Annotated in this window: 87 protein-coding genes, 1 tRNA gene and 6 pseudogenes (1 of these 94 only partly in view); 46 read left to right on the top strand and 48 right to left on the bottom strand. The window is 73.7% G+C overall.

Annotation, left to right across the window (positions count from 1 at the left end; genetic code table 11):
* Positions 1-392, bottom strand: partial view of a hypothetical protein gene (locus ACFWI8_RS00980; RefSeq protein ID WP_387084128.1) — the 5' end (the start) only. The gene continues 1,795 nt to the left of window position 1, outside the view; 392 of the gene's 2,187 nt are visible here — the first part of the coding sequence; the start codon lies at positions 390-392; its stop codon lies off the left edge, out of view.
* A gap of 116 nt (positions 393-508) precedes the next feature.
* Here ACFWI8_RS00980 and ACFWI8_RS00985 point away from each other — a divergent pair, with 116 nt between their 5' ends.
* Entirely contained in the window at positions 509-1,546 is a 1,038-nt protein-coding gene (locus ACFWI8_RS00985; RefSeq protein WP_387084130.1) for a LacI family DNA-binding transcriptional regulator, read from the top strand.
* Between the two features lie 48 nt (positions 1,547-1,594).
* Here the strand turns inward: ACFWI8_RS00985 and ACFWI8_RS00990 are convergent.
* A pseudogene (locus ACFWI8_RS00990) lies at positions 1,595-1,736 on the bottom strand (alanine--tRNA ligase-related protein); the annotation flags it as partial.
* 775 nt (positions 1,737-2,511) lie between these two features.
* Positions 2,512-2,808 (bottom strand): annotated as a pseudogene (locus ACFWI8_RS00995) (alcohol dehydrogenase catalytic domain-containing protein); the annotation flags it as partial.
* Between the two features lie 47 nt (positions 2,809-2,855).
* Between ACFWI8_RS00995 and ACFWI8_RS01000 the strand changes: the two are divergent.
* Together ACFWI8_RS01000 and ACFWI8_RS01005 are read left to right on the top strand one after the other, a co-directional pair.
* Positions 2,856-3,428 (top strand): TetR/AcrR family transcriptional regulator, encoded by a 573-nt coding sequence (locus ACFWI8_RS01000; protein WP_387084132.1) that lies wholly within the window; start codon positions 2,856-2,858, stop codon positions 3,426-3,428.
* 768 nt (positions 3,429-4,196) lie between these two features.
* Positions 4,197-4,838 carry a superoxide dismutase gene (locus ACFWI8_RS01005; protein WP_387084134.1) on the top strand — a complete coding sequence of 214 codons (642 nt, stop codon included), beginning with the start codon at positions 4,197-4,199 and terminating at the stop codon, positions 4,836-4,838.
* A 536-nt stretch (positions 4,839-5,374) separates the two neighbouring features.
* Here ACFWI8_RS01005 and ACFWI8_RS01010 read toward each other — a convergent pair.
* Positions 5,375-5,478 (bottom strand) — tRNA-Tyr (locus tag ACFWI8_RS01010).
* Positions 5,479-5,601: 123 nt separating this feature from the next.
* Here ACFWI8_RS01010 and ACFWI8_RS01015 point away from each other — a divergent pair.
* Together ACFWI8_RS01015 and ACFWI8_RS01020 are read left to right on the top strand one after the other, a co-directional pair.
* Positions 5,602-6,066: pseudogene (locus tag ACFWI8_RS01015) on the top strand (transposase family protein); the annotation flags it as partial.
* A 54-nt stretch (positions 6,067-6,120) separates the two neighbouring features.
* Positions 6,121-6,696 carry a hypothetical protein gene (locus ACFWI8_RS01020; RefSeq protein WP_387084136.1) on the top strand — a complete coding sequence of 192 codons (576 nt, stop codon included), beginning with the start codon at positions 6,121-6,123 and terminating at the stop codon, positions 6,694-6,696.
* A gap of 546 nt (positions 6,697-7,242) precedes the next feature.
* Here ACFWI8_RS01020 and ACFWI8_RS01025 read toward each other — a convergent pair.
* The 8 genes from ACFWI8_RS01025 to ACFWI8_RS01060 form a co-directional block, all read right to left on the bottom strand.
* A complete protein-coding gene (locus tag ACFWI8_RS01025; protein WP_387084137.1) occupies positions 7,243-8,775 on the bottom strand; it encodes an NCS1 family nucleobase:cation symporter-1 in 1,533 nt (510 codons plus the stop codon).
* An 81-nt stretch (positions 8,776-8,856) separates the two neighbouring features.
* Positions 8,857-9,873, bottom strand: a complete 1,017-nt coding sequence (locus ACFWI8_RS01030) for a TIGR03842 family LLM class F420-dependent oxidoreductase (protein WP_387084139.1) — start codon at positions 9,871-9,873, stop codon at positions 8,857-8,859.
* Positions 9,874-9,904: 31 nt separating this feature from the next.
* Complete coding sequence (hydA, locus tag ACFWI8_RS01035) at positions 9,905-11,314, bottom strand: dihydropyrimidinase (RefSeq protein ID WP_387084141.1); 1,410 nt, start codon at positions 11,312-11,314, stop codon at positions 9,905-9,907.
* Positions 11,311-12,636 (bottom strand): aspartate aminotransferase family protein, encoded by a 1,326-nt coding sequence (locus ACFWI8_RS01040; protein WP_387084143.1) that lies wholly within the window; start codon positions 12,634-12,636, stop codon positions 11,311-11,313. The genes hydA and ACFWI8_RS01040 overlap by 4 nt, the downstream gene beginning before the upstream one ends.
* Positions 12,633-13,475 (bottom strand): nitrilase-related carbon-nitrogen hydrolase, encoded by an 843-nt coding sequence (locus ACFWI8_RS01045; RefSeq protein WP_387084145.1) that lies wholly within the window; start codon positions 13,473-13,475, stop codon positions 12,633-12,635. The genes ACFWI8_RS01040 and ACFWI8_RS01045 overlap by 4 nt, the downstream gene beginning before the upstream one ends.
* 749 nt (positions 13,476-14,224) lie before the next feature.
* Positions 14,225-15,322, bottom strand: a complete 1,098-nt coding sequence (locus ACFWI8_RS01050; protein WP_387084301.1) for a MerR family transcriptional regulator — start codon at positions 15,320-15,322, stop codon at positions 14,225-14,227.
* A gap of 137 nt (positions 15,323-15,459) precedes the next feature.
* Complete coding sequence (locus ACFWI8_RS01055; RefSeq protein ID WP_387084148.1) at positions 15,460-16,071, bottom strand: nucleotidyltransferase domain-containing protein; 612 nt, start codon at positions 16,069-16,071, stop codon at positions 15,460-15,462.
* A gap of 824 nt (positions 16,072-16,895) precedes the next feature.
* Positions 16,896-17,522 carry a signal protein gene (locus tag ACFWI8_RS01060; protein WP_387084150.1) on the bottom strand — a complete coding sequence of 209 codons (627 nt, stop codon included), beginning with the start codon at positions 17,520-17,522 and terminating at the stop codon, positions 16,896-16,898.
* 464 nt (positions 17,523-17,986) lie between these two features.
* On the opposite strand from ACFWI8_RS01060, the pseudogene ACFWI8_RS01065 reads away from it, so the two are divergent.
* The 3 genes and pseudogenes from ACFWI8_RS01065 to ACFWI8_RS01075 form a co-directional block, all read left to right on the top strand.
* Positions 17,987-18,923, top strand: a pseudogene (locus ACFWI8_RS01065) (transposase family protein); the annotation flags it as partial.
* A 176-nt stretch (positions 18,924-19,099) separates the two neighbouring features.
* A pseudogene (locus ACFWI8_RS01070) lies at positions 19,100-19,831 on the top strand (amidohydrolase family protein); the annotation flags it as partial.
* An 11-nt stretch (positions 19,832-19,842) separates the two neighbouring features.
* Positions 19,843-20,856 carry a TIGR03842 family LLM class F420-dependent oxidoreductase gene (locus ACFWI8_RS01075; protein WP_387084152.1) on the top strand — a complete coding sequence of 338 codons (1,014 nt, stop codon included), beginning with the start codon at positions 19,843-19,845 and terminating at the stop codon, positions 20,854-20,856.
* A gap of 17 nt (positions 20,857-20,873) precedes the next feature.
* On the opposite strand, the gene ACFWI8_RS01080 is transcribed toward ACFWI8_RS01075, so the two are convergent.
* Positions 20,874-21,842, bottom strand: a complete 969-nt coding sequence (locus ACFWI8_RS01080) for a helix-turn-helix domain-containing protein (RefSeq protein WP_387084154.1) — start codon at positions 21,840-21,842, stop codon at positions 20,874-20,876.
* A 396-nt stretch (positions 21,843-22,238) separates the two neighbouring features.
* On the opposite strand from ACFWI8_RS01080, the gene ACFWI8_RS01085 reads away from it, so the two are divergent.
* The 3 genes from ACFWI8_RS01085 (at position 22,239) to ACFWI8_RS01095 (ending at position 24,818) form a co-directional block, all read left to right on the top strand.
* On the top strand, positions 22,239-23,273 hold the full coding sequence (locus ACFWI8_RS01085; RefSeq protein ID WP_387084156.1) for a hypothetical protein: 1,035 nt from the start codon (positions 22,239-22,241) through the stop codon (positions 23,271-23,273).
* A 216-nt stretch (positions 23,274-23,489) separates the two neighbouring features.
* Positions 23,490-23,765 carry a heavy-metal-associated domain-containing protein gene (locus ACFWI8_RS01090; RefSeq protein WP_387084158.1) on the top strand — a complete coding sequence of 92 codons (276 nt, stop codon included), beginning with the start codon at positions 23,490-23,492 and terminating at the stop codon, positions 23,763-23,765.
* Between the two features lie 78 nt (positions 23,766-23,843).
* A complete protein-coding gene (locus tag ACFWI8_RS01095; protein ID WP_387084159.1) occupies positions 23,844-24,818 on the top strand; it encodes a hypothetical protein in 975 nt (324 codons plus the stop codon).
* A 24-nt stretch (positions 24,819-24,842) separates the two neighbouring features.
* Here the strand turns inward: ACFWI8_RS01095 and ACFWI8_RS01100 are convergent, their stop codons facing one another.
* Positions 24,843-25,634, bottom strand: a complete 792-nt coding sequence (locus ACFWI8_RS01100) for a hydrolase (protein ID WP_387084160.1) — start codon at positions 25,632-25,634, stop codon at positions 24,843-24,845.
* 85 nt (positions 25,635-25,719) lie between these two features.
* Complete coding sequence (locus ACFWI8_RS01105) at positions 25,720-26,463, bottom strand: NAD-dependent deacetylase (protein WP_387084161.1); 744 nt, start codon at positions 26,461-26,463, stop codon at positions 25,720-25,722.
* A gap of 132 nt (positions 26,464-26,595) precedes the next feature.
* Here ACFWI8_RS01105 and ACFWI8_RS01110 point away from each other — a divergent pair, with 132 nt between their 5' ends.
* Positions 26,596-27,012, top strand: coding sequence for a hypothetical protein (locus ACFWI8_RS01110; RefSeq protein WP_387084162.1), 417 nt, complete (start codon positions 26,596-26,598; stop codon positions 27,010-27,012).
* Here the strand turns inward: ACFWI8_RS01110 and vanX are convergent.
* Genes vanX through ACFWI8_RS01125 form a run of 3 tightly spaced genes read right to left on the bottom strand, consistent with a single transcriptional unit; the run spans position 27,005 to position 29,653 of the window.
* Positions 27,005-27,613 (bottom strand): D-Ala-D-Ala dipeptidase VanX, encoded by a 609-nt coding sequence (gene vanX, locus ACFWI8_RS01115; protein ID WP_387084164.1) that lies wholly within the window; start codon positions 27,611-27,613, stop codon positions 27,005-27,007. The two genes, ACFWI8_RS01110 and vanX, sit on opposite strands and share 8 nt — an antisense overlap.
* Positions 27,610-28,659, bottom strand: coding sequence for a D-alanine--(R)-lactate ligase (vanA, locus tag ACFWI8_RS01120; RefSeq protein ID WP_387084166.1), 1,050 nt, complete (start codon positions 28,657-28,659; stop codon positions 27,610-27,612). The genes vanX and vanA overlap by 4 nt, the downstream gene beginning before the upstream one ends.
* Positions 28,652-29,653: a D-isomer specific 2-hydroxyacid dehydrogenase family protein gene (locus ACFWI8_RS01125; RefSeq protein WP_387084168.1), complete on the bottom strand. Its 1,002-nt coding sequence runs from the start codon at positions 29,651-29,653 to the stop codon at positions 28,652-28,654. Before ACFWI8_RS01125 ends, vanA begins: the two co-directional genes overlap by 8 nt.
* A gap of 209 nt (positions 29,654-29,862) precedes the next feature.
* Between ACFWI8_RS01125 and murF the strand changes: the two genes are divergently transcribed.
* On the top strand, positions 29,863-31,221 hold the full coding sequence (gene murF, locus ACFWI8_RS01130) for a UDP-N-acetylmuramoyl-tripeptide--D-alanyl-D-alanine ligase (protein ID WP_387084170.1): 1,359 nt from the start codon (positions 29,863-29,865) through the stop codon (positions 31,219-31,221).
* A 44-nt stretch (positions 31,222-31,265) separates the two neighbouring features.
* On the opposite strand, the gene ACFWI8_RS01135 is transcribed toward murF, so the two are convergent.
* A complete protein-coding gene (locus tag ACFWI8_RS01135; RefSeq protein ID WP_387084172.1) occupies positions 31,266-32,396 on the bottom strand; it encodes a lipid II:glycine glycyltransferase FemX in 1,131 nt (376 codons plus the stop codon).
* An 82-nt stretch (positions 32,397-32,478) separates the two neighbouring features.
* Positions 32,479-33,485, bottom strand: a pseudogene (locus ACFWI8_RS01140) (endonuclease/exonuclease/phosphatase family protein).
* Between the two features lie 88 nt (positions 33,486-33,573).
* Between ACFWI8_RS01140 and vanR-Sc the strand changes: the two are divergent.
* The 7 genes from vanR-Sc (at position 33,574) to ACFWI8_RS01175 (ending at position 42,434) form a co-directional block, all read left to right on the top strand.
* Positions 33,574-34,269, top strand: coding sequence for a VanSc-type vancomycin resistance response regulator transcription factor VanR (gene vanR-Sc, locus ACFWI8_RS01145; protein WP_387084174.1), 696 nt, complete (start codon positions 33,574-33,576; stop codon positions 34,267-34,269).
* Complete coding sequence (locus ACFWI8_RS01150) at positions 34,262-35,383, top strand: sensor histidine kinase (RefSeq protein ID WP_387084176.1); 1,122 nt, start codon at positions 34,262-34,264, stop codon at positions 35,381-35,383. Before vanR-Sc ends, ACFWI8_RS01150 begins: the two co-directional genes overlap by 8 nt.
* 24 nt (positions 35,384-35,407) lie before the next feature.
* Positions 35,408-37,207, top strand: coding sequence for a gamma-glutamyltransferase family protein (locus tag ACFWI8_RS01155; protein ID WP_387084178.1), 1,800 nt, complete (start codon positions 35,408-35,410; stop codon positions 37,205-37,207).
* A 143-nt stretch (positions 37,208-37,350) separates the two neighbouring features.
* Entirely contained in the window at positions 37,351-38,694 is a 1,344-nt protein-coding gene (locus ACFWI8_RS01160; RefSeq protein WP_387084180.1) for a hypothetical protein, read from the top strand.
* Between the two features lie 43 nt (positions 38,695-38,737).
* Complete coding sequence (locus ACFWI8_RS01165; RefSeq protein ID WP_387084182.1) at positions 38,738-39,571, top strand: inositol monophosphatase family protein; 834 nt, start codon at positions 38,738-38,740, stop codon at positions 39,569-39,571.
* A 132-nt stretch (positions 39,572-39,703) separates the two neighbouring features.
* Positions 39,704-41,131 carry a phytoene desaturase family protein gene (locus ACFWI8_RS01170; protein WP_387084184.1) on the top strand — a complete coding sequence of 476 codons (1,428 nt, stop codon included), beginning with the start codon at positions 39,704-39,706 and terminating at the stop codon, positions 41,129-41,131.
* Between the two features lie 148 nt (positions 41,132-41,279).
* Complete coding sequence (locus ACFWI8_RS01175) at positions 41,280-42,434, top strand: glycerate kinase (RefSeq protein WP_387084186.1); 1,155 nt, start codon at positions 41,280-41,282, stop codon at positions 42,432-42,434.
* On the opposite strand, the gene ACFWI8_RS01180 is transcribed toward ACFWI8_RS01175, so the two are convergent.
* The 4 genes from ACFWI8_RS01180 to ACFWI8_RS01195 all read right to left on the bottom strand — a co-directional run bounded on the left by ACFWI8_RS01180 (position 42,431) and on the right by ACFWI8_RS01195 (position 46,482).
* Positions 42,431-43,633: a MalY/PatB family protein gene (locus ACFWI8_RS01180; protein WP_387084188.1), complete on the bottom strand. Its 1,203-nt coding sequence runs from the start codon at positions 43,631-43,633 to the stop codon at positions 42,431-42,433. The two genes, ACFWI8_RS01175 and ACFWI8_RS01180, sit on opposite strands and share 4 nt — an antisense overlap.
* Positions 43,634-43,741: 108 nt before the next feature.
* Complete coding sequence (locus tag ACFWI8_RS01185; protein ID WP_311602696.1) at positions 43,742-44,308, bottom strand: hypothetical protein; 567 nt, start codon at positions 44,306-44,308, stop codon at positions 43,742-43,744.
* Positions 44,305-45,462, bottom strand: a complete 1,158-nt coding sequence (locus tag ACFWI8_RS01190; protein WP_387084189.1) for an ROK family glucokinase — start codon at positions 45,460-45,462, stop codon at positions 44,305-44,307. The genes ACFWI8_RS01185 and ACFWI8_RS01190 overlap by 4 nt, the downstream gene beginning before the upstream one ends.
* A 15-nt stretch (positions 45,463-45,477) precedes the next feature.
* The gene (locus ACFWI8_RS01195) at positions 45,478-46,482 is read right to left on the bottom strand and encodes an ABC transporter ATP-binding protein (protein WP_387084191.1); all 1,005 of its coding nucleotides are present in this window, start codon (positions 46,480-46,482) and stop codon (positions 45,478-45,480) included.
* A gap of 366 nt (positions 46,483-46,848) precedes the next feature.
* On the opposite strand from ACFWI8_RS01195, the gene ACFWI8_RS01200 reads away from it, so the two are divergent.
* Genes ACFWI8_RS01200 through ACFWI8_RS01210 form a run of 3 tightly spaced genes read left to right on the top strand, consistent with a single transcriptional unit; the run spans position 46,849 to position 49,060 of the window.
* The gene (locus ACFWI8_RS01200) at positions 46,849-47,883 is read left to right on the top strand and encodes a LacI family DNA-binding transcriptional regulator (RefSeq protein WP_387084193.1); all 1,035 of its coding nucleotides are present in this window, start codon (positions 46,849-46,851) and stop codon (positions 47,881-47,883) included.
* 44 nt (positions 47,884-47,927) lie between these two features.
* Positions 47,928-48,884 (top strand): amidase family protein, encoded by a 957-nt coding sequence (locus ACFWI8_RS01205; RefSeq protein WP_387084195.1) that lies wholly within the window; start codon positions 47,928-47,930, stop codon positions 48,882-48,884.
* Positions 48,791-49,060, top strand: coding sequence for an amidase family protein (locus ACFWI8_RS01210; RefSeq protein ID WP_387084197.1), 270 nt, complete (start codon positions 48,791-48,793; stop codon positions 49,058-49,060). Before ACFWI8_RS01205 ends, ACFWI8_RS01210 begins: the two co-directional genes overlap by 94 nt.
* Positions 49,061-49,083: 23 nt before the next feature.
* Here the strand turns inward: ACFWI8_RS01210 and ACFWI8_RS01215 are convergent, their stop codons facing one another.
* Together ACFWI8_RS01215 and ACFWI8_RS01220 are read right to left on the bottom strand one after the other, a co-directional pair.
* Positions 49,084-50,073, bottom strand: a complete 990-nt coding sequence (locus ACFWI8_RS01215; RefSeq protein ID WP_387084199.1) for a BtrH N-terminal domain-containing protein — start codon at positions 50,071-50,073, stop codon at positions 49,084-49,086.
* Positions 50,070-50,876: a MerR family transcriptional regulator gene (locus tag ACFWI8_RS01220; protein ID WP_387084200.1), complete on the bottom strand. Its 807-nt coding sequence runs from the start codon at positions 50,874-50,876 to the stop codon at positions 50,070-50,072. Before ACFWI8_RS01220 ends, ACFWI8_RS01215 begins: the two co-directional genes overlap by 4 nt.
* 134 nt (positions 50,877-51,010) lie before the next feature.
* Here ACFWI8_RS01220 and ACFWI8_RS01225 point away from each other — a divergent pair, with 134 nt between their 5' ends.
* Positions 51,011-52,156, top strand: coding sequence for a serine hydrolase domain-containing protein (locus tag ACFWI8_RS01225; protein WP_387084202.1), 1,146 nt, complete (start codon positions 51,011-51,013; stop codon positions 52,154-52,156).
* Here the strand turns inward: ACFWI8_RS01225 and ACFWI8_RS01230 are convergent.
* A complete protein-coding gene (locus tag ACFWI8_RS01230; protein WP_387084204.1) occupies positions 52,119-53,303 on the bottom strand; it encodes a cytochrome P450 in 1,185 nt (394 codons plus the stop codon). The two genes, ACFWI8_RS01225 and ACFWI8_RS01230, sit on opposite strands and share 38 nt — an antisense overlap.
* Before the next feature lie 181 nt (positions 53,304-53,484).
* The gene (locus tag ACFWI8_RS01235) at positions 53,485-53,919 is read right to left on the bottom strand and encodes a ribonuclease domain-containing protein (protein ID WP_387084206.1); all 435 of its coding nucleotides are present in this window, start codon (positions 53,917-53,919) and stop codon (positions 53,485-53,487) included.
* Between the two features lie 239 nt (positions 53,920-54,158).
* Here ACFWI8_RS01235 and ACFWI8_RS01240 point away from each other — a divergent pair, with 239 nt between their 5' ends.
* Positions 54,159-54,569 carry a hypothetical protein gene (locus tag ACFWI8_RS01240; RefSeq protein WP_387084208.1) on the top strand — a complete coding sequence of 137 codons (411 nt, stop codon included), beginning with the start codon at positions 54,159-54,161 and terminating at the stop codon, positions 54,567-54,569.
* Between the two features lie 28 nt (positions 54,570-54,597).
* Here the strand turns inward: ACFWI8_RS01240 and ACFWI8_RS01245 are convergent, their stop codons facing one another.
* The 3 genes from ACFWI8_RS01245 to allB all read right to left on the bottom strand — a co-directional run bounded on the left by ACFWI8_RS01245 (position 54,598) and on the right by allB (position 57,971).
* Positions 54,598-55,401, bottom strand: coding sequence for a helix-turn-helix domain-containing protein (locus tag ACFWI8_RS01245; RefSeq protein WP_387084210.1), 804 nt, complete (start codon positions 55,399-55,401; stop codon positions 54,598-54,600).
* Positions 55,402-55,473: 72 nt separating this feature from the next.
* Positions 55,474-56,625, bottom strand: a complete 1,152-nt coding sequence (alc, locus tag ACFWI8_RS01250) for an allantoicase (RefSeq protein ID WP_387084212.1) — start codon at positions 56,623-56,625, stop codon at positions 55,474-55,476.
* The gene (gene allB, locus ACFWI8_RS01255; RefSeq protein WP_387084214.1) at positions 56,622-57,971 is read right to left on the bottom strand and encodes an allantoinase AllB; all 1,350 of its coding nucleotides are present in this window, start codon (positions 57,969-57,971) and stop codon (positions 56,622-56,624) included. Before allB ends, alc begins: the two co-directional genes overlap by 4 nt.
* Before the next feature lie 160 nt (positions 57,972-58,131).
* Between allB and ACFWI8_RS01260 the strand changes: the two genes are divergently transcribed.
* The 3 genes from ACFWI8_RS01260 (at position 58,132) to aceB (ending at position 61,228) form a co-directional block, all read left to right on the top strand.
* Complete coding sequence (locus ACFWI8_RS01260) at positions 58,132-58,926, top strand: IclR family transcriptional regulator (protein WP_387084216.1); 795 nt, start codon at positions 58,132-58,134, stop codon at positions 58,924-58,926.
* Between the two features lie 64 nt (positions 58,927-58,990).
* Positions 58,991-59,590 (top strand): NTP transferase domain-containing protein, encoded by a 600-nt coding sequence (locus tag ACFWI8_RS01265; RefSeq protein WP_387084218.1) that lies wholly within the window; start codon positions 58,991-58,993, stop codon positions 59,588-59,590.
* A gap of 45 nt (positions 59,591-59,635) precedes the next feature.
* Positions 59,636-61,228, top strand: coding sequence for a malate synthase A (gene aceB / locus ACFWI8_RS01270; protein ID WP_387084220.1), 1,593 nt, complete (start codon positions 59,636-59,638; stop codon positions 61,226-61,228).
* Here the strand turns inward: aceB and ACFWI8_RS01275 are convergent.
* From ACFWI8_RS01275 to ACFWI8_RS01305, 7 genes are all read right to left on the bottom strand, one after another.
* Complete coding sequence (locus ACFWI8_RS01275) at positions 61,225-62,469, bottom strand: sulfite oxidase (protein ID WP_387084222.1); 1,245 nt, start codon at positions 62,467-62,469, stop codon at positions 61,225-61,227. The two genes, aceB and ACFWI8_RS01275, sit on opposite strands and share 4 nt — an antisense overlap.
* A 68-nt stretch (positions 62,470-62,537) precedes the next feature.
* Entirely contained in the window at positions 62,538-63,914 is a 1,377-nt protein-coding gene (locus ACFWI8_RS01280) for an 8-oxoguanine deaminase (RefSeq protein WP_387084224.1), read from the bottom strand.
* Positions 63,911-64,846: a factor-independent urate hydroxylase gene (gene pucL / locus ACFWI8_RS01285; RefSeq protein ID WP_387084226.1), complete on the bottom strand. Its 936-nt coding sequence runs from the start codon at positions 64,844-64,846 to the stop codon at positions 63,911-63,913. Before pucL ends, ACFWI8_RS01280 begins: the two co-directional genes overlap by 4 nt.
* Before the next feature lie 14 nt (positions 64,847-64,860).
* Positions 64,861-65,694, bottom strand: coding sequence for a 2-oxo-4-hydroxy-4-carboxy-5-ureidoimidazoline decarboxylase (gene uraD / locus ACFWI8_RS01290; protein ID WP_387084228.1), 834 nt, complete (start codon positions 65,692-65,694; stop codon positions 64,861-64,863).
* 32 nt (positions 65,695-65,726) lie between these two features.
* A complete protein-coding gene (locus tag ACFWI8_RS01295) occupies positions 65,727-66,110 on the bottom strand; it encodes a helix-turn-helix domain-containing protein (protein WP_387084230.1) in 384 nt (127 codons plus the stop codon).
* Positions 66,107-66,373 (bottom strand): hypothetical protein, encoded by a 267-nt coding sequence (locus ACFWI8_RS01300; RefSeq protein ID WP_387084232.1) that lies wholly within the window; start codon positions 66,371-66,373, stop codon positions 66,107-66,109. Before ACFWI8_RS01300 ends, ACFWI8_RS01295 begins: the two co-directional genes overlap by 4 nt.
* A gap of 171 nt (positions 66,374-66,544) precedes the next feature.
* Positions 66,545-66,928, bottom strand: coding sequence for a DUF5955 family protein (locus ACFWI8_RS01305; RefSeq protein WP_387084234.1), 384 nt, complete (start codon positions 66,926-66,928; stop codon positions 66,545-66,547).
* 355 nt (positions 66,929-67,283) lie between these two features.
* Here ACFWI8_RS01305 and ACFWI8_RS01310 point away from each other — a divergent pair, with 355 nt between their 5' ends.
* Both ACFWI8_RS01310 and ACFWI8_RS01315 read left to right on the top strand, forming a co-directional pair.
* Entirely contained in the window at positions 67,284-67,997 is a 714-nt protein-coding gene (locus tag ACFWI8_RS01310) for a hypothetical protein (RefSeq protein WP_387084236.1), read from the top strand.
* 856 nt (positions 67,998-68,853) lie between these two features.
* Positions 68,854-70,164, top strand: a complete 1,311-nt coding sequence (locus ACFWI8_RS01315; RefSeq protein WP_387084238.1) for a hypothetical protein — start codon at positions 68,854-68,856, stop codon at positions 70,162-70,164.
* A gap of 4 nt (positions 70,165-70,168) precedes the next feature.
* Here the strand turns inward: ACFWI8_RS01315 and ACFWI8_RS01320 are convergent, their stop codons facing one another.
* The 4 genes from ACFWI8_RS01320 to ACFWI8_RS01335 are packed head-to-tail and all read right to left on the bottom strand — an operon-like array spanning position 70,169 to position 75,103.
* Entirely contained in the window at positions 70,169-71,314 is a 1,146-nt protein-coding gene (locus ACFWI8_RS01320) for an XdhC family protein (protein WP_387084240.1), read from the bottom strand.
* Positions 71,314-73,719: a xanthine dehydrogenase subunit D gene (gene pucD / locus ACFWI8_RS01325; protein WP_387084242.1), complete on the bottom strand. Its 2,406-nt coding sequence runs from the start codon at positions 73,717-73,719 to the stop codon at positions 71,314-71,316. Before pucD ends, ACFWI8_RS01320 begins: the two co-directional genes overlap by 1 nt.
* Positions 73,716-74,210, bottom strand: a complete 495-nt coding sequence (locus ACFWI8_RS01330; RefSeq protein WP_387084243.1) for a (2Fe-2S)-binding protein — start codon at positions 74,208-74,210, stop codon at positions 73,716-73,718. The genes pucD and ACFWI8_RS01330 overlap by 4 nt, the downstream gene beginning before the upstream one ends.
* Positions 74,210-75,103 carry an FAD binding domain-containing protein gene (locus ACFWI8_RS01335; RefSeq protein ID WP_387084245.1) on the bottom strand — a complete coding sequence of 298 codons (894 nt, stop codon included), beginning with the start codon at positions 75,101-75,103 and terminating at the stop codon, positions 74,210-74,212. Before ACFWI8_RS01335 ends, ACFWI8_RS01330 begins: the two co-directional genes overlap by 1 nt.
* A gap of 206 nt (positions 75,104-75,309) precedes the next feature.
* Between ACFWI8_RS01335 and ACFWI8_RS01340 the strand changes: the two genes are divergently transcribed.
* Both ACFWI8_RS01340 and ACFWI8_RS01345 read left to right on the top strand, forming a co-directional pair.
* On the top strand, positions 75,310-76,911 hold the full coding sequence (locus ACFWI8_RS01340; RefSeq protein ID WP_387084247.1) for a PucR family transcriptional regulator: 1,602 nt from the start codon (positions 75,310-75,312) through the stop codon (positions 76,909-76,911).
* Positions 76,912-77,073: 162 nt separating this feature from the next.
* On the top strand, positions 77,074-77,853 hold the full coding sequence (locus ACFWI8_RS01345) for a hypothetical protein (RefSeq protein ID WP_387084249.1): 780 nt from the start codon (positions 77,074-77,076) through the stop codon (positions 77,851-77,853).
* 341 nt (positions 77,854-78,194) lie between these two features.
* Here ACFWI8_RS01345 and ACFWI8_RS01350 read toward each other — a convergent pair whose 3' ends face one another.
* Positions 78,195-78,947: a GntR family transcriptional regulator gene (locus ACFWI8_RS01350; protein ID WP_387084251.1), complete on the bottom strand. Its 753-nt coding sequence runs from the start codon at positions 78,945-78,947 to the stop codon at positions 78,195-78,197.
* Between the two features lie 142 nt (positions 78,948-79,089).
* On the opposite strand from ACFWI8_RS01350, the gene ACFWI8_RS01355 reads away from it, so the two are divergent.
* Together ACFWI8_RS01355 and ACFWI8_RS01360 are read left to right on the top strand one after the other, a co-directional pair.
* The gene (locus tag ACFWI8_RS01355) at positions 79,090-79,938 is read left to right on the top strand and encodes a (2Fe-2S)-binding protein (protein WP_387084253.1); all 849 of its coding nucleotides are present in this window, start codon (positions 79,090-79,092) and stop codon (positions 79,936-79,938) included.
* A 179-nt stretch (positions 79,939-80,117) separates the two neighbouring features.
* A complete protein-coding gene (locus ACFWI8_RS01360; protein ID WP_387084255.1) occupies positions 80,118-81,101 on the top strand; it encodes a DUF2637 domain-containing protein in 984 nt (327 codons plus the stop codon).
* Between the two features lie 8 nt (positions 81,102-81,109).
* Here the strand turns inward: ACFWI8_RS01360 and ACFWI8_RS01365 are convergent, their stop codons facing one another.
* The 5 genes from ACFWI8_RS01365 to ACFWI8_RS01385 form a co-directional block, all read right to left on the bottom strand.
* Positions 81,110-81,607, bottom strand: a complete 498-nt coding sequence (locus tag ACFWI8_RS01365; RefSeq protein WP_387084257.1) for a methylated-DNA--[protein]-cysteine S-methyltransferase — start codon at positions 81,605-81,607, stop codon at positions 81,110-81,112.
* 6 nt (positions 81,608-81,613) lie between these two features.
* Positions 81,614-83,089, bottom strand: a complete 1,476-nt coding sequence (locus ACFWI8_RS01370) for an AlkA N-terminal domain-containing protein (RefSeq protein ID WP_387084303.1) — start codon at positions 83,087-83,089, stop codon at positions 81,614-81,616.
* Positions 83,090-83,156: 67 nt separating this feature from the next.
* Entirely contained in the window at positions 83,157-83,621 is a 465-nt protein-coding gene (locus tag ACFWI8_RS01375; RefSeq protein WP_387084259.1) for a PPOX class F420-dependent oxidoreductase, read from the bottom strand.
* An 82-nt stretch (positions 83,622-83,703) separates the two neighbouring features.
* Positions 83,704-86,103, bottom strand: coding sequence for an endopeptidase La (gene lon, locus ACFWI8_RS01380; protein ID WP_387084261.1), 2,400 nt, complete (start codon positions 86,101-86,103; stop codon positions 83,704-83,706).
* A 733-nt stretch (positions 86,104-86,836) separates the two neighbouring features.
* Positions 86,837-87,751 (bottom strand): helix-turn-helix domain-containing protein, encoded by a 915-nt coding sequence (locus ACFWI8_RS01385; RefSeq protein WP_387084263.1) that lies wholly within the window; start codon positions 87,749-87,751, stop codon positions 86,837-86,839.
* Positions 87,752-87,990: 239 nt separating this feature from the next.
* On the opposite strand from ACFWI8_RS01385, the gene ACFWI8_RS01390 reads away from it, so the two are divergent.
* From ACFWI8_RS01390 to ACFWI8_RS01445, 12 genes are all read left to right on the top strand, one after another.
* Positions 87,991-89,643: an acyl-CoA dehydrogenase family protein gene (locus ACFWI8_RS01390; RefSeq protein ID WP_387084265.1), complete on the top strand. Its 1,653-nt coding sequence runs from the start codon at positions 87,991-87,993 to the stop codon at positions 89,641-89,643.
* Between the two features lie 19 nt (positions 89,644-89,662).
* On the top strand, positions 89,663-90,265 hold the full coding sequence (locus ACFWI8_RS01395; RefSeq protein WP_387084267.1) for a GNAT family N-acetyltransferase: 603 nt from the start codon (positions 89,663-89,665) through the stop codon (positions 90,263-90,265).
* A gap of 346 nt (positions 90,266-90,611) precedes the next feature.
* Positions 90,612-92,306, top strand: a complete 1,695-nt coding sequence (locus ACFWI8_RS01400) for a nitrite/sulfite reductase (RefSeq protein ID WP_387084269.1) — start codon at positions 90,612-90,614, stop codon at positions 92,304-92,306.
* Positions 92,303-92,482: a hypothetical protein gene (locus ACFWI8_RS01405; RefSeq protein ID WP_311604347.1), complete on the top strand. Its 180-nt coding sequence runs from the start codon at positions 92,303-92,305 to the stop codon at positions 92,480-92,482. Before ACFWI8_RS01400 ends, ACFWI8_RS01405 begins: the two co-directional genes overlap by 4 nt.
* Positions 92,483-92,522: 40 nt before the next feature.
* Positions 92,523-93,239: a phosphoadenylyl-sulfate reductase gene (locus ACFWI8_RS01410; protein WP_387084271.1), complete on the top strand. Its 717-nt coding sequence runs from the start codon at positions 92,523-92,525 to the stop codon at positions 93,237-93,239.
* Between the two features lie 67 nt (positions 93,240-93,306).
* Positions 93,307-93,852 (top strand): adenylyl-sulfate kinase, encoded by a 546-nt coding sequence (gene cysC, locus ACFWI8_RS01415; RefSeq protein WP_387084273.1) that lies wholly within the window; start codon positions 93,307-93,309, stop codon positions 93,850-93,852.
* Positions 93,853-93,890: 38 nt separating this feature from the next.
* Positions 93,891-94,814 (top strand): sulfate adenylyltransferase subunit CysD, encoded by a 924-nt coding sequence (cysD, locus tag ACFWI8_RS01420; RefSeq protein ID WP_387084275.1) that lies wholly within the window; start codon positions 93,891-93,893, stop codon positions 94,812-94,814.
* Complete coding sequence (locus ACFWI8_RS01425) at positions 94,814-96,154, top strand: sulfate adenylyltransferase subunit 1 (RefSeq protein WP_387084277.1); 1,341 nt, start codon at positions 94,814-94,816, stop codon at positions 96,152-96,154. Before cysD ends, ACFWI8_RS01425 begins: the two co-directional genes overlap by 1 nt.
* 407 nt (positions 96,155-96,561) lie before the next feature.
* Positions 96,562-97,710, top strand: a complete 1,149-nt coding sequence (locus ACFWI8_RS01430) for an ABC transporter substrate-binding protein (protein ID WP_387084279.1) — start codon at positions 96,562-96,564, stop codon at positions 97,708-97,710.
* Positions 97,711-97,746: 36 nt separating this feature from the next.
* Positions 97,747-98,553 (top strand): ABC transporter ATP-binding protein, encoded by an 807-nt coding sequence (locus ACFWI8_RS01435; protein WP_387084281.1) that lies wholly within the window; start codon positions 97,747-97,749, stop codon positions 98,551-98,553.
* Entirely contained in the window at positions 98,540-99,442 is a 903-nt protein-coding gene (locus tag ACFWI8_RS01440; protein ID WP_387084283.1) for an ABC transporter permease, read from the top strand. Before ACFWI8_RS01435 ends, ACFWI8_RS01440 begins: the two co-directional genes overlap by 14 nt.
* A partial coding sequence (locus ACFWI8_RS01445; RefSeq protein WP_387084285.1) for a sirohydrochlorin chelatase occupies positions 99,439-100,111 on the top strand: 673 nt, incomplete at its 3' end. The genes ACFWI8_RS01440 and ACFWI8_RS01445, both read left to right, overlap by 4 nt.

Here is a 100,111-nt window from a genome sequence, read left to right on the forward strand (position 1 = left end):
AGGCCCATCCGGTCGAGGTACGGCACCGGCCCCCGGGCGGTGGGGTATGCGGTGACCGCCTCGTCCAGCACGTACTCCCGCCGGCCGCGGGTGCGGTACCAGCCCCAACTCGACTGCGTGCGCAGCGGTATCTGGAAGTCGTCGCGGTCGAACGGCCGCCGCCGCTGCTCGGGGAGCCCCGCACGGCCGTCGCTGACCACACGCCGCGGGTCCGGTCGCAGCTCGTGGAGGTTCGGGAAGGTCTGCAAGCCGGACACGTCGACGGTCATGGCGATGTCGCCGTTGCCCACGGTGAGGGTGGAGACGGGGTGCGGCGCCGTCAGCACGGGGTTGTGCCGACGGACCAGACGACGACGGTCGACGGTCAGCTGCGTGCGATACCCACCAGTCATGGGCGGCTCCTTCGGCGCATGTGCCCCATTGCATCCGCCGCGGAGAGTCATGTCAATCGGTTGCCAACGAGCGAGGATGTGCCACAATACTGGCCGTTCGTCGCCGAAGGAGACCCGTGACCGACCCGCCCGACGTCCGCTCGCATGGCGCATCCGGCAACCGGAAGCCGCCGGCGACCATCTACGACATCGCGCGCACGGCGGGCGTGAGCCCGTCCACGGTCTCGCGGGCGCTCAACAAGCCCGGCCGCATCAACGCCAGGACCGAGCGGCGTATCCGGGAGGTCGCCGAGGAACTCGGGTACCGCCGCAACCCCATGGCCGGCGCGTTGCCGACCGGGCGCACGGGCACCATCGGGCTGATCGTCTCCGACGTCACCAACCCGGTCTACTTCGACCTCATCCACGGCGCGGAGCGGGTGACCGCCAGCGAGGGCCACACGCTCGTGCTGGCGGACGCGCAGGAATCGCCCGACACCGAGTCGGAGACGGCCGAGCGGCTGCTGCTGTCCACCGACGGCCTGCTCCTGGTCGGCTCCCGACTCGACGACGCCCGCATCCTGGAGCTCGCGGAGCACAAACCGCTGGTCCTCGTGAACCGCTCGGTACCCGGGCTCCCGGGGATCGTCCCCGACCCGCTGCCGGGGATCCGGATGGCGCTGGACCACCTCGCCTCACTCGGACACCGCTCGATCGCCTTCCTGTCCGGCCCGGCCACGTCCTGGATGAGCGGGGTCCGCTGGGAGACCCTGCTCGACGAGGCGCTACGACGCGACATCGGGATCGTCGAGATCGGTCCCGGCATACCGACCCTGGAAGGCGGACGGCAGAGCCTCAGGCGCGTACGGGCAGCCAGAGTCACCGCGGTCGTCGCCTACAACGACCTGATGGCCATCGGTCTTCTGCAGGCTGCCAAGGCCGCCGATGTCGAGGTGCCCGAGCACCTGAGCATCGTCGGCTTCGACGACATCTTCGGCTCCAGCCTCACCACCCCAACGATCACCACCATCCGCAGCCCGCTCGACCGGGTCGGCGAAGCCGCTATCCGCCGACTGATCGCCGAAATCGACGAGGACGATCACAGCGCGGACGTCACGCTGTTCACGGAGTTCATCGAGCGCGAGTCGACCGCGGCACCCAGGGCCCGTCGCTGACCTTTTCCGGGACCGAGGCGAGGAGTTCGGGGAGTCGTGCGGCCGGGAGGCCGCCGCCTTGAGCCACGTCGGGTGAGCCGCCGCCGCTGCCGTCGGGTAGGGCTTGAAGGGGACCATGCCCGCGTTGACGAACAGCAGGGTCGGGTCGGGGGCGGGGAGCGGGGCCGCTGGGGACGACGGTGTGGCTTCGCGGTCTCGTAGGGACCTTGGTCGGGAATCACCGGGCGTTGTGTGGCCTCCTTTCGCCTGAACAGGCCAGCAAGGCGATCACAGGACGAGCATGAGCTTGCCGCCGGGCCGGCGGGACCGGCTGAGCTCCGCCGCCTCCTGGATCTGGTCGAGTGTGTAGGTGCGGGCGCGGGCGACCGATAGACCAGGACGCCTTCGCCGGCCAGCCGGGCAAACTCATCCATCAGGTCGTAGCGCATGTCGATCTGGGTGACCCGGGTGCCCAGTTCGGCTGCGGCGGCGAAGTCCGAGACGGTGAGGACGCGGTCGGGGTCCCCGGTCAGGTCGATCAGGGTCGACAGCGAGCCGCCGGCCGGGCTGGCGTGGTCGGCGCGGTCGATCCGGCCACCGGTCGGGGCCGTGTCCAGGGCGCGGTCGACGCGGCCTCCGACCAGTGCGGCAACGCGTTCGGCCATGCCGTCGCCGTAGCCGGTCACCTGGGCGCCGATCTCCTCCAGGGCCGCGGCCCGGGTCGGCCCGGCGGTGGCGATCACCCGGACACCCCGGTGCAGCGCAAGGCGCACCGCCGCCTCACCCACGGTGGTGCCCGCACCGTGGACGAGCAGCCGCTCACCCGGCTGGACACCGAGGTCGTCGAGCGCGTGCCACGCCGTCTCGGCCGCCATCGGCAGCGCGGCGGCCTGCTCGGCGGTTACGCCCTCGGGAATGCGTGCCCAGGCCGGCATCAGCGCGTACTCGGCGGCCCCGGCCGTCGGGCCGTCGAAGGTCGCCGGGCCGAACACACGGTCGCCGATCTCGACCCCGACGGCGCCCTCACCGAGCGCGTCGACGGTGCCCGCGACCTCGAAGCCGAGCCCGCGCGGCAGCGGCGGCAGATGGTCGGCGAGGAGACCGTCGACGACGTGCCAGTCGGCCGGTGTCAGGCCGCACGCCCGCACGGCGATCCGGATCTGGCCGGGTCCCGGCTCCGGCTGTGGGACGTCGCGGAGCACGATCACGTCCGGGGAACCGAACCGGTCGAACTGAAGAGCCTTCATGACGATCTCCTGGCTGATAACAGCATCTGTTGTCATTGACCGTACCAGCTGATAACAGCTCCTGTTGTCGTACCCTGATGGGTATGCCGCGATGGGAATCCGACGCACAGGGCCGGCTGGAACGCGCGGCGCTCGAGCTGTTCGAGACGCAGGGGTTCGAGCGCACCTCGGTCGCGCAGATCGCGGGCGCCGCCGGCCTGAAGGAGCGCTCCTTCTACCGCTACTTCCCCGACAAGCGGGAAGTCCTCTTCGCCGGCAACGAACTCGAGGCTCACCTCGTCGCCCAGGTCGAGGCGGCCGACCCGGGCCTCACCCCGATCGAGGCGCTGCTGACCGCGCTGGGAACCGCCGAGGAGATCTTCCGCCCACGCGAGTTCCTGCTACGCCGGGGAAGAGTGATCGCCGCCAACCCGGCACTGGCCGAGCGCGATCTGATCAAGCTCGCCGGCATCGCCGACGCGCTGGCACCGGCGCTCGAGCGCCGCGGCGTCGAGCCCGGCAAGGCACGCTTCATCATCGACGTGGCGCTGGCGGTCCACCGGCGCGCCATGCCCCGCTGGCTGGCCGAGCCGGACACCACCCTCGCTCAGCTCATGGCCCAGGCCGTCGCCGAGCTGCGCGAGGCGGTCGCGCCGCCAGCTCCGACGGTCCGCTGAGTCTGCCACAAAGAGGAGCAGCACCCACCTGGCACTCCAGTCTGACCTCGCGATCCTGCGGGGAACCCGGCTGGAAACGGGTAAGGCCCGCTGCGTGGTCACCGGGGGTCGTGTGGACTCCTGAAGATCTTGCGGTGGCCGTGGGCCAGAGCGTAGACCCTGCCCGCTGGGGGCGATGTTCGACCAGGCCATGACCCGGATCGCGGGCCGGTTCGGCCGAGTTGAGCCACGGACGACCGTCCGCGCCCATCTGCTCGGACTGCCGCACCCCTGTCCGCGTCGACGTTCTCGTCCGCCGCCTGCCCGCCACGGCCTGGCAGCGGCACAGCGCCGGGGCGGGGGCGAGGGGCCCGCGCTACTGCGACTGGGCCTGGATCCACATCGGCAGCGACAGCCACCGCCACCTGCTGATCCGCCGCAACCGGACCACCGGCGAACTCGCCTTCCACCTGCGCTGGCCACCCACCAAGGTGCGGCCTCGACCATTACCAGGTCCGCGACTGGACCGCATGGCACCGGCACATCACGCTCGCCACGCTCGCCCTGGCTTTCCTGACTGCCGTCGCCGCCAGTGCGGCCCGGACCGGCCTAACGACTCGCACCACCCCGCCCGCAGCAACGATCCGATCCCGTTGACCGTCCCGGAGATCCGCCACCTGCTCGCCGCTGTCCTCAACCCACCGGCCCTAACGTCTGATCAGCGAGGGACCGCAACTGCTGCTAGCGTGCAACTGCACATGACTGGCAATAACTCGGAGGATGTTGGCCATGGCGGTGTACACGCTCCCGGAGCTTCCCTACGACTACTCGGCGCTCGAACCGGTCATCAATCCGCAGATCATCGAGCTGCACCACGACAAGCACCACGCCGCGTACGTCAAGGGCGCCAACGACACGCTGGAGCAGCTCGCGGAGGCACGGGACAAGGACGCGTGGGGTTCGATCACCGGCCTGGAGAAGACCCTGGCCTTCAACCTCTCCGGGCACATCCTGCACTCCATCTACTGGCACAACATGACCGGAGACGGCGGCGGTGAGCCGCTGGAGAAGGACGGCGTCGGGGAGCTGGCCGACGCGATCGCCGAGTCCTTCGGCTCCTTCGCGCGCTTCAGGGCGCAGCTCACGAAGGCCGCGGCCACCACGCAGGGCTCCGGCTGGGGTGTGCTGGCGTACGAGCCGGTGAGCGGCCGGCTGATCGTCGAGCAGGTCTACGACCACCAGGGCAACGTCGGCCAGGGATCGACCCCGATCCTGGTCTTCGACGCCTGGGAGCACGCCTTCTACCTCCAGTACAAGAACCAGAAGGTCGACTTCATCGACGCGATGTGGGCCGTCGTCAACTGGCAGGACGTGGCCAAGCGCCACGCCGCGGCCAAGGAGCGCGGCGAGGGCCTGCTGCTCGCCCCCTGACCACGCCCGTCACCACCACGTCCCGCTCGTGATCGTCTTCTCACCCTTCACGGCGGGCGGCACAACGAAGGTCCTCCGGCCGGGGCATCCGGCCGGAGGACCTTCTGCCGAAGAGGCAGGCATCTCGGCAGCCGGCCTCCGCAGGGACTGTTTCCGCTCCCTGTCCTGGGCTGCCCAGGCGGCCAGGCGGCGCGTTCCTTGGGAACGCCCTCACCTGACAAGCAAGCCATTGAGCCAGCCACCGAGGCGACGGCCGGATACTCAGGCACGCGACGGGCGAGCTGATCTCCGCCCGCCAGGCGTCCGCCCCCAGGGGCGGTGGCTCGCGCTTTCGAATGACAGCGAGTCGCGCACGGCCCAGAACAGCGGCCACCACATCGACATGCTCGACGTCGCCGAACCGGCCACCGCAAGCTGACCGTGAGATCAGGTGAGACAAGGCGGACACAGGGGCAGACCCGCCTCGCGATGTGTTCGAGAAAACGAAAGCCCCCCGATCCCGCATTGACGCAGTTCAGAGGCGTTTGTCCACTCTGCGGCGGCGCCAGGGTTCGAACCTGGGACGCTGAGCCGGCAGATTTACAGTCTTCCCGGTACAAGCCCCTGACCAGGCACTTCCTGACTCCTGGCGCCCGCTGCCCCACAAATACCCCACTGCCACCGGCAGCACGGCAGCCATGCCGGATCGAAACGACGCCACCGCTCGACGCTCGGTTCGCGGTCGGCCTTCGCACCGGACACCACCACGAGCTGCACCAGTCTGCCCCTTGACGGGACACGGCTGCTGAGCGACCGGATGACCGCCGACCGGCCGTACTACTCCGGCAAGCACCACCGTCACGGCATGAACGTGCAGGTCACCGCTGATCCCCTGGGCCGACTGCTGTGGGCCGCACCCGCACTGCCCGGCGCGGTCCACGACTTCAAAGCCCCCCGCGCCCACGGCATCATCGATGCCCTGACCACCGAGGACATCCCGGGCTGGGCGGACAAGGCATACCAGGGCGTCGGCGGGACGATCCGCGTCCCCAACCAAGGTCGGTGGGAGACGCTTTCCACCGGACAGCGAGCCCACAACCGCTCCCACGCACGGATACGAGCTCTCGGCGAACGGGCCGTCGCCACCCTGAAGTCCTGGCGGCTCCTGCGGAAGCTGCGGTGCGGCACCACCCGAACCACCGACCTGGTCAAAGCCATCCTCACCCTCCACCCGGCAGCCTCAAGCTGAGGTTGGCAAGGGGCTCAGTGACGTCCTGTCGGTGGCTGTTTCTACTGTTGCCCCATGGGGAACTATTTTCAGACCGTCGTCGACCTCGACGCCACGCATGCGGACGCCCGCACCCTGGCAGACAGCGGACTCGACTGGCTGGTCAGGGAGGGGATCGTTCGGGCCGAGCTCACCGACTGTGTTCTCGGGGCGCCGTCGGGGCATCCGCCCGGTCCCTCCTGGGCCAAGGCGGTCGGTCAGGAGGACTGGGAGCCCAGCGACGGACTCAGGATCGAGACCAGCCGCACCGTATTCGACTGCGGTCAAGGCGAACCCAGGTTCGCGGTGTGCCCCCATTGTGCCGGGCGGGCGGATTTCTACACCGACAGGCTGGAGGAGATCGAGGGTACGTGGGAACCCTTCGGTGAGGCCATCAGCGACTGGAGCGACACAGGCAGCGCGGCAGTCGCCTGCCCGCATTGTCGGCGCCCTGGTGACCTGACTGCGTGGACCTGGTCGGATGACTACTTCGCCTTCGGATATCTCGGTTTCGAGTTCTGGGACTGGCCCGACTTCAGCCCCGGGTTCATCGAAGGTCTCTCCCGCGCGCTCGGGGGGCATCGCACGGTTCTCATGGAAGGCAAACTCTGAGGGAGCCGGAGTTCGTGCGTCCTCCCTCCCCCTGTAGGCGCCGGAGGCCGGATTGGTGTTCATACAGGCGAAGATGGAAAGGAACATCGCCTGTTTGAGCTGCCGGTTGCAGCCGGCGTCGGCGTCAGGACCGCTGCGTCCTGCTGGTCACCGTCGGCGACGGTGACCAGCCTCCCCACCGCCGCCCAGCTCGCCTCCCACGCTGGCCTCGCCCCGACCAGGAGGCCGTCGGGACCTCCATCCACGGCGAACGCACCCCGCTGCTGCTGGCAGCCCCCGCGGTTGTGGACATGGCACATGTGTGGGCGAGGACCGTCGCCGAAATGGAACGGTTCGTGCGGAATGAGACCCGTGATCCGGATGCGTGGTCAACCTTGCTCAGGAATCAACGCGTGGCCCGAGAGAGGTTCTACGTGCTCCCGGCACCGTCCGACGACGCCACGGACCACACGGACGAGGCGCCGCCCGGGTCCGCAGGCTCCGGCACGTGCCGCGGGCCCTCATCCTCACCGGCCTGGACGGCGAGCCTCTCTCCCTGGACGTCGGTCACCCTCTCGACGACGTCGGTACCCCTCCGTCCAGGACCTGGCCGCGCGGCGGGGCGAAGCGCATCAGCGCCAGATACACGGCCAGCGAGGTGGCGAGCCCCACCGCCCAGCCGTAGTCGGCGAGTGGCTGCAGGAACGGGATCAGGCCGTTCTCCGGGTACGGGCCGGAGTACGAGCCGCCCACCGCCAGCAGGCCACCGGCGGCGAAGGCGGCCAGCGCTCGCCAGTTCCAGCCGCGGTCGTACCAGTAGCGGCCTTCCGCCCGGTAGAGGTCCTCGACGTCGAGACGGGTGCGGCGCAGCAGCCAGTAGTCGGCGATGAAGATGCCCGAGACCGTGCCGAGCAGGCCGCCGACCGTGCCCAACCACGTGAAGATGTAGATGTCCGGGTCCTCGTACAGCTTCCACGGCGCCATCAGCACCCCGACCGCGCACGCGATCAGCGCGCCGGTACGGAAGGTGATGTGCCGCGGTGCGAGATGGGAGGCATCGTAGGCCGGACTGACCAGGTTGGCCGCGATGTTGGTGGTGAGGGTGGCGAGCAGGAGGACGAAGAGGGCGAAGACCACCGCCAGTTCGCTGTCCATGCGGGCCGCCAGCTCCGCGGGGTCCCAGATCGGCTCGCCGTAGACCGCCTGCGAGCCCGAGGTGACCAGCACCGACAGCAGGGCGAACGCGGCCATCGTGGTGGGCAGCCCGAGCGACTGGCCCCACACCTGGGCACGTTGCCCGGTGCCGAAGCGCGTGAAGTCGGGGATGTTCAGCGACAGCGTGGACCAGAAGCCGATCATCCCCATCAGGGACGGGAAGAAGACATCCCAGAAGTCGGCCCCCCAGCCGAGCTGCGAGGGCTGGTCGAGCAGCGGGCCGAAACCGCCCGCCTCGTTCGCGATCCAGATCAGCAGCAGCACGGCCCCCACCAGCATCACCGGCGCGGCCCAGTTCTCGAAGCGGCGCAGCGTGTCCATGCCGCGCAGGATGATGGCGATCTCCAGAACCCAGAACGCCACGAAGCACAGCCACAGCGTCCAGGGACGGCCCGCTATCTCGCCGGCGTCGGCCCACCAGCTGTCCGCGCCGAACAGCCGTCCGGTCAGAAAGTAGATGCTCTGGCCCCCCACCCAGGTCTGGATGCCGAACCAGGCGCATGCCACCACGCCGCGTATCAGGGCCGGCAGGTTGGCTCCGCGTACCCCGAAGGAGGCCCGGGCCAGGACGGGGAAGGGAATGCCGTACTTGGGGCCGACGTGGCCGGTCAGCACCATGGGGACGAGCACGATGACGTTGGCCAGGGCGATGGTCAGCACCGCCTGTGTCCAGTCCATGCCGACGCCGATCAGGCCGGACGCCAGCGTCCAGGTGGGGACGTTGACGGCCATGCCGACCCACAGGGCGGCGAAGTTGTACGTCGTCCAGGTGCGTTCGGTGGCCGGGACGGGCCGCAGGTCCGCGTTGGCGAACCGGTCACCGGCGGCGGGTGGAGACGCGGGTTCGGGTTCTGGCAGAGCGGCAGCGGGGACGGTGTCGGTCATGAGGGGGCCCTTCGCTGGGTGGTGCGGGGGACTTTGGGGATGGCGAACGGCCGTGCGGGTGAGATCGGGGCGGGCTGGCGGTCAGCCCAGGACGGGAATGATGTGCTCGCCGTAGGCGTCGATGACGGTTTCCCTGGCGTCGTGCATGTCGTAGATCGCGAACTGGTCCACGCCCAGGGCCCTCAGCTGCCTGAGCTTGTCCAGGTGTGCCTCCACCGGGCCGATCACGCAGAAGCGGTCCACGATCTCGTCGGGCACGAACGCCGTGTCGGGATTCCCGGCGCGGCCATGATGCGTGTAGTCGTAGCCCTGCCGTTTCTTGATGTACGCGGTCAGCTCGTCGGGCACCCGGCCCGAGCCCTCGCCGTAACGGGCGACCAGCTCGGCGACGTGGTTGCCGACCATGCCGCCGAACCAGCGGCACTGCTCGCGGGCGTGGGCGAGCGCGGCCGGCGAGGCGTCCGCGGTGACGTACGCCGGGGCCGCCACACAGATCGTCACCGCCGCCGGGTCACGGCCGGCCTCGGCCGCCGCTGCCCGCACCGTCTTGACCATCCACTCGGTGAGGAAGACGTCCGCGAGCTGCAGGATGAAGCCGTCGGCCCGCTGTCCGGCCAGCGCCAGGGCCCTTGGCCCGTACGCGGCCATCCACATCGGGAGGCTGGCCCCCTCGGGCACCCACGGCAGACGCACGGGGGTGCCGTTCACCGACGCCTCCCGGCCCTCGGCCAGGTCGCGGATGACGTCCATGGCCTGGCCGAGCCGGGCCAGTGAGGCTGGTGGCCGGCCGGCGACCCGCATCGCGGAGTCGCCGCGGCCGATGCCGCAGACCGTGCGGTTGCCATACATCTCGTTGAGCGTGGCGAACGTCGAGGCGGTGACCTCCAGGGCGCGGGTGCCGGGGTTGGTCACCATCGGGCCGACGATCAGGCGCTTGGTACGGGCCAGGATCTGGCTGTAGATGACGAAGGGCTCCTGCCAGAGCACGGCCGAGTCGAACGTCCAGCCGTGGGTGAAGCGGGCCTCCTCGGCGCGGCGCATCAGCGCGATGACGTCCGCGGCCGGCGGGTCGGCCTGCAGGACGAGTCCGAAGTCCATGGCCACAGCACCTCCCTTTCGACTCGGCGTTTCAGCTCAGGTACTGGCAGGTGCCGCGCGGCAGGAAACGGCCGTGTCCCGGGCGGCCGGTGAACCGCCGCTGGTCGAGGATGACCTGGCCACGGGAGAGCACGGTCTCCACCCGCCCGGTGATCTCCCGGCCCTCGTAGGCGGAGTAGTCGACGTTCATGTGGTGTGTGTCGGCGGAGAGCGTCTGCCGGGCGGCCGGGTCGTACACGACGACATCGGCGTCCGCGCCCGGCGCGATGGTGCCCTTGCGGCCGTAGAGGCCGAACATCCGGGCGGGCGCGGCGCAGGCGATGTCGATCCAGCGGCGGCGCGGGATGTGGCCGTCGACGACGGCCTGGTGGAGCAGGTCCATCCGGTTCTCCACGCCCGGTAGGCCGTTGGGGATCTTCGAGAAGTCGCCGCGACCCAGTTCCTTCTGGCCGGCGAAGCAGAACGGGCAGTGGTCGGTGGAGACCACCTGCAGGTCGTCGGTGCGCAGCCCCCGCCACAGTGCCGCCTGCTGTTCGCGGGGGCGCAGCGGCGTGCTGCACACGTACTTGGCGCCCTCGAAGCCGGGCTCGGCGAGGTTGTCGGTGGACAGGAAGAGGTACTGGGGGCACGTCTCGCCGAAGACGGGCAGTCCGGCGTCGCGGGCCCGCGCCAGCTCGGCGACGGCCTCGCCGGCCGAGACGTGCACCACGTACAGCGGAGGGGACCCGGCGACGCGCGCGAGCTGGACGGCGCGGTGGGTGGCCTCGGCCTCCAGCAGGACGTGGCGGACCTCGCCGTGGTAGCGCGGGTCGGTGCGGCCGGCTGCCAGCGCCTGCTCGACCAGCACGTCGATGGCGATGCCGTTCTCGGCGTGCATCATGATCGTTCCGCCGTTGCCGGCGGCCTGCTGCATGGCACGCAGGATCTGGCCGTCGTCGCTGTAGAAGACGCCCGGGTAGGCCATGAACAGCTTGAACGACGTGACGCCCTCGTCGACGAGGAGATTCATCTCCTTCAGGGACCCGTCGGTGACCTCCGAGAGGATCATGTGGAAGCCGTAGTCGACGGCGCAGTTCCCCTCGGCCTTCGCGAGCCAGGCGTCAAGACCTTCGCGCAGCGTGGCCCCCCTGCTCTGCACGGCGAAGTCGACGATCGTGGTCGTGCCGCCCCACGCGGCGGCGATCGTGCCGGTCTCGAACGTGTCCGAGGCGAAGGTGCCGCCGAAGGGCAGCTCCATGTGCGTGTGGGCGTCGACGCCGCCCGGGATGACGTACTTCCCGGCGGCGTCGATGATCCGGTCGGCGCCGGCCTGACACGCCTCGGCGGCGTCGCTGCCGGGCGCCAGGAGCGCGACGACCTTCTCGCCCTCGATCAGCACGTCCGCCTCGACCTCGTCGGCCGCGGTGATCACCAGCCCACCGCGTATCACCGTCCGGCTCACGCCACGCCTCCCGTCGCTGCCTTCAGCGCACTCGCCACTGCCAGTGCCCGCTCCAGAATCGCCGCGCCCTCCGTGGCCTCCGCCTCGGTGAGGGACAACGGCGGTGCGACCCGCAGCACGCTGCCGCCGGGGCCGCCGCCCTTGCCGATCAGCAGTCCGCCCTCGCGGGCGGCCTCCACCACGGCGGACGCCAGCGCGGGGCTCGGCTCGTCCGTGCCCGGCGCGACCAGCTCGACGCCGATCATCAGCCCGCGTCCGCGCACCTCCCGCACGATGTCCTGACCGGCCGCGGCCTCCCGCAGCCGCTCCATGAGCAGCGCGCCCACGCGGCGGGCGTTGCCCTGCAGATCGTGTTCCAGGAGATAGCCGAGGTTCGCCTGGCCGGCGGCCATGGTGACAGGGCTGCCGCCGAAGGTGGAGATCGAGTTGGCGTCCAGGCAGTTCATGACCTCCGCGCGGGCCACCACCCCGCCGATGGACATGCCGTTGCCGATGCCCTTGGCGAACGTCAGCATGTCCGGCGGCCCGGCGGCGCCGTGCGCCTGCCAGCCCCAGAAGTGCTCGCCGGTGCGGCCCCATCCGGTTTGCACCTCGTCGCTGATCCACAGGATGCCCCGCTCGTTCAGCACCTCGCGGAACGCGGCGAACAGGCCGTCAGGCCCGGAGGTGAACCCGCCCACGCCCTGGATGGGCTCGGCGATCAGCGCGGCGACGCCGCCGCCCGTCTGGTCGAGCAGATCGCGCAGGTCGGCGACGCAGGCGTCGATGAACTCGCCGTCGGTCAGGCCGGCGAACGGGCCGCGGGAACGGACGCTGCCGTGCACGTACAGGGTCTGGAGGGGGGAGTAACTGGTGGGCGACCAGGCGGCGTTGCCGGTGATGCCGACGGCGGAGAAGGAGCGGCCGTGGTAGCTGTTGCGCATGGCGAGCACCTGGTTGGAGCGACGGTACGCGCTCGCCAGCAGCAGCGCGGTGTCGTTGGCCTCGGTGCCGGAGGTGGTGAAGAAGACCCGGGCGTCGGGAATGCCGGACAGGCCGGCCACCTTCTCGGCCAGCTCCACCATCGGCCGGTTGAGGTAGAGCGTGGAGGTGTGCAGGACCCGGCGGGCCTGCTCGACGACCGCCTCGGCCACCTCGGGCAGGGCGTGGGCGGTCATGGTGGTGAGGATGCCGCCGAAGAAGTCGAGGTAGCGGTTGCCCTCGGCGTCCCAGACGTGGCGGCCCTCGCCGTGGGTGATCTCGATCGGCCGCTCGTAGTACAGGGCGAGCCAGTCGGGCAGCACCGCCCGGTGCCGCGACAGGAGCTCGTCGTGCGATGTCACGGCGTGACCAGCCCTTGGTAGGCGTCGGGCCGCCGGTCCCGGTAGAACGCCCACTGCTGCCGCACCTCGTCGACCATCCCGAAGTCGAGGTCCCGCACGACGAGTTCCTCGTCCGTGTCGCTGGCGACCGCGCCGACGAACTGGCCGCGCGGATCGACGAAGTAGCTGGTGCCGTAGAAGTCGTTGTCGCCGTACGGCTCGGTGCCGACGCGATTGATGGCGGCGATGAAGTACTCGTTGGCGACGGCGGCGGCCGGTTGCTCCAGCTTCCACAGGTGGGCGGACAACCCGCGGGAGGTGGCTGACGGGTTGTAGACGAGCTGCGCACCGGCCAGGCCCAGCGCGCGCCAGCCCTCGGGGAAGTGCCGGTCATAGCAGATATAGACGCCGATCCTGCCGGCCGCCGTGTCGAACACCGGCCAGCCCAGGTTCCCGGGCCGGAAGTAGTACTTCTCCCAGAAGCCCTTGACCTGCGGGATGTGGTGCTTGCGGTACTTGCCCAGGTAGCTGCCGTCCGCGTCGATGACGGCCGCGGTGTTGTAGTAGTGGCCGGAGTCCTCCACCTCGAACACCGGCACCACCAGCACAAGGCCGATCTCCTTCGCCAGCGCGCACATGCGCCGGATGGTGGGACCGCCGGGCACCGGCTCGGCCCAGGAATAGTGCTCGGACTCCTGCACCTGGCAGAAATAGGGGGCGTTGAAGACCTCCTGGAAGCCCAGGATCTGGGCACCCCTGCGGGAGGCTTCACGCGCGTGCTTCTCGTGTTTGTCGACCATTGACGCGGTGTCGCCGGTCCAGGTTGCCTGAACCAGCGCGGCTCGCACGGTATTGGCCATGCGTACCCCCATGAGATGTCTACTGGCGTAGATGAGACACCGTAGGAGTCCTCACCTACGCGGGCAAGAGCGCCTGCGTTACGTCGTCGAAGCGATCGCGTTTCGGCGGCGGCCTGGTCAGGTGGCGCTCGGGCTCGCGACCTGACCAGGCGCCGGCGCCCGACGCGTTGTCAACGGTCTCTTGGGACGGCTCTGATCCACTTGTTTGTGACCTCGTGACGTTGCGTCAGGGAGTGCGCGGGCGGGGAGTTCAGGTGCAGGACATACCTGGAGCGCGCGATGCTCACTCACTTGCGCTGGCCGCGACGGCCGCGGGGCGGCATCTCGTCCTTGGTCCGGGCCACCTGCGCCCAGAACACCCGAGCTGGTCGCCCTCCCTACGCTGGGACCTCGACGCCTACGGAACCACGGCCGACGGCCGACTCTTCCGCGTCTACGCCAAATTCATCGACGACAGCGACGACGCCGCCAACGCGAAGATCTCCGCCCGACTCCACCGGGAGCGACACTGTCGGACGCCGATCGGCTACTCCCCGGCCCCTGGGGAGTATCGGAACGATAATCAGCGGTAGCGGGACGATCTTGGTTCCGGTTCGGTGACGCACCCGTCTTGACTGGTCAACGGGCTCTACGGCCCTCCGCATGCCTGCTGAGTACCTGTCTGCTGAGCAAGCGGTCCCGGCCACCAGGAGTAACGCGTCACCGTGGACCCGAAGGGCGCCGGGTAGAGGACCGCGACCGGAGTTAATTCAAGCTACGAGCAGGCGGAGGCCGAGATCTGCCGCGTCGAGGTCGGCGAGGTCGCTGTTGCGCTCGGCCCACCGGCCGGAATGGAGGTCGTCGCTGAGGCTTCGCACCGCCCGCTGCTCGGCCTCCCGCCCGACCCTCGTCCACACCGACATCGCACGGCGCACGTGATCCTCCAGATACGCCCCCGGTCGGCGCCAGTACGCCTCGAACAGGCCGTCAGCGCAGTCCCACGGGATGGGCACCGACTCAGCGCGTGCGCCGATCGCGTCGGCCATCCCCGCAAGCGAGGGAAACTCCGCGAGGACGGCGGCGAACTCGGGCAGGTAGTCGCGGGTAAGCCAGAACCGGTCCTGCCATCCGGGTTCGTCGGTGTCGAACGTGAGCACCACCACGCGGCGGGCCACGCGCCGCATCTCGCGCAGCCCCGCTATCGGGTCCCCCCAGTGGTGAACGGTGGAGACGGCCATCGCGACGTCGAAGGAGTGATCCTCGAACGGCAGGCTCTCCGCGGCGGCGGCCACGCACGGCGCCGAGCCAACTGGCCGCTGCCCCCGCATGACCGCCGACGGCTCCACCGCGGTCACGTCGCGATCAGCAGGCTCGTAGGAACCGGTGCCGGCCCCGACGTTCAGCACCGTCCGCGCGTCCCCGAGCGCGTCCCAGATCCGTGCGGCGATCCGCGGCTCGGTACGCCGTGTCGCGGTGTAAGCGCCGCCGATCGCGTCGTACAGCCGTGCACCCAGCATCTCCAGCTGCTCCTCCGGCGTCACCATCAGCCCCTCCGCCCGTGCCTCGAGTTCCCTGTCGATGGCCGCCACCATGGCGTCAACGCGATCACGCCGCTCCAGCAGCAGGCCGCGCAGTCGGCGCAGGTGCGCGACGACGTCGGTAGACGGGTCGCCGACCAGTTCCGCAACCTCCCGCAACCCGAAGCCCAACCGCCGATAGGCCAGCACCTCCCGCAGCCGCTCCACGTCGCCCGCCGAATAGGCCCGGTACCCGGCCGGGGTCCGCGCCGACGGCCGAACGAGCCCGGTCTCGTCATAGTGATGCAGCGTGCGAACACTCACGCCGGCCAACTCGGCCACGCGTCCCACGGTCCAGTAATCTTGCACGGCACCGACTCTGCAGCCTGACGTCACGTGAGGGTCAAGGGCCGCACGAAGAACTACGCACCCGGCGACCACAACCGGCGATCTCCACGGCTCCGGTGGGACACCGGCCGACCTTGAGGTCATGCCTGCAGGCGCTTGATCCAAGGGTGAGGTCCGTACGTCTTGGAGATCGCATCGACGAGCCAACATCGTTGCCGATCGGTGAGCACGGGCAGCGCGGCGTCGAAGTCCTCTTCGTCCTTGGGCCGAGGCCCCTTGGCCTTGTAGTAGAGCTGCACGTCCGGGGCGAGAAAAGGAACGCCATCAGCCGAGGCCATCCCCAGCGTGCTGATCGGCCTACGCACCCGGGGGTCACGCCGTGACACCCATTCCATGCCGAGGGACTCGTCGATCATTATCTGAACGCGCCAGGGATCGTCGGGCTCGGGTCGGCACCAGATGTCATGAACTTCCGGCGACAGGACCTCGTCCGACGCCCACGGACGCAAGCTTCCCGGTGGATCGGCCGCCCACCATTCCCAGCCCGACAGAGCCCGCTGGGCTATGAGCTGGTCACGCCGCAGCAGCAGGACATCTATGTCCCCATGGCTCCGGAATCGGCGGCCCACCGCGAGCTCGATCGCAAAGCCCCCGGCCACCCACCAGCAAGAATCCAAGCCGGAGAACCTCGCGACAACCTCGCCCAGAGAGGCCGGATCCCACCTGCCAAACGGAGCCCGGAGACGTGTCATGCCGCTCATTCTCGACGACAGCGCCCCCGGGTCGCAGGGTCCCCGTCGTTGGCATGACACGAGCACCGCACCTCACAGCCGACCGAACGCTCCGGCATGCCAGCACACGGCTTGGTAGCCGACAGCACACTGATCGGCTCCAACGCCGCGATAGCGGCCCGCAGGACAACCGCTCCTCGGAGGGGTCCGCTGGCCCCAAATGTCCCACACGCGCTGGTCAGGAAGCGAGATCCGGTGAGACAAGGCAGACATAGAGGGCATAACGCCTCGCGCCACGTTCGAAAAGCGAAAGGGCCCCTGACCGTGTTTTCGCGGTCAGGGCCTCAATCACAGGGTGGCGGCGTCAGGGTTCGAACCTGGGTAGGCCGAGCCGGCAGATTTACAGTGGGCTCAGTCTCACCGGGTCACACCACCGCTGACCTGCACCTTTCCAACCCGAACGGTCAAGCCGTGCTCCTTGGGGAACACCTGGGGGACGACCTCCGAATGCGTCCCTCCAGAGGAACGCAGAGCCGACTGCCCACTTCCGCTCGCGCAGAGAGACAGCCCGCCGTCCTACGAGGTGGCGTAGGTCCACGATTCACCTCTGCTCACGCGGAGAGCACTCGCCGACGTCGTTGCCGGCGGCCTCCAGGAGCGGACCACCTCCGCTCGCGCGGAGGGCACTGTGGTCTATTGAAAGTATGGGCTCAGCTTCCTGGAGCGGTGCGGGACGAGTAGTCGTCGGCCAAGCCGGCTCGGGACGACCGCGCAAACCAGGCTGCCGACGACCAGTTTGATCCGCGCGTCATTCCCTGGACCCGTCGCGGCGGGCGCCAGGCGGCTCACGAGGCGGTCGACGACGCCTCGGTAACGGTCAGGGTGTAGTCGACGGCCGTGCTGAAACCGCCGGCCCAACCGCGGATTCGCAGGGTATGCCGGCCAGGATCCGGAGGCGGCAGCTGGACCCACAGCCCACAACTCACCGCGCTCCGCGGACCGTCGGAGGCGGTGAGGGGATTCCCCGGGGCGCCCTCGAACTCGACGCGCTCGCCCGACAGTCGGATGGCCTCGCTCTCCGTGCCGTCCCAGACAGCCGAGCCCTCGGCGTCCGTCATGAAGGCCGCACAGTCGGGCTCCGCGCCGACGATGTTCACCAGCGGGAACGCGAGCGGCCGACCCGCCGGGACGGTGCAGTTCCGCTCCACCCGATCGCCGAAGGTGCCGGCCAGGAACCACACGTCCGATGGCTGGTTGACGTCGCACCACCGCCCGTCCGTGTCCGCGACGGGATTCCGCTCGGTGGGCGAGGACGCGGCCCACGCCCACCATCGTTCCTGCAGCTCCACGACGGCCGGCGGGGCGCCGGTCTCGGCGGCGGTAGGGTCGGCATCGCCCCGGCAGCCGCCCGCCACAAGCGCCACCAGCGACGCCGCCACGACCGCCGCCCACCCCGGCGTCCTACCAAGCACCCCGAACTCCCCCCACGCCGCACACAGTTCAACCGCCTGCCTGATCCTATGGCTCCCCGCCCCCGATGTCGGCGGGGATACGTAGGTCACGCGCACCCATGTCACAGGGGATCGGGCCACCTCGTCTCGTGGGGTATAACGCCGGGAACCACGAAGGAAACGGGGATGTTGGGCAACAGGGTGGGCCCGACGGCCTCGGATGACTGCGTGGCGTCGTCGTTGGGCTGGTGCGGCGGCGAGCAGGTGTCCGCGTTCGACACAGCGGCGCTGCCGGCGATCCGGGCGAGGGCCGTATCGCGATCGTCCACCGCGACGACCTCACCGACGGCCCCTGGCCAGGGCCCCGTGAGTGCCTGGATCATCCCGGCCTGGGGTGTTGATCCCGATGGTGGGCCCCGGAAGCAGGTGAACACGGCACCTATGGATCATGTAGTTCTCTACGCCGCAAGGTCCACGAAGGTGCCGTGTTCGTTCCTCCATCATTCCCTGTCGCTGCCCCCGTGCCCCATGCGCCTCGCCTGGAAGCCCTCGGCGAGAGTGCCCCAAGGAGCAAGTCCGCTGCTTGGTGAACGAGTTCGAGTCGGTCACCGGTCCGAGAGGGGCTTGCGGAGTGCGGTACCGGCTCTCCTCGCTGCTGGCCCGGGTGGTCTGCGCGATGACCTCGTCCGGCCATGACTCGATCACCGCGGCGGCGGAGTGTTGCCGGCGTGCGACGCCGCAGGAACTGGCCGCCTTCGGCCTGCCTTACCACCCACTCCTCGGCCGCTACCGGGTGCCGAGCGAGAAGACCCTGCGCAGCGTCCTGGGGCGGCTCGATCCCGGCGAGATCGGCGCGGCCTGTTACGACTACCTTCGGCCACCGCTGTCCGCATCGTCCCGCCGCCTGGAGCCGGTGACGCCCGACGGTGGCACCCAACGTGAACAGCGCCGGGCCACCCGGGCGGCCGCGCCGAGCCGGTACGGCTGCGGCGGCGGGCGATCGCGGTGGACGGCAAGTGTCTCCGCGGAGCGAGGCACCCGGACGGCAGCCTGGTCTTCGTCTTGTCCGCCGTCCGACACGGCGACGGTGTCACTCTCGCCTCCCGCGAGATCGGCGCGAAGACCAACGAAATGCCCGAGTTCGCACCTCTCCTCGATCAGATCGACGACGCGAACCTCGCAGGGGTGGTCGTTACCGCCGATGCCCTGTACGCCGAGCACGGTCACGCCACCTACCTGCACGAACGTGGCGCCCACTACCTGCTGGCCATCAAGAACAACCAGCGCGGCCAGGCCCGTCAGCTCCGCGCTCTGCCTTGGAAGGAGATCCCCGTGATTCACCCCGATGATGCCCGGGGCCACGGCCGTCACGAACAACGACTCGTGCAGGTCGTCACCGTCGACGGGTACCAGCCGCCACATCTCCGCGACCCACTGCTCGGCAAACTCGGGCGTCCTGTTCCAACCCCTCGGCCGTCCCAGGGAACGGCTGCCACACCACGCACCGCAACCGGACGCGGAGGGACTGTCAAACGAGTTTGACAGACCCTGGCGCGAATGACGGGGACCCGCAGGCGAGGTCGGCGTCCGTCAGCATGCTGCGGGAGGGGCTCGACCGCTGGTTGGGCCGGGCGGCGGGCGGGTGCGCGGTGGACTACGCGTTCCACGTGATCGTGTCGGACGTGACCGAGAGCTCGCTCCGGGAGATGGACCGGCTGGTCGACGAGGGCGTCACCTCGTTCAAGCTGTTCATGGCCTATCACGGGGTCTTTCACAGCGACGACGGGCGGATCCTGCGGCCCACCGCGCGGCCGGAAACGGCGGGTTGGTCATGATGCACGCCGAGAACGGGATCGCGATCGACGTGCTGGTGGAGCAGGCGCTGGCGGCCGGGCGGACGGAGCCGCGGTACCACGGGGAGGTGCGGCGGGCCCTGTCGGAGTCGGAGGCGACGCACCGGGCGATCCAGTTGGCGCGGGTGGCCGGGGACGCGCCGCTGTACGTGGTGCACGTGTCGGCGCGGGAGGCGGTGGCCGAGCTGGCCTGCGCGGCGCCGGCCAGGATGTTCGGGCTCTACGGGCGCAAGGGCACGATCGCCCCCGGCTCGGACGCCGACGTCGTGGTGTACGACCCGACGGCGGAGCAGACGATCTCCGCCGCCACCCACCACATGAACGTGGACTACTCCGCCTACGAGGGCCTGCGGGTCACCGGTCGGGTCGAGACGGTCCTGTCGCGCGGCAGGTTCGTCATCGACGGCCGCCGGTTCACCGGCCGGGCAGGCCATGGCGTCTTCCTGCCGCGCGCCCACCTGTCAGTACGTGAACTGAGGAGGGTGCGGATGGAGTTCGGGCTCGTCCTGCAGACCGATCCGCCGGCCGCCGACGTGGTGGCGCTGATGTGCCGGGCCGAGCGGGCCGGCTTCCGGTACGGGTGGACGTTCGACTCGGCCGTGCTGTGGCAGGAGCCGTTCGTCATCCACAGCCAGATCCTCGCCAGGACGGAGCGGCTGGTGGTCGACCCGATGGTGACCAACCCGACCACCCGCGCCTGGGAGGTCACGGCGTCGACCTTCGCCACGCTCAACGAGATGTTCGGCGACCGCACCGTCTGCGGGATCGGCCGCGGGGACTCGGCGCAGCGGGTGGCCGGCCGCAGGCCCGACACCCTGGCCAGGCTCGGGGAGGCGATCGACGCCATCCGCGACCTGGCGGAGGGCAGGGAGGCCGTGGTGGACGGCGTGCCGCTGCGCCTGGCGTGGGTGCGCGGCGGGCGGCTGCCGGTGTGGATGGCCGCCTACGGACCGCGGGCGCTGGCGCTCGCCGGGCAGCGGGCCGACGGCTTCATCCTGCAACTGGCCGACGTGGACCTGACGGCCTGGATGGTGCGCGCCGTCCGGGCGGCCGCGGCCGCGGCGGGGCGCGACCCGGCCGCGATCACCGTGTGCGTCGCGGCCCCGGCGTATGTGACGGCGGACGACTCGCCCGCCGCGTTGGCCCATGCCAGGGAGGAGTGCCGCTGGTTCGGCGGCATGGTGGGCAACCACGTGGCCGACCTGGTGGCCCGCTACGGCACGGATCCGGCGTCCGTGCCCGCCGAGTTGACCGCCTATGTGGCGGGCCGGCGGGGCTACGACTACGCGCACCGCGGCCGGGCCGGCAACCCGGACGCCGCTTTCGTGCCGGACGAGATCGTGGACCGGTTCTGCCTGGTCGGGCCGGCCGAGGCGCACGTGGCCAAGCTGCGGCGGCTGCGGGAGGCCGGCGCCGACCAGTTCGCGCTGTACGCGATGCACGACGCGCGGACGTCGGTGGTCGACGCGTACGGCGAGCACGTCATCCCGGCGTTCGCCTGAGTAGGCCGGCCGGTCCGTCACCTGTCGGGCACGGTGTCGGTCTCGCCGGTGGCGACCACCACGAACTGCTGGGCCGGCTCATCGGCGCACGGTGTCTCCACGACCTCGGCGCCCGCCACCTCCTCGTCGTCCAGGATGCCGAGGCACTCCTCGGAGCCGTCGGTGTGGACGCGGTAGGTGTCGGGGGCGTCGGGGACCGGCTCGAAGCGGAAGAACTGCCCGGGTATGTCCACCCCCGCGCAGTCGTTGCGCGGCTCCAGCAGACCGGTGCCGGAGCCGGTGCGCAGCACGGTCAGGCAGCCGCGACCCTCCTCGGGGTGGTGCCACTCGATGTAGGTCGAGCCGTCCTCTTCGGCCGAGCGGAGTGCGACGCGCGGCACCTCGATCTCGGCGCAGGGCAGTTGCACGGCCACGGCACTCGCGTAGCGGCCGGTCCGCTCGCGCCCGTCGGTCACGCACAGCTGGGGGGTCCTGGCAGGTCTGATCTCGTACCAGCCGATGTCGAAGGCGGTGCCGGGGACCTCGGCGGACTCCTCGCCGGGCCAGAGGACCCAGGCGCCGGCGCCGAGCAGCAGGGCGAGCACCGCGACGAGGAGGGCCGGCCGGCGGGGTGTGGCGCGCCACCACGGCTGCCGTGGTGTCCCGGGGTCCGGCGTGGCGGCCGGCTCGGTCTCGTGCTCGGATCCGGGCGCGGGCCGGGTGACGACGGGCTCGGCGGCGAGCCGGTCGCGGGCCTCCAGCCAGGCCACGGTCTCGGCCGGACCGGCGCCGCAGGCGCGGACGAAGGCCCCGAGCACGTCGGGGCGCGGCAGCGTGTCCTTCCGTAGGCCGTCGGCGATGGTGCTGCGGGCCAGCACCTCGCCACGGGCGGCGGCGCGTTCCTCCAACTGCCGGTAGGAGAGCCCGGACCGGCGCTTGAGCTCGCGCATGCGTGCGACGAACTCGGCCGGGTCCCGCGCGGACTCCGGCCCCGCTTGATCTGACATGCGCTCATCCTCACGGTGGGCGGGCCGGAGATCAATCCAGGATCTCGCCATCCGCCGGTTCGTCCCACGCCCGCCGCCGGACACCACGGTGACCTGCCCGGACATCAGCCGGACTGTCCCGGACGCCCGATCGCTTGCACGGGCCGGGCCGCGCGCCGCACGCTCGTAGCACCGGAAGACGGCCAACGGGCCGTGCAGACGGTCGGGGCCCGGCACGGGGAGACGCGCACGAGGGGGGGCGCGGCCGGGCACCGGCACACCGCGGACGGCCGGACGGGAAGACGGGGGGGCCGGCCGTCAGCACCGTCGAGCGGTCCGGGGCCCGCCTGGGGGGCGCCCCGGACCGTTCGAGAACCGTTCACATCAGGGTCGAATTCGTTCCATAGCGTGCGGCACATGATCCATCGTGAAGTCTCACGCCGTGCCGTGCTGGGCGGACTGCTGGGCGCGACGGCGGGGATCGCCGTCCCGGGAACGGCGCTCGCCGAGCCGGCCACCCGCCGCCGGCCGCGGGTGCTCGTCGCGACGAACGAACCCTGGGGCACGTACCACGTGAAGCCGCTGCTCGCCGAGGCCGCCCGCCGCGGCTGGCGGCTGACCCAACTGGTGCCCGACCGCACCGGGATCACCCCGGGCGATCCGGTGCCGGTGGCCACGCCGTCGGACGCGCCGCGCGCCGACCTGCTGGTGGTCACCGGGGCCGGCGACTGGCCGGCGGAGTGCGCGGCCCGGTTCCGGCACCTGCCGCTCGCCGCCTCCGCGTTGGCCTACCAGCGGCCGGTCGAGGCGCCGCGGGCCCGCGAACTGCGCCCGCGCCTCCGGCTGGTCACCGCGTCCTCGGCCGCCGAGGGCCGGGCGTTCGCGAGCTACCTGGGCACCCGCAGGCCGGTGCGGGTGGTCGGCTCCCCGCAGACCGACGACCTGCCGGCGCGCCGCCCGGAGGCCGGCCTCGTGCTCGTTCTCACCAGCGTGACCCACCCGGACGCCACGGGCGAGGCCGCGCCCGGCACGGAACTGCTGCTGGCGAGCGCGGAGCGGCTGGCCGCCGCGGGCCGGCGGATCCTTGTCGGGCTGCACCCGCGCGAGGACCGTTCGCTCTGGGAGCGGTACGAGATCAGCTCCGACCCCTCGGTAGTCGCCTCGGCCCGCGCCGAGGCGGCGATCGGCATCCCCGGCACGGTCTTCCCGCTCGTCGCCGCCGTCGGCACGCCCCTGGTGGGCTGTGTCGATCCCGAACTGAGCGTGCCCGACTACCTGTTGTCGGTCTGTTCGAGCACCGTCGACACGCCGGACGCCGCGCCGGCGGCGGTCGCCTCGGCGCACCTCCCCGACCCCGCCACGCTGGCCGACGCGGTCGGCCCGGTCGGCGGCTCGACGGCCCGCCTGCTCTCCGCCTGGGCGGACGCGCTCCGGGGCGTGCCGGCACGCTGACGCCCCCTTCCTGACGGCGCGTCCTCCGGCGCGAGCGCCCCGCCGACGGCCAGGAGCCGTCGGCGGGGCGCTCGTCGTGTCGTCCCACTCCCCCGAACCACGGACGCGCGGCGCGCGATGCGCGATGCGCGATCAGCTTGACTCGATACCCCTAGGGGGTATCTACTGTACGTTGTCGAGACGTCCACCGGACGCGGACCCCAAGGAGGCACCCCCATGACCGCACCCACCGCACAGACCCTGTCCACCTACACCGTCAGCGGCATGACCTGCGGACACTGCGTCGGCTCCGTCAGCGCCGAGGTCGGCGGGATTCCCGGCGTGACCGGCGTCGAGGTGGCGCTGGAGACCGGCCTGGTGACCGTCACCAGCGACGGCCCGGTGGACGCCGCGGCCGTCACCGCGGCCGTGGCGGAGGCCGGCTACGAGGTGGTCGCCGGGCCCGAGGGCGAGGCGCCGGCCGCCAGTTGCTGCGGCGGCGGCTGCCACTGAGCCCGAAGGGCCGACAGCGGACCACGGGCGCCCGGGACCACCGGGCGCCCCCACCCACCACCACCAGGACGGCACACGATGAGGACCATCACCAAGGTCGGCGCCTTCGGAGCCGGCCTCACGCTGACCTTCGGCGTCGCCTTCGGCATCGGCAACGCCGTCGGCCCGGTCGACACCGAACCCACCACCGCGCACGACGACACCCCGCACGGCGACACCGCGGAGGGGGCCACCGAGGAGGCGTCGGAGGCGGCGCGGGAGGACTCGGCGGCCGAGCAGCCCGGCGGGCTGCAGATATCGGAGCGCGGCTACACCCTCGTCCCCCTCGCCGAGCGGCCGCGCGCCGGCGAGCCCACCGACTTCCGGTTCCGGATCCTCGGCCCCGACGGGCAGCCGCTGACCGCGTACGAGACGAGCCACGAGAAGGACCTGCACCTCATCGTGGTGCGCCGCGACCTCTCGGGCTTCCAGCACGTGCACCCGGAGCTCGGCGCCGACGGCACCTGGAGCGTGCCGTTGACCTTCGAGAGCGCCGGCGACCACCGGATCTTCGCCGACTTCACCCCGGCCGGGGACCCGGGCGGCTCGCTCACCCTGGGCGCCGACCTGGCGGTCACCGGCGAATACACACCAGACGAGCTCCCGGAGCCGGCGCGCACCACGACCGTCGACGGCTACACCGTCACCCTGGCGGGCGACCTGACGGCCGGCGCGGACAGCGAGCTCACGCTCTCCGTGAGCCGCGACGGCGCGCCGGTCACCGACCTGGAGCCCTACCTCGGCGCCTACGGCCACCTGGTCGCGCTGCGCGCCGGCGACCTGGCCTACCTCCACGTCCACCCGGAGGGCGCCCCCGGCGACGGCACGACGCCCCCAGGACCCGAGATCGCCTTCTCCACCACCGCGCCGAGCGCCGGCGACTACCGGCTCTACCTGGACTTCAAGCACGAGGGCGAGGTCCACACCGCGGAGTTCACGGCCTCCGCGGGAGCCGGCGACGGCGCGCCCGCGGAGCACGAGGACGGCGGCGACGGTGACCACGGCGGCCACTGACGCCGCGGCCACCGGGGCCGCGGCCTAGCAGCCGACCCGGGTGGTGCCCACGGCGATGTCGTCGTACCAGAGGGAGTCCGCGCCCTCGCCGTAACTCTCCCAACCGAAGCGGAGATCGACGAGGTCGGGGCGCCAGGTCCGGTTCAGCCACTGCCCGTCGACGTCGTGCGTCGGGACGCCGTCGACGGTGAGGCCGGTGACGGCGGTGCCGTCGAGCCAGGTGTCGAGCAGCCCGGCGCCGGGGTCGATCCGGTACTCGACGCAGGCCCACCGGCCGACCGGGAGCGGCGCGCTCAACGCCACCCCGGCCGGGCTCTGCTCGGGCAGCGTGGCGTCGTCCGACTCACGGTTCCACTGCAGGGCCCCGTTCTGGCCACCCATCCGCAGGTCCCGGGCGTTGTCCGCGGCGTCCTCCATGGCGAGAAACGTCACGTGCTGAGTGGGCAGCGCGGCGCTGTGCCGGACCCAGAAGCGCACGTACAGGCCCGCGTCGGTGGCCACGTCGGCCAGGCTGGTGCGGACGAAGACGTGGTTGCAGTAGCCGGTCCCGCCGTTGACCCGGACCGAGCGGCCGCCGGTGTGTGCGACGGCGGTGTCCACCGCGGCGGTGCCGGTGCCCGAGCAGTCGGGGAAGGTGACGGCCCAGCGGCCGGACGGCTGGCCGCCGGTCTGGGACTCGAAGTCCTCGCAGAATCCGTCGGCGGCGCAGGCGGCGGACGCCGGCCCCGGGGCGGCCGGGGTGGCGGTGGCGGCGGGGGCGCCGACGGCGGCCAGGAGCAGGGCGACGACGACGGGAAGCGCACGGGAAGAACTCATCTGTCCTCCAACCGAGGTGTGAGGCCGGCGGCGGCTCGGCGCCGACCTGATGAGCGCTCCCAACGCGACACCCCGACGGTAGCCCTCAGCGCGCCAGGCCGTCCAGCAGGGCGGGCAGTGCCTCCCCGATCGGCTCGCGGATCACCTCGCTCGCCACGTCGTCGTACGGCGTCGGCTCGGCGTTGACGATGATCAGCCGGGCGCCGTGCTCCGCCGCCATCCCGGCCAGCGAGGCGGCGGGTTGCACCTGGAGGCTGCTGCCGACCGCCACGAACACGTCGCTGGCGCGGGCGATCGTCACGGCCTGGGCCAGCACCTCCGGGTCCAGGCTCTGCCCGAACATCACGGTGGCCGTCTTGAGGATCCCCCCGCACTCCCGGCACGCCGGGTCGTCCTCCCCTGCCGCGACCCGGGCCAGCGCCTCCTCGGTGGCGCTCCGCGCCCCGCACCGGGTGCAGAGCACCGAGCGCGCCGAGCCGTGGAGTTCGAGCACCTTGCGGTCCGGCAGCCCGGCCGCCTGGTGCAGGCCGTCCACGTTCTGGGTGATCACCCGGACCGGCACGCCGGCCCGCTCCAGCGCGACGATCGCCTCGTGCGCGCGGTTGGGCCGGGCGGTGAGCGCTGCGCTGTCCCGGCGCATCAGCCAGGAACGGCGGCGGATGTCCGGGTCGTTCATGTAGAAGTCGTAGGTCACCAGCTTCTCGGCGTCGGGATCGCGCCGCCACAGCCCGGACGGTCCCCGGTAGTCCGGGATCCCCGAGTCGGTGGAGATCCCCGCACCGCTCAGGATCGCGACCAGCGGGCGACCGGCACCCTCGTCACTGCTCATACGAGCAGCGTATGCGGGCCACCCGGCGGGGCGTTGGCCGGGAGCGTCGGGGTACGGGGCCGTCAGCGCCGCGCTCCCGGGGTGGCTGCCGACGCGCGGCCCCGCCGGCTGCCCGACCAGGAGGTACCCGTCATGTGGAACGTGTCCACGACCGCCCGCGTGCTGGCCGAAGTCGCCGCCACCCGCGAGCGCCAGGAAGCGAGATGGGGCGAGCAGAACCATCCCGCCCTCTCCCCCTGTGACGACGCCGCCGCCACGCGCGACGCGTACGAGGGGCGCGCCGACCGCTGGAAGGAGCTCAACGAGGAACGTGCCCGACGGTCGGTCACCGCCGGCCGGTGCCCCGAAGGGACGCCGGCGCACACGCACACCGCGTGGGACGGGATCCTGCTCGAGGAGGTCTACGAGGCGCTGGCCGAGGAGGATCCGACCGCCATCCGTGCCGAGTTGGTCCAGGTCGCCGCCGTCGCGGTGGCCTGGATCGAGGCGATCGACCGGCGGCCCGCGGCCCCGGCCACGACGTCTCCGGTGTCCGACCAGCCTAGGTGATGGGGAAGTCGAAATAGGTGTCCGGATACGGTTCGCTTCTCAGCGTGTAATGCCACCACTCGCAGTCGTACGATGTGAAACCGCAGGCGTCCATGATCGAGCAGAGCCGTCGACGGTTCTCCGCTTCGACTCGGGTGATCCCCTTCGCTCCGTGATGCGAGAGCTGGTCCATCAGGTCGTGGTCGCCGCCCATCGGGGCGAGTTCGCCCGTGGCCAGGTGGTACAGCGTCAGGTCGACGGTGCTTCCCCGGCTGTGGCCCGACTTGGTGGCCACGTACCCCTTTTCGAACATCTCGGCCCGGTTGATGTTCGGATAGTGTCGTTGCTTCGTCCGGCCGTCTTCCGGCTGTCGCGACCAGCGCAGAAAGCGGTCCACGGCGCGTTGCGGGCGGTAACCGTCCCACAGCAGCAGTCCGAAGCCGAGGGATTCCGCCTTTTCTCGGGCCCTCTCCAGAGCCGCGCACAGGGCCCTCGTGCCGACGACGCGGTTTGCCAGGTATCCGTCCACCGGTTTGCCGGTGAAGTTGTCCCAGGTGGCGTACTTGGCGTCCCAGCGTATACCGGGCACGACCTCGTCCACGTAAACGAAGTCATCCCTCATCGGCTTTTCCCCGCCAGTGCCGACGACACCGCCCGGTCGATCACCTCGGAGATCGGCAGGCCGGCGGCCGCCATCATTCTCGGGTAACGACTGTACGAGGTCATGCCGGGAAAGGTGTTGACCTCGTTCAGGACCACGGTTCCGTCCCCCTTGAGGAACATGTCCACCCGCGAGAGACCGCTGCACCCCAGGGCGCGATAGACGGCCTTCGCGGTGTTCCGCACGAGCGTGCGCGACTCCGCCGGGATATCTGCGGGCACGATTGCCGTGGAGTTCTCCGAGCCGCTTTCCGGCTCGTCCTCCTGGTGTATCCGGAAGAATCCGTGAGACAGGGCGATGTGGTCCACCTCGCCCGCGGTCAGGTCCGGATCGTCGCCCAGGACGGCGCATCCGACCTCCGCGCCGACGACGGCCTCTTCGATGAGCACCTTCGAGTCGTACTGCCGCGCGGTCTCCACCGCGCCCGGCAGTTCCTCCTTTCGGGACGCCTTGCTGACGCCGAAGGACGACCCCGAACGGGCCGGCTTCACGAAGACGGGGTAGCTGAGCCCGTCGAGGTCGACGTCCTCGGCCTTCACGTCCCCCGTGACGGTCCGGAAGTTCGGCGTGGCGATTCCCGCGCTCCTGACCACGGTGTAGGCGAGGGACTTGTCCATGCACAGGGCGGAACTCTGGACGTCGCAGCCCACGTAGGGGATGCCCGCGAGTTCCAACAGGCCCTGCATCGCGCCGTCCTCGCCGAGCCTGCCGTGCAGCACGGGCAACACGACGTCCAGCCGGATCGTCCCGTATCGCCCCTGCTCCAGCACAAGCAGTCCGTGCACGCTCCGGTCGGGAGACAGCACGACCGTACGCCGGCCGCTCTTCTCCCAGTCCGGTCCTGGTCCTTCACAGAGCTTCCAGGCGCCGCTCTCCGTGATCCCCACATAGAACGGCTCGTACTTCTCGAGATCGAGGTTCCGCGCGATCTCCTGCGCGGACTTGACGGAGACGTGGTGCTCTTCCGAGCAGCCGCCGAACATGATCCCGATCCTCAACCTAGCCATTCCGGTTCTCACTTTCGAATGTCAGGTAGTTGGCAATCGACTGTTCAACGATGTCGCTCAGGGCGTGGTCCGTGTAATAGGCGGTGTGCGGACTGACCAGCGCATTCGGAAGCTCCTGCAACCGCAGGAGGGTCTTGCTTTCGATCGGCTTGTTCCTGTGGTCGGCGTAGAAAATTCCTTCCTCTCCTTCGAGGACGTCCAACGCCGCACCGCCCAACCTGCCGCTTTCAAGGGCCGAAACCAGGGCCTCGGTGTCGAGCAGTGGACCGCGCCCGGTGTTGATGACGAACGCGCCGGGCTTCATCAGCCCGATGCGCCGCCGGTTCAGGAGATGGTGCGTGTCGGCGCTGAGCGGCGTGTGGAGCGTGACGATGTCGCTCAGCCGCAACAGTTCGTCGAGACCGACGTGGTCGGCGGCGGTCCCGGGGCGGTTGTCGTGGGTCAGTACTCGGCAGCCGAACCCCCGCAGTCTGGCCACCACCGCGGCGCCGATGCGGCCCGTTCCCACCACCCCGACGGTCAGGTCGCGCAGCTCCCTCCCGCGCACGTCGTCGAGTCGGTAGTCGTGGACATCCGTGCGGCGGACGAGGGACTTCGCGTTTCGCACGGCCATCAGCATCAGCATCAGCGTGTAGTCGGCCACGCTGTCGGGCGAGTAGGCGACGTTTCCGACGGTGATGCCGACGCTCTCGGCGTACTCCACGTCGATGTGGTCGTACCCGATGCTCCTGGTGGAGACGTACGCGACGCCGGCCTGCCTGAGCGCGAGAAGAGTGGGGTTCGTGACGCGGGTTCTGTGGTCGACGCTGACGCACCGGTTTCCGTATGCCAGTTCGGCATTGGTTTCGGATACCGCCGCCGCCGTGATGGTCGGCACGGCGCCGAACCGGGGCGCCATTTCTCGGAACAGGACGGCCTCGTCCCGCTCGCATCCATAGACCGTGATTCCCGTCGGCTGGCGGGCCGCGGCCGGGGGTGGTTCGCTGCGGGTCATGGCCCCAGTCAAGGCAGCGTGGTGTTGCCGCCGTGTATCGGGTTTTCGATACACCGGCGATACGGGGACGCGGCGCGCCCTCCTTTATCAAGGACGACATGTCGTCGGCGTATGGAAACGCGCATACGTGCCGGCAACATAACGCCCCCCTTGACTGGAGGCATGACCTACCGGAAACCGATTCCCGCCGGCCCCCGGGGCGCCCGCTCGTGATCCCGCTCAGCCTCACCGAGATCGCCTCGGTCGTCGGCGGGACGGTCGAGGGCGACGGCACCGTGACGGTGACCGCGCCGGCCGTGCTCGACGGCCGGCAGGCCGAGCCGGGCGGCCTCTTCGTCGCCTTCGCCGGCGAGCGCGTCGACGGCCACGACTACGCCGCCCAGGCCGGCCGGGCCGGCGCGGTGGCCGTGCTCGGCGCCAGGCGCACGCCGCTGCCCACCGTCGTCGTCGAGGACGCCCGGGCCGCGTTGCAGGCGCTCGCCGTCCATGTCGTGGCCCGGCTGCGCGACCGGCTGACCGTTGTCGGGCTGACCGGCTCCCAGGGGAAGACCAGCACCAAGGACCTGCTGGCGGCCGTTCTTTCGCGCGCGGCGCCGACGATCGCCACGATCGGCTCGCTCAACAACGAGCTCGGCGTGCCGCTCACCATGCTGCGCGCCGACGCGGCCACCCGGTACCTCGTCATCGAGATGGGAGCCCGCCACGTCGGCGACATCGCCGAGCTCACCGGCCTGGTCGCGCCCGACGTCGCCGTCGTCCTCGGCGTGGGCCAGGCCCACCTCGGCGAGTTCGGGTCGCGCGCGGCCATCGCCCGGGCCAAGGGCGAGCTGGTGCGAGGGCTGGCGCCCGGCGGCACCGCCGTCCTCAACGCGGACGATCCCCGGGTGGTCGCGATGCGCTCGCTCACCGAAGGTCCCGTGGTGACCTTCGGACACGCGGTCCACGCGGACGTGCGGGTGCTCGGCCTGGCGCTGGACGGGCTCGCCCGGCCGTCCTTCACGCTGCGGACCGCCGACGCCTCGGTGCCCGTCGCGCTGCCGCACGTGGGCGCCCACCAGGCGCTCAACGCGGCGGCCGCCGCGGCCGCCGGCCTGGCGGCCGGCGTCCCCCTCGACGTGGCCGCGGCGGCGCTGCCCACCGCCGCGCTGTCGAGGTGGCGCATGGAGCCGCACTACCTCGCCTGTGGTGTGACGCTGCTCAACGACTCCTACAACGCCAACCCGGAGTCGACCCGGGCCGCCCTGGACGCGCTGGCGGCGATGGACGGCGGGCGCCGCATCGCCGTCCTCGGCGAGATGCTCGAACTCGGCGACGCCGGTGCGGCCGAGCACCGCGCCGTCGGGGAGTACGCCGCCTCCCGGGCCGACGTGGTGGCGGTGGTCGGCGAGGCCGCCCTGCCGATCGCCGACGGCGCGGGAGAGCGTGCGGTGACGCTGGCCGACAACGACGCGGCCGTCGCCTGGCTGCGCGGCCGGCTCAGCGCCGGCGACGTGGTGCTCGTCAAGGCCTCCCGCGGGGCGCGCCTCGACGAGGTCGCCGCCGCGCTCGCCCGGGGCACCGGTGGTTGAGTGGCCGCCCGACCGTGCCGGCCACGCTCACGCCGTGGTTCCGCTCACCGCCCGCGCCGCTTCATGTAGAGCTCGAAGGCCCGGTAGACCATCGGCCGCAGTGGCAGGTCCCACTCGCCGACGTACCTCACCGCCCGCCCGCCGGTGCCGACCTTGAACGTGACCAGCCCGACGTGCGGGTCGTCCGCGTCGAGGGTGGGGGTGATGCCGCGCAGGTCGTAGACGTCGCAGCCGGCCGCCAGCGAGTCGCGGATCATCGCCCACTGGCAGGCGTTGGAGCCGCGCACCTCCCGCTTCTCGGTGGCGGAGGCACCGTAGGAGTACCACGCGTGGCCGCCGACGCGGACCAGGATGGCGGCGGCGACCAGGTCGCCCCGGTGGCGGGCCAGGTACAGCTTGATCCGCTCGGGATCCTCGGCGCCCAGCGCCGCGAACATGGTCTCGAAGTAGCGCAGCGGCCGGGGGGTGAAGCGGTCGCGCTCGGCGGTGTGGACGTAGAGGTCGTGGAAGGCCTTCAGGTCCGCGCCGACCGTCACCTCGACGCCGGCCTTCGCGGCCTTCCTGATGTTGCGGCGCCAGACCTGGTTCATGCCCCCGAGCACGTCGTCCTCGGTTCTGCCGGCCAGCGGGATCTCGTACTTGAACTGCGGGTGCCCGACCCCGAAGCCGTCCTCCGGGCTCTGTGGCCGCCAGCCGGCGTCCCTGAGCCGGCTGGTGACGCGGGCGCCGACCGGGTCGGCCCACTGGCCGGACATCTCGGTGAGCCGTCTGACGCCCGGGTCGGCGATGCCCTCCTTGACCTGGGCGGCGCTCCAGGTGTTGGTGCGCACCGGCGGGCCGAGCCGGATCGCGAACGCCCCGTGTGCCTTGAGATGGGCGGCCAGCGGATCGAGCCAGGCGTCGATGTCGCCGGTCCAGTCGATGACCGGGCCCTCCGGCAGGTAGGCCAGCGTGAAGCGCTCGAGGCGCGGCACCGGGCGGTGCAGGACGAGCGCGGCACCCACCAGCCGCCGGCCGTCGTACCAGCCGAGGGACTCGCTGCGCCACTCGGTCTTGACGCGGCCCCACGCCGGGGTCTGCAGGAAGCTGACCGACCGCTGGGTCCGCACGAACGCCAGGTGCTCGGCGGCGCTGATCGGCCCGACGGTCAGCCGCACGTGCTCGTTGTAGGACATGCGCCCAGTCAACGGAGCGTGGTGTTGCCGGCCCGTATGCGGTTTTCGATACGCCGACGATATGTTCCGGGCCCGGGCGGGTTCACCAGTTGATTCCGGCCGCCACCGGCCGGTGGTCGCTGCCGGTGGCGGGCATCGTCCACGCGCTTCTCGGCTGCACGCCGTGGACCAGGATCTGGTCGATCCGCGCCACCGGGAACCCCGCCGGCCAGCTGAAGCCGAACCCGTCCCCGGCCGCGTCCTGGACCGAGTCCAGCCGCGCGGCGATACCGGCGAGCCCGCGGTCGTCCAGGGTGCCGTTGAGGTCGCCGAGCAGCACCACCCGCTCGTTCCGCTCGGCGGCGACGGCCTCGCCGAGCAGCCGGGCGCCGGCGTCCCGGCTGGCCGTCCAGAAGCCGTTCCTGGGGAAGACCCGGACGGATCCCAGGTGCGCCACGTACACCGCCAGCGGTCCCCGGTCCGTGGCCACCGTGGTGCGCAGCGCCCGGACCGTGTCCATCCCGAGGTCAACCGGCCGGGTCTCGGAGAGCGGCAGCCTGCTCCACAGCCCGACCGTGCCCTCCACCGTGTGGTACGGGTACGTGTCGGCCAGCTCCTGCTCGTAGCTGCCCCTGGCCTGCGGGGTCAGCTCCTGCAGGGCCAGCAGGTCCGCTCCTGAGGCGGCCAGCTCGCGGGCGGTGCCCGCCGGGTCGGGGTTGTCGGCGTCGACGTTGTGGCTGACCAGGGTGAGGTCGTACGCCGGGTGGGACTTGTCGCCCAGCAGCCCGCGAAGAGGTTCAGCCAGACCACGGTCGGCAGCAGCAGGGCGGCCACCGCGGAGAGGGAGCGGCGCCAGAGCGCGGCGGCGAACAGCACGGGGACGAACACCCCGGACCACGGCAGGAAGGTCTCCAGCAGGCTGCCGAGGCCCGCGCGGTCCGTGATCCTCGCGTGCAGCAGCAGGAGCAGGCCGAGCAGCAGCGCCGCGGCCGCGAGGACCGGGCCGCGCTGCCAGGGTCCCGGTCCTGAGGCGGCCCGGATCGCCCGCCGGATGCCCGCCCGCCAAGCCCCGGCGCGGTGCGCCGGTGCCGATGGTGTGGTTCGTGCCATGCCGCCAGTCAAGGCGGCGCGGTGTTGCCGGCCGGTATGGGATTTTCGATATGCCGACGATATACGGCGGTCTCGTAGCATCGAGCGCATGCGTGTGTTGGTTGTCGAGGACGAACCCTTTCTGGCGGAGGCCATCCGCGATGGCCTCCGCCTGGAGGCGATCGCCGCCGACATCGCCGGGGACGGCGACACCGCGCTGGAACTGCTGGACGTCAACACCTACGACATCGCCGTCCTCGACCGCGACATCCCCGGACCTTCCGGTGACGAGATCGCGCAACGCATCGTCGCCTCCGGCAGCGGCATGCCGATCCTGATGCTCACCGCGGCCGACCGTCTCGACGACAAGGCCTCCGGGTTCGGACTCGGTGCCGACGACTACCTCACCAAGCCCTTCGAACTCCAGGAACTGGCGCTTCGGCTGAGGGCGCTCGACCGCAGACGCGCCCACAGCAGGCCCCCCGTGCGGGAGATCGCAGGACTGCGTCTCGACCCGTTCCGCAGGGAGGTCTACCGGGACGGCCGCTATGTCGCGCTCACCAGGAAACAGTTCGCCGTGCTGGAAGTCCTGGTCGCCGCCGAGGGCGGTGTCGTCTCCGCGGAAGAACTCCTGGAACGCGCGTGGGACGCGAACGCCGACCCGTTCACCAACGCCGTCCGCATCACCGTCTCGGCACTGCGTAAACGGCTCGGCGAACCCTGGATCATCGCCACCGTGCCGGGCGTCGGCTACCGAATCGACACGGGCATCGACACCATTCCCGACGGCGCAGGTCGTGAATAGACGCCCGGGGCTCAGTGCCCGACTGAAACTCACCGTCAGCTATGCCGGATTCCTTCTCCTCGCCGGCACCCTCCTGCTCGCCGTGATGTGGATATTCGTGCTGCGCTGGGTGCCGACGACCAACGACCCGCCACGCGAGGCCGGGGGCGACGCCGTGATCATCACCGGGCCCGACCGCGCCCAGCTGATGAGCGGCTTCATCCCCGCCACGGTCGCGGCACTCGCCTTCCTCCTCGTGTTCGGTCTCCTGGGAGGGTGGATCCTCGCCGGCCGGATGCTCGCCCCGCTCACCCGGATCGCGGACGCGGCACGACTGGCCTCGGACGGATCGCTGTCCCACCGGATCCGCATGGAGGGCCCCAGGGACGAGTTCCGCGAACTCGCCGACGGGTTCGACACCATGCTCGAACAACTCGAATCCCACGTCGCCGAACAGCAGAGGTTCGCGGCCAACGCCTCGCACGAGCTGCGTACCCCGCTGGCGATCTCGAAGGCGCTGCTCGACGTGGCCCGCACCGACCCGGACCACGACGTCGGCGAACTCGTCGACCGCCTCCGCACCGTCAACGCCCGCGCGATCGACCTCACCGAGGCGCTGCTGCTGCTCAGCCGCGCCGACCAGCGGTCCTTCGACCGGGAACACGTCGATCTGTCCCTCATGGCGGAAGAGGCCACCGAAACGCTCCTCCCCCTCGCGGAGAAGCACGGCGTCACCGTCGAGACCCGCGGCGACGCCGCGCCCACGGTCGGCTCGCCGTCGCTCCTGCTGCAGCTGACCACGAACCTCGTGCACAACGCCATCGTCCACAACCTGCCCGAGCGGGGCACCGTGTGGGTCAGCACCGGGGTCCGCCCCGGGACGGCGGTGCTCACCGTCGAGAACACCGGCGAGCAGCTCACCCCGGAGCTGGTCTCGACGCTCACCGAACCGTTCCGGCGCGGCACGGAACGCATCCGCACCGATCACGCGGGGGTCGGCCTCGGCCTGGCGATCGCCCAGAGCATCACCCGCGCACACGGCGGGACACTCGGCCTCGCCCCGCGCCCCGACGGCGGGATCCGCGTCACCGTCGCACTCCCCGCGAGCGGCGTTCGACACCCTCGTCGCCCTTAGTGCGAAAAGCGTATGCTCCGCCGCATGTTCACCACGCGTCCCACCCTGCAGGGCACCTTCGGCATGGTATCCAGCACCCACTGGCTCGCCTCCCAGTCGGCGATGGCCGTACTGGAACGGGGCGGCAACGCCTTCGACGCGGCGGTGACCGCCGGGTTCGTGCTGCACGTCGTCGAGCCGCACCTCAACGGGCCGGCGGGGGACGTGCCGATCATCCTGGCGCCGGCGGGTGGCGAGGTGCGGGTGCTGTGCGGGCAGGGGCCCGCGCCGGCGGGGGCCACCATCGAGCACTACCGGGGGCTCGGCCTCGACCTGGTGCCCGGCACCGGTCCGCTGGCCGCCGTGGTGCCCGGCGCGTTCGACGCCTGGCTGACGCTGCTGCGCGACCACGGCACCTTCGAGCTCGCCGAGGTGCTGGCCTACGCCATCGGCTACGCGGAGCACGGCCACCCGGCGGTGGAGCGGATCGGGGCCACGGTGGAGAGCGTGCGCGAGCTGTTCGAGACCGAGTGGACCTCCTCGGCCGAGATCTACCTGCCCGGGGGGCGCTCACCGGCACCCGGCGCGCTGTTGCGCAACCCGGCGCTCGCGGCCACCTGGCGCCGGGTGCTGCGGGAGGCGGGCGCGACGACCGGCAGCCGGGAGGGCAGGATCGACGCCGCCCGGCGGGTATGGCGCGAGGGCTTCGTCGGCGAGGCGATCGCGGCGCACGCGGCCACCCCGGCCATGGACTCCTCTGGCGAGCGGCACGCCGGGGTGCTGACCGGCGAGGACCTGGCCGGCTGGTCGGCCGGCTACGAGGAGCCGGTGCGCTACGAGTGGCGCGGCTGGACGGTCTGCAAGGCCGGGCCCTGGAGCCAGGGGCCGGTGCTGCCGCAGCAGCTCGCCCTGCTCGACGACGGGATCGACGCCGACGCGTACGGAACGCCGGAGTACCTGCACACCCTCATCGAGGGGAGCAAGCTTGCCATGGCGGATCGGGAGGCCTGGTACGGCGATGCCGCGCCGGTGCCGCTGGACGAGCTGCTGTCGGCCGGGTACAACGCGGAGCGGCGGGCGTTGATCGGCGCGTCGGCCTCGGACGAGCTGCGGCCCGGCAGCCCGGGCGGGCGGACCCCCGCGATCAGCACGCTCGCCGGCCGGACGGCCGACGAGCTGCCGCAGGCGCCGGGCGCGATCTCCGGGGTCGGCGAGCCGACGGTGGCGCGCACCGGGGAGACCAGGGGCGACACCTGCCACGTGGACGTGGTGGACCGCTGGGGCAACATGGTGAGCGCCACGCCGAGCGGCGGCTGGCTGCAGTCGAGCCCGGTGATCCCGGAGCTCGGCTTCCCGCTCGGCACCCGGCTCCAGATGACCTGGCTGGAGGAGGGGCTGCCCTCCTCGCTCACGCCGGGGCGGCGGCCGCGCACCACGCTCAGCCCCTCGCTCGCGCTGCGTGGCGGGGAGCCGGTGCTGGCCTTCGGCACGCCGGGCGGCGACCAGCAGGACCAGTGGCAGCTGCACTTCTTCCTCGCCGCGGCGCTGCGCCCCGCGGTGCGCGGCGGACTCGACCTGCAGGGCGCGATCGACGCCCCCAACTGGCACCAGGACAGCTTCCCCAGCTCGTTCTACCCGCGCGGCACCCAGCCGGGGAGCGTCACCGTCGAGGGCAGGTTCGACGAGGCGACCGTGGCCGAACTGCGGCGCCGCGGACATCTGGTGACGGTGGCCGAGCCCTGGTCGGTCGGGCGGCTCTGCGCGGTGGCCCGCGACCCGGAGTCCGGGACGCTGTCGGCGGCGGCCAACCCGAGGGGGATGCAAGGTTACGCCGTCGGTCGTTGACCCACGGGGGTCGCTGGCGCGTTCGACACCGATTCGACAACGGGCGAAGACCGAAAAGAGAAGGTCGAAAACTCCCCGTAGCCGTTCGGAAACAGAAGTCGTAACATGGCTTGGCTTCAGTTACCGGCATGGCAGGTGTCCCCATGGCTCAGGAACTGACCGCTCGGCTTGCCGAGTTCACGGCGGCACTGCGGAGGGTCACGGAGACTCTCGATCCGGAGTCCGGCTGGTTCGCCGCCTTCGCGCGGCGCAGCGGACCCGAGTTGACGGAGTGGTTGGCGGGGCGTGCCCTGCCGCCGTGGGACGCGGTGGCGGACCTCCTCCAGGATCTCGCCTCCCGGCACGGCGCGGAGGCGGCGGAGAGCGCGGCCCGGCAGCTGCGTGGCGGCTACGAGGCCGCCGCCAGGGCGCAGGACGCGTTGCCCGGCGCCCACGAGTCGTTGACCGGGCGGCTGGCCGACCTGGATCGCTCGGAGCGTCAACTACGGGCCCAGCAGCGGAAGTTGGTGGTGGCTGAGGACGACGCGAAGCGGGCCGGGCAGGCCAGGGAGGCCGAGCGGCTCGCCGCGCTGCGGATGTGGGCGCAGGACGACGAGGAGCGGGTCGTGGCGCGCCGGGCCGAGCTGCGGGCGCGGCTCGCGGCGCTGATGGACCGGCGGGCGGCGGAGGCCAGGTCCCCGGAGTCCACGCCGCCACGCAAGCCGGCGCGCAAGCCCAGGGGCGCGCGGTTCGCCGGCATCGAGGAGACGCCGCCGCCCCCGGCTGAGCCCCCGCGGGTCCCCCGGCAGGCCGCCGGGCCGCCGGCGGCCACACCCCCGCCGACCGCGCCGCTGCCGAGCGGCTCGCGGTTCGCCGGCGCGCTGCGGGAGACCAGGCGGGAGGCGCGCCAGGGGCCGCCACCGGAGGTGCGGCAGGAGGCGCGGCCGGAGTCGCCGCGGGAGCGCCAGGAGCGGCTCGCCGCCGAGGAGTACCGGGTCGCGCTCGACGCCGTCGAGCGGCTGCGGAAGCTGCGCGCCGACGGCCAGAGCGGGGTGGCGCACGTGCTGCTCTCCGAGGCGGCCGGCGGTCCCGCCAGCCGAATGCCGTTGCTGCTGGCCGAGTTGGAGCGGGCCGGGATGGCGTCCGACGCGGCGACGCTGCTGTGGGAGGCCGCCTCACTGCCGCCCGGGCCGCTGGCGGCCGTGGCCGAGGCGCTGGCCGCCTCCGGCCGCCACCGCGACTGCGAGCAGCTGCTGCGCCAGGGCGCGGCCCGCCCGGCGCCCGAGGCCGGCACGATCGCCGCCGAGCTGGCCAGGACCGGCCGGGCGGACGAGGCGGTGACGCTGCTGACGGCGCTGGTGCGGGCCAGGACGGCGGAGGAGGCGGCGCGGGCCGCGACGCAGGACCCCCGGGTGGTGGCCCCGCTGCTGCTCGACGCGGCCCGCCGGGTCTCGCCCAGCCACCACTACGCGATCACCAGCGAGCTGCGCCGCGCCGGTGTCGCATAAGCCCAGGTGACGGGGGTGGCCGGCCGCGTGCTTAGCTGAGGTCATGATTGACGAGCAGCTGGTGGCGAGGGTGGAGAAGGCCGTGCGGGCGGCCGCCGACGACGAGGTGATGCCGCGCTGGCGCCGGCTCGCCGCGCACGAGGTCTCCGTGAAGGCGGGGCCGCACGACCTGGTGACGGTCGCCGACCGCGCCGCCGAGCGCCGGCTGACCGAGGAGCTGGTGCGGCTGCTGCCGGGCTCGGTGGTGGTGGGCGAGGAGGCGGTCCACGAGGACCCCACGGTCTACGGCGCGCTGGCCGGCGACGCCCCGGTGTGGATCGTCGACCCGATCGACGGCACCCGGCAGTTCGTGCGCGGCGAGCCCGGCTTCTGCGTCCTGGTCGCCCTGGTGCACCGGGGGCGGCCGCTGGCCTCCTGGACCTACGCGCCGGCGCGCGAGCAGCTGGCGTACGCCCGCCGCGGCGCCGGCGCCACGCTCAACGGCCGTCCCCTGCGGTCCGGCGCGCCGCGCGCCGACAAGGTCCTCGAAGTGGCGGCCTCGCACCCCGACTTCACCACGGACGACCAGAAGCGCGCCCTGTCAGGGCTGTGGGCGGACGGGGTGGCGCCGCGGGCCTGTGGCTCGGCCGGCCTGGAGTACCTGGCGGTCGCGCGCGGCCTGCTGGACGCCGTGGCGTTCTCCTGGGAGCTGGCCTGGGACCACGCGGCCGGCCTGCTGCTGGTGACCGAGGCGGGCGGCAGCCACCTGACCCTCGCCGACCGACCGTTCGACATCGCCGGCGGCAACGCGCTGCCGTTCACCGCGGCCAGGGACGAGGCCACGGCCCGCCGGGTACTCGCCCTCCTCACCGGCCCGACGCCGGACGGTGCCGCCTGACGACCCCCCGCCGGGCGCCGCGCCGATGGCCACGGCCGCCCGAACCGCGCCCCGGCCGGCCGCGTATCCTCGGTCCCCCGGGGCCGGCCGGGCGGACGACCGGGCCGGTCCTCAGCGGTGAGGGGAGCCGTAGTGCCGACGTTGCGTGACGTGGTCGTGGTGGGTGCCGGGCCCAACGGGCTGACCGCCGCCGTGGAGTTGGCCAGACGCGGGATGTCGGTCGAGGTCTTCGAGGCGAAGGAGACCGTCGGGGGCGGCGCCCGCACCGAGGAGTTGACGCTCCCCGGCTTCCGGCACGACCCGTGCTCCGCCGCGCATCCGATGGGCGTCGGCTCGCCGGCGTTCTCCCGGATGCCGCTCGAACGGTACGGGCTGCGCTGGCTGCACGCCGAACTGCCGCTCGCCCATCCCTTCCCCGACGGGACCGCCGCGGTGCTGGCGCGCTCGGTCGGCGAGACGGCGGCCTCCTTCGGGCCACGGGACGCGGGTGCCTACCGACGCCTGGTGGCGCCGTACCTCGGCCGCTGGGACTCGCTGGTCGGGGACTTCCTCAAGGTCCCGTGGGACGGGCTGCCGCGCGACCCGGTGACGCTCGGCCGGTTCGGCCTCACGGGTCTGCCGCCGATCTCGTGGCTGACCAGGCGGTTCCGGGACGACCGGGCGCGGGCGCTGCTGACCGGCCTGGCGGCGCACGTGATCTCGCCGACGAGCACCCCGGCGACCAGCGCCATCGCGCTGGTCTTCGCGTTGGCCGCGCACGAGCGCGGCTGGCCGATCGCGCGGGGCGGCTCGCAGGCCATCTCCGACGCGCTGGCCGCCTATCTGCGGGACCTCGGCGGAACCATCCACACCGGCGTGGAGGTGCGGCGGCTCGACGAGCTGCCGCCGGCGCGGGCCTACGTCTTCGACACCTCGCCGTCCGCGCTGGCCAGGATCGCGGGCCTCGGGCGGGCGTTCCGGGGCTTCCGGCACGGCGCCGCCGCCTTCAAGATCGACTACGCGCTGGACGGCCCCATGCCGTGGACGGCGTCCGAGGCGTGGCGGGCCGGGACCGTGCACATCGGCCCGTCGAGCGGCGAGATCGCCACGGCGCTGCGCTCGGCCTCGGTGCGCGGCCAGGCGCCGGACCGACCGTTCCTGATCACCTCCCAGCCGACGCTGATCGACCCGGGTCGGGCCCCGGAGGGCAAGCACGTGCTGTGGGTCTACGGCCATGTGCCGGCCGGCTGGGACGGCGACCTGACCGAGGCCATCGAGCGGCAGCTCGACCGGTTCGCGCCGGGCTTCCGCGACCTGGTGCTGGCCCGGGCGGTGGCCGGGCCGAAGGAGTTGGCCCGGCGGAACGCCAACTACGTGGACGGCGACATCAACTGCGGCGCGTTCCGCGGCCTGCAGACCATGTTCCGGCCACGGCTGGCGTGGTCCCCGCACTCCACCCCGCACCCGGCGGTCTTCCTGTGCTCCCAGGCCACCTGGCCGGGGCCGGGCGTGCACGGCATGTCGGGGCACAACGCGGCGAAGGCGGTGTGGCGGCGGCTGGGGATGAACACCCCCGTCTGAGCGGGCGCCTGACCGCCGGGGTGGCGTTCGTCGCACCCGCCGGCCATGGATCGGGACAGCGTGGCCGGATAGGGTCGGGGCCGCTTGGGCTGTTCCATTCGCGACGCAACCGCAACGAACGCAACCGCAACGACCACAGGGGCCGGAGATGACGGACACGGGGACCGGGCGCGTGCTGATCGCCGCTGACAAGTTCAAGGGATCGCTCACCGCGGCCGAGGTGGCCGAGCACGTGGCGGCCGGGATCCACGCCGTCCGGCCGGGCGTCGTGGTCGAGGCGCTGCCGGTGGCCGACGGTGGCGACGGCACGGTGGACGCAGCGGTGGCCGGCGGTTTCACGCCACGCGAGGTGACCGTCACCGGGCCGCTCGGGCTGCCGGTCGACGCCTCGTTCGCGCTGCGCGGCGACACGGCCGTGATCGAGATGGCGCAGGCCTCCGGGCTGCGGCTGCTGCCGCCGTTCACCTTCGCGCCGCTCACCGCGACCACGTACGGCACGGGCGAGTTGATCACGGCGGCCCTCGACGCCGGGGCGCGCACGGTCGTGCTGGGCGTGGGCGGCTCGGCGACCACGGACGGCGGCGCCGGCATGCTGACAGCGCTCGGCGCCCGGCTGCTGGACGAGGACGGCGACCCGCTGCCGCAGGGCGGCGGCCCGCTGCGGGAGTTGGCCACCATGGACCTCTCCCGGCTCGACCCGCGGCTGAAGGACACGGAGTTCGTGCTGGCCAGCGACGTGGACAACCCGCTGACCGGGCCGCGCGGCGCCGCCGCCGTCTACGGGCCGCAGAAGGGCGCCGACCCGATGGACGTGGAGGCGCTGGACGCGGCGCTCGCCCACTTCGCGCGGGTGCTGGAGCGCACCGAGGGCGGGCGGGCCGCCGAGTACGCCGCCGCGCCGGGCGCGGGCGCCGCCGGCGGCATCGGCTTCGGCGCGCTGATCGGTCTGGGGGCCGTCTTCCGTCCCGGCATCGAGGTCATGCTGGAGCTGCTGGGCTTCGAACGGGCGCTGGCCCAGGCCGAGTTGGTGATCACCGGCGAGGGTTCGCTGGACGAGCAGACCCTGCACGGCAAGGCGCCGGCCGGCGTGGCCGCCGCCGCCAGGGCCGCGGGACGGCCCGTGGTGGCGGTCTGCGGCCGGCTCGCCATCGACGAGCCGGCCCTGCGGGCCGCCGGCATCGAGGCCGCCTACCCCCTGACCGACCTGGAGCCTGACCCACGCCGCTGCATCGCCGAGGCGGGCCCGCTGCTGGAGCGGGTCGCCAGGCGGCTGGCCGAGGAACGGCTGGCGCCGACGGCCTAGGCCGACCCGTCCCGGAGGCCGGCGACGGCCGCGGCCATCCGCTGGACCGCCTCGGTCAGGACGGTCGGGGAGGTGGCCAGGTTGAGCCGCACGTGGCCGGCGCCGCCGGTGCCGAAGTCGGTGCCCGCGTTGAGCGCGACGCGGGCCCGGTCCAGGAAGAACGCCGCCGGCTCGTGGTCAGGACCGAGCTCCCGGCAGTCGAGCCAGGCCAGGTAGGTCGCCTCGGCGGGCCGGTGGCGGATCGCCGGCAGCGACTCGGCGAGCAGCCGGTCCAGCAGCCGGCGGTTCTCGGCGAGCCCGGCGAGCAGCGCGTCCAGCCAGTCGCCGCCGTCCCGCAGCGCGGCGGTGTGGGCGAGCACGCCCACGTGGCTCGGCCCGTGCGTCACCTCCTCCGGCATCCGCGCCAGGTCGGCGGCGGCCGCCGGGCCGGCGACGGCGAGCGCGGCCTTGAGCCCGGCCAGGTTCCAGCCCTTGGACGCGGACATCAGGGACAGGCCGTGCTCGCCGCCCGGCACGCTCAGATACGGCACGAAGCGGGCGCTCGGGGCGGTGAGCGGCGCGTGGATCTCGTCGGCGACCACCCGCACCCCGTGCCGGTCGGCCAGCGCCGCGACCGCCGTCAGCTCCTCGGCGGTGTGCACGGTGCCGGTCGGGTTCTGCGGGTTGCACAGCAGCAGCGCGGCCCGCCGCCCGCCGGCGGTCGACCGCGCGAAGGCGTCCTCGATCGCGCCGAGGTCGAGCCGTCCCTCCGGGCCGAGCGGCGCCTCGACCACCCGCCGGTCCATGCTGCGCACGAACATGTAGAACGGCGGGTACACCGGCGAGTTGACCACCACCGCGTCGCCGGGGTCGGTCACCAGCCTCAGCATCTCGACGACGCCGAGCATCACGTCCGGCACGACGGACGTGCGCTCCACGGCGAGGCCGTCCCACCCCCAGCGTTCGCTCGCGAAGCCGGCCAGCGCCTCGGCGTAGGCCGTGCCCACCGGATAGCCGGTGTCGCCGCGCGCCACCGCGTCCACGACGGCCCGCGCGACCGGCTCGGCGAGCGGCACGTCCATCTCGGCCACCCACAGCGGCAGCACGTCCGCCGGGTAGGTGCGCCACTTCATGCTGGTGCGCCGTCGCAGCTCGTCCAGGCCGAGCTGGCGGAGCGGGTCGGGGTGGGCGGTTCCGGCTATGAGGGGCGTGTCGTTCATGCGGGCAGGATAGGCATGTCCCGCCAGCTCAGGCCCCTCCCGCAACCCGTCCGGCCGGGTGCCCGAGTAGTGGCGCTCCCCCACCTCGTCGGGGTCGCCAGGACCGCGTCAGGGCTCGGTCGTCGAGACCACGAACAGCCGGGGACGCTCCTCGCGGGTGAGGTCGACGGTCACGGACACCTCCGGTTCGGCGCCCGACTGGTGGATCACGGTCCCGGCGAACACCCGGGACGGGTCGTCGAAGTTCCAGCCGACCGTGTCCGCCTCGGCCCGGCTGATGGTGACGCCCTCCTCCAGATCGCCGTAGTCGGCGCCCAACTCCTCAAGGAAGCCACTCAGTTGCCCTGGAGAACACCGGAACTCGACATACATGGTGCTCCGCTCCCACGAGTTGGTCTCGTAGTAACCGACGTAGGCCGCGCCCTCCGGGATGGGGATGTCGTAGATCCGGCGGCTGACCTTGCTCGGCCACTCGTAGATCAGCGCCCGCGCCGACGCCGTGCGCGCCTTGTCCTCGCCGCTGTCACGGCTCTGGTAGGCGGAGAGCGCCAGATAGCCGGCCGGGATGGCGATCAGCAGGAAGACGGTGACGAACGCGAGCCAGCGGTGGCGGGGCCGGTGCGGCGGTCGCTGAGGGCCGGCGGGCGCGGTGGTGGGGGTGACGGTGCTGGTCATGGTCTGGCCGTCCGTCCCCTCGGGGTGAGCAGGTCGAAACCGGTGCGGTGGTGCACCCGCTCGGCGCGCGCCGCGCGGCGGCGGTTGGCGCGGCGGAAGCGGCGGGCGATCAGCCGGGCCAGGTCGGCGGCGCCGACCATGCCGGCCTCGGCGCCGAGCTCGGCCCGGACGATCTTCGCCTCGGGGCGGTAGCCGCGGCCGGTCAGCTGGCGCCTGAACGCCTCCCTGGCCGGCCGGATCAGCAGGTCGTCGGCGTCGCTGACGCCGCCGCCGATCACGAAGCAGGCCGGGTCGAGCGCGGCGGCCAGGTTGGCGATGCCGACGCCGAGCCAGCGGCCGACGTCCTCCAGCAGCTCGACGCACATGGCGTCGCCCTCGCGCGCCAGGTCGCTGATCAGCGGCCCCGTGATGTCGGCGATCTGGCCGTCCACCCGGTCCAGGGTGCGCTGGGCCACCGGCGAGTCGGCGGCGGCCAGCTCGCGGGCCTCGCGCACCAGCGCGTTGCCCGAGCTGTACTGCTCCCAGCAGCCGCGGTTGCCGCACGGGCAGCGGTGGCCGCCGGGCACCACCTGCATGTGGCCGAACTCCCCGGCCACCCCGTAGGCGCCCCGCTTGACCTTGCCGCCCTCCAGTATGGCGCCGCCGATCCCGGTGCCGAGCGTGATCATGACCAGGTGGTCGGCGCCCCGGCCGGCGCCGAACCGCCACTCGCCCCAGGCGGCGGCGTTGGCGTCGTTGTCCACCAGGACCGGCACCGCGAGCCGGGCGGCGAGGGCGTCGCGCAGCGGCTCGTTGCGCCAGGCCAGGTGGGGGGCGAAGAGCACCCGGGAGCGGTCGGCGTCCACCCAGCCGGCGGCGCCGATGCCGACGGCGTGCACGTCGTGCCGGTCGGAGAGGTCGAGGACCAGCTCGGTGATGGTGTCCTCCACCACCTTGGGGCTCTTCGACTTGTCCGGGGTCTCGGTGCGCAGCCGCTCGAGCACCGTGCCGTCGGCGTCCACCACCCCCGCCATCACCTTGGTGCCGCCGATGTCGATGCCCACCGTCGGCACCCGGGGGGCCGAGGCGGGCGAGCGGCGCTCACGCGTGGCGATGGCGCGCTGCACGGTCGTCCGCGCCGTCCGGCGGTTCACTCGCTCACGGTAGGTACTCATCGGCTCGATTGTGCCTCACGCCGCTGACGGGCCGCCCTCCGGCGCCGGTCTTCCGGCCGCCCGTCCTGGCGGCCGGCCACGGCGCCGGTGGTCGACGGTCGGGCCCGCCACGTCCGGGGTGGTCGTCACCGCGGTGCGCTCCGCTCCGGGTGCGGGGCGTGCGGGTGGCAGGCGGCCGTCCACGGGCGGGTCGGGGAAGGAGCGCGGCAGGCCGCGGGGGTAGGGGTGCGCGGCGCCGCGCGCGATGCGGGCGGTGGGCGCGTGCCCCACGACGCGCCCGGCGTGCATCACGGCGATCCGGTCGCTGAGTTCGAGCAGCGGGGTGAGGTCGTGGGTGACGAGGACGACGCTGAAGCCGAACCGGTCGCGCAGTCCGACGATCTCGTCCAGGATCTCGCGCTGGGCGACGAGGTCGAGGGCGGTGGTCGGCTCGTCCATGATGACGACCTCGGGATCGAGGGCGAGGGCCATGGCGATGACGACGCGCTGCCGCGTGCCGCCGGACAGCTCGTGCGGGTGGCCGCGCGCCAGCTCCGGGTCGACGCCGACGGTGGCCAGCAGCTCGCGGGCGCGCTCCCGGCGTTCACCGGCGGCCATCCGGGGGCGGTGGGCACGGAAGATGTCGTCGAACTGCCTGCCGACGGTGGTGACGGGGTTGAGGGCGTTCATGGCGCTCTGGAAGACCATGGAGAGCCGGTTCCGGCGGAAGGCGCGCAACTCCTCGCCGCGCAGCGCGGTGAGGTCGGTCTCGACCGCGTCCCGGCCGTGGAAGGTGACGCGGCCGCGGGTGAGCCTGGCGGGCGGGCGCAGCGTCCGGCCGATGGCGTGGGCGAGGGTGGACTTGCCGCATCCCGGCTCGCCGGCGATGCCGAGGATCTCGCCGCGGCGCAGTTCGAGGCTGACGTCGCGGACGGCGTGCAGCGGGCGTTCGCCGTCGTAGACGACGTCGAGGTGCTCGGCGCGCAGCACGACGTCGGTCGCGTGCTCGGCGTCGGGCCCGGTCATGGTCGGCTGGCTCATCGGGCGCGCTCCTTACCGGACGTGCGGCTCGACGACCACCGTGCCGCGGCCGCCCGGCGGGCCCCTACGATGCTCGGTACGGTCATGAGGACTCCCCGATGCTCGGCTGGCCTTGCTCGGCTGGCTCGTGCCGCGCGGTACGCGTGGACGGGAGGCGCGGCGCGGCCTGAAGGTGGGGCGGGTGGATCTGGTGGCGCGTGGACCTGACGACGGATCCGAGACGGCGCGTCGTGGCAGGAAATTAAGGCCGTCGATTACCGGGTGTCAATGCCACCTCGGCGTCCCGTCACGGTTTGTTCGCATGCCGAGCTGAACCGGATTAGTGGACGGCCTGGTGAATACCGTTCCGGAGCAGGGGATGTGGAGATGGTGAAACGTCCCACCATGCAGGACATAGCGCGGCGGGCCGGCGTCACCAAGGCTGCCGTGTCCTTCGCGCTCAACGGCAGGCCCGGGGTGTCCGAGCCGACCAGGCGGCGGATCCTGGCCATCGCGGACGAGCTCGGCTGGCAGCCGAGCAGCGTCGCCCGCGCCCTCTCCGACGGCCGGGCCGGCAGCTTCGGCCTCGTGATCGACCGGCCGGCCCGCACGCTGGGCCTGGAACCGTTCTTCATGCAGCTGATCTCCGGCATCCAGGCCGAACTGGTCCGCCACACCACGCCGTTGCTGCTCACCATGGCCGAGGACCAGGCCGCCGAGATCGCCCTCTACCGGGACTGGTGGGCGCGGCGCCTGGTGGACGGGGTGTTCGTCGTCGACCTCCAGGTGGGCGACGCGCGGGTGCCGGTGCTCGAGGAGCTCGGCATGCCGGCCGTGGTGCTGGGCGCGCCGCTGGGCACCGGCTCGCTGCCCGCCGTGTGGAGCGACGAGGCGGCGGCGGTGGCCACGGTCGTCTCCCACCTGCGTCAGCTCGGGCACCGGCGGATCGCGCGGGTGGCGGGGCCCGCGCGGCTGCGGCACACCTGGGTCCGCACCACGGCGTTCGAGCGGGCCACGCGGGGCGCGGGCATGGTGGGCCGCACCGTGGAGACCGACTACAGCGGCGAGCGTGGCGCGGCCGCCACCGCCGAGCTGCTGCGCGACGACCCGGCCACGCGGCCCACCGCGATCCTCTACGACAACGACGTGATGGCCCTGTCCGGCCTCACGGCCGCGCGGGGCCTCGGGCTCGCGGTGCCGGCCGACCTGTCGATCGTGGCCTGGGACGACTCGGCGCTGTGCGAGCTGGTCGACCCGCCGCTGACCGCGCTGAGCCGGGACATCCGCGGCTACGGCGCGCACGCGGCGCGGCGCCTGCGGGAGGCGGCCGGCGGCGCCCCGGTGGGCGACCTGCAGGACGCGGCGCCCTCCCTGACGCTGCGCCGCTCGACGGGGCCGGCGCCCGGCGGGCTCGGCGGGTAAACCGGTTCAGGTCGGGCATCGCGAGAAGGAACGGAGGGCGTTGGGTGAACGACGAGGAGTACTGCTCCCTGGGCGCGACCGACATCGCCACCGCGGTGTGTTCCGGCGAACTCCTGGCGGTCGACGTGGTGGCCGCCGCGCTGCGGCGGATCGCCGAACTCGACGGCGGGCTACGGGCGTTCACCGAGGTGTGGCGGGCGGCCGCGCTGGCGGACGCCCGGGCCGTGGACGTGGCGGTGCGGCGTGGTGGTCGGCCGCCGCTGGCCGGGGTGCCGATCGCGGTGAAGGCCACGGAGGGGCGCGGGTCCGAGCAGAGCCGGCGGCTGGTGGCGGCCGGCTGCGTGCCGGTGGGCGCCACCGCCGTGCCGGGGCCCGGCACGGCGTGGCGGACCTGGGGCGTGACGGGCCGTGGGCGGACGCGTAACCCGTGGCTGCCCGACCGCTCCCCCGGCGGCTCGTCGGCCGGCTCGGCGGTGGCCGTCGCCGCCGGCATGGTGCCGCTGGCCACCGGTAGCGACGGCGCCGGCTCGGTCCGGATCCCGGCCGCCTGGTGCGGCGTCATCGGCCTCAAGCCGACCAACGGCCGCCTGCCGGCCCGCGACCGGGCGGGGCTCAACGTCGGCGGCCCGCTGGCCCGGCGGGCCGCCGACGCCGCGGCCTGGCTGCGGGCGGTGGCGGGCCCGGTGCCGCCGGCCGCCGACCGCCCGGCGCGGGTCGTCTGGTCACCGACTCTCGGCTTCGCCGACCCCGACTCGGCGGTGGCGGAGGTGGCGCACGCCGCGCTCCGCGCGCTTCCGGGTCTTGTCCGGTCGAGGTGCCGGTGCGGCTGCGCGACCCGGGTCCGGCCTGGGCCGCCCTGCGCGCCGGCGGCGGCGACCGGGCCCTCAACGACGCGGCGCTCGCCTCGTTGTTCGCCGCCGTCGACCTGCTGGCCACCCCCACCACGCCCAACCGGCCCCACGGCCACCACGGCCCGGGTCCTGTCGTGTCGGCCGCCCTGACCTGGGCGTTCAACCTCAGCGGCCACCCCGCCGTCACCCTGCCCGCCGGCCGCACGCCGGACGGCGCGCCGGTCGGGCTCCAGCTGGTGGCGCGCCACGGCGAGGAGGCGTTGTTGCTCACGCTGGCGCGAAACGCCCCGCCGCTCCCCTTCCCTCCCCGACCCGCCCTCCGTTGAGCGCGGACCGGTCGCCCTTCGGCTCACTCCCCCAGGCGACTCAGGGCCCGCATGGCGTCGCGCTCCAGCCGGGCGAGGTCGTGCAGGACGGCGCCCGCCCGTTCGAGGCAGTCGGCGTCGCCCGTCTCGCCGGCCCGGGTGATCAGGGTCGCGACCTCCGTCCACCCGGTGGCCGCCTCGGCGTACAGGCGGTGGCCGGTGCGCAGGTGTTCGTCGTCGAGCAGGTGGGCGCACTCGGCGAGGAAGTCGCGGTAGAGGTTGCGGAACAGGGCGCCGCCGGTGCCGGCCCGCTCCATCAGTCGGGCGGACCCCGGCAGGTCACGGGCCGGGTCCTCGGCGCGCTGGAGCCAGGTCCGCACCAGCCTGCCGGCCTTCTCGACGCCGCGGTGGCCGAGGTTGGCGATGGGCGGGTCGAGGAAGGCGTCGGCGCAGGCGGTGACGGCGGGGACGATCCGGTCCCGGGGCGCGGGCGCGTCCGGGGGGACGGTGAGGGTGAAGGACCGGTGCCTGGCGGTCATCGGGCCGCGCGCCGCCCTGGCCTGTGCGAGGCTGGTCAGGCTGGTGGTGACCGCCCCGCCCTGCTGTTCGGTGTCGACCAGGTGGGCGTCGTGTTCGTCGTAGCCGTACATGGCGACGACATGGCCGCCGAAGTGCGCCTTCGAGGTGAAGTACTCCAGGTGATGGCTGTCGAGTTGGAGTCCGACGGGGCGACCGGCGTCGATGGGGGCCGCCAGGTTCTCCCAGGCCCTGCGGGGCGAGGTGGTCTCCCTGACGACGAGGTCGAGACCGAGCCTGGCGGCCAGGTTCCTGGTGAGTTCGAACGGCCTGACCCGTCCGCCGAGGAAGGGGAAGCCCATGTTCCTGGCGTCCCAGTAGACGAACGACAGGCCGGAGCCGAGGCCGAAGAGCATGGGCTCGGACAGGTCGAGCCCTTGGTGCCGCAGCAGCACCCCGAGGGTCGTGGTCTCGCAGTGCTGCCCGCCGCGGGCGTCGACGTCCCGCACCGTGGTCATGCCGTGCTCTCCTGGACGGGGATGGCCAGTCGGGTCATGAGCTCCTCCTGCGGGGCCTCGCCGGGGCCGACGAGGTAGGTCTCCCGCACGGGCGCCGACGGGCGCAGCCCGCGCTCGTGCACGGCGGCGAAGAGCGCGTGGTAGGCCAGGGGCAGTTGGGCGTAGGGCCCGACGTGCACGGTCTCGGCGACGGGCCCGCCTGGCAGCGCCTCGAACTCCAGGCCGGGGACGCCCTGCCCGTGCGGCGTCCGCGCTCCGAGGGCGATCGCCGTCCGCTCCGCCAGGTCGAGCGGGTAGAGCCCGCACAGCGGCGGCTCCCAGGCGATCCCCGCCTCGCCCAGCACGGTCAGCAGCCGGCCCAGGCACTCCCCGACCGTCCGCCCGATCTCGGCGGGGGCGCAGACCGCGCGCACCACCGCAAGACCGCGCTCCGGCTCCCTGCCCAGCGTCACCTCGTAGCCGGGCAGGCCGCCCTCCGCCAGCCGCTCCAGCATCCCGAGACGCGCCTGGTCCCTGCTGATCCGCTCGGCCAGCCGGTCCCGCTCGGCGCGCAGGATCTCCGCCCGGTGCTCGGGTTCGGCGGCCAGGGCCCTGGCGATCACGGCCAGCGGCAGGTCCATCTCGCGCAGCAGGGCGATGGTCAGGGCGTCGCGGGCCTGTTCCGGCGCGTAGTAGCGGTAGCCGGAGCCGGCGTCCACCAGGGCCGGGGCCAGCAGCCCCGTCTCGTCGTAGTGCCGCAGCTGCTTGACGCTGAGCCGGCACAGGCGGGCGAAGCGCCCGATGGTGAGCAGTTCGTCGTGCACGCCCTCATGGTGGACCCTCCCCCCGTGGGAGGGTCCACCGCCGGCTCAGCCGGGCACCCGGCGGCCGATGAGTTCGGGAGGCGGCGCGGGTCTGTCCCTTTCGACGGCACGGGTGGCGGGCGAAAGGTGGAGCGATGGCCGGGCTGCGGGAGGTTCTGGGGCGGCGGGTGGCGGACGGTTCGCTGCCGGCGGCGGTGGCGTTGGTGGCCGGCGGCGACCGTGTGGAGGTCGCGGCGGCGGGCCCGGTGGGCCGGGACGGCATCTTCCGGATCGCCTCGCTGACCAAGCCCGTCACGGCCGCGGCCGTGCTGGCGCTGGTGGACGAGGGGCGGATCGGCCTGGCGGATCCGGTCGGGCGGTGGTTGCCGGAGTTGGCGGCGCCCGCCGTGGTGCGGCATCCGGCCGCGCCGGTGACGGACGTGGTGCCGGCCGAGCGGGCCATCACGGTCGAGGACCTGCTCAGCTCGCGGGCCGGCTACGGCTTCCCGGCGGACTTCTCGCTGCCCGCCGCCCGGCTGTTGTTCGAGGGCGTGCAGAGCCATCCGTTGGAGCCGCAGTTCCGCGCCGCGCCGGACGAGTGGCTGGCGGAGCTGGCCCGCGTTCCGCTGCTGCACCAGCCGGGCGAGTCCTGGCTGTACAACACCTGCTCCGACCTGCAGGGCCTGCTGGTCGCCAGGGTCACGGGCCGGCCGCTGCCCGAGTTCCTGGCCGAGCGGTTCTTCGAACCGCTGGGGATGGTGGACACCGGCTTCGCGGTGCCGGCCGGGAAGCTGGGCCGCTTCACCACGCTGTACCGGCCGCTTCCCGGGGGCGGGTTGGCGGTGGCCGACGAGCCCGCCGGTCAGTGGAGCCGGCCGCCGGCCTTCCCGTCCGGGGCCGGCGGGTTGGTGTCGACGGTGGACGACCTGTTGGCGTTCGCGCGGATGCTGCTGGACGGCGGCCGGGGGCTGCTGTCGGCGGCGTCGGTGCGGCGGATGACCACCGACCAGCTCACCGCGGAGCAGCGGGAGGCGGGCCGGCTCTTCCTTGAGGGGCAGGGCTGGGGCTACGGCGGCTCCGTCGACGTGGCGGTCGTCGATCCGTGGAACGTGCCGGGGCGCTACGGCTGGGTCGGCGGCAGTGGGACGGCGGCGCACCTGGTGCCGGCCGCCCGCGGCGTCGCGATCCTGCTGACCCAGGTGTGCATGACGGGGCCCACGCCGCCGCCGCTGATGCGGGAGTTCTGGCGGTACGCGGCGGGGGTCACCAGCGGATCGGGAGATGGAGGGGGCCGCGGATGAGGATGCCGGGGTGCCAGGGCACGGCGGCGGGGTCGGCGTCGAGGGCCAGGTCGGGGGCGCGTTCCAGCAGGGCGCGCAGCGCGATCCGCCCTTCGAGGCGGGCCAGCGGGGCGCCCAGGCAGTAGTGGATGCCGTGGCCGAAGGCCAGGTGGCCGCGGGTGTCGCGGCGGATGTCGAAGCGGTTCGGGTCGGGGAAGCGGGCCGGGTCGCGGTCGGCGTCGGCGAGGGCGGGGAGGACGAGGTCGCGGCGCGGGATGACGACGCCGCCGAGTTCGATGTCCTCGGCGGCGAAGCGGATGGTGGGCGTCGGCACCGGGCCGTCGTAGCGCAGGATCTCCTCGACGGCGTTGTCCAGCAGCGACCAGTCGGCGCGCAGCGCGGCCAGCTGCTCGGGGTGGCCCAGCAGCGCCAACACCCCGTTGCTGATCAGGCCGACCGTGGTCTCGTGGCCGGCGATGAGCAACAGCCAGCACATGCCGAGGAGTTCCTCCTGCGAGAGCTGGTCGCCTTCGGCGTCGGCGGTGCCGAGCAGCGCGCTCAGCAGGTCGTCGCCCGGCTGCTCGCGCTTGGCGGCCAGCAGGCCGATCAGGTACTCGGTCATCGCGGCCAGGGTCGCCTCTGCCTCGTCCATCGCGGCGGCGCCGGTCATCACCTGCGACCAGTGGCGGAAGCGGTCCCGGTCCAGGTAGGGGACGCCGAGGAGTTCGCAGATCACGGTGATCGGCAGCGGGAAGGAGAAGGCGGAGACCAGGTCGGCGCGCCGGTCGGGGGCGGCCAGCATCGCGTCGAGCAGTTCGTCGGTGAGCTGGCGCACGCGCGGCGCGAGGGCCGCGACCCGGCCCGGGGTGAACTCGCGGGAGACCAGGCGGCGCAGCCGGGTGTGGTCGGGCGGGTCGGTGATCAGCAGGTGCGGGCCCGGCGCGATCCGTTCGATGTCGGTCTCGTCGACGCCGGTCGGGTAGGCCTTGACCAGGCGCGGGTCGGTGAGCGCGGCGCGGGCCTCGGCGTGGCCGACGATCAGCCAGGCCGGGTAGTCGCCCGGCAGGCGGACGCGGTGCACGGGGCCACGCTCGCGCATCGCCGCGAAGTAGCGGTACGGGTCGCGCGTGAAGTCCTCGCCGGCCGCCAGCAGATCGACCACGTCCATGCCGCCCCCAGGTTCGCCGGATGTGTCCTCGACCTCGGGTCGATGCTACGAGGGGGCCCTGCGGTCCGGTCAACACCGCCTCGGGCGGGGTGGGGAGCGGCGGGCGGCGGCGCCGGGTCCGTGTGGGGTGCGGTCCCGGCGCCGCCGGTGGGGGGACGCGGTCAGGTGGTGGGGGGACGGCTCAGCAGCCGTGGTCGATCAGGTCGAACGAGGCGTAGTGGTCGGCGGTGTAGTAGTCCTCCTGGTAGGAGTCGCCGGTGACGACGCGGCGGGCGCCGCGGGTCGAGCTGCCGGGCGTCTCCACCGTGTACTCGTGGTAGTAGCCGGTGGGTTGGGAGGGGAGCAGGCCCTCGCGGTTGTAGAAGGTGCCGCCGTCCTGGGGGTAGGGGAAGGGGCCGCCCTGTTCGATCAGGTCGAGGGTGTCGTGGGCCTGGGAGGGGAGGTCCGAGTAGCAGACGTCGCCGTAGGCGAGCGCGGCGGCGGACCCGGTGGGGGCGAGGGTGGGGGTGCTGGCGGTGGCCGGGGCGCCGACGAGGAAGGTCAGCAGCAGGGCGCCGAGGGCGCCGGCCCGGACGGACCGGGCGCGGAGCCCGGTCGCACGGAAGTTCATGCCCATGCCAATCAGTGTGACGCGCGTAGCGTGTCGGCCGTCAACCACGCCTCGCCGATATTTCCCAGGAGTTCACACGGCCGGGCGCGGCTTCACGCGTCCCCCGCAGCCGGAAGGCGGTCCGTCAGTTGCGACGGCGGCCGCGCCGCCGGCCATGACCTCCCACGTCATCGACGGCCGGCCCACGGCGGGGCGAGGGTTGGGGGGAGCCAGAACCCCGCCCCTCCCGAAGGAGCTGATGACCGATGTCCGCACTCGCCCTCACCAGCACGCCCGCCACGCCCGGTCGAAGGCTGCGCCGTTGGCTGGCGCTCGACGCCGTCGTCACGGGCGGCAACGCGCTGGCGTACCTCGCCGCCGCGGGCCCGGTCGGGCGGCTGCTCGGCCTGGACACCGCGCTGATCGCCGGAGTGGGAGCGTTCCTGCTGCTGTTCGCGGCCGGGGTCGGGTGGCTGGCGAGCCGGCCTGAGCCGCCGGTGACCGCGGTGCGGTGCGTCATCGAGGCGAACGCCGCCTGGGCGGTGGCCAGCCTCGCCGGCGTGGTCCTGTGGCTGGGGCCGAGCACCGCCGGTGCCGTGTGGATACCCGCGCAGGCCCTGGTGGTGGCCGCTCTCGCGGCGGCCCAGTACGCGGCGCTGCGGGCCGTGCCGCGCTGATTCGCCGCCTGCGGCTCCCGACGCGCGGCTACCCGGCCAGCTCCGCCAGGTGCCGCGCGGTCGCCGCGTCGGCCGGCAGGAAGGTCTCGAGGGCCAGCTCGGAGACCGTCACGTCGACCGGGGTGTTGAACGTGGCGATGGTGGAGAGGAACGACAGCCGTCGGCCGTTGATCCGGACGATCAACGGCAGTGCGACCAGGCTGTGTTCGCCTGCCCGTTCGTCGCCGCCGGGCGGCGCGGGGTACGCCGCGACCTCTTCGTACAGGGCGCGCAGCGGCTCGGAGCGGAGCAGCGCCAGCTGACGGCGCATCTGGTCCAGCAGATGGCCGCGCCATTCCTGGAAGTTGAGGATGCGTGGGGCGAGTCCGCGCGGGTGCAGCGTGATGCGCATCGCGTTGGGCGGCTGGGCGAGCAGCTCGGGAGCGACGCCGTCGAGCAGCAGCGAGGCGCCGCGGTTGGCCCCCCACACGCGGTAGGTGCCGTCCAGGATGAGCGCCGGGTAGGGGTCGTAGCCGGTGAGCAGCCGGTCCAGGCCCAGCCGCACCACCTCGAGCGCCGGGGAGTCGAACGAGGACTCCGGGTACTCCGGTGCGTGACCGGCGGCGACGAGCAGGGCGTTGCGCTCCCGCACGGGGACGTCCAGGTGTTCGGCGAGCCGCAGCACCATCTCCCGGCTGGGCCGGGTCTTGCCCGTCTCGACGAAGCTGATGTGCCGGGCCGAGGAGTCGGCGCGCAGCGCCAGGTCCAGCTGGCTGACCCCCGCCCGCTGGCGCCACTCCCGCAGCAGGGGGCCGACGCCGGTGGTGGCGGTCGTGGGGGCGGCGCTGGGCATGCCGCGAGGGTAACCCCGAGCTGAGGGGGCGCACCACCTGGGGGAACGCGCCGGGCGGCAGGGAAGAGCCCGTCAGCCCGTCAGCTCGCGGTAGCGGGCGGCGAGACGGCGGGCGCCGGCCTCGGTGAGCGAGCCGTACAGCCGCAGCCTGGCCACCCCGCCGTCGGGGTGGACGTCCAGCCTGGCGTGGGTGGCCGGGCCGGCGTCGGGCAGCACCAGGCGGTGCACCGCGTCGGGCCGGAGCGGGGTGCCGCGCAGCACGGTGCGCCACTCCGCGCCCGGCGTGTCGGCGTCGAGCAGCGAGAGGGTGGCCCAACCGGGGGCGTTGCCCTTGTAGTTGCCGGTGTCGATCTCCACGGCGCGGATCACGCCCTGTCCGGCGAGCCGCAGCCGCAGCCAGTCGTGGCCGTGGTCGCGGCGCCTGCGGGTCTCCCAGCCCTCGTGCATCTCCCGGGAGCGGCCGGGGTGGATGACGTGCGCGGGCGGCGAGTAGAAGCGGTCGGACGCGTCCTCGGCGGCGCCGCCGTGCTCCAGGGCCGCGAGGTCGAAGGTGCCGAGGGCGGCCAGCCAGGCCGGGTCGGCCACCGGCTCGCCGTGCGCCCGCAGCCTGGCCACGCCGCCGTCCGGGTACTGGCTGAGCCGCAGGTGGGTGAAGCGCCGCTCGACGCCGCGGACGGGGAAGGCGTTGGCGGCGTGGCCGCCGACCGGGGTGCGGGGCAGCAGTTCGGTCCAGCCGCCCGCGCCGGCCGGGTCGGCCGTCGCCTCGACGCGGACCGCGGCCGGGTGGTTGCCGCGGAAGTGGGCGGTGTCCACGACGAGTCCGCGGACGACGCCGGGGACGCCGAGCCGGACGACGGCCCAGTCGTGGTCGTCCTCCGCCGGGTGCGGGGAGTCGGCCGAGGTGCCGCGCCGGCGGCGGGTCTCCCAGCCGTCCATGACCTTGCCCTTGTGGCCGTAGGCGGCGGGGTCGAAGTGGGCGGGCTCGGGGCGGACCAGGTTCTCGCGCTCCGCGAAGAACTCGTCGCTCGCGGCGGTGACGGAGCCGCCGAGCCGGCGGTCGGCGAGGTCGGGCAGGTGGGCGAAGGGCAGGTCGCCGGGCGCCGGGGCGCGGTAGTCGGCGTAGGGGTCGCCGCCCGCGTAGGGGCGGGCCTGGCCGGTGAAGTCGGTGCCGGTGAACCCGGTGCCGGTGGGCGGGTCGCCGGGGGACGGGGTGGGGGCGCTCATGCGGCGGGTCCTCTCGTGAGCAGCCGGCCGGCGGCGGGCCCGGTGACGTGGCCGTCCTCCGCGATCAGCCGGCCGCGCAGCCAGGTGGCGCGGACCACCCCGTGCAGGGTGCGGCCGGCGTAGGCGGTGACGGGGTTGCGGTGGTGGAGGGCGGCCGGGTCGACGGTGAAGGTGGCCTCGGGGTCGAGGAAGGTCAGGTCGGCGTCCATGCCGGGCGCGATGGCGCCCTTGTGGGCGAGGCCGGCGAGCCGGGCCGGTCCGGTGGCCATCCAGCGGACGACGTCGGCGAGCCGGTGGCCACGGGCGCGGGCGGCGGTCCAGACGGCGGGCAGCCCGAGTTGGAGGGAGGAGATGCCGCCCCAGGCGGCCCCGAAGTCGGGGACCTTGAGGTCGGCGGTGCAGGGCGAGTGGTCGGAGACGACGCAGTCCAGGGTGCCGGCGGCGAGCCCGGCCCAGAGCGCGTCCTGGTTGGCGGCCTCCCTGATGGGCGGGCAGCACTTGAACTCGGTGGCGCCGTCCGGGACCTCCTCGGCGGTCAGGGTGAGGAAGTGCGGGCAGGTCTCGGCGCTGATCCGGACGCCGTCGGCCCTGGCCTCGGCGATCAGCGGGAGCGCGGCGGCGGTGGAGAGGTGGAGCACGTGCACGCGGGTCCCGAACCGCCGGGCGAGGGCGATCAGGCGGCGGATCGCGTCGAGTTCGGCGGCGGGCGGCCGGGAGGCGAGGAAGTCGGCGTAGGCGCGGCTGCCGGCCGGGTCGGGGGCCTCGGCGAGCCGCGCCGGGTCCTCGGCGTGCGCGATCAGCAGGCCGTCGAAGGCGGCGATCTCGGCCATGGCGGCGGCCAACCGCTCGGCGTCGAGCTCGGGGAACTCGTCGACCCCGGAGGGCGAGAGGAAGCACTTGAAGCCGAAGACGCCGGCGTCGTGCAGCGGGCGCAGCCGGGCCGTGTTGTCGGGGACGGCGCCGCCCCAGAAGCCGAGGTCGGTGTGGGCGACGGCGCGGGCGGCGGCGCGCTTGACGGCCAGATGCTCGGGGGTGGTGGTGGGCGGGACGCTGTTGAGCGGCATGTCGATCAGGGTGGTGATCCCGCCGGCCGCGGCGGCCCGGGTGGCGGTGGCGAAGCCCTCCCATTCGGCGCGGCCCGGGTCGTTGACGTGCACGTGCGTGTCGACGAGGCCGGGCAGCAGCGCCGCGGTGCCGAGGTCGACGAGCCGGGCGCCGGGCGGCGCGGCGGCGTCGTGCGGCAGCACGGCGGCGATCCGGCCGTCGGCGACGGTGACGCTCGCGGGGTGCTCGCCCTCGGGGGTGAGCACCCGGGTGGATCGCAGCAGCAGCTCGGTACCGGTCAACGACTCGCCCCCTCACAGGCTTCAACAAGCTGTTGAACGTCGATCCTCGGCGGCGACGGGCGGCACGTCAAGGACAGGTAGGCTTCCGGTAGCCCGCGACCACCGACTCGCGAGACCGGCATCGCGAGACCGACTCCCCACAACGAATGAGGAACGCGACGTGTCGTCCGACGTGCGCAAGTCCTCCGCCAGCGGCGGGGTCCAGTCTCTCGAGCGCGCCTTCGCCCTCCTCGAACACATGGCGGACGCCGGGGGCGAGACGGGCCTGAGCGAGCTGGCCGGCAGCAGCGGTCTTCCGCTGCCGACGATCCACCGGCTGATGCGCACCCTGGTCGTCTGCGGCTACGTCCGCCAGCAGCCCAACCGCCGCTACGCGCTCGGCCCGCGGCTGATCAGGCTCGGCGAGAGCGCGGCCCGGCCGCTCGCGACCTGGGCGCGGCCGCATCTGGCGCGGCTGGTCGAGGAGACCGGCGAGACCGCCAACATGGCGCTGCTCGACGGCGACGAGGTGGTGTACGTGGCGCAGGTGCCGTCGCGGCACTCGATGCGGATGTTCACCGAGGTGGGCCGCCGGGTGCCGCCGCACTGCACGGGCGTGGGCAAGGCGCTGCTCTCCGGGCTGCCGGACGCCGAGGTGCGGGCGCTGCTGGTCCGCTCGGGGATGCCGCCGGCCACCGAGCGCACCATCACCACGCCCGACGCGTTCCTGGCGGCGCTGCGCACGGTCAGGGAGAGCGGCTTCGCGCTGGACGACAACGAGCAGGAGATAGGCGTGCGGTGCGTCGCGGTGCTGGTCCCCGACTCGTCGACGGCCGCCGCGATCTCGGTGTCGGGCCCCGCCGGGCGGGTCACGGACGCGGCGACGGAGAAGATGATCCCGCTGCTCCAGGAGGTGGCCAGGGACCTGTCGGCGGCGCTGGCCACGCCCCCGAGGACGAGCGGCGTTCTCCGCTGACCTCGCCGTCGGGGGGGCCAGGTCCTGTCCGGTCGATCGGTCGGACAGGGCCTACCCTGGCGGCATGACCTCGACCGCGCCCGTCGCCGGACTGCTGCTCGCCGCGGGCGGTGGGCGGCGGCTCGGAGGGCGGCCCAAGGCGTTGTTGACGACGCGTGGGCGGCTCTTCGTGGAACTGGCCGCCGGCGCGCTACGCGCCGCCGGCTGCGATCCCGTGGTGGTGGTGCTCGGCGCGGCGGCCGAGCGGGTGCGGGAGCGGGCCGAACTGACGGGCTGCCTGCCGGTGGACAACCCGGCGTGGGAGTCCGGCATGGGCTCCTCGCTGCGGGTCGGCCTGGCGGCTGTGTCACGCGCCGGCGCCGGCGCGGCGCTGGTGGCGCTCGTCGACCAGCCGGGCGTCGGGGCGGCGGCGATGGCCAGGGTGGCGGCCGCGTACCGCTCGCCCGAGTCGTTGGCGGCGGCCGCGTACGGCGGGCGGCGCGGGCATCCGGTGCTGATCGGCGCGGCGCACTTCGCGGGGGTCGCGGCGGAGGCCGAGGGCGACGCGGGGGCGCGCGACTATCTGCGGGCGCGGGAGGCGCTGATCACGCTGGTGGAATGCGGGGACGTGGCCGTACCCGACGACGTCGACGAGCCGGGAGATCTCATTGATCTTCCATCATGAGGAAACTAACATCCGTTATCCGCCCGCCTGAAGGAGTGACCGCCCATGTCCGCCGTCACCGTCGCAGCCCCGACCGTCCTGCCCCGGCAGGAGGAGGTGCTGACCGAGGAGGCACTCGACTTTCTCGCCGAGCTGCACCGGCGGTTCACCCCGCGCCGGGACGAGCTGTTGGAGCGGCGCGCCCACCGCCGCGCCGAGGTCGCCAGGACCGGCGCGCTCGACTTCCTGCCCACCGCCGCCGTCCGGGACGGCGACTGGCAGGTGGCGCCGGCGCCGCCTGCCCTGCTCGACCGCCGCGTCGAGATCACCGGCCCCACCGACCCCAAGATGACCGTCAACGCGCTCAACTCGGGCGCCCGGATCTGGCTCGCCGACTTCGAGGACGCCTCCTCCCCCACCTGGGCCAACGTCATCGGCGGCCAGCTCAGCCTGGCCGACGCGTTCCGCCGCCGCATCGACTTCACCGACGAGCGCGGCAAGCGCTACGAGCTCAAGCCCGACGAAGAGCTGGCCACCGTCGTGATGCGGCCGCGCGGCTGGCACCTGGACGAGCGGCACCTGACCGTCGAGGGCCGCGCGATCCCGGGCGCGCTGGTCGACTTCGGGCTCTACTTCTTCCACAACGCGGCCCGCCTGATCGCGCTGGGCAAGGGCCCCTACTTCTACCTCCCCAAGCTGGAGTCCCACCTGGAGGCCCGGCTGTGGAACGAGGTCTTCCTGCACGCCCAGGACGCGCTCTCCATCCCGCGCGGCACGGTGCGGGCCACGGTGCTGATCGAGACCATCACGGCCGCGTTCGAGATGGAGGAGATCCTGTACGAGCTGCGCGAGCACGCCTCGGGGCTCAACGCGGGCCGCTGGGACTACCTGTTCTCGATCGTCAAGAACTTCCGTGACGCGGGCCCCGGTTACGTGCTGCCGGACCGCAACGCGGTGACGATGACGGCGCCGTTCATGCGCGCCTACACCGACCTGCTGGTCCGCACCTGCCACAAGCGCGGCGCGCACGCGATCGGCGGCATGGCCGCGTTCATCCCGTCCCGCGATGAGGCGGTCAACACCGAGGCGTTCCGTAAGGTCAGGGCCGACAAGGACCGCGAGGCCGGCGACGGCTTCGACGGCTCCTGGGTGGCGCACCCCGGCCTGGTCCCGGTCGCGCGGGAGTCCTTCGACGCCGTGCTCGGCGACCGGCCGCACCAGAAGGACCGGCTGCGCGAGGACGTCAAGGTCACGGCGGCCGACCTGCTGGCCATCGACTCGCTGGACGCGAAGCCCACCCACGACGGGCTGTGCAACGCCATCCAGGTCGGCACCCGCTACCTCCAGTCCTGGCTGGCCGGCCGGGGCGCGGTCGCGGTGTTCAACCTGATGGAGGACGTGGCCACCGCCGAGATCTCACGCTCGCAGATCTGGCAGTGGCTGAACGCCGGCGTGGTGCTGGACAACGGCGAGACGGTGACCCACGACTACGTCTGCCAGGTCGCCGCCGACCAACTGGTGGCGATCCGCGACGAGATCGGCGAGGACGCCTTCATCGAAGGCCGCTGGGAGCGGGCCTACGACCTGCTGCTGCGGATCGCCCTCGACGAGAGTTACGTCGACTTCCTGACCCTGCCGGCGTACGAGCTGCTGGACTAACTCACCGTGACGGGGTGCCTGACGACCGCGTCGAACAGGTACCCCTGCTGGTTGAAGACCGCACGCTCCGGCTGGGTCGCGCCCGTCACGTCCGTGGCGCGGGCCAGCAGCTCCACCCGGCCGGGCGCGGTGGGCGTCCAGTCGACCGACCAGCGGGTCCAGCCGTCGCGACGCGGGGTGTCGTGCAGCCTGGCCGGCCGCCAGCGGGCGCCGCCGTCCGTGCTGACCTCGACCGCCCGCACCCCGCCGGCACCCGACCAGGAGCGGCCGGTGAGCAGCTGCTCGCGGCCGGCGGCCAGCGTGGCCTCCCAGGGCAGTTCGAAGGCGCTCTTGAGGGTCTGCCGGGTGAGCGGCGCGCTGCCCTCCGGCGGGTGCGCCGGGCCGAAGAGGCGGTAGAGGTCGGTGTTCCACGGGCTGTACAGCGGCTCGGCGCTCACCTCGATATCGCCGACCCACTTGACGGAGGAGATGCCCACCCAGGACGGCACGAGCACCCGCACCGGGTGACCGTGGTCGGGCGGCAGCGGCTCGCCGTTCATCTCGTACGCGAGCAGCACGTCGTCCAGCGCCTTGGCGACCGGCAGTGGGCGCCGCACGTGGCCCATGCTGGCGCCGTCCGAGCCGAACACCTCGGCGTCCAGGCCGCGCGGCTGGACGTCGACGGCGTGCCGGGTGACCCCGGCGAGCCGCAGCACGTCACGCAACCGGACGCCGCGCCAGCGGGCCACGCCGATGGCGCCGAGGGTCCAGGCGGTGCCGCTGACCGTCTCGCCCTGCTGACTGGCGTAGAAGCTACGGCCGTTGCCCGCGCACTCGACGAACGCGGAGTGCTCGACGGCCGGCAGGGCGCGCAGCGCGGCCAGGCCGAACTCGGCCTCGCCCCCCGCCAGGCCGCTCCCCCACACCCGCAACCGCCAGGCGGCGGCGTCGAGTCGGGGGGTCGTGGTGTGGTTGCGGACGAAGAAGAGCTCGTTGGGGGTGTGGTAGCCGGCGCCGCGCAGCGCCGCGAAGCGGGTCTCGGCGTTGGTGCCGCGGATCGCGAAGTGCTCCTCGGGCAGCGGCTTGACGATGCCGGCCGCGGCGGCCGCGCGGGGCGCGAGCGGGCCGCCGACGGCGGCCGCGGCCCCGGCGGCGGCGAGCAGCCCGAGCAGCCGGCGCCGCCCGATGCCCTCGGCGCGCGCCTCCCCGTCGAGGAACTGGCGCAGCCGACGGCGGTCGTAGGTCCTCTCGTCGTTGGTCATGCCACCCGATCCTGCTGGGCGGCGCCCGGGGACTCCATTGCGGCACATTGCCGCTCGATGAACATTCGTCAGGCGTCGGCGACGATCCTCGCGAGTCGGCGGGCCTGGGTGGCGGCCTCGCGGGCGATGTCCTGCTCGTCGGCGGTGAGCAGCCGGCCGTCCTCGACCACGGGCACGCCGTTCACCAGCGCCAGGGTGACGGGCGCCGGCGGGCCGAGGACCAGGGCGGCCACGGGGTCGGCGATGGTCGAGTGGCCGAGCCCGTCGAGCCGCCACAGCACCACGTCGGCCAGCCGGCCCGGGGTCAGCGCCCCCAACTCGCCGGCCCTGCCCAGCACCTGGGCCCCGCCGTAGGTGCCGAGGCGCAGCGCCCGGCGGGCGGTGAGGGCGTGCTCGCGGTGCGGTCCGAGGCGGCTGACCAGCAGCGCGTTGCGCAGCTCGGTGTGCAGCTCGCCGCTCTCGTTGGAGGCGGTGCCGTCCACGCCGAGGCCGACCGGGACACCGGCGGCCAGCAGGTCGGGGACCCGCGCGATGCCGGCGGCCAGGCGGGCGTTGGAGGAGGGGCAGTGGGCGACGCCGGTGCCGGTGCGGGCGAACGCGGCGATGTCGGCGTCGGTCATGTGCACGCAGTGCGCCATCCACACGTCGGGGCCGAGCCAGCCGGTGGACTCGAAGTACTCGGTGGGGCCCATGCCGAACAGCTCGTGGCAGAACCGCTCCTCCTCCACCGTCTCCGAGCCGTGGGTGTGCAGCCGCACCCCGAGACGGCGGGCCAGCGCCGCCGACTCGCGCATCAGCTCGGTGGAGACGGAGAACGGCGAGCAGGGCGCGACGACGATCCGCAGCATCGCGTCCTCGGCCGGGTCGTGGTGCTCGGCGACGGCGGCCTCGGTGGCGCGCAGCGCGTCCTCGATGGTCTCGACGGCGAAGTCGGGCGGCAGGCCGCCGTCCGAGGCGCCCCGGTCCATCGAGCCGCGGGCCGCGGTGAACCGGACGCCGAGCTCGCGGGCGGCGCCGAGCTCGGCGCCGAGCAGGTCGCCCGCGCCCTCCGGGAAGACGTAGTGGTGGTCCATCGCGGTGGTGACGCCGCCGCGGACCATCATGGCGAGCGAGGCGCGGGCCGCGGCGCGCACCATCTCCTCGTCGATCCTGGCCCAGACCGGGTAGAGCGCGACCAGCCAGTCGAAGAGGTTGGCGTTCTGCGCCAGGCCCCTGGTGAGCCACTGGTAGAAGTGGTGGTGGGTGTTGACCAGGCCGGGGGTGGCGAGATGCCCGGTGGCGTCGATCACCCGGGTGACGCCGGCGAGTCCGGTCGGGGCGGGCCCCGGGCCGACGGACTCGATGCGGTTGCCCGCGATGACCAGGTGGCCGCGCTCGTGCTCGGTGTCGTGCTCGTCGACGGTGGCGACGGCGCAGTTCTCGATGACGGTCCTGGCGAGGGTCATGCCGGGCCTCCTGGCCACGGGGCGGTCAGGTCAGCGGGGATGCGCTGCTCCGCGCCGTCCCGCAGCACGGTCGCCTCGATCAGCCCGTAGGGGCGGTCGGCCGCGAAGTAGACCGCGCCGTCCGGGCCCTCGTTGGTCAGCCCGAAGGGTTCGAGGTCGACCAGGAAGTGATGCTTGTTCGGCAGCGAGAGCCGGATCTCGTCGACGCCCGGCAGCTCCTCGATCACCCGGGAGCCCATGGCGAAGAGCGTCTGCTGGAGCGAGTACGAGTAGGTGGTGGCGAAGGCGTCCAGGAGGTGCGCGCGGGCGGCGGCGTGCGTGGCGTCCCAGTCGGGGGCGACGCCGGCCGCCCCGGTGCCGTCGTGGGCGTGGCGCCAGACGGCGGTGACGTCGGTGGCCAGGACCCGGTCGGTGGTCTCCGGCAGCGTGGTGTAGCGGTCCTTCAGGTAACCGTGGAACTCGGAGTCCGTGGTGTTGAGGACGGTGACGCCGGTGAGACCGCTGAGTATCTCGGCGCGCCGGCCGTCGAAGGCGATCTGGGCGGTGCGGGTGCCGCCGCCGGCGCGGACGAAGGAGTGCGCGGTCTCGCCCGGCGTGGGGATCCGCTCCCAGGCGTACTCCTCGATCCTGATCCTCGCCCGGTGGATGGTGGGCTGGCCGGCGACGAAGTGCCTGGCCAGCAGCAGGCCGAAGTCCTCGGGCGAGGCGATGCCGTGCTCGCGGGCGAGGGCGAAGACGGTGTTCTTGGTGGTGTCGGTGGTGAGGACGGCCGCGTTGTCGCCTGAGCGGTGCACGGCCTCCATGTCGCCGGAGAGGGCGACGGAGACGTTGAGGTCGCGGACGTGGTGGGTGGTGCCGTCCCTGGTGACGCGCACCAGCCGGGTCTCGGCCTTGCCGTACTGGTTCTGGCCGAGCCTGGTCGCCGGGGTCACGGGCGTGGCCTCCTTCAGCTTCCTCGGTAGACGGAGTAGCCGAACGGGCTGAGCAGCAGCGGCACGTGGTAGTGCTGGCCCGGCTCGACGGCGAAAGCGGTGGTGACCTCGGGGAAGAAGGCCGGGTCCGGCTCCCGGTGGGCGGCGACGGCGAAGGTGAGCCGCGCCTGGAGGGCGCCCCCGGGCAGCGGCGGCAGCCCCGCACAGCGGCCGTCGGCGTCGGTGGTGGCGGCGGCGTGCGGGGCCCAGGCGCCGTCGGCGGCGGCGCGGACGGCGAGCCGGACGGGGACGCCGGCGGCCGGGCGGCCGGCCGCGGTGTCCAACACGTGGGTGGAGACGGTGGTGGTGGCCTCGGCGAGCCGGCCGAGGCGGACGGCGTTGATCTTGCCGAGCTCGGCGCGGGCGATCTCGGCCTCGACGTCGGGCGGGTTGTGTAGCCGGGCACGCAGCGCGGCGCGCATCCGCTCGCCGTCGAGGCCGGTGGCACAGATCAGGAAGACGTGCCCGAAGCGCTCCTGGTAGGCGAGGTTGAGCTCGACCATCTCGGCCCTCAGCTCGTCCGGCGCGTCGGCCATGCCGCGCTGCTCGCGCGCCGAGACGGCGTCGCCCGGGGTGGGACGGCCGATGGGCGGGTGGCCGGCCAGCGCCTCGGCCAGGTCGACCGCCGTGAGCCCGGCGACCGCCCGGTCGTTGGCGGCGAGCAGGGCGCCCCGCGCGGGATAGGGGCGGCCGGCGAGCAGTGCCTCGCCCCAGGCTCGCGAGGCGCACACGCGACGCAGCACCTCGCGCGCCGCGCGCTCGTCGGCGCCGTTGAGCCAGGCCAGACCTGGCGCCGGTGGTGACGTCATGGAGGACAGCTAAGCCGCCACGGTCAGCGACGTCAACAGTTTGTTGAACGGTTGAGGTAGTTGTACACGGTGAAGCGGGACACCCCCAGGGCGCCGGCCACGGTCTCGACGCCGTGCCGCATGGCGAACGCCCCGCGCGCCTCCAGACCGCGCACGACCTGCTGCTTGGTGGCCCGGTCGAGCTCGGCGAGCGGCCGCCCGTGGCGGCGTTCGAGATCGCCGAGCATGTGGTCGAGGGAGGCGGACACCAGCGGCAGCCGCACGGCCGCGACGGGGCCGCCGGCCCAGGAGAGCAGCACGTCGTCCTCGCCGGCGCGCTCCGGCGGGACCAGCTCGCCGCCGATGGCGTCCACCAGCGGCCGGACGGCGGCGATGAAGTCCGCGCCGGGGGCCGGGGGTTCGGCCGGCCCGCTCATATGGACCCCGCACCGGACGGGTCCTCCGCCAGCGCGTTGACCTGAAGCGAGATCCGGGTGGCGCCGGCGGCGAGCGCCCGGCGCAGCACAGCGTCCACGGTGGTGAGCACGGCGTCGGCCGAGCCCTCCACGGTGTTGCCGAACGGGCCGACGTCGACGGCGTCGAGCCCGGCGCCCGACACCACCTCGCGCGCGGCCAGGGCATGCGGGGGCGGCTCGTCCAGGTCGAACGGCTCCGTCGTGAACTCGAGTCTCAGTCGCACGCCGCCAACCTAACGCTCCGCAGGGAGTGCCGCGACGGGCCGCCGCTCGTCCGCGGAGCCGCCGTGGCCGGTCGAGCCCACGCCAGCGCCGCGGCACCCGTGCCCTTGCGGGCGCCGCCGAACCGAAGTGGACGTCGCAAGAGCCGCCCTGCCCCGGCGGGGCGCGGCAGGTCAGTGGCCGGCGGGCCAGTCGAACTGGCGCGGCAGCCTGCCACCGTACGGGGGGTGGGTCACCCCGGCCGGGACGTCCGGCGGCACGCCGTGCGGCGGCCCGAACAGCTCGACGGCCTGCCGCAGCTGCACCACGGCGGGCGCCAGCGCGCTGACCGAGCCCACGGCGCCGGCGATCATCAGCAGGGCGTTGCGCAGAGCGGCCGTCTCGGGCGCCGGGTCGCTCGCGGCCGCGCTCAGCACCGCGAGCTGGTGCTCGGCGACCCCGCGATCGGCCAACGCGGCTGCATAGCCGTTGAGATCGCGGCGCAGCCGCTCGATCGCCACGCGCAGGGCTCCCACGCGCGGATCAGCCCCGCCGCCCTGGGCACCGACCCAGCCCACGGGAACGTCCCGGACCAGGTCCGGGTGAGGCTGGGCGGGGGCTCTGTGCGCCCCGCTGGCAGCCTCGGTCTCTCCTGCCGCCACTCGGCCCCTCCCTGCCCGTCGATCTCGACGCCACCCGCGCCCGCCTGTCGGCGGTGCGGACAGGCCCAGTAAATATCACTGTCCGCGCATCGCGCCATACGGAGTGCGAGATCATGTGTCACATTCCGATGAACAAACCCTCGCCAACACGTCGGTTCCGGTCAACCTCGCGATGACCGGAAGCCATCTCGCGTGCGAGGTCTGCCGGATCACCGACGCGTCCGGGACACTGTGAGAATTGTGCCGAGAAGTTCCGCCCCGGGAGCGAGAGATGGCGAAATCGGTGCCGGTGCGCTGCCCGGCGTGCCACCGCGAGCACGCCTATGTGCCGCACGAGTTCCCGTGTGCCTGTGGCGCGCCGGTCAGCGTGACGCCCGCGCGCGCCGGGGCGGCCACCGCCGTGCCGGTGCGCCACCGGTCCTGGGCGGGTTCGTGGGCCGAGGTCGACTGCGGCGCCTGCGGCCGTCCGGGGCAGTGGCCGCAGCCGCAGTTCGAGTGCCCCTGCGGGGTGACGGTGCGCCTGTCCCAGGTTGACGAGCTCCCACGGGCGCCGCGTCGCGAGCCCGCCGGGCGGCCGCCGTTCCAGCCGTTGACGATCAGGACGGCGTACGACGCGGCGGCCGGCGCCGCGCACTTCCTGCGCTGGCTAGGCTTCCCCGAGGTGCGGGCCACGGTGCCACGCGCGGCCGCCGGCGTGGACCTGCGCGGCTTCGGCGTGGTGGGCCTGGTCGACCCGACCACCAGGCCGACCGGGCTGCGCCCGCTGGAGACGCTCTGGCTGCACGGCCTCGCCGAGTCGGCCCTCCCCGTGGCGTTCTCGCTCGCCGGCTACCACCGGGAGGCACGGGCACGCGCCGACGAACTGCGGCTGCCGCTCTTCGTGCTCGACCTGACGGGCACCCCGCAGCCGGTGAACGACCCGGCGGAGGAACTGCTCACCACCGGTACGGAGGGCCTCCGGCCCGGTAGGCCGGATCCGCTCTGACGAGGTGGTGAGGGAAGTTTCCGGGCTCCCGGTCGGCGGTACCGGCGGCCTCAGGACCGGTGGACGGCAGCCACTCGACCGCCGGCACCTGGCGCGTGCGCCGCGGCGCCTGCGGCCTCCGGCCCGGTTGGCCGGGCCCGCTCTGACGGGGTGTTGACAGGAGCTTCCGGGCCCCCGGTCGGGCGGTGCCGGCGGTCTCCGGGCCAGCGGCCCGGGCCCGCCCTGACGGAGGTTCAAACGGTCATTGCGGACCCGGCGCGGACGGCCTTCCGCCCCCCTGGGCGGTGGCCGCTCGGCCGCCGGGCCCCAGGCGGGTGCGCCGCGGCGCCGGCAGCCTTCGGCCCGGTAGGCCGGATCCGCCCTGACGGGGTGGTGACAGGGGTTTTCCGGGCCCCCGGTCGGACGGCCTCCGGCTGGGAAGGCCGGGCCCGCCCTGACGGAGTGTTCAAAGGGTTCTTGCGGACCCCGGCCGGTGGTGCCGCCGGCCTCCGGTCCGGCAGGTGGCAGCTACTCGGCCGCCGGGCCGCGGGCGCGAGCGGCCTCAGGGCCAGCGGGCCGGGTTCGCCCTGACGGGGAGCCAGAGGGGGGTTCCTGGCCCAGCGCCGACGGCACCACCGGCCTCCGGCCCGGCAGCGGCGGCCACTCGGCCGCAAGGCCGCAGGCGCGGCGCCGGCGGGCCGGGCCGGCGGCGCTGGTGGCCTGCGGCCCGCAGGGCCGCGTCGCACCTCAGAAGTCCCTCAAGTTTCGGCCGCCGGCCCGTTCCCTCCTGTTACCGTGAGCCGCCGCGTGCGGCGCGGCCACCGGCCGTCCCGCCGCGGGCGGCCTGCGACTTCACGGAACGACGCGCGGAGTGGCGATGGGCTACCAGGGGTTCACGATCGAAGACGTCCGGCGGTCGCTCGACGAGGGGGCGGGGCCGAACGCCTGGGACAGCGGTGAGTCCTTCCTCCGGGAGATCGATCCCGCGGACATGGGCGAGACCGCGCTGGTCTACGCGAGAGCCGCGGGCGAGGCCGAGGGCGCGGGTGAACTCGCCGAGGTCTCCGACCGGTTGGCGGGCGACTCGGGGGCCAGGGACGGCGCGTCCTTCGTCGAGGCCGAGGAGCGCCTGGCGGAGACCGGGCGCGGGCTCGCCGGTCGGGGCGCGGGCCTGTACGAGGTCGTGGACAGCCTGCGTCTCTCGATGGCGGACGCCGTGGACACCCGTGCCACGGTGCGGAGTTGCCTGCACGACGAGGACGGCCTCTACGCGACGACGCGGCGTCACATCGCCGAGGCCAGGCGGCAGTGGGAGCAGTCGCGGGACGCCGAGCTCTGCGTGCCCGACGACCTGCCGGAGCGGATCGTGGAGTTCCACAAGCGGGCGGCGGTGGACGACGCGCGCACCATCGCGGAGCGGATGTCCGACGCCATCGGCTCCTACCGGCTGCGGATGTTCGCCCGCGCCGGGGAACTCCTGGAGCAGGGCTACGACGTGACGGACGGCGCGCTCGACCTGTGGCTCACCCCGGAGAACGCGCGCTACCTCGCCCGCGGGATCAGGGCCGAGCTGGAGCTGGCGCGGGACCGTCCCGAGGACGTCGACCCCGAGTTCATGCTGCGCAACCTGGAGCAGTTGCGGGCCATCGTCGAGCGGAGCCGGACCTCCTGCGACGGCTTCGGCGTCACCCCCGAGGAGTACGCCTACCTGGACGCGTTCTACGAGGAGGTGGGCGGCGGCGAGGCGTTCACCGGGCTCGGCCGGCTGCTGCAGCGCCGCGACGACCTCGACCTGGACCCGGGCGACCAGGGCCGGCTGACGGCGGTGGCCGGGGCGTTCGCGGACGGCGTGCTGACGGCGTACGGCCGCGACTCGGTGCGGATGCCGGAGTCGCTGGCCGACCTGTTCCGGGTCTACAAGGGGCGGCACGACGGGGCGTGGTGGCACGACTTCGAGCGGTTCGGCGAGGTGCTGGGGCACGCCTCGGTGAAGCCTTCGCGGCGGATGGTGGAGGACCTGGTGTCGACGGCGGTGGTGTCGATCAGGTCGCAGCACACCAACACCGGCAGCGACGGGGTGCTGCACGCCGCGCTCCTCAACCCGGAGGCGGCGGGCGACGTCATCCCCGGCTACCAGGAGCCGTGGGCCGACCGGAAGTTGGCCGCGGCAAGGGACGGGGACGGGTAGCTCGTCAGGCGGCGGTCGGCACGGCCGGGGCGTCGTCGTGGTGGATGGGCAGGGCGCTCCCGGTGAGCGGGACGCCCGAGCCGCCGCGGCGCAGCGCGACGATCTCGGCGGCGATCGAGAGCGCGGTCTCCTCCGGGGTCCTGGCGCCGAGGTCGAGCCCGATGGGCGAGCGCAGCCGCGCGAGTCGGCGTTCCGTGACGCCGGCCGCCCGCAGCCGGCGGAGCCGGTCGGCGTGGGTGCGGCGGGAGCCCAGCGCGCCGACGTAGCCGACGGGCAGCGCCAGCGCCCTGGTGAGCAGCGGGATGTCGAACCTGGCGTCGTGGGTGAGCACGCAGATCGCGGTGCGGCCGTCCAACGCCCCCCGCTGGGCGTCGAGATGGCGGTGCGGCCAGTCCACCACGATCTCGTGGGCGGCGGGGAAGCGCGCCGGGGTGGCGAAGACCGGCCTGGCGTCGCAGACCGTGACCCGGTAGCCGAGGAACGCGCCGGCGCCGGCCAGCGCGGCGGCGAAGTCGACGGCGCCGTAGATGAGCATGCGCGGCGGCGGCAGGCTCGCCTCGACGAGGAGGGTGACGGGCTGGCCGCAGCGGCTGCCCTCGGCGGCGAGGCCGACGAGCCCGGTGCGGCCGGCGTCGAGCAGGGCGGCGGCCTCGGCGGCGGCGGTGCGGTCGAGCTCGGGCCGGCCGCCGAGCGTGCCGGTGTGGCCGCCACCGGGCCGCACCAGCAGGGCGCCGCCGAGGAGTTCCGGCGGGCCGTCGACGATCCTGGCCAGGGCGAGCGGTTCGCCGCCGCCGGCCGCGGCCAGCGCGGCGGCCAGCGTGGCCCGGGCCTGGGCGGCGGCCCCGACCGGGGTGACCAGCACCTCGATGGTGCCGCCGCAGGTGAGGCCGACGGCGAACGCGTCGTCGTCCGCGTAGCCGAACCGGGCGCGCCGGGGCAGTCCTTCGACCAGCGCCTCGCGGCACAGCTCGTAGACGGCGGCCTCCACGCAGCCGCCCGACACGCTGCCCACGGCCGTGCCGTCGGCGGCCACGGCCAGCGCCGCCCCGGGGGTGCGGGGCGCGCTGCCGCTGACCGAGACGACGGTGGCCACGGCGAACTCCCGCCCCTGACGGCACCAGTCGCGCAGCGTCGCGGCGAGCTCCAGCATCAGGCCACCCCGTCCTGCCCGAGGTCCACCAGGTGTTCGGGGCGGACCGGCACCCGGTGCAGGGCGCGCCCGGTCGCCTGCCGGACGGCGGCCACGATGGCCGGGGTCGCGGAGAGGGTGGGGGCCTCGCCGATGCCGCGCAGCCCGTAGGGGGCGTGCTCGTCGGCGAGTTCGAGGACGTCGAGCGGCATGCTCGGCATGTCGAGGATGGTCGGGATCAGGTAGTCGGTGAAGGAGGGGTTGCGGATCCGGCCGTCGCCGCCGACCACGATCTCCTCCAGCACGGCGAGGCCGAGGCCCTGGGCAGAGCCGCCGTGGATCTGGCCCTCGACGGCCCGCGGGTTGACGGCCTTGCCGACGTCCTGGGCGGCGGCCAGCTCGACCACCTTGACCAGGCCGAGTTCGGTGTCCACCTCGACCACCGCGCGGTGCGCGCAGAACGAGTACTGGACGTGCCCGAAGCCCTGCCCGGTGACCGGGTCGAACGGCTGGGTCGGCCGGTGCCTGAACTCCAGCTCCAGCTCGATGGCCTCGTCCCCGAGCACGTCGACGAGCGGGGCCAGCACCGAGCCGTCCGCCGCGACCACCTTGCCGCCCTCCAACCGGGGCCCGACCTCCGGCCAGCCGTACCGCTCCCGGCCGCGGCGCAGCAGCTCGGCCCGGACGGCGAGGCAGGTGTCGCGGACCGCGCCGCCGGTCATGTAGGTCTGCCGGGAGGCCGAGGTGGACCCGGCCGAGCCGACGCTGGTGTCGGCCGGCAGGATCGTCACCCGGGTGACGCCGAGCTCGGTGCGGGCGATCTGCGCGTGCACCGTGACGCCGCCCTGGCCGACCTCGGCCATCGCGGTGTGCACGGTGGCGACCGGCTCGCCGGCGATCGCCTCCAGCCTGACCCGGGCCGTCGAGTAGTCGTCGAAGCCCTCGGAGAAGCCGACGTTCTTGATGCCGACGGCGTAGCCGACGCCGCGCACCACGCCCTCGCCGTGGCCGGCGTTGGACAGGCCGCCGGGCAGCGCGCGGACGTCGACGCCCGGCGCCCCGGTCGCCGCGTCGACGGTCTCCCACTGCCGCTCGGGCGGCAGCGGGCGCGCCTTCACCAGCCGCAGCAGCTCGGCGACCGGGGCCGGGGAGTCCACCAGCTGTCCGGTGGGCATGGTGGAGCCCTGGCTCATGGCGTTGCGCCGGCGCAGCTCGACGGGGTCGAGGCCAAGGGCGGCGGCCAGCTTGTCCATCTGCGCCTCGTAGGCGAAGCACGCCTGGACGGCGCCGAAGCCGCGCATCGCGCCGCAGGGCGGGTTGTTGGTGTAGAGGGCGACGGCCTCGACGTGCGCGTTGGGCACCTCGTAGGGGCCGAGGCCGAGGGAGGCCGCGTTGCCGACGACGGCGGGCGAGGACGAGGCGTAGGCGCCGCCGTCGAGCACGATGCGGGCGCGGACGTACAGCAGCCTGCCGTCGCGGGTCGCGCCGTGCTCGTAGGAGAGCTTGGCGGGGTGCCGGTGGACGTGGCCGAAGAACGACTCGTGCCGGTTGTAGACGATCTTGACCGGCCGGCCGGTGCGCAGCGCCAGCAGGCAGGCGTGGGCCTGCATGGACAGGTCCTCGCGGGCGCCGAAGGCGCCGCCGACGCCGGCCAGGGTGAGCCGGACCCGCTCGGGCGGCAGGCCGAGGACGGGCGCCAGCTGCCGGTGGTCGACGTGCAGCCACTGGGTGGCGACGTGCAGGTCGACGCCGCCGTCCTCGGCGGGCACGGCCAGGCCCGACTCGGGGCCGAGGAACGCCTGGTCCTGCATGCCGACCTCGTACTCGCCGGTGACCACGACGTCGGCGGCCCGGGCGGCGGCGTCCGCGTCGCCGGTGAGGACGGGCTGCCGGTGCACGATGTTGGGGTGCGTCACGTGGGCGGCGTGCCGGTCGGTGCGGTCGGGGTGCAGCACGGGCGCGTCGGGCGCGGTGGCGGTGGCCTCGTCGTGCACGACGGGGAGTTCCCGGTAGTCGACGCGGATCAGGGCGGCGGCCCGGCGGGCGATCTCCGGGTGGTCGGCGGCGACCAGGGCGACCGGCTCGCCCTCGTAGCGGACCACGTCCTTCGCGAGCACCGGCTGGTCCTGGATCTCCAGGCCGTAGTGGGTGGCCGCGGGCAGGTCGGCGTGGGTGAGCACGCAGTGCACGCCGGGCACCGCGAGCGCCTCGGCGACGTCGACCGCGAGGATCCTGGCGTGGGCGTGCGGGCTGCGCAGCGTGTGGCCCCACAGCATGTCCTCGTGCCACAGGTCGGAGGAGTAGGCGAACTCGCCGGTGACCTTGAGGATCCCGTCGGGGCGTTCCACCGACTCCCCCACGCCGCCCGGGCTCTCGCCGCCGAGGGCCTGCCGGGGCGGGCGGACGGTCCTGGTCCCCCGGCTCATGAGGGCTCACCGGCGGGTTGGGTGGTGGTGGCGGTGCGGGCGGCGGCCAGCCGGACCGCGTCGAGGATCTTCTCGTAGCCGGTGCAGCGGCAGAGGTTCCCGGAGAGCGCCTCGCGGATGTCGGCGTCGGACGGGTCGGGCCGGCGTTCGAGGAGCTCGCCGGCGGCCATCAGCAGCCCCGGGGTGCAGAAGCCGCACTGCACGGCGCCGGCCTCGTGGAACGCCTGCTGGAGGGGGGAGAGCTCGTCGCCCCGCCGCAGGCCCTCGACGGTGTCGACCGCTGCCCCGTCGGCCTGGCCGGCCGCGACCAGGCAGGCGCAGACCAGGTCGCCGTCGAGGCGGACGGTACACGAACCGCACTCGCCCTGCTCGCAGGCGTTCTTGGAGCCCGGCAGACCGAGCCGCTCACGCAGCACGTACAGCAGGCTCTCGCCTGGCCAGACGTCGTCGGCCGTGCGGGGACGGCCGTTGACGGTGAGTCGGACGCGCATCAGGCGGCCCCTTCCGCTGCTTCTCGTGGGTCGCGGCCGTACTCGGCCCAGGTCCAGTGCAGGGTGCGGCGGGCCAGCACGGCGACGGCGTGCCGGCGGTAGTCGGCCGAGCCGCGCACGTCGTCGATCGGCGCGCAGGCGGCGGCCGCGAGCTCGGCGAACCGCCGGGCGGCGGCGGGCGGCACGGGCCGGCCGCTCGCCCAGTGGCCGCCCTCGTCGAGCACGCCGGCCAGGAACTCCTCGGCCGCGGTGGCCCGGACCGGGGTCGGCGCGGCCGAGCCGATGCCGGTGCGGACGGTGCGGGTGTGCGGGTGCAGGGCGAGGGCGAAGGCGCAGACGGCGATGACCATGGCGTTGCGCGGGCCGACCTTCGCGAACTGCTGCGGGCCGCGCGCGGTGTCCACGTGCACGGCGCGGATCAGCTCGTCCGGGGCGAGCGCGTTGCGCTTGGGCCCGGTGTAGAACTCGTCGACCGGGATCAGCCGGCTGCCGCGCACCGAGGCCACCTCGACGCGGGCGCCGGCGGCCAGCAGGGCGGGGTGCGCGTCGCCGGCCGGGGAGGCGGTCCCGAGGTTGCCGCCGACGCTGCCGCGGTTGCGGATCTGCGGGGAGCCGACGGTGTGCGCGGCGAGCGCGAGCCCCGGCAGCGGGCCGCGCAGTTCCTCGACGACGGTCCGGTAGGGGACGGCCGCGCCGAGCCGCACGGTGTCGGGGCCCGCCTCGTGGGCGCGGAGCTCGGGGATCCGGGAGAGGTCGAGCAGCCGGGCCGGGCGGCGGCGGTCGAAGTTGATCTCGACCATCAGGTCGGTGCCGCCGGCCAGCGGCACGGCGTCGGGGTGGGCCGCCTTGGCGGTCAGCGCCTCCTGCCAGCCGGCCGGACGCAGGAACTCCATCAGCGTGCCCTCCAGGCGATCGGCGGGGGTGGGCGGGGTCTCCTCCCAGTACAGCCGGCCGGGGGCGGTCGCGGGCAGTCACGGATGGGCCGAAGCCACCACCCGTCTCGCCGGCCGACTCTTGTAGATTCGTACGAAGAAGGGGCCTCGGCAACGATACGGCAGCCATGGGGCAACACCGGGGAAATCGGCGAACGGAGCGCGGCATGCGACTGCGCACGCTGCTGGAGACGGAGTCGTTCGGGCTGCGGCTGCTGGCCGGCGAGCCCGAGCTCGACCGGCCGGTGCGCGGGGTGATGACGACGGACCTGCGCGACCCGAGCCGCTACCTGCGCGGCGGCGAGCTGGTGCTGACCGGCCTCGCCTGGTGGCGAGGACCCGGCGACGCCGAGCCGTTCGTGCGGGTCCTGGCCGCCGCCGGGGTGGCGGGCCTCGCCGCCGGCGAGGCCGAGCTCGGCTCGGTGCCGGACGACCTGACCACGGCCTGCGCGCGGATCGGGATGCCGCTGTTCGCGGTGGGCGAGGAGGTCAGCTTCGTCGACATCACCGAGTTCGTGGTGCGCCGGGTGTCGGGCGAGCGGGCCGGCGACCTGGCGGCCGTGGTCGACCGGCACCGGCGCCTGATGGCGGCCGGCCCCGCCGGCGGCGGCCCTGGCGCGGTGCTCGACCTGCTCGGCTCCGACCTGGACCTGCGGGCCTGGCTGCTGTCGGCGACCGGCCGGCAGGTCGCCGCGACCGCCGGCCGGCCGCAGCCCGCCCGCGCCGGCGGCGCGCTGGCCGAGCGGCGGCTCGCGGCCACCCGCGCCGGCCACCGCGGCCCGTCGCGCACGGTGCTCGACGGCGAGGTGTACTCGCTCTTCCCGGTCGGCGAGGACGAGACCGACCCACGGCGGACGCTGCTGTCCGGCTGGCTGCTCGCGGTGCGCGCCGACGCCGGCGACTGGCCGGCCGAGCGGCTCGACCTGCTGGACGGCGTGGCGCGTCTGGTCGCCGCCGAGCGGGACCGCCGGGAGGCGACGCGCACGGTCCAGCGCCGGCTGGCCACCGAGGTGGTGGAGCTGGTCTCGGCCGGCGCGCCGCCGGCCGAGGTGGCGGCCCGGTTGCGGGTGGTGGCGCCGTTGCTCGGCTCCCGGGGCGCCGAGCCGGAGTGGCAGGTGGTGGCGGCCCGGGTGGAGTGGCCGGACGTGGAGTTCGACGTCGGCCAGGTCGGCCGGGCGCTGCTTGAGGAGCTGCTGCCGGCCGCTGCCGTGACGCACGGCGGCGGGGAGGCGGTGGCGCTGGTGCCGCTGCCGGTGCGGGACACCCCGTTGACGGCGGCCGCCGTGCTCGATCCGGCGGGGGCCCCGCTGGCCGCCGGGCTCGGCGCCGAAGGGCGGCTCACCCTCGGGGTGAGCGCGGCCGTGCCGTCGGCGGAGGCGCTGCGCGGCGCGGTGGAGGAGGCGCGGCACGCGCGCCGGGTGGCCGCGGCCAGGGGCGGCCGGGTGTCCGGCGCGGGCCACGAGGAGCTGGCCTCGCACGTGCTGCTGCTGCCGTTCGTCCCGGACGACGTGCGGCGCGCGTTCACGGCCCGGCTGCTCGAACCGCTGCGCGCCTACGACCGGCGGCACCGCTCGGAGCTCGTGCCGACCCTCCGGGCCTTCCTGGCCGCCGACGGCTCCTGGACCCGCTGCGCGGCCGACCTCCACGTGCACGTCAACACGCTCCGCTACCGGATCGGCCGCATCGAGCACCTGACGGGCCGCGATCTCGGGCGTCTTGAGGACAAGCTGGACTTCTTCCTGGCGCTGCGTCTCGACCCGCCGAGGTGAACTCCGCCCCGCCGGGCCGACGCTGAACCGATTCTCCTTGTGATTTCTTTCACGCAGCCTCTTGGCCCGGCGCCACGCCTCGTGCTGAGATGCATTCATCTCAGCACCACCTGGCACCACCAGGCACCACCATCGGCTCGACGAAGCGCCACGGGAGGGCATGTGACGGAGACCGCCGTACCACATTCCGTCAGGACGGCGGGCGGTGATCCACTCGACAGTGCGGTGTGGCGACTGCGGTCGAGGGGCTGTTGGGAGGACGCGGCCGCCCTGGTCGAGCCACGCGCGGCGGCCGAGCCGCGGGCGGCCCTGCGCCGCGCCGAACTGCTCGTGGAGCGCTGCATGTTCACCGGGGAGGGCTGGGGGCGGGCCGAGGAGGCGCTGCGGGCGGCGGAGTCGCTGTCGCTGGACGACGAGGAGCGCGGCGCGGCGGCGTGCGAACGCGGCTACCTCGCGTACGCGTCCACGCTGCTGCGGGTGCGGGACCGGGCCGACGAGGCGCGCGCCGCGCTCGGCCGCTCGGCGGCGCTGCTCGCGCCCGACTCGCCCTGCCGACCGCTGCTCGACTTCCGGCGCGGGCTGATGGCGGAGCACGTCAGCGGCAACCCCCAGGCGGCCGAGGCCGGCTACCGGCGAGCCCACAACGAGGCGCTCAACCGGGGCGACGCGCTGCTCACCTCCTACACCTGGCGCCACCTGGCCGCGCTCGAACTGCTGGCCGGTAACCCGACCGAGGCCAGGCACGGCTTCACCGAGTCGCTCCGGCTGCGCGAGGAGACCGGCTTCCTGGTCGGGATAGCGCCGGCGCTGGTGGCGCTCGCCGAGGTCGAACCCGAACCGGAGTCCACCCGGCTGCGCGCCGAGGCCGCCCGCCTCTTCCGCCTCCTCGGCGGCGTCCCCCGCTGGCTGTCCGCCCACCTCCCACCCCCCGCAGCCGCGTAACGCGACGCGCCTGCCAGCGCGGGCCCGGCGACCACGTGCCCCACTCGACGCCGCCGACAACGCGGCGCGGCCCGCCACGACCGCCTCGCCGGCGGCCGCGCCGCGCCAACGGCGCGGCAACTCGGCCGCCTGGCGGCGCCGTGCCCATGCCGCCGCCGCGCCCCGCGCCGACGGCTAACGGTCCGGCCGCGATCGCCGCTCCGCCAGGCGGCCGGTCGTGCCGCAGCTTCGCGCCGCAGGCGCAAGGCCGCATGCGGCAGAACAACCGAGCCGATCGGCGCGCCGCGTGGCCTGGCGGCCACGCAAGGCCACGCCGGCGGGACGCGGCTGCGCGCCGCAGGCTAGCGGTAGCCGTGTTCGGCGCGGTCGGGGTCGGCGCCGAGGTGGTGGGTGGCGAGGCGTTCGACGGCGACCAGGTCGCCGGCGCGCAGCGCGTCCAGCAGGGCGGCGTGTTCGAGCGCGTCGGCGAGGAGTTCGGCGGTGCCGGGGCGGGTGCCCTGCGCGGCCGGCGTCTGGGACTTGCGGTGCAGGTCCTCGGCGACGAGCACCAGCTGGCGGTTGCCGGTCAGCGTCAGCAGCGCGCGGTGGAAGCCGCGGTCCGCCTCGGCGTACGCCGCGCGGTCGCCGACCGAGGCGGCGGTGACGGTGGCCTCGGCCAGCGGGCTCAGCTCGTCCCATCGCTCCGGTGGCACGATCCTGGCGAGTCGCAGGATCGCCGGCACCTCGAGCGCGGCCCGCACCTCGGCGAGTTCCGCCGCGTCCCTGGCGCTGTGTCCCGCGACCCGGAAGCCGCGGTTGGGGACGGTCTCCACCGCGCCCTCGCTGACCAGCCGCTGCATGGCCTCCCGCACCGGCGTCGGCGAGGTGCCGTAGCGCTCGGCGAGCGCCGGGGCCGAGTACGTCTCGCCCGGCTCCAGCTCACCGGTGGCGAGGGCGTCCCGGAGCGCGGCCAGGACCTGGGCGCGCACCGAGTGACGCTCGGGCAGTGAGCGCGGTCGGACGGGCAGCGGCGGCCGAGCGGTGCGCGGCGCGGGCCGCTCGGCCGCCGCGTACCGCGGGTCCTGGTACCCGGGGTCGAGTCGAGTGGGCTCCATCGTCCGCTCCGTCCGCTCCCTGCCGCTGGTCCCCACCTCACAGGACCCTAGGCCGAGTTGGCGTCTCAGCAAACCCCGGAGGCGCCCCCGGGAGGGATCAGCTAAGGTAAGGCTTACCTGCCCGCTCGAGAACGGTGGCTCCATGACCGTGCCCGCGCTCGCCCCCGCCGCCCACCGGAAGGCGGCGGCCGCCACGCCCCTCACCCCCGCGTTCACGCGCGTCGGCGAGGCGATGCCCACGCTTCAGATCGTGGAGGAGGAGCCGGCCGGCGCCGGCTGGGTGCGCGGCAGCGAGCTCGCCGCCGGCGGCGCGGCCTTCGAGGCGTTCCTGGCCCGCGACGACGAGCAGGCCCTGGAGACCTACGGACGGCGCGCCCGTCCCGACGTCGTGGCCGCCTTCGCGCTGCACCGCTACGCCTGGCCGGCGGCGGCGCTGTTCACCGTGCCGTACTTCCTGCTGCGCCGGGTGCCGTGGCTGGCGCCCGAGGACGTGGCGTTCCAGCGCGACGAGGGCCGGGTGGCCGTCCGCACCGGTGCGTTCAGCTGTCTGCCCGACGACCCGGCGGCCGGCGACCCGGCGGCCAGGGTGGTGCCGGACGAGGAGGCCCTGCGCGCCGCGGTGCGCGAGGCGGCGGCCGAGCACCTGGGTCCGGTCCTCACCACCTTCGGGCCGCGGATGCGCCGCCGGAACCGGGCGCTGTGGGGCGTGGCGACGGACGAGCTGGTCGAGTCGCTGTGGTACCTCGGGCATCTGTTCGGCGAGGAGGACCGGGCCATAGCCGAGGCCGGGCGGCTGCTGCCGGGCGCGACCGCGCCCTACTCGGGTGGTGCGTCGTTCCGCTCGTTGACGGCGCCGGCGGGAGAGGAGTTGACGACCAGGGACCGGGCGAGCTGCTGCATGTTCTACACGCTGCGCCCCCAGGACACCTGCGTCACCTGCCCGCGCACGTGCGACGCCGAGCGGGTCACGAGGCTGACCGCAAGCGTGTAACAGATTGCGTACCAGCCAACGCAACTTTCCCTTGTTTACCACCCGTTGGTGGGATTCTGCCCGGAATCGGGGTGACCGGGCCTCCGGTAGCATCAGGATGCTCCGCAGCGGCTCACAGTGACACCACGGAATCAGCACACGCACGGCGCAATCAGCACACCCAGGCAAGGGGCACCCCTATGACACTGACGGACATAGAGACAGGCTGGGTAGTGGCGGGGGCCGTCCTCCTCGGCGGCGCCTTCCTCGCGGTGTTCCTGCTGACCAGGGGCAAGGGACCGTCCGGCGAGCACGCCGACCAGGGTGACTCCTGGGAGCGCCTGGAAGCCCAACGCCGGCGCCGCGAGCGGGCCTACGCCATCGCCTCCTACACGCTGCTGTTCTGCTGCGCCGGGGTCGCGGCCGCCCTGTCGTTCCAGGGCCTGGTCGGCTTCGGCCGGGAGAACCTGAACCTGTCGGGCGGCTGGGAGTACCTGGTGCCGTTCGGCCTCGACGGCGCGGCGATGTTCTGCGCGGTGGTCGCGGTCCGCGAGGCCAGCCACGGCGACTCGTCGATGGGCTCGCGGATGCTGGTGTGGCTGTTCGCCGGCGCCGCCGCCTGGTTCAACTGGGTGCACGCGCCGCGCGGTATCGACAACGCGGGCGCCCCGCAGTTCTTCGCCGGCATGTCGCTCTCCGCGGCCATCCTCTTCGACCGGGCGCTCAAGCAGACGCGCCGCGCCGCGCTGCGCGAGCAGGGCCTGGTGCCGCGGCCGCTGCCGCAGATCCGCTTCGTCCGCTGGCTGCGGGCGCCCCGCGAGACCTACGGCGCCTGGTCGTTGATGCTGCTGGAGAACGTGCGCACGCTGGACGAGGCGGTCGAGGAGGTCCGCGAGGACCGCAGGAACAAGGAGGCGGCCCGCAAGCGGCAGCGCGAGGAGCGGGTGCTCGAGCGGGCGCGCCTGAAGGCGCTGCGCCGGGTGGGCCGCGGCCAGCCGCAGGCGTTGGAGGTCGCGGTGTCGCAGCAGTCGGGCGAGCCGGCCGCGCTGGAGTCCGGCGCCGCGAGCAAGCGCCGCGCGCTGCACGGGCCGGCCGACGACGTCGCCGACCCGATCTCGACGGCGGCCCCCAGGCTCGACTCCCTGGAGGAGAAGCTGGCCCGCATAGAGCGGCAGTTCGGCTGAGCGGACGCTCAGTCAGCGGTGGCCTGGGCCGTGAGCGCGCCCTCCAGACGGAGGAGGGTGACCTTGCGGTCCAGGCCACCGGCGTATCCGGTGAGTGAGCCGTCGGCGCCGATGACGCGGTGACAGGGCCGCACCACCATCAGCGGGTTGGCGCCCACCGCGCCGCCCACGGCGCGGACGGCGCGTGGCGAGAGCCCGGCGAGTTCCGCGACCCGACCGTAGCTGACGGTCTGGCCGTAGCCGATCCGGTCGAGCGCGTCCCACACGCGGCGCCTGAACTCGGTCCCGCTGGGCGCCAGTTCCAGGTCGAACTCGGTCAACTCGCCGGCGAAGTACGCGTCGAACTGCTCGCGCACGGCGTCGAAGCCGGCGTCGTCGCGCCGCCAGTCGGCGGCCACCGTGGCGCCGCCGCGCTGTCCCGGCACGCTGACCGAGGCGACGGCGCCGGGGCGGGGCCCGGCGATCAGCAGGTCGCCCAGTGGGCTCGGGTGAACGGTGTAACGCATGGTCGGTCAGTCCTCTCGGTCGGTCGGGGACGGCTCCCCGGCCCACAGGTGGTGAACGGCGTAGGAGCGCCAGGGGCGCCACCGCTCCGCCGCGTCGCGGTCCGCGTCGATCCTGGCGAGGCCGTGGCGGACGCCGGCGTCGCCCGGCAGGAAGACGTCGGGGTCGCCGAGCGCGCGCATCCGCACGTAGCCGGCGGTCCAGGGGCCGATGCCGCGCAGCGCGAGCAGGGCCTGCTCGGCCGCGTCGCGGTCGGCGCCCGGCGCGAGCGTCAGCGCGCCGTCGGCGAGCGCGGCGGCCAGCGTCCTGATGGTGGCCCGGCGGGCCTCGGGCATGCCGAGCTCGGTCAGCGGGGCCTCGGCCAGGGTGGCCGGCTCGGGGAAGAGATGGGTGAGCCCGCCGCTGGGCGCCGGCAGCGGCTTGCCGTAGGCGGCGACCAGCGTGCCGGCCAGGGTGCGGGCCGAGGTGACGGTGATCTGCTGGCCGAGCACGGCGCGCACCGCGAGCTCCTCGGGCTCGGCGGCGCCAGGCGAGCGGAGCCCTGGGCGGGCGCGGGCCAGGGCGCCGAGCGCCGGGTCGGCGGCGAGCCGTTCGGCGACGGCGTAGGGGTCGGCGTCCAGGTCGAAGAGGCGGCGGGCCCGCTGCACGGCGGTGGTCAGGTCGCGCAGGTCGGTGAGGTGGACGCGGCAGGGCAGCCAGCGGGCGCCGGCCTGGCCCGGGGACTCGTCGACCTCGACGATGCCGCTGCCGTGCGGCAGGTCGAGCGTGCGGCGGTAGGTGCGGGCGCCGGGCGCTCCTGAGACCTCCTCGATGCCGGCGATGGCGCGCAGCGCGAGGAAGTCGAAGATCGCGCGGGCGTCGTAGGGGCCGCGGTGGGCCAGCCGCAGCGGGACGTCGCCCGCCGGGCCGCCGCGGGCCGCCGCGGCGCCGCGCTCGCTGGCCCGCAGCGCGCTGGGGGTGCGGTCGTAGGCGGTGCGGATCGTGTCGTTGAACTGCCGGACGCTGGCGAACCCGGCGGCGAAGGCGACCTCGGTGATGGGCAGGTCCGTGGTCTGCAGCAGGACCCGGGCGGTGTGCGCGCGCTGGGCGCGGGCCAGGGCGATGGGGCCCGCGCCGAGCTCGGCGGTGAGCTGCCGCTGCACCTGGCGCGCGCTGTAGCCGAGCCGGTCGGCGAGGCCCGCGACGCCCTCGCGGTCCACCACGCCGTCGGCGATCGCGCGCATCGCGCGGCCGACGGCGTCGCCCCTGGCGTTCCACTCCGGCGAGCCGGGCACCGTGTCGGGACGGCAGCGCCGGCAGGCCCGGAACCCGGCGGCCTGGGCGGCCGCCGCCGAGGGGTAGAAGCGCACGTTGACGCGCTTGGGGGTGGTCGCGGGGCAGCTCGGCCGGCAGTAGATGCCGGTCGTCAGCACGGCCGTGAAGAACACCCCGTCGAAGCGCTCGTCGCGGCTTCTTATCGCCTCGTACCTGCTGTCATCGTCCATCACGCTCCCCAGTCTGCGCCCGCCCCGGGGCCGGTGCTAGCGGGAATCGGACATGGACGTGCGGTGATCAGGGGGCGAGGCGCGCGGGGAAGCCGCCGGTGGCGATCGGGCCCCAGCGGTCCGGCGTGATCCTGATCAGCGACTTGCCCTGGCGGACCATCGCGGCCCGGTACTCGGCCCAGTCGGGGTGGTCGCCCGCGATGTTGCGGTAGTACTCGACAAGCGGCTCGACGGCCTCCGGCACGTCAAGCACCTCGGCGGTGCCGTCGATCTGCACCCAGGGACCGTCCCACTCGTCCGAGAGCACGACGACGCTCACCCGCGGGTCGCGGCGGGCGTTGCGCGTCTTGGCGCGCTCCGGGTAGGTGGCGATCACCAGATGTCCCGCGTCGTCGACGCCGCAGGTCAGCGGCGAGGCCTGCGGGGTTCCGTCGGACCTGCGGGTGAGCAGCAGCGCGCGGTGGCGGGGGCGGACGAAGTCGAGCAGCCTGGCCAGGTCGACCGGGGTGTTGGTGGCGATCGAAGGACTCATGGCGCAGCAGACTACGCGCCCCGCGAGGACGCGCGGCGGCCGGTCCCGCCCTCGCGGGACCGGCCGCCGACCCACGCCGCGATCAGGCCGCGACGGCCACCGTGGGCGACTCGGCCGGGGCCAGCGCCAGCTCCAGCACCTGGCGGACGTCCGTGACCGGGTGGACGTCCAGCTTCGCCAGGATCTCGGCCGGCACGTCGTCCAGGTCGGGCTCGTTCCGCTTGGGGATGATCACGGTCGTCATCCCGGCGCGGTGGGCGGCGAGCAGCTTCTGCTTGACGCCGCCGATCGGGAGGACCCGCCCGGTCAGCGACACCTCGCCGGTCATCGCTACGTCGGGCCGCACCCGGCGGCCGCTGAGCAGCGAGGCGAGCGCCGTGGTCATGGTGATGCCCGCGCTCGGCCCGTCCTTCGGGACCGCGCCCGCCGGCACGTGCAGGTGGATGCCGCGCTCCCGCAGGTCGCCGACCGGCAGCTCCAGCTCGGCGCCACGCGACCGCAGGTAGGAGAGGGCGATCTGGCCCGACTCCTTCATCACGTCGCCCAGCTGCCCGGTGAGGGTGAGCCCCGAGCCGCCGGTCTCCGGGTCGGCGAGCGACGCCTCTATGTAGAGGACGTCGCCTCCGGTACCGGTGACGGCCAGCCCGGTGGCCACCCCGGGCACCGCGGTGCGCCGCTCGGCCGGCTCCTGCGCGGACTCCGGCACGTGGTGCGGGCGGCCGATCAGGTCGCGCAGCGAGCCCTCGGTGACGGTGAACGGCAGGGTGGTCTCGCCCAGCTCGGCGCGGGCCGCGACCTTGCGCAGCAGCCTGGCGACGGTGCGCTCCAGGGCGCGGACGCCCGCCTCCCTGGTGTACTCGCCGGCCAGCCGGCGCAGCACGCCGTCCTCGACGGTCACCTCGCCGGCGTCGAGTCCGGCCCGCTCCAGCTGGCGCGGGACCAGGTGGTCGCGGGCGATCACGACCTTCTCGTCCTCCGTGTAGCCGTCGAGCCGCACCAGCTCCATCCGGTCGAGCAGCGGCTGCGGGATGGCCTCCAGGGCGTTGGCCGTGGCCAGGAACACCACGTCCGACAGGTCGAGCTCGACCTCCAGGTAGTGGTCCCGGAAGGTGTGGTTCTGCGCCGGGTCGAGGACCTCGAGCAGCGCGGCCGAGGGGTCGCCCCGGTAGTCGCTGCCGACCTTGTCGATCTCGTCGAGCAGCACCACCGGGTTCATCGACCCGGCCTCCCTGACGGCCCGCACGATCCGGCCGGGCAGCGCGCCGACGTAGGTGCGCCGGTGGCCCCTGATCTCCGCCTCGTCCCGGACCCCGCCGAGCGCGACGCGGACGAACTTCCGACCCATGGCACGGGCCACGGATTCTCCCAGGGACGTCTTGCCGACGCCGGGCGGGCCGACCAGCGCCAGCACGGCACCGCCGCGCCGCCCGCCGACCACCCCGAGGCCACGGTCGCCGCGCCGCTTGCGGACGGCCAGGTACTCGGTGATGCGCTCCTTCACGTCCTCCAGGCCCGCGTGGTCCGCGTCCAGCACGGCCTTGGCTCCGGCGATGTCGTAGGCGTCCTCGGTGCGGACGTTCCACGGCAGTTCGAGCACGGTGTCCAGCCAGGTGCGGATCCAGCTGCCCTCCGGGCTGGCGTCGGAGGAGCGCTCCAGCTTGTCGACCTCCTTGAGCGCGGCCTCGCGCACCTTCTCCGGCAGCTCCGCGGCCTCCACCCGGGCCCGGTAGTCGTCGCCCTCGCCCGCGGCGTCACCGTTGAGCTCGGCCAGCTCCTTGCGGACGGCCTCCAGCTGGCGGCGCAGCAGGAACTCGCGCTGCTGCTTGTCGACGCCGTCCTGCACGTCCTTGGCGATGGACTCGGCGACCTCCTCCTCGGCCAGGTGGTCGCTGAGCAACTTGGTCGCGAGCTTCAACCGCTCCACCGGGTCGACGGTCTCCAGCAGCGTGCGCCGCTGCTCGACGCTGAGGAACGGCGAGTAGCCGGCGTTGTCGGCCAGCGCGCCGATGTCCTCGATCTGCTGCACCCGGTCCACGACCTGCCAGGCGCCGCGCTTCCGCAGCCAGCTGGTGGTCAGGGCCTTGTACTCCTTGGCCAGCTCGGCGACGCTGCCGGGCAGCGGGTTCGGCACGGCCTCCTCGACCACGGTGCCCTCGACCCAGAGCGCGACGCCGGGACCGGTGGTACCGGAGCCGATCCGCACCCGGCTCACGCCGCGCACCAGCGCGCCGGGGTCACCGTCGGCGAGCCGCCCGACCTGCTCCACCCGGCCCACCACGCCCACGCCGGCGTAGGTCCCGTCGACCCGCGGCACGAGCAGCACCCGCGGCTTCTCCCCTCGGGGCGCCGCGGCCTGCGCGGCCTCGACCGCGCCACGCACCTCGGCGTCCTTCAGCTCCAACGGCACCACCATCCCCGGCAGCACCACCTCGTCGTCGAGCGGCAGCACCGGCAGGGTGAGCTTGTCCAGCGACAGACTCATGATCTCTCCCTCGGCAGGCAAATTGAGCTATTCCGACTCAATGTCGAGCGCTTCGCGGATGTTCCCGAGATGGCGCGCTGTTCGCCCACAGCGATCCCGGCCTGGCGGCCTACCGCCGGCGACGGCCCGAGGCCGCCGCTTCGGGGGTTTCCCCCACCCACCCGCCCTTCCCCGCTCCGCGGGCGGCCTCCGCGCTGCGCGCGGCGGCTTCGCCGCAGGAGCGCGACACGGCGGGCCGGCACCACCCGCGGCGGCTCCGCCGCCGGGCCGCCGGCGCCCCGCGAGGGCGGTTGGGTGGGCGCGACGCAGCCGACCCGCCCGCCGCCAGGCCACGACGCTCCGCGTGGGCGCAGGCCGCCCGAAAGGCAGCCCGCCGGGCGCTCGCCCGTACCCCCAGCCTCCCCGACAGGGGCGGGTGGGTGGGCGCGGCACCGCCGGCACGCTGCGCGGCGCAGCCGGCGCACCGCTGCGGCGCCCCCCGCCTTCCGCCGGCCGCGCTACGCGCGGCCGGCGCACCGCCGCACAAGGCCACCCGCCAAGAGCGTGCGGGCGGCACCGCCGACCCGCCCACCGCCAGGCCACGCGCAGCGCGCAGCGCGCGGCACCTCGCTCCTCCAGCTCACCGCCGCGCAAGGCCCCCCGCCGAGGGCGGGTGGGTGGGCGCGGCACGGCCGCCAGGCCACGACGCGCGGCCGGGCGCCGCAACGGTCGGCCGGTGCCGCGGCCACGTGGCCTACGTCTCGCGCAACACCCGCCGCAGGAACGGCTCGGTCGCGGCCGGGGGTTCGGCCTGGAGGACGAGGCGGTTCATGACGTGGCGGTAGGACTCGATCTCGGTCGGCTTGTCGGGGTAGACGCCGCCCGTCTGCTGCTCCAGGTAGACGACGTCCGGCAGGTCGCCGCCCGGCGGGCGGAGGATCGTGACGGGGCCGCCGAGTGCCGCGTGACCGCCGGAGGCGAACGGCATGATCTGGAGGGTGACGTGCGGCAGTCGCGCCGCCTCGATGAGGTGTTCGAGCTGGGCCCGCATCACCCGACGACCGCCGATGGGGCGCCGCAGCGTGGTCTCGTCGAGGACCAGCCAGACCCGCGGCGGGTCCTCCCGCCGCAGCACGCCCTGGCGGGCCATCCGCAGCTCGACCCGTCGCTCCACCGCCGCCTCGTCGAGCGGTTCCGGCGCGAGCCCGACGACCGCGCGCGCGTAGTCCTCGGTCTGCAGCAGGCCGGGGACGAACTGCAGCTCGTAGCCGCGGATCACGGTGGCGGCCTGTTCGAGGCCGAGGTAGACGTTGAGCCAGCCGGGCACCACGTCGTGGAAGACGTGCCACCAGCCGGGCTGGGTGGACTGCCTGGCCAGCGCCAGCAGCGTGGCACGCTCGGCCTCGTCGGTGACGCCGTAGAAGGTGAGCAGGTCGAGCACGTCGCGTGTCTTGAAACCGGTCCTGCCCATTTCGAGGCGGCTGATCTTGGAGTGCGAGCCGCGGATCCGGCGTCCTGCCTCGCCACCCGTGATGCCGCACGCCTCGCGCAGTCGGCGCAGCCGGCTGCCGAGGATCATCCGGGGGACGGTGGGCCCCGTCTGCCGGTAGTCGGGGACGGCGGGGGCTTTGCTCTCGTAAACACTCTCTTCGTGCTCGACGACACCCATGCCGCTCCCATCCCTGTGGCCGCGAACGGCCAACTGTACTAGGTCCGGACCGGATTGAACCCCGCGGATGTGCCCCTGTCCGCAGGCGCGCCGAGGGTTCGCGACGGCTCCCGCACACGGTGCCGGCCGGCCGCCGGCGCGCCGGGCACGCGCCGGCGCACCCGGCGGGAACCGGCCATCGGCGCCGGTGCCGTTCCGGGTGGTGACGGGCGACGGACGCCGGGCCTACCGTTGGCGTCATGACGCACAGCACCCACGCGGTGACCAACCAGCCGCCGCCGCTGACGGAGTACGACGTCTTCTCCGCGGACGCCGCCCTCGCCGAGGGCTTCGCCCGGCACGTCGCGCCCGAGGTCGCCGACGAGGCGACCGCCGAGCTGCGCGCGCTCGGCCGCGCCGCCGGCTCGGCCGAGGCGATCGAGTGGGGCGTGCGGGCCAACGCGCATCCGCCGGTGCTGCGCACCCACGACCGGTACGGCCACCGGATCGACGAGGTCGAGTTCCATCCCGACTACCACCGGCTGATGGCCACCGCGGTGGAGGCCGGCCTCACGGACGCGGTGTCGCGGCCCGCCGGGCGGCTGCGCAGGACGGCCGGGTTCCTGGTGTGGACGCAGGTGGACGCCGGCCACGGCTGCCCGGTGTCGATGACCCACGCGGCGGTGCCGGCGCTGCGCGCCGCACCCGAGCTCGCCGCCGTCTGGGAGCCGCTGCTGACCGCCCACGCCTACGACCCCGGGCTGCGTCCGGTGGCCGGCAAGGCGGGTGCGATCGCCGGCATGGGGATGACGGAGAAGCAGGGCGGCTCCGACGTACGGGCCAACGCCACCCGGGCGGAGCCGCTGTCCGAGCCGGGCGCCTACGCGCTGACGGGCCACAAGTGGTTCTGCTCGGCGCCGATGTCCGACGCCTTCCTGGTGCTGGCCCAGGCGCCCGGCGGCCTCACCTGTTTCCTGCTGCCGCGCGTGCTGCCGGACGGCACCCGCAACACGTTCCGGATCCAGCGGCTCAAGGAGAAGCTGGGCAACCACTCCAACGCCTCGTCCGAGGTGGAGTTCGACGGCTCGACGGTGGCGTGGCGGGTCGGCGAGGAGGGGCGCGGGGTGCCCACGATCATCGAGATGGTCGCCGCCACCCGGCTCGACTGCGTGACCGGCTCGGCCGCGATCATGCGGCAGGCGGTGGCCCAGGCCGTGCACCACGCCACGCACCGCGAGGCGTTCGGCGGGCCGCTGGTCGACCGGCCGCTGATGCGGAACGTGCTGGCGGACCTCGCCCTGGAGTCGGAGGCGGCGACGACGCTGGCGCTGCGGCTGGCCGCGGCCCACGACGCGGCGGCGGCCGGCAGCGCGCGGGACCGGCAGCTGCTGCGGATCGCGGTGCCGGCCGCCAAGTACTGGGTGACCAAGCGCTGCACGCCGCTGGTGGTGGAGGCCCTGGAGTGCCTGGGCGGGAACGGCTACGTGGAGGAGTCCGGCATGCCGCGGCTGCTGCGCGAGTCCCCGCTGAACTCGATCTGGGAGGGCTCGGGCAACATCCAGGCGCTGGACGTGCTGCGGGCGTTGCAGCGCGAGCCGCAGGCGTTGAACGCGTTCCTGACCGAGGTGGGTCAGGCCGCGGGCACCGACCACCGGCTGGACGCCGCGATCAAGGGGGTGCTCACCGAGCTGTCGGACCTGGAGGGGATCGAGGCCCGCGCCCGCCGTCTCGTGGAGCGCCTCGCCCTGGTGCTCCAGGGCGCCCTGCTGGTCCAGCACGCGCCGCCCGCCGTGGCCGACGCGTTCTGTGCCTCCCGGCTCGGCGGCGACTGGGGCGCGGCCTTCGGGACGCTGCCCGGGGCGCTCGACCTGGGCGCGATCGTGGACCGGGCGGCTCCGCCCGGCCCCGCCTGACTGTGGTGGGATGGGCGGCATGAGCACGTCGCCCACCCCGACCCGTTCCGTCACCACCTGGTGGCTTGAGCAGACCTCGCCGAGCGACCTGGTGCCGGCGGCGCGGACGCCGGCCCCGGAGGCCGGGGTCCGGGTGGCGCGGGCCGCGGTGCCGAGCCCGGAGTTCAGCCGATTCCTGTACACGGCGGTCGGTCAGGACGTCACCTGGACCGACCGGCTCGGCTGGGACGCGGCACGGTGGCGGGCGTTCCTGGGGCGGCCGGGCGTGGAGACCTGGGTGGCGTACGAGCACGACACCCCGGCCGGCTTCCTGGAGCTTGACCCGGGACCCGACGGCGCGGTCGAGGTCAGCTACTTCGGTCTCCTGCCTGCGTTCCGCGGTCGCGGCCTCGGCGGGCTGCTGCTCGCCGAGGGCGTCGCCCGGGCGTGGGACCTGGCGCGGCGGTGGCCCGGACTGCCGGACACCCGCCGGGTCTGGCTGCACACCTGCTCCAAGGACGGGCCGCACGCGCTGGCCAACTACCGGCGCCGCGGCTTCCGGGTCTACGACACCACGCGGGCCGAGGAGCCGGCGGTCGCCACCCCGGGCCCGTGGCCGGGCGCGGCGGTCGACGAATCGTGACCAACCGAGCGTAACCACCCCGCCACAGCGACCACATAGTGGGACGACCCCGTCCACATTGCGGATAACGGTGGACGAGGGCGTCACCGCGTGCCACGCTTCCGTCATGTCTGAAGCTGGAATAGCCCTGGTGAGTCGGCGGCACGTCGACTTCGGTCGAATGTCCAGCGCCATCTGTCCGGCCTGGTGAGAGCCGCGATCCCGGCCCCCTTCGCCCCACCGCTTTCCCGACGCTGATCCCCCCGCCGCCGCGCCGTCGCGGCGGTTGAGCCATGGGGTGGTTCAGTGCTGCCGCCCTGCCACCACGCAGGCCCCCTTGAGGCCCGTAGAAAGGCGCGACGCCACGATGTCCGACAGTGCCGAGAAGCCTGCCGCCCCGACCCGCCGCAAGGCCGGCCGCCACCGCGGCGAAGGCCAGTGGGCGGCCGGGCACTTCACGCCCCTGAACGGCAACGAGCAGGTCAAGAAGGACGACGACGGTCTCAACGTGCGCACCCGCATCGAGACCATCTACGCCCAGCGCGGCTTCCAGGCCATCGACGGCCAGGACCTGCGTGGCCGGATGCGCTGGTGGGGCCTTTACACGCAGCGGCGGCCCGGGATCGACGGCGGCAAGACGGCCATCCTGGAGCCGGAGGATCTGGACGACGAGTTCTTCATGCTGCGCGTCCGCATCGACGGCGGCCGGCTGACCACCCGCCAGCTGCGCGTCATCGCCGAGATCTCCCAGGAGTTCGCGCGCGGCACCGCCGACATCACCGACCGGCAGAACGTCCAGTACCACTGGATCCGCATCGAGGACATGCCGGAGATCTGGCGCCGCCTGGAGGCCGTCGGGCTGTCCACCACCGAGGCCTGCGGCGACACCCCCCGGGTGATCGTCGGCTCCCCGGTGGCCGGGATCGCGGCCGACGAGATCATCGACGGCACGCCCGTCATCGAGGAGATCCACCGCCGGGTGGTGGGCAACAAGGCCTACTCGAACCTGCCGCGGAAGTTCAAGACCGCCGTCTCGGGATCCCCGCTCCTCGACGTCGCCCACGAGGTCAACGACGTGGCGTTCGTCGGCGTCGTCCACCCGGAGCACGGCCCCGGCTTCGACGTCTGGGTCGGCGGCGGGCTCTCCACCAACCCGCGGATCGGCGTCCGGCTCGGCGCCTGGGTGCCGGCAGAGGAGGTCGCCGACGTCCACGAGGGCGTCGTGTCCGTCTTCCGCGACTACGGCTACCGCCGGCTGCGTACCCGCGCCCGCCTCAAGTTCCTGGTCGCCGACTGGGGCGCGGAGAAGTTCCGCGAGGTGCTGGAGAAGGAGTACCTGCTGCGCCGGCTGGTCGACGGCCCCGCGCCGGCCGACCCGCCGCACGCCTGGCGCGACCACGTCGGCGTCCACCGGCAGAAGGACGGCCGCTACTACGTGGGCTTCGCGCCCACCGTCGGCCGGGTGGACGGCACCACGCTCGCCAAGATCGCCGACCTGGCCGAGGCGCACGGCTCCGGGCGGGTGAACACCACCGTCCAGCAGAAGATGCTGATCCTGGACGTCCCCGAGGAGCGGGTCGCCTCGCTGACCGAGGGCCTGGCCGCGCTCGGCCTGACCGCCGAACCCTCCCCGTTCCGGCGCGGCACCATGGCCTGCACCGGCATCGAGTTCTGCAAGCTGGCCATCGTCGAGACCAAGGCCAGGGGCGCCTGGCTGATCGAGGAGCTGGAGCGCCGGCTGCCGGAGTTCGACGAGCCGCTGACCGTCAACATCAACGGCTGCCCCAACTCCTGCGCCCGTATCCAGATCGCGGACATCGGTCTCAAGGGGCAACTGGTCGTGGACGAGCACGGGGAGCAGGTCGAGGGCTTCCAGGTCCACCTGGGCGGTTCGCTCGGCCTCGAGCCCGGCTTCGGTCGCAAGGTGCGCGGCCTGAAGGTCACCGCCGAAGGTCTCGCCGACTACGTGGAGCGGGTGCTGCGGACCTACCTCGACCAGCGGGAGCCGGGCGAGCGGTTCGCGCGCTGGGTCGCCAGGGCGGACGAGGGCGCGCTGTCATGAGCGAGCGCGCGGCCCCGTTCTACTGCCCGTACTGCGGCGACGAGGACCTGCGCCCCAGCGAGGCCGGCCACGGCGCCTGGGAGTGCGCGGCGTGCAACCGGGCGTTCCGCCTGTCGTTCCTCGGCCTGCTGGCCAGCGGTCTGACGCGCGGCGACCGGGACGACCACGACGGCTGATGTAAGGCAAGGCAGAGGCAGAGGAAGGGGCATCGGAACCATGACCACCGTCACCAGCACCGAGCCACCCCGCGCCGAGCGGCTGCGCGAGCTGGCCGAGCGGGCGGGCCGCGAGCTCGAGGAGGCGCCGGCCCTGGAGATCCTGCGCTGGGCCGCCGACACCTTCGGACCCCGGTTCTGCGTCACGGCCTCCATGGCCGACGCCGTCGTGGCCCACCTGGCCGCCCGGGCCAGGCCCGGCGTCGACGTCGTGTTCCTGGACACCGGCTACCACTTCCCCGAGACGATCGGCACCAGGGACGCGGTCGCCGCCGTGCTGGACGTCAACGTCATCACCCTCACCCCCCGGCTGACCGTCGCCGAGCAGGACGCCGAGTACGGGCCCCGGCTGTACGAGCGGGACCCGGACCGCTGCTGCGCGATGCGTAAGGTCGAGGTGCTCGAGGCCGGCCTGGCCGACTACGACGCGTGGGCCACCGGGCTGCGCAGGGACGAGTCGCCGACCCGCGCCGGCACGCCGGTGGTCGGCTGGGACGCGCGACGCGGCAAGGTGAAGATCGCGCCGATAGCCCGCTGGACGGACGCGGATGTGGAAGCCTATGTCGCCGAGCACGGGGTGCTGACCAACCCGCTGCTGCAGGACGGCTACGCCTCCATAGGGTGCGCCCCCTGCACCCGCCGCACGCTGGCCGGCGAGGACGCGCGGGCGGGCCGCTGGGCCGGTCTGGCCAAGACCGAGTGCGGGCTGCACGGCTGATGCGGCACACCCCTCGGGCCACCGCGCCCACCACAGCACACCCCGACGAGAGCCTCAGGAGTGGGAGATGAGCGTGTCAGGGCAGGGCGCCACCATCTGGCTCACCGGCCTGCCGAGCGCCGGCAAGACGACCATCGCCCGGGCGCTCGGCGAGCGCCTGACCGCCGAAGGACACCGGGTCGAGGTGCTGGACGGCGACGAGATCCGGGAGTTCCTCTCGGCCGGGCTCGGCTTCTCGCGCGAGGACCGGCACACCAACGTCACCCGCATCGGTTTCGTCGCCGAACTCCTCGCCTCGCACGGGGTGAAGGTGCTGGTCCCGGTGATCGCGCCGTACGCGGACAGCCGCGAGGCGGTGCGCAAGCACCACCAGGTGTCCGGCACCGGCTACCTGGAGGTGCACGTGGCCACGCCGGTCGACGTGTGCTCCGAGCGCGACGTCAAGGGCCTGTACGCGCGGCAGGCGGCCGGTGAGCTCACGGGGCTCACCGGCGTGGACGACCCCTACGAGGTGCCGGCCGCGCCCGACCTGGTGATCGCCGCGCACGAGCAGTCGGTGGCCGAGTCGGCCGGCGCGCTGCACGCGCTGCTGGGCGAGCGGGGGCTGTTGTGACGGTCCCGCTGAGCGAAGACGAGCGAGAGGAGCGGAGCATGACGGCGTCCGCCGACCCCGGTGGTCCCTTCACGCTGTCCCACCTGGACGTGCTCGAGTCCGAGGCGGTGCACATCTTCCGGGAGGTGGCCGGGGAGTTCGAGCGCCCGGTGATCCTCTTCTCGGGCGGCAAGGACTCCATCGTCATGCTGCACCTGGCGCTCAAGGCGTTCGCGCCCGCGCCGCTGCCGTTCTCCCTGCTGCACGTGGACACCGGGCACAACTTCCCCGAGGTGATCGACTACCGGGACGAGGTGGTGGCCCGCCACTCCCTGCGGCTGCACGTCGCCCACGTCCAGGAGTTCATCGACAGCGGCCGGCTGCGGGAGCGCCCCGACGGCACCCGCAACCCGCTGCAGACCGTGCCGCTGCTCGACGCGATCGAGCGCAACCGCTTCGACGCGGTCTTCGGCGGCGGCCGCCGCGACGAGGAGAAGGCCCGCGCCAAGGAGCGGGTGTTCTCGCTGCGTGACGAGTTCGGCGGCTGGGACCCGCGCCGCCAGCGCCCCGAGCTGTGGCAGCTCTACAACGGCCGGCACGCCCCTGGCGAGCACGTCCGGGTCTTCCCGCTCTCCAACTGGACCGAGCTCGACGTGTGGCAGTACATCGGCCGGGAGAAGATCGACATCCCGGCGATCTACTTCGCCCACGAGCGCGAGGTGTTCGGGCGCTCCGGCATGTGGCTGGCCCCGGGCGAGTGGGGCGGCCCGAAGGACGACGAGCCGGTGGCCACCCGCCTGGTCCGCTACCGCACCGTGGGCGACATGTCCTGCACCGGCGCGGTCGAGTCGGAGGCCGCCACCATCGAGCAGATCATCGCCGAGATCGCGGCCTCCCGGCTCACCGAGCGCGGCGCCACCCGGGCCGACGACAAGCTGTCCGAGGCCGCCATGGAGGACCGCAAGCGGGAGGGGTACTTCTGATGACGACCGCCGCCTCGCCCGCCGAGACCTCGGCCACCTCGCTGCTGCGCTTCGCCACCGCGGGCTCCGTCGACGACGGCAAGTCCACGCTGGTGGGCCGGCTACTGCACGACTCCAAGTCGGTGCTCGCCGACCAGTTGGAGGCCGTCGAGCTGGCCTCCCGCAACCGCGGCGCCGACTCCGTCGACCTGGCGCTGCTCACCGACGGCCTGCGCGCCGAGCGCGAGCAGGGCATCACCATCGACGTCGCCTACCGCTACTTCGCCACCCCGCGCCGGCGGTTCATCCTCGCCGACACCCCGGGGCACGTGCAGTACACCCGCAACATGGTGACCGGCGCCTCCACGGCCGAGCTGGCCATCATCCTGGTGGACGCGCGGCACGGGGTGGTCGAGCAGACCCGCAGGCACGCGGCGGTCGCCGCCCTGCTGCGCGTCCCCCACGTGGTGCTGGCCGTCAACAAGATGGACCTGGTCGACTACGCCGAGCCGGTGTTCGCCCGGATCGCCGGCGAGTTCACCGCCTACGCCGACTCGCTCGGCGTCCCCGAGGTCACCGCGATCCCCATCTCGGCGCTCGCCGGCGACAACGTCGTCACGGCCTCGGCCACCATGGACTGGTACGGCGGCCCCACGGTGCTCGAGCACCTGGAGACCGTGCCGGTCACCCGCGACCCGGCCGAGGACCCGGCCCGCTTCCCCGTCCAGTACGTCATCAGGCCGCAGACCGCCGAGCACCCCGACTACCGGGGCTATGCCGGGCAGATCGCCTCCGGCGTGCTGCGGGTCGGCGAGCGGGTGCTGGTGCAGCCGTCCGGCCACTCCAGCGTGATCGAGCGGATCGACGCGCTCGGCCAGTCCGTCGACGTGGCCTGGGCGCCCATGTCGGTGACCCTGACCCTCGCCGACGACCTGGACATCTCGCGCGGCGACCTGATCGTGCCGGCGGCCGGCGCCACCGGGGCGAGCCAGGACCTCACCGCCACCGTCTGCCACCTGCACGACCGGCCGCTGACCCCGGGCGCCCGGGTGCTGCTCAAGCACACCACCCGCACGGTCAAGGCGATCGTCAGGGAGATCCCGTCCCGGCTGACGCTGGACGACCTCTCCCAGCACCCGGCGCCCGGCCGGCTGGTGGCCAACGACATCGGCCGGGTGGTGATCCGCACGGCCGAGCCGCTGGCCGTTGACGACTACGCCGACTCCCGCGCCACCGGCTCCTTCCTGCTGATCGACCCGGCGGACGGCGCCACCCTCACCGCCGGCATGGCGGGCACCGCCTTCGCCGCCAGCGCCCCCGACCAGCCCGTGGACGAGGCGTCCGAGGGGTGGGACTTCTGACGATGCGGATCAGGGCCTGTCCGACTATTCCCGGTGGATCAGCGAGCGGCGCATGGCGCCCGGCTGGCAAGGCGCCCCGCGCGGCGGAGCCGCATATCGATAGCAGCGCAGCTCGTACTTGGCCGTACTCGCGCGCAGCGTCGACATACCGCTCTGCGGCGTGGGGCAACGCCGCCAGGCGGGATGTCTGGGGGCACCTCCCAGCCGCCAGGCTGGGGGCGCGTCGCGAGCCCGCCGGGAATGGTCGGACAGGCCCTGGAGACGTCTTCTCGACCTTCGCCAAGGAGGGCGGCCGCGTCGGCAGCGGCAGGCTCGGCGCGGGGCACGGCGGGATCGGGCGATGTGCGGGCTGAACCCCGCCCGTTGACCCCGTTCCCGATTCCTGCCTGCCCTGAGAGGACCCGTCCATGACCGCCATCCGCTCCTCCCGCCGGAGAGCCGCCCGCCGCGGCCGCCGCACGCTGACCGCCGCCGCGGCGCTCCCGCTGTTGCTCCTGGCCGCCTGCGGCTACGGCTCGGACTCCGAGGACGACGCCGGCCCGTCGAACCCGTCGTCGGACGAGTCGAGCGCCGAGGCCCTGTCGGCCGACGAGGTGACCATCGGCTACTTCGCCAACATCACCCACGCCACCGCGGTGGTCGGCCTCCAGGAGGACGGCGGCCTGATCCGCCAGGAGCTGGGCGGCACCGACGTCTCCACCCAGATCTTCAACGCCGGCCCCTCCGCCATCGAGGCGCTCAACGCCGGCGAGGTCGACGTCACCTTCATCGGCCCCAACCCGGCCATCAACGGCTGGGCGCAGTCCGGCGGGCAGAGCCTGCGGATCGTGTCGGGGGCGGCCTCCGGCGGCGCCTCGCTGGTGGTGAACCCGGACACCGTCCCGTCCCTCGACGACCTGGCCGGCGCCCGGATCGCCACCCCGCAGCTCGGCAACACCCAGGACGTGGCGCTGCTCAACTACCTGGCGGACAACGGCTACGAGGTCGACCCGGAGTCAGGACGCGGCGACGTCGAGGTGGCCCGCATCCCCAACGCCGAGATCCCGGCCGCCTTCGACAGCGGGGACATCGACGGCGCCTGGGTGCCCGAGCCCACCGCGGCCAACCTGGTGAGCCGGGGCGCCGAGACCCTGCTCGACGAGGGCGAGCTGTGGGACGACGGGCGCTATGTCGTCACCCATGTCATCGCCCGCCAGGACTTCCTGGCCGACCACCCGGACGTGGTCGAGGCCATCGTGCGCGGCGTGGTGGATACCAACGCCTGGATCAACGACAACCCGGACGAGGCCAAGGCCGACTTCAACGCCGGCCTCGCCGCGCTGCCCGGCGGCAACGAGCTGCCGGCCGAGGTGCTCGACCCGGCCTGGGAGAACGTCGAGTTCCTCGACGACCCGCTGGCCGGGACGCTCCAGCTCGGCGCCGAGCACGCGGTGACGGCGGGGCTCCTGGAGGAGACCGACCTCGGCGGCATCTACGACCTGTCCATCCTCAACCGGGTGCTCGCCGACGCGGGGCAGCCGGAGGTCGACGACGCCGGCCTCGGCGTGGACGACTGACGCGCCCGAGAGTCCCGTGACCGCAGCCTCCAGGAGGTGACAACCATGGCCCTCACCGCCACCGGCAAGCCCGACGCCGCCGACGCCGTCGCGACCGGGTACGCCGTGCGTCTCGACCATGTCTCGAAGTCCTTCGGCCGACCCGGCCGGCAGCAGCTGGTGCTCGACGACATCAGCCTCGACGTCGCGCCCGGGGAGTTCGTCACCCTGCTGGGGGCCTCGGGCTGCGGCAAGTCGACCCTGCTCAACCTGACCGCCGGGCTCGACGCGGCCTCCGAGGGCCGGATCTCGGTCCCCGGCGGCCGCCCGGCCCTGATGTTCCAGGAGCACGCGCTCTTCCCCTGGCTGACCGCGGGCCGGAACGTGGAGCTGGCGCTGCGGCTGCGCGGCGTGCAGAAGAACGAGCGCCGCGCCGAGGCCGAGCGCCTGCTCGCCCTGGTCCGGCTCCAGGGCTCGTACGACAAGCGGGTGCACGAGCTCTCCGGCGGCATGCGGCAGCGGGTCGCGCTGGCCAGGGCGCTCGCCCAGGACAGCCAGCTGCTGCTGATGGACGAGCCGTTCGCGGCGCTCGACGCGATCACCAGGGACGTGCTGCACGAGGAGCTGACCCGGATCTGGTCCGAGACCGGCGTCTCGATCCTCTTCGTCACCCACAACGTGCGCGAGGCGGTGCGGCTCGCGCAGCGCGTCGTGCTGCTCTCCTCGCGCCCGGGCCGGATCGCGCACGAGTGGCGGGTGGAGATCCCCCAGCCGCGCCGCATCGAGGACGCCGAGGTCTCGGCGCTCTCCGTGGAGATCACCGAACGGCTCAGGGAGGAGATCCGCCGTCATGGCCAACAGTGACACGACGCCGCGCCCGACGGCCGGCGCCTCGGACCTCGCCGGCCTGGAGGCCGGCCTCGACGCGCTGGACACCGTGCCGGCGCAGGACCGGCAGTCGATCGGCCGGGTGGTGCTCGCCAAGGTGGTGCCGCCGCTGGTGGCCGTCCTGCTGGTGCTGGCCGTCTGGCAGGCCGTCTACTGGGCGGAGATCCAGCCCGACTACCTGATGCCGAGCCCCGCCGACGTGTGGGGCGAGTACGACGAGATGTGGCGGCAGGGCACCCTGTTCGAGTACATCTGGACGAGCGTCTCGCGTGGCCTGCTCGGCTTCCTGGTCGCCATCGCCATCGGCACCCCGCTGGGGCTGCTCGTCGCCCGCGTGAAGCTGGTGCGGGCGGCGATCGGGCCGGTGCTGACCGGCCTCCAGTCGCTGCCCTCGGTGGCCTGGGTGCCGGCGGCGATCATCTGGTTCGGCCTCTCCAACGGCACCATCTACGCGGTGGTGCTGCTGGGCGCGGTGCCGTCCATCGCCAACGGCATCGTGGCCGGCGTCGACCAGATCCCGCCGCTGTACCTGCGGGTCGGCCGGACGCTCGGCGCCCGGGGCCTCACCAGCGTGCGGCACGTGCTGCTGCCGGCGGCGCTGCCCGGCTACCTGGCGGGCCTCAAGCAGGGCTGGGCCTTCTCCTGGCGCTCGCTGATGGCGGCCGAGCTGATCGTGCAGACCCCGAGCCTGGGCACCGGTCTCGGCCAGCTGATGGAGGGCTACCGCACGATGCAGAACATGTCGGGGGTGCTCGCCACGATCATCCTGATCCTGATCGTCGGCGTCGCCATCGACCTGCTGTTCTTCTCCCCGCTGGAGCGCCGCGTGCTGCGCGGTCGCGGCCTGCTGGTCCGCTCCTCGTGACCACGCCGCCGCCCCCGCCCCTGCTGGTCGTCGCGCACGGCAGCCGCGACCGCCGGCACGCCGCGACCGTGTCCGCGCTGGCCGCGCGGGCGCGGGCGCTGGCGCCCGGGACGCGGGTGGCGGTGGGCTACCTCGACTTCGACGCGCCGAGCGTGGACCGGGCGCTGACCGAGCTGTACGCCGCCGGCGCCCGGCGGGTGGTGGCGGTGCCGCTGCTGCTGGCCAGGGCCTTCCACGCCAAGGCCGACATCCCGGCCGTGCTGCGGGCCTCCGCCGCCCGGCTGCCGGGGCTGACGATCCGGCGGGCCGACGTGCTCGGCCCCGACCCGCTGCTGCTCGCCGCCCTCGAGCGGCGGCTCGCCCAGGCCGGCGTCGGCCGGGCCGACCGGGCCGAGACCGGCGTGGTGTTGGCGTCGGCCGGCTCCTCTGACCCGGAGGCGATCGCGGTGTTCGCGACAGCCGCGCGGGAGTGGCGGCGCGCCGCGGGTTGGTGCGCCGTGCGGCCCGCGTTCGCCTCCGGCTCACGGCCCACCACGGCGGACGCCCTACCCCCGGTGCGCGCCGACGGCGGACCCCCGGGGGCCCGTGCCCCCCGTGGGATACCACCCGGACCGCAGCCCGCACCGGAAATGGCCCGCCCCCCCGCCGCGGGGCCCCACCCCGGGGGCC

Origin of the sequence: Streptomyces sp. NPDC127098 (assembly GCF_042722465.1) — a bacterium.
GTDB lineage: Bacteria > Actinomycetota > Actinomycetes > Streptomycetales > Streptomycetaceae > Streptomyces > Streptomyces millisiae.

Bases quoted from the DNA above. Each gene is read 5' to 3' on its own strand.
- ACFWI8_RS01000 (WP_387084132.1), top strand. From the start codon at position 2,856: ATGCCGCGATGGGAATCCGACGCACAGGGCCGGCTGGAACGCGCGGCG.
- ACFWI8_RS01005 (WP_387084134.1), top strand. From the start codon at position 4,197: ATGGCGGTGTACACGCTCCCGGAGCTTCCCTACGACTACTCGGCGCTC.
- ACFWI8_RS01020 (WP_387084136.1), top strand. From the start codon at position 6,121: ATGGGGAACTATTTTCAGACCGTCGTCGACCTCGACGCCACGCATGCG.
- ACFWI8_RS01025 (WP_387084137.1), bottom strand. From the start codon at position 8,775: ATGACCGACACCGTCCCCGCTGCCGCTCTGCCAGAACCCGAACCCGCG.
- ACFWI8_RS01030 (WP_387084139.1), bottom strand. From the start codon at position 9,873: ATGGACTTCGGACTCGTCCTGCAGGCCGACCCGCCGGCCGCGGACGTC.
- ACFWI8_RS01045 (WP_387084145.1), bottom strand. From the start codon at position 13,475: ATGGCCAATACCGTGCGAGCCGCGCTGGTTCAGGCAACCTGGACCGGC.
- ACFWI8_RS01055 (WP_387084148.1), bottom strand. From the start codon at position 16,071: ATGACACGTCTCCGGGCTCCGTTTGGCAGGTGGGATCCGGCCTCTCTG.
- ACFWI8_RS01075 (WP_387084152.1), top strand. From the start codon at position 19,843: ATGGAGTTCGGGCTCGTCCTGCAGACCGATCCGCCGGCCGCCGACGTG.
- ACFWI8_RS01080 (WP_387084154.1), bottom strand. From the start codon at position 21,842: ATGTCAGATCAAGCGGGGCCGGAGTCCGCGCGGGACCCGGCCGAGTTC.
- ACFWI8_RS01085 (WP_387084156.1), top strand. From the start codon at position 22,239: ATGATCCATCGTGAAGTCTCACGCCGTGCCGTGCTGGGCGGACTGCTG.
- ACFWI8_RS01090 (WP_387084158.1), top strand. From the start codon at position 23,490: ATGACCGCACCCACCGCACAGACCCTGTCCACCTACACCGTCAGCGGC.
- ACFWI8_RS01095 (WP_387084159.1), top strand. From the start codon at position 23,844: ATGAGGACCATCACCAAGGTCGGCGCCTTCGGAGCCGGCCTCACGCTG.
- ACFWI8_RS01100 (WP_387084160.1), bottom strand. From the start codon at position 25,634: ATGAGTTCTTCCCGTGCGCTTCCCGTCGTCGTCGCCCTGCTCCTGGCC.
- ACFWI8_RS01105 (WP_387084161.1), bottom strand. From the start codon at position 26,463: ATGAGCAGTGACGAGGGTGCCGGTCGCCCGCTGGTCGCGATCCTGAGC.
- ACFWI8_RS01110 (WP_387084162.1), top strand. From the start codon at position 26,596: ATGTGGAACGTGTCCACGACCGCCCGCGTGCTGGCCGAAGTCGCCGCC.
- vanX (WP_387084164.1), bottom strand. From the start codon at position 27,613: ATGAGGGATGACTTCGTTTACGTGGACGAGGTCGTGCCCGGTATACGC.
- vanA (WP_387084166.1), bottom strand. From the start codon at position 28,659: ATGGCTAGGTTGAGGATCGGGATCATGTTCGGCGGCTGCTCGGAAGAG.
- ACFWI8_RS01125 (WP_387084168.1), bottom strand. From the start codon at position 29,653: ATGACCCGCAGCGAACCACCCCCGGCCGCGGCCCGCCAGCCGACGGGA.
- ACFWI8_RS01135 (WP_387084172.1), bottom strand. From the start codon at position 32,396: ATGTCCTACAACGAGCACGTGCGGCTGACCGTCGGGCCGATCAGCGCC.
- vanR-Sc (WP_387084174.1), top strand. From the start codon at position 33,574: ATGCGTGTGTTGGTTGTCGAGGACGAACCCTTTCTGGCGGAGGCCATC.
- ACFWI8_RS01155 (WP_387084178.1), top strand. From the start codon at position 35,408: ATGTTCACCACGCGTCCCACCCTGCAGGGCACCTTCGGCATGGTATCC.
- ACFWI8_RS01160 (WP_387084180.1), top strand. From the start codon at position 37,351: ATGGCTCAGGAACTGACCGCTCGGCTTGCCGAGTTCACGGCGGCACTG.
- ACFWI8_RS01165 (WP_387084182.1), top strand. From the start codon at position 38,738: ATGATTGACGAGCAGCTGGTGGCGAGGGTGGAGAAGGCCGTGCGGGCG.
- ACFWI8_RS01175 (WP_387084186.1), top strand. From the start codon at position 41,280: ATGACGGACACGGGGACCGGGCGCGTGCTGATCGCCGCTGACAAGTTC.
- ACFWI8_RS01180 (WP_387084188.1), bottom strand. From the start codon at position 43,633: ATGAACGACACGCCCCTCATAGCCGGAACCGCCCACCCCGACCCGCTC.
- ACFWI8_RS01185 (WP_311602696.1), bottom strand. From the start codon at position 44,308: ATGACCAGCACCGTCACCCCCACCACCGCGCCCGCCGGCCCTCAGCGA.
- ACFWI8_RS01190 (WP_387084189.1), bottom strand. From the start codon at position 45,462: ATGAGTACCTACCGTGAGCGAGTGAACCGCCGGACGGCGCGGACGACC.
- ACFWI8_RS01195 (WP_387084191.1), bottom strand. From the start codon at position 46,482: ATGAGCCAGCCGACCATGACCGGGCCCGACGCCGAGCACGCGACCGAC.
- ACFWI8_RS01200 (WP_387084193.1), top strand. From the start codon at position 46,849: ATGGTGAAACGTCCCACCATGCAGGACATAGCGCGGCGGGCCGGCGTC.
- ACFWI8_RS01215 (WP_387084199.1), bottom strand. From the start codon at position 50,073: ATGACCACGGTGCGGGACGTCGACGCCCGCGGCGGGCAGCACTGCGAG.
- ACFWI8_RS01225 (WP_387084202.1), top strand. From the start codon at position 51,011: ATGGCCGGGCTGCGGGAGGTTCTGGGGCGGCGGGTGGCGGACGGTTCG.
- ACFWI8_RS01230 (WP_387084204.1), bottom strand. From the start codon at position 53,303: ATGGACGTGGTCGATCTGCTGGCGGCCGGCGAGGACTTCACGCGCGAC.
- ACFWI8_RS01235 (WP_387084206.1), bottom strand. From the start codon at position 53,919: ATGGGCATGAACTTCCGTGCGACCGGGCTCCGCGCCCGGTCCGTCCGG.
- ACFWI8_RS01240 (WP_387084208.1), top strand. From the start codon at position 54,159: ATGTCCGCACTCGCCCTCACCAGCACGCCCGCCACGCCCGGTCGAAGG.
- ACFWI8_RS01245 (WP_387084210.1), bottom strand. From the start codon at position 55,401: ATGCCCAGCGCCGCCCCCACGACCGCCACCACCGGCGTCGGCCCCCTG.
- alc (WP_387084212.1), bottom strand. From the start codon at position 56,625: ATGAGCGCCCCCACCCCGTCCCCCGGCGACCCGCCCACCGGCACCGGG.
- ACFWI8_RS01265 (WP_387084218.1), top strand. From the start codon at position 58,991: ATGACCTCGACCGCGCCCGTCGCCGGACTGCTGCTCGCCGCGGGCGGT.
- aceB (WP_387084220.1), top strand. From the start codon at position 59,636: ATGTCCGCCGTCACCGTCGCAGCCCCGACCGTCCTGCCCCGGCAGGAG.
- ACFWI8_RS01275 (WP_387084222.1), bottom strand. From the start codon at position 62,469: ATGACCAACGACGAGAGGACCTACGACCGCCGTCGGCTGCGCCAGTTC.
- ACFWI8_RS01280 (WP_387084224.1), bottom strand. From the start codon at position 63,914: ATGACCCTCGCCAGGACCGTCATCGAGAACTGCGCCGTCGCCACCGTC.
- uraD (WP_387084228.1), bottom strand. From the start codon at position 65,694: ATGACGTCACCACCGGCGCCAGGTCTGGCCTGGCTCAACGGCGCCGAC.
- ACFWI8_RS01295 (WP_387084230.1), bottom strand. From the start codon at position 66,110: ATGAGCGGGCCGGCCGAACCCCCGGCCCCCGGCGCGGACTTCATCGCC.
- ACFWI8_RS01310 (WP_387084236.1), top strand. From the start codon at position 67,284: ATGGCGAAATCGGTGCCGGTGCGCTGCCCGGCGTGCCACCGCGAGCAC.
- ACFWI8_RS01315 (WP_387084238.1), top strand. From the start codon at position 68,854: ATGGGCTACCAGGGGTTCACGATCGAAGACGTCCGGCGGTCGCTCGAC.
- ACFWI8_RS01320 (WP_387084240.1), bottom strand. From the start codon at position 71,314: ATGCTGGAGCTCGCCGCGACGCTGCGCGACTGGTGCCGTCAGGGGCGG.
- pucD (WP_387084242.1), bottom strand. From the start codon at position 73,719: ATGAGCCGGGGGACCAGGACCGTCCGCCCGCCCCGGCAGGCCCTCGGC.
- ACFWI8_RS01330 (WP_387084243.1), bottom strand. From the start codon at position 74,210: ATGCGCGTCCGACTCACCGTCAACGGCCGTCCCCGCACGGCCGACGAC.
- ACFWI8_RS01335 (WP_387084245.1), bottom strand. From the start codon at position 75,103: ATGGAGTTCCTGCGTCCGGCCGGCTGGCAGGAGGCGCTGACCGCCAAG.
- ACFWI8_RS01340 (WP_387084247.1), top strand. From the start codon at position 75,310: ATGCGACTGCGCACGCTGCTGGAGACGGAGTCGTTCGGGCTGCGGCTG.
- ACFWI8_RS01350 (WP_387084251.1), bottom strand. From the start codon at position 78,947: ATGGAGCCCACTCGACTCGACCCCGGGTACCAGGACCCGCGGTACGCG.
- ACFWI8_RS01355 (WP_387084253.1), top strand. From the start codon at position 79,090: ATGACCGTGCCCGCGCTCGCCCCCGCCGCCCACCGGAAGGCGGCGGCC.
- ACFWI8_RS01360 (WP_387084255.1), top strand. From the start codon at position 80,118: ATGACACTGACGGACATAGAGACAGGCTGGGTAGTGGCGGGGGCCGTC.
- ACFWI8_RS01365 (WP_387084257.1), bottom strand. From the start codon at position 81,607: ATGCGTTACACCGTTCACCCGAGCCCACTGGGCGACCTGCTGATCGCC.
- ACFWI8_RS01370 (WP_387084303.1), bottom strand. From the start codon at position 83,089: ATGGACGATGACAGCAGGTACGAGGCGATAAGAAGCCGCGACGAGCGC.
- ACFWI8_RS01375 (WP_387084259.1), bottom strand. From the start codon at position 83,621: ATGAGTCCTTCGATCGCCACCAACACCCCGGTCGACCTGGCCAGGCTG.
- lon (WP_387084261.1), bottom strand. From the start codon at position 86,103: ATGAGTCTGTCGCTGGACAAGCTCACCCTGCCGGTGCTGCCGCTCGAC.
- ACFWI8_RS01385 (WP_387084263.1), bottom strand. From the start codon at position 87,751: ATGGGTGTCGTCGAGCACGAAGAGAGTGTTTACGAGAGCAAAGCCCCC.
- ACFWI8_RS01390 (WP_387084265.1), top strand. From the start codon at position 87,991: ATGACGCACAGCACCCACGCGGTGACCAACCAGCCGCCGCCGCTGACG.
- ACFWI8_RS01395 (WP_387084267.1), top strand. From the start codon at position 89,663: ATGAGCACGTCGCCCACCCCGACCCGTTCCGTCACCACCTGGTGGCTT.
- ACFWI8_RS01400 (WP_387084269.1), top strand. From the start codon at position 90,612: ATGTCCGACAGTGCCGAGAAGCCTGCCGCCCCGACCCGCCGCAAGGCC.
- ACFWI8_RS01405 (WP_311604347.1), top strand. From the start codon at position 92,303: ATGAGCGAGCGCGCGGCCCCGTTCTACTGCCCGTACTGCGGCGACGAG.
- ACFWI8_RS01410 (WP_387084271.1), top strand. From the start codon at position 92,523: ATGACCACCGTCACCAGCACCGAGCCACCCCGCGCCGAGCGGCTGCGC.
- cysC (WP_387084273.1), top strand. From the start codon at position 93,307: ATGAGCGTGTCAGGGCAGGGCGCCACCATCTGGCTCACCGGCCTGCCG.
- cysD (WP_387084275.1), top strand. From the start codon at position 93,891: ATGACGGCGTCCGCCGACCCCGGTGGTCCCTTCACGCTGTCCCACCTG.
- ACFWI8_RS01425 (WP_387084277.1), top strand. From the start codon at position 94,814: ATGACGACCGCCGCCTCGCCCGCCGAGACCTCGGCCACCTCGCTGCTG.
- ACFWI8_RS01430 (WP_387084279.1), top strand. From the start codon at position 96,562: ATGACCGCCATCCGCTCCTCCCGCCGGAGAGCCGCCCGCCGCGGCCGC.
- ACFWI8_RS01440 (WP_387084283.1), top strand. From the start codon at position 98,540: ATGGCCAACAGTGACACGACGCCGCGCCCGACGGCCGGCGCCTCGGAC.